Raw genomic sequence first — 115343 nt, 5'->3', positions numbered from 1 at the left:
TCGGGGCGCGAGATCACCACCAGAGTGGTCCACATGGATTTCTGTGAAACCCCGAAAAACATCGGGCGGAAGATGAAGCTCCCTCTGGGGCACAAGCTGTTCCGCCTGGTGCGCGTCCGCTCTCTGGATCAGGTTCCGGTGATGATTTCCACCGCCTACCTGGACGCGGAGCGTTTTGCCGGGATCGAACAGCTGGATTTTGAGAACAGTTCCCTGTACAGCCTGCTGAAGGACCACTACGGCGTGGAGGTCTCGGGCGGACACGAGAAGCTGAGCATCACCTACTGCGATGCCCAAGAAGCCGAATACCTGGAAATGCAAGAGGGCGCCCCTGTGATCTATCAGTCCGGCGTGACCATGGATGAGCAGGACGTTGTATTCGAGTATTTTAAGGAGATTACCCGCTCGGAGTACATCTGCTTTGCCAGCGAGCTGACGAGGCGTTAGGATGGCAGCGCAGCCGCGCTGTACGGCAGAGCGGAATTAGGGAGGTATAAACATGAAGTTAGCTGCAGTTGGCGATAACTGTATGGACGTATACGAAAATATCGGAAAAGCATATCCCGGCGGAAACCCCGTCAATGTGGCCGTGTACTTTGTGCGGCTGGGGGAAGAATCCTCCTACACGGGAGTGGTCGGAACCGACCAGTACGGAAAACTGATGAAGGAAAAAATTGCGGAAAAGGGCGTTGACGTCTCCCACATCCGCTTTATGGAAGGCAGCACGGCGATCACCCATGTGGAGCTGGTTGACGGAGAGCGCGTGTTCGGCGAGTACGAGGAAGGCGTTTTGGCGGACTTCAAGCTCACGGAGGAGGAGATCGATTTCCTCTGCAGCCATGATATGGTGGTGACCGGCCTCTGGGGGAATGTTCACGACGACCTGGCGAAGATCAAGGCCAGAGGCGTGAAGGTGGCCTTTGACGCGGCTACCCGCCCGGACGATCCGGCGGCGGTTACCGCAATCCCCTCCGTGGATTACCTGTTCTTTGCCACGGACGACGGCGACACCCCTGAGCTGCGCGAGACCATGAAACAGATCAAGGCCAGAGGGCCCAAGCTGGTGATCACCACCCTGGGCGACAAGGGTAGCATTGCCTACAACGGCGAGACATACACCACCTTTGGCATCATCCCCTGCAATGTGGTGGATACCATGGGGGCTGGAGACAGCTTTATCGCCGGGTTTCTGAAAGGTATTTTAGAGGAAAAACCGGTTGAGGAGTGTATGAAAATGGGCGCGACTAATTCCAGCGTGACGCTGGAGTACAACGGCGCCTGGTAAGAAGCGTAAAGGAGGTTATTGCGTTGGCAAAAACGGCAGAGGTTTCCTACAATGCACCGATCTATCTGCAGCTCAGAGAGGTGGTGCGCTCAAAAATTGAGGACGGGGAGTATGCGCCCGGAACGGCGATCCCCTCGGAGAATGTATTGGCCAGCACATACGGAATCAACCGTCTGACCGTGCGCAGCGCCATCGACGCCCTGGTGAACGAGGGTCTGTTGAAGCGTGTGCAGGGCAAGGGCGTTTACGTGGTGGCGCAGATCGAGCGCGACTTAGAGGTGCTGGGCGGGTTCACACAGACCATGAATGCGAAGAATGTGGAAACCTGGAGGAAAACCCTGTCAAAAGGCCAGCGCAGAGCCGGAGAGAAGTACGCGGCGATCTTTGGCATCGCCCCGGAGGATATGCTGTACTATATCAGACGGCTGGACTATGCGGACGATGAACCCATCGCCATCGAGGAGATCTACATCCCCTACAACCTGGTCCCCAAGATGGAGGGCATCGACCTGTCCGTGTTCAGCATGTACGAGATCTACAAATTTTACGGCATCAACCCCGTGCGGGCCTGGCAGACCCTGGACCTGGTCCAGCTGACCCAGTCCGATGCCCGGCTGATCAATATCAACAAGGAACAGACGGTTTTTTTGTTTGGCTGTACCACGTACGACGACCACAACCGCGTGATTGAATATTCCAAGTCCTATACGCGGGGGGACAAATGCAACTTTACGGTACATTTTCATAAATAGAGGAAGGAAGCAATTAGTGATGTTAAAATTTGACGAGCAGAAACAGATTGACAGTGTTAACGGCGCTTTGGCGCTGAGACCGGAGATCGAGAAGGTGGTGGATGAGATCCAGAACCGCGGGTTCGACGGAATCTTTTTCATTGGCATCGGCGGAACCTGGGCTTCCAGCATGCAGGTTGAGGTCTACATGCGGGGCAGCAGCTCCATTCCGGTATACGTGGAGAACGCGTCGGAATTTCTGACCACCGGCAACAAACGCTTTACCAAGGACTCCATCGTGATCTTTTCCTCCGTGACGGGCAGCACCGCTGAGATGGTGAAGGCCGTTGACAAGGCCCACGAGATCGGGGCCAAGGTGTTCGGCTTCATCGACAAGCCCGATGCCCCCATGGTGAAACAGTGCGACTGGTGCATCTCCTATCCCATGAACGAGCAGCTGAAGTTCTACATGGTGGCCAACCGCCTGATGTACAACAACGGCGAGTTCCCGGAGTACGACCAGTATAACGCGGAGATGGAAGCCCATCTGGCCCAGGACCTGGTGGATGTGGAGAAGGAAGCCGATGAGTGGGCGGCTGAGTTTGCCAGAAAGAAATACGAGTATGTCAAGGCCCACCCGGATATGCCCCACTACTTTGTGGGCAGCGGCAACCAGTGGGGAGCCACCTATTCCTACGCCATGTGCTACTGGGAGGAACAGATGTGGATCCGCACCAAATCCATCACCTGTCCGGAATTCTTTCACGGCATGCTGGAGATCGTGGAGGCCGAGACACCGGTTACCCTGTTTATCGGCGAAGATGAGCAGCGTCCCCTGGCGGAGCGCGTGAAGAACTTCCTGCCCAGAATCTGCAAGAACTACAACATTATCGATACCAAGGACTACGAGTTAAAGGGAATCAGCGAGGCGTTCAGAGGTTCCATCTCCCACCTGGTGATGCACGCAGTGAACAACCGCGTGGACGCTCATATGGAAGCAGAGCTGTGCCACCCGCTGGAGATCCGCCGCTACTACCGTCAGCTGGATTATTGATTAAAAACGATATAGCGAATCGTAAATGAAAAGCGAAAAGCGGGAAGTGCATGCCTTTGACTCTCCCGCTTTCGTTTTACCGGAATTTCGAAAAAATTGGGGAAATAAGGAGAATATGACTATGCTTTGGACTGAAAAAATGTTTGGGGTTAAGAAACCGATTATCACCATGCTGCACTTGGATCCCCTGCCGGGCGATCCCCGTTTCCACTACGGCGACACCATGGAGCGGGTGGTGGAGCACGCCAGAGCGGACTTACACGCGCTGCAGGAGGGCGGAGTGGACGGAATCATGTTCAGCAACGAGTTCAGCCTGCCCTACGAGCGCCACATGAGCTTCATCACCCCGGCCGCCATGGCCCGCGTGATCGGCGAGCTGAAATCCGAGATCCGCGTGCCCTACGGCGTGGACTGCATCTCCGACGGCCAGGCGAGTATCGAGCTGGCGGCGGCAGTGGATGCCAAGTTCATCCGCGGAACCTTCTCCGGCGTGTACGTGGGCGACGGCGGCTTCTACAACAACGATTTCTCCAGCCTGCTGCGCCGCAAGGCAGCGCTGTACCTGGATGACCTAAAGATGCTCTACTTCATCAACCCCGAGTCCGACCGCAGCATGGACACCAGACCCCTGGTGGACATTGCCAAATCCACGATTTTCAAGGCTCACCCGGACGGGCTGTGCATCTCCGCCAACGCGGCCGGCCAGGACGTGGACGACGAACTGATCGCCAGCGTGAAGTCGGGAGCTCCGGACGTGGTGGTGCTGTGCAACACCGGCTGCCGCCCGGACACCATCGAGCGCAAGCTGACCACTGCGGATGCGGCTGTGGTGGGTACATATTTTAAGGAAGGCGGAAAGCTGGAGAACGACAAGCTGGAGAACGTGCGGGTGGATGTCAACCGCGTGAAGGAGTTCATGGACGTGGTGTTCAAGTTCCGCGAGACCCTGTAATCCATCGCCGGGATTCACGGCAATGATCCCTTTGCGGTGAAAAGTAGAAATATATGAACCAGTATCTTATGGGGATTGACAACGGCGGGTCGGAGATCAAGTGCGCCATATTGGGCCTGGACGGGAAGGCGAGCGTGGTTGTCGGACGCCGCCTGCCCATCTCGGTGTCGGCGCCGGGTTACACGGAGCGGGATACCCTCCAGGTGTGGGAGGCCAACGCGGACGCCATCCGGGAGGCCATTGAGAAGGCGGGCATATCCGAAAGCTAAATCCGGGCCGTGGGTCTGACTGGTTACGGCAACGGCCTCTGCCTGGTGGACGGGAAGGGGGAGCCGACCTGTAACTGCATCGTGTCCACGGACAGTCGGGCTGCGGAGTACTGCCGGCGTTTTGCCGAGAGCGGGCCATCTACCCCATGACCTGCCAGACCATCTGGTCCGCGCAGCCCGCGGCTGTTCAAAAAGCGAACGAAGCTATCCACCACATAAATCCTCGACCGGCAGGAATTGTTTGTTTCCGTGTCCCTCTGGTGGCACCAGCCATCAACCATTTCCCGGGACAGCACGGTATCCCCCGGATAGTTTTCATGGCAGAAACGGTCAAACAGCATCAGGTTCTCCTCATAGGAAGAGTCATTCCAGCGCTGTGACGCCTGCCGGTACCGGATAAAATGATGTATCTGTGGGGCGAGGAAGGAGCAGAACTCTTTCATAAGGAAAACACCTCCTTCGCCAGCGGGAAAGCTTCTATGCTTAAAGCACACTCTTTTAAATGCACAAAGTCCGCCCTCAGGTAAGGCTCAAGGGAATCCGGGGCTGTATGCCCCAATGTCTGTGTGATCACAGGCTGGGGAACGCCGTTCTCCAGCAGGGATGAGGCGAGGTTATGTCTCAAAAAATCCAAACTTTTGGATTTTCTGCGCCATCCATTCGCTTCTCTAACTATCCTACTCCCTCATAAGGATTCTGTTTCCCTTACGGGTTACTTACCATTTCTGGACTTATAAGGGGTTATCCCTCTTAATCAAACTGAACCTGTCCTGTTTAGGATACTTCTATAAACCGGAGTGGCTGACCGAAGTCCGCTGTCTTGTAAAAGTCTTGGTTCATGACTTTCACCACCACTCATCCCATTTTGGGTCATACGCACCGATGAGTAGGAATATCCCAAGACAGTGGGATAGTTGTATATCAACAATTCAATTTGACCCTTTAGGGTCGCACAAACCAGTAGTGACCTGTTGGTCAAGACCTAACACTGCCTGTTTCTTCTCATTCTGAGCTGCAAGCTCCAGCATCCATGCTTTGGCACTTGCAAAGGCTTCCATACTGTTACTGAATTCAAAAGCACCTTTGCTTATTTCCCTTCCTCTGGAATCTATCGCTCTGATATAATGAGTTTCACTTACCATTCGTTTCCAAATCTCTCCATGTAGAAGATTTAAGTTCCTGTTCGATTACTTGTATTTTCTTCCTGATTTCCTCCTGTGATAAAACATTTGTTGCAAAATCTGTTGTTACTACGTGCTTTTTTGTCCTTCTTGCTTTACCATTCATCTTAGATACCTCTCGTGTTTTAGATTTTTACCAACTGTCCGGGTCAGTAATAATCTAGATTTACTTGAGGTATTCTTTTTGGTCAATTCCCTTTACTCTTTAAAGTATACAGGAAGCTCCTTGTATTTTTCTGCTTTCTACAGTGCAGCATAAGATTTTCTTTTTGGTAAACAGGTTTAGGCATCCGGGGACTCCCCTTTTAGCCAGTCTGTCCAGACAGAGTAATACTTTCCGAGCAGGTGGGAGCCATCGGTGGAATAGCTGGTCTTCAGAGCGCCGTTTTCATCATCGAAAATGCTGTTGACATTGATATAGCAGCAATCGCTGTTTTCTGCGATAGCTCTGATGCCACTGTTTATCTGGTTAATTTTTTCATTGGTATAGGTACTGCCGAAGGAGGACTTTTCGGCAGTCACGTGGAGGTTGGCTTCCAGCACAATCACAGCGTTCGGCTGACGGGTCTTGATGGTGTCCACGACAGACCGGTATTTCCGGATAATACTGCTGTAATCGTAGCCCAGTTCGTTGATGCCCAGCATCAGATATATGGTGTGGTATTGCTGTTGGAAAAGGACTTCTTCCAGATCCTGTTTTTTGCCGCTTTTGGTCCTTACGGTAGATTCAAACAGGTTGAACACACTCATCCCGGAGTTGGCAAAAATCTCGGCGTTTCCTAAATCGCCATATTCGGAAAGCCCCACAGTCCTGGAGTCGCCGATGAACAGGACGCCGGTGAAGTCAGGGTTTGGGGGGATATAGCCGGGCCCCACGGAGGTAGCAGCGGGAGTTTGCGGTGCAGAAGTTGCTGGTCCCGGTGTGGCGTCTATGCTGTCGGAAGAGGAAGCTTCCATGGAAACGCTTTCTGAGGAATCGTTTTTATGAGCAGAATGTTTTGGAACCACAGGAGCAGTACCGTGGATGGCCGGATCCTGCGGACGTTTATTTTCAGCTTGGCTTGTTTCCGGGAGGTCATATTTTCCGGCAGAAAGCTCTGCGTCGATGTTTTCAGTCGTTTCCTGACCATTGCTGCATACCCGGACGAAGGCAGAAGTAACAATGCCGTAAACTGAGGCGGGCAACGTAGACGCGATGGCTGAGATAAGAAGGCTGAAGGCCAGAAGTGAGGTATACCAGTATTTCTTCATAGTCGTAATCTCCTAATTTAAAATCGGAAGTACAAAAACGGATCGTCCGCGCCCATTTTCATAAAGTAAACGCAGAGCCAGAAAACGGCTAGTACAGCATTGCTTAAATATCAGTGATTAAATTACTAATGGTATCCCGGCATATGTCCACTTAAATGGGTGTGCTGTAAGATTGTATTGTTCAATAAAGCGCAGGATGCTTGCTTCCAGTTCTTCTATTGATAGGTAGCTTTTCCGCTTCAGCAGCTTCCGGTTAATGATGCCAAACCATATCTCAATCTGGTTCATCCAGGAACTGTGTTTCGGAGTATAGACAAAGCGGATCCGGTGGGAAGGGTCATGCAGGAAATCCGCTCGGCTTTCCATACTTTTAAGGATCCCTGTTTTCCCTTTTTTGCCCAGTTCCACGCCAAGGGCACAGGCTTCTGCCACAAAGCGGACAAGGGCTTCCGATTTATGGGTGTTTAGGCCATCGCATATAAATGTCCATGGGGCTTGCGGGTCTGTCCCTACCAATGCTTTCACGGCTTCCACAAAATCCTCTTCTGTGCGTGTGGAGTTTAAATACGGCATTTCCATACGGCCCGTTGCAACATCAAAGAACCCGATGAGGCTGGTCGTGCCATGGCGGATATACTCAAACTCCATTTTGGCGCACTGGCCGGGTAATGGGAGCTTGTCAGGATATTTATGTTCCAGCGCTTGTACCCCGGTCATTTCATCCGTGGAAACAATGTGTGCACCTTCCCGGCTTTGTTCCTGGGCACTCTGGTACAGGCCGCAGATTTCGTTTACTTTCCGCGCAAAAGATTCCGGGGCTTCCGTCTTTTCCGAAGAATGAAGCCAGTAACGGATTTTGTGGGGATGTAAATCTACCTCATTTTTAAAAAACGGCTGACAGATTTCTCAGAAATCTGTTCAGCGATCCCCTGCTTTTTAATTTCTGCCACTAACAGCGGGAGACTCCACTGGCTTACTTCGTACCCAAAATCATTTGGGCTGCTGCAGGCAAGGTCGATGATCCGCATGATCTGGTCCGGCGTAAAAACAGACGGGGCACCGGGGCGTTTTTTATCGGACAGGACTGCCCGTATCTCATCTTCAAGCTTTTTCGGGTCGTCCATTTCAATCCTCCGCAAGGCTGGGAGCGCCGCGAGGAACCGACTGCGCCAGGTGGCAATATTATTATAATGAAGCCCGACCTGTGGTGCAATATTCTGGTTGAGTTCCCCCTGTGACGCAAGCAGGACAATGCTGGCTCTTTTGACCAGTCCTGACGGAAGGGAGCGGCTTTTTGAAAAAGCAGATAATATGTTTTTCATGGCATCAGATAAAACCGGGATAGTATCAATTGTTTTCCTTCGCATAATAACCCATCCATTCTTTAGTGATAGAATTATTATGCACCGACTACAATAAAAAAGCAACGTCTATTCATTATTATTTTGGCAATGCTGTACTAGTAGGATTACCGCAGTCAGAAAGGAGCGCTTCCACTGTTTGTATAGTTTACGAGGCAGCTGTGTCATAAAGATTAGGCTGAGAGTCAAGGACAGCGCGTAAATCCGGCCATATTTCAGGAAATCTCCTGCAAAATAAAGAGACTGTTTTTCAGGAGCGAGAAAGGGGAACAGGCGCAGAAAATAAATTTTCATTTGCACCAGATCCGTCACTGCAAAGCTCAGCCAGGTCAGTGGGATGACCATCATCATATAGAGATGCCCGATTAGGGGACAGCCGTCCAGTAGATGTTTCAGCCCCATCTTCTCGATGAACATGAGCAGGAAAATGACACTTCCCCATAGGATAAAATTCCAGCTTGCCCCGTGCCAGAATCCGGTCAGCAGCCAGACCACTAGCATATTGCGAATCGTTGCGCCTTTGCCGCAGCGACTGCCGCCCAGTGGGATGTAGATGTAGTCCCGGAACCAACCGCCCAGGGTCATGTGCCATCTACGCCAGAATTCGGTCATGGACAGGGACAGATACGGATAGTTGAAATTATCCGGCAGAGAAAATCCCATCAATTGTCCAAGTCCCTTTGCCATCAGGGAGTAGCCATAAAAATCAAAGTAAATCTGAAAGCTGAATGCGGCCAGGCCCAGCCAGGCAAGGGGAGTGGAAATACTCTCATAGCCAATGGCGCCTACCTGGCTCCACAGCCGCCCAACCTGGTTGGCTAGAAGAACTTTGAGCCCCAGGCCAATCGTAAATTCCCGCAAGCCGCTTTCAGCATTTTTCAGGTTATGGCTGCGCCGGTGGATTTGCTTACGTACGGAAGCGTAAGTGACGATAGGACCAGCAATTAGCTGTGGAAACATGGTGATATACATGCCGTAGTTGATAAGGGAAGTTTCGTGAAAGGCATCTTTTCTGTAAACATCAGCGAGGTAGGAGATGGCTTGAAAGGTGTAAAAGCTGATTCCGACAGGCAGTGGAAGATCCGGAAGCCGGATGGAAAATCCAATCCCTATTTTTTGGAGGATCCAATTTAGATTTCCTGCAAAAAAGCCGGAATATTTAAATAGGAACAACCAGAACAGGTTATAGCAGATTCCGAATATCAGCCATTTTTTCCGGCGTTCAGGCCATCTGCGCCGTCCCAGCAGGAGGCCGATATGGTAATTTACCAGGACGGACAGCAGTAATAAGAAAAAGTACCAGGGCTCATTTTTTACGCCGTAGATGTAGAATATAAGGCTTCCGGCAAACAGAACGGCGTTTTTCCATTTTGCCGGACACATATAGTACAGCAGTAAAAACAGGGGCAGAAAGTGAAATAGGAAAACAAGGCTGCTGAAAACCATTTTTCATTCCTCCAGTAAGTACAGTATGGGGCTCATTTAGATTAGACGGAGCGAGAAGTAAAAAGGTTTCATTAAAATGTAAAATTTTATATAGTACTATAGCGAACAACTTAGCAGCCTTTTACAATGCGATAGATATGTACAATGGTTTCTTTTTATGTAATAATAGACTATTTTCTGCAGACACAAGGAGTAGCCAGCTATACGTGGCAGGATGGGGAACCATCCCTTAGCGGTTTGGAATGTACAATAGTAAAAAAATAGTGACCCAATTATCTATCGGGCCACCACTCAGGGGTATTGGAAGTAAGCAAGGACTGCTGGAATTCTGTTGGAGGAATTCCGGTAGTCTTTTTAAATACCCGGCTGAAATAAAGAGGATCAGAGTAACCTACTAAGGGGGCAATGGTGGACAAGTTCATTGTATTGGTAGCTATGAGTTCTTTTGCTTTGTTGACTCGAAGTTCGGTCAGATAACGCATAGGTGCGACTCCCATACGTTTTTTAAATATGTGAGAAAAATATCCCACACTTAATTTGCAGTATTGAGCCATTAACTGTACATTCCAGTTTTCTTTGTACTTTTGATTAAGCTGCATAACGAGGCAATCGATAGAAAAGTCATTTCCTAAAGGAGAAAGAATCTGTTGATGTGCCCGGGCTATGATAGCAAGTATTTGAAGAAAATTGCTTAAAACAACATCTTCCCAAAATGTCTTTTTCAGTTGTAATTCCATGATAGTCTCTTGGAAAAGGGTTTTTAACAGGGGGTGTTCTCCAATATAAAAGTTATGGAGGTTATACTTCTTAATGATATTCTTACAGTCATAGCCGGTGAAATGAATCCAGTAAATTTCGGGATGGTCTTTGGCGAAATAGGAATAGGTTTGGGGTTCTTGCGGTTGAAAGAGAAGAATATTTCCAGCCCCCAATGCTTTCCATTCCTTATTTAGATAATAGTGTCCGGCCCCCTTGTGGATATATATGAGCTGATAATCGACTCTGCCTGCGGAACGGTTCTGAGAGTAATCTTTTGTTTTGAAAATCTGCATTCCACAACAGTTGATAGACAGTGGACTAGAGTAGTCTGCGAAGCCGGTTGTGCGTCTTTCGTTTCTTAGGTGACCTGAAACATTTATCATAATACTTCCTTCTTCCTTATAATAAATCTCTTCTGCTAAAAAATATAACAGATAAAAACAGAATTGTCCATGTAAAACTTATGATTGGATATGGGAATACAGCTCTATACGCACTATACTGGTGTCGTAAATAAGCAGAATCATTCATGATAAACTTAATTAACAGAGGAGGCGGCAAGTGAAAAGACAATGTATTTTTTTGATGACAGACACAACCAGGAAAGATATGGTTGGCTGTTATGGTAATCCAAAGATGAAAACACCGAATTTGGACCGTTTGGCTGAAGAGGGAATCCGTTACGAGAATGCATATACCTGTCAGCCGGTATGCGGCCCGGCCAGAAGTGCAATCTTTACAGGGACGTTTCCGCATACAAACGGCATGGTAACCAATAGTATCGCTATGGGAGATAATATAAAGACGATAGGTCAGAGACTTAGTGATAATAATATTGAATGTGGCTATATTGGGAAATGGCATCTGGACGGTTCGGATTATTTTGGAAACGGACATTGCCCGGAAGGTTGGAATCCAGACTACTGGTATGACATGAAAACATATTTAGATGAGTTGAGTGATGAAGATAAAGTAAAATCCAGAGATTCGAAAGAATCATATAAAATAGACTTTTCAGAAAAGTTTACTTACGCATATCGGTGCTCAGAGCGTGCAATTAAATATCTGGAGACATATAAAGATAAGGACTTCTTTCTGAGTGTGTCCTATGATGAGCCTCATGGTCCATCCCTCTGCCCGGCTCCGTTTAATCACATGTATGATGGATTTAAGTTTGATGATTGTCCGAATTTTCAGGATGACCTTTCTAAGAAACCATTTATGCAGCGTCTTTGGGCAGGAAAAAAACTGCATGCCGCAAAAGACGAGATTAATAAGTCTTCTGATGGCCTATCTTTATTCCTGGGCTGTAATTCTTTTGTGGATTATGAGATTGGACGGGTACTCGATAAGATTAAAGAGGTAGCGCCGGATGCAATGGTAATCTTTACATCTGACCATGGAGATATGCTTGGGGCACATAGATTGTTCTCAAAAAATGCGGCAGCGTACAAAGAAGTAGCAAACATCCCGTTAATCATCAAGGGGGGTGCAAGTGGGTGCGTGGAAGATGCAATGGCATCCCATATTGATATTGTTCCGACCATAATGGATTATTTTGGACTTCCTATTCCAAAGCTGCTGGAAGGTAAAAGCATGCTTCCGCAGATTTATGATACATCCAAAGAAATCAATGATGTGGTATATACAGAGTTTACCAGATATGAGATTGACCATGATGGGTTCGGCGGGCTGCAGATTATGAGAGCAGCAATATCCAAACGATATAAGCTGGTGATTCATCTGCTGGACAGTGATGAGTTCTATGACTTGGAAAAAGATAAATATGAGATGAATAACCTGATTAACGATGAAAATTATGCAGAGGCCAGAAATGCCATGCATGAAAGATTGATTGAACATATGAATAACACCAGAGATTTATACAGGGGTTATCAGTGGCGCATGCGGCCATGGAGGAAAGATTTTGTACCAGACTGGGATAATGAGGGGTATACAAGACAGAGAGAGAATGAAGAATATGAGCCTCGGCAATTGGATTATGATACGGGACTTCCGATGGAATCCGCAACCAGGAAAAAGAAGTTATAGGGAAGGGAGACGGGGGATTATGGAATCGAACACAATAGAGCTTGAATTAAGAGTTCAGAAGAGAAAAAGAAAAGATAAGTTAGTGTTAAATGCGTGGTGCTGGCTTTTTATGGCTGCGGCGGTTATCTTTTATATTCTATTTCAGGGTTATCCGATTGTCTGCAGTATTGTGTATTCGTTGCTTGACTGGTCGGGATTAACACGGACAGCACGATTTGTGGGGTTGTCAAATTATAAGGAATTGCTTACAGATAAGCTGTTTTGGAATGCTTTTTTAAATAGTATTAAATATACAGTTATGATTGTTCCGTTGGAATTGGCCGTATCGCTTATTCTTGCTTATTTGCTTAACGATGAGAAATTAAAGGGTCGTGGAGTTTACCGTACCATGTATTTTATTCCTGTTGTTACTACGGCATCTGTGGTTGGTATTATCATGATTTTTATTATGGGAGTGCAGGGACCGGTTAATCACATTTTAATGAGCTTTCATCTTTTGAGGAAACCAATTAATTTTCTTGGAAATGCTGCTTGGGCAATGCCGTCGTTAGTGCTGATTTCGCTTTGGAAAGATTGCGGAACATACATGATTTATTGGCTTGCAGGCCTGCAAGGTATTTCAAAGGATGTATATGAAGCGGCGACAGTAGATGGAGCAAATCGGGTACAGATGTTTATTCATATTGTCCTTCCTTTGATTGCTCCGGTAGGGGGAGTGATAGCAACTTTATGTGTAATCAATTCTTTGAAGGTTTTCGATATTGTAAAAACAATGACAGAAGGTGGACCTTATTATGCAACGGATGTAATTGCAACTTATGTTTATCGCTCTGCATTTTCAAGTGAAATCGGGATGCCAAGGCTGGGATATGCCAGCGCTGCAGCACTTTTCTTCGGAGCAGTGGTAATTGTTGTGGGTGTGATTTTGAATGGAGTCAAAGTACATCTAGATAAGAAAAATTGATGATAAGGAGAGGTTATGAGTTGGGTAAAAAAAGGAATAAACCATTTGGTATTGCTGGCAATCGGGTTGATTTGGGTCTATCCGTTTCTTTGGATGATTTCCGCATCATTTAAGAGTCAGAACGAGTTTTTTAATAATCGTTTAGGCTTGATTCCACAAGCACCGACATTGGATAATATTAAACGTATTTGGGTAAAAGCTAATTTTGGCAGTTATTTTTTGAATACGGTAGTTGTGACGTGCTTTGCTGTAGTGTTGGTTCTGATTATTACGATGCTTGCCGGTTATGCAATGGGGCGTTATAAATTTGTGGGAAGAAACTTGATGATGGGAATTTTTGTGGGCAGCATTGCAATCCCGTTGGTCAGTACCATTATTCCCACATATGAAGTGGTAAAGGGTATGCATCTGACGGGAACCAAAACAGGTTTGGTTCTTGCACAGGCCGGTGGAGCGCATGTGATTTTCTTAATGCTGTTTACAAGCTTTTTTGCCTCTATTCCAATGGAATTGGAAGAAGCAGCTAAAATTGATGGATGCAGTTTCTTCAGAATTTTCTTTAATATTATGATGCCTTTGTGCAAACCGATTGCAACGACTGTAGTAATTATGGAGACGATTTGGACTTGGAATGCATTTATGCTTCCGTTGGTATTGACTTTAAACAATCCTGCTTCGAGAACACTGGCGGTTGGACTTTATGCATTTAAAGGCGAAAATACTGTAGATTGGACTGGAATTGCAGCGGGCGGTACGATTGCGGTTATTCCCGTTATCATTCTGTTCATCATCCTTCAACGCCATTTCGTGGAAGGAATTGCAGGTGCAGTAAAGAGTTGACAAAAGAAGAATTTTAGATATTTAGGCAGAAAATAGTAGTAAAAATATATAAAACACTAACAAAGTGTGAAAGGAGTAGGACATGAAGAAGAGATGGGGGCAATGCGCTTTAGCAGCACTTTTGGCAGTAGCGGTCACTACAGGCTGTGCAATGCCTGCAATTCAGACGGATGAGAAGAAAGAAAAATCATCAGTGCGTAATTCGGGGACGGCAGGAGAAGTAGGTGATAAGGTAGTTTCAGCGGATCAGAATACGGATGGAAAAGTTACGATTCGCATTGTGGATTGGAGTGACGGATCTGCTCCGCAGAGAAAAGAATTTCATAAAAAGTATATGGAAGTTCATCCAGATATCAATATTGAGTATACACAGTTGACGGTAGATCAATTCAAGAATACGATTGTGACTATGATTAAATCTGGAGATGGTCCTGATCTTTTCCCGATTCCGGTGGGAATGACTTTGGATACAGCGCTTCAGGAGGATTGGTTTCAGCCGATTAATGATTATGTAATGGATAATTTTGCGGAAAAGTTCGATCCGAAATCGTTCAGTGAAGGTGTAACACATAAAGGAAATCAGTGGTATACGATTACGGAGCTTATGCCTACAATCCAGTGCCTGTTTTTCTATAATAAAGATGTGCTTAGCGCAGCGGGAGTAGATAAAATTCCGGAAACATATTCAGAATTTCGCGAAGCATGCAAAAAAATTACTAAATATGGAAATGGAAATGTTTACGGTTTGATTGATGGTGGAAAACAGATAAACCGTTTGGATGTTTTGACCAGATCAATGGCAGCAGCGGCAGGTGGCAAGATTGCGGCTACTCAGAAAGTATTGACGGATCAAGGAATGGCCCCATATGATACGGATGCGGTAAAAGGTGTAATGCAGTTATTTGCTCAGCTTGAAGATGACGGAAGCATTCATCCGGATACTGTAAATATCAGCGCACCGGAAGCGAGGGAACTGTTTGCTCAAGGACAGGCAGGATTCCTTTGCCAAGGAATGTGGTGCATTTCTCAATGGGGGATTAATGATCCGGATTTGAATTATGGAGTAATGGCTGTTCCGGTTCCTGATGGTGTGAAAGACACGTATGTGCAGCAGGGAGAGCTTTCCCCGTGGATGGGACTTTATAGCCAGTCCAAACATCCGCAGGAAGCGGTGGATTATCTGATGGCTCTTTATAGTGAGGAGTTTGGATATCAGTCCAGTTGCGTAGAGGATGGTGTGTTTGTATCAGTTATTCCTGAAATTAATGAACAGTATATGACAAACGCTATTATGAAGGACTACTATACGATTGCAAATGCAACAGCAAAGATAGTTCCGACAATAGCAAAGAGAGCTGAAAAGGCAAACGCATTTTATTCAGAAGTAAAAGATGTTCAGCCGAGCCTAGGGGCAATTATGCAGGGCGTGCTGAGTCGGAGCATTACAGATTATGATAGTGCACTGCGGAAACTTGCGGAAGATACTACGACAGAATGGAAGCGTGCGTGTGAAGCAGTGGGAATGGATTATAGAGAGTTGGAATTTGATAATTGGAATCTGGAAGAAGATTATACGGACGCTGATTATGAAGCATTAAAATAACAGATTGTGGCCTCCGCGATATTGTGGGGGCCATTTTGTACTCCGGCCTATTTAGGAGTATGAAAGTTTTTATTGGAATAGCTATCAAGCAGTAGGTCTTCTATGATAAAATCTATTATCATAAGGAGGCCTATTATTATGGCGAGAAGAGAAAAGCAACCTGTACACAAGGTAGTTATGACGGAGGGCAAAAGGCATGACCACCAGCCAGATATCCGACACGCTGATGGATATCTTATTCTGTCTGGGAGAACAAAGTGATCCGCAAGCTTGCCGCCTATGTCATCCTTGGCTTTACGCCGGAAGGGAAAAAGGAAGTTTTAAGTATACAAATCGGGAAAATGAGAGTTCCAAGTACTGGCTCTCTGTCCTGAATGAGCTGAAGAACCGCGGAGTGAAAGATATCCTCATCCTCTGTTCAGACGGACTCACGGGCATTAAGGAGGCCATATCGGCAGCATTCCCGAAGACGGAGCAGCAGCGCTGCATCGCGCATATGGTACGCAACACACTCAAATATGTCTCTGACAAAGACCGGAAAGCCGTCTCCACAGATCTGAAAACTATCTACCACGCTGCGAACGAGGAGAAAGCCCTGGAAGCGCTGGAGAAGGTGACAGAAAAGTGGACGCCGAAATATCCGAATTCTATGAAGCAAAAGTGGACGCCGAAATATCCGAATTCTATGAAGCGCTGGCACGACAACTGGGATGTTCTTCGGGAAGCCCTTCCTGGCAGTCGAACTCCACACTCATCCTGTCCAGTTCATGCAGGAGCCGTTCTTCTTCTCCAAACTTGAAACCCATCCGGTGCCGTTCCTCCACAATACCGTAAAAATGTGCTGCCAGGGGGCCGGTGAATGCCTTAATGTATGAAAGCCGCTGGGCTTACCGCGGTATGTAATCCCAGCATCGGACAGTGCTTTGTTTATGATATTGTGCTGGTTGCTTGTGATGGCAAAACTGTTATAAGGCGGAACATGCCGGACAAAAACATTTTTGCTTTCCGTGACGGAGCGTCCATTCTTTAGATAGTCAATGACTGCCCAGCCCACATCATCGGGGACAGGCAGTGTCAGCGGCTCCTTCGCCTTGTTCTGTATGATAGTCAGGGTGCACGCCTGCCAGTCAATGTCTGAAAGCTTCAGTTCCCGGATATCCCCTAAGCGCAGGCCAAGACGTGCTCGGTTCCTTGATATCGCCGTTTAGGAAAAGGAAACGAAAGTACATGCGTACCAGGCTGATTCTGCTGCGTACTGTGGAAGCGGACCAGCCAACCAGTGAATTGATGAACCGCTCTAAATGGGTGTAACTTACTTCTTCCGGAGCATGGATACCGATTGCGTCAAAGAAAAGGATAAGATCTTTGAGAATTGTTCTACAATGCTTCACATATCCATAACACACGCCATACTCCACTTTTGAGAGGAGGAGTTTTTCGGTACACTCCCGGCGCCGCACTTCCTTTCCCCGGACAGCCATTCCAGCCAGCCTTCGATATGCTGCTGGTCGAAGCACTCCGGGCTGAACTTATCCGGCGTGATGCCGCGCTGCGTTTCCAGGTATCCCATATACAGCGTAAGGGCAGTCCCGTAAGAATCCAGGGTATTGTCGCTGTTTGTCAGATGCGATGGCGCATACTCGGAAAGAAATTTGTTGATATAGTGCGCCAGTTCCAACGGCTCGGCAGTTTTATTCTTCATAGTCTGGCACCTCCGGTATGATGTCATCGAAACTGCCTTCGCTTTTTTCCTCGATGATGCCTGCCAGCGCAGGGACTATCGAATAATAATAGCGTGTGCTGTCCAGGGATGTATGCCCCATGCTCTTGCTCAGATAAAGCAGCTTGTCGATAAAGTCGAAGCCGGCGGAAATCCATGAGTTGGTGTTCTGTATTGCGTAATTGTGCCGGATAAAATCCAAACGTTTGGATTTTTAACGACATACATTTTGCAGCCGCTTATGTGCAGTTGTACACGACTATAAAGCAAGTCAAATGATTATGGGCCATTCCGATATAAGGATTACTATGGACGTATATAACCATTATTCAAGGAAGGATATAGATGTTATAATGGAGGTTCTTGAAGGAAGATTGAGAATCAATTGATATTTTTCTGTTTAGATTCCGGAAAATGTTGTAAGGTATCTATCAATCGGATATAATGAAAATAGATACAGTTGTGATATATCCCTAAAAAACAGAGAGGAAGTGGTATTTTGCAAAGCCAGACTCAAGATGTGCTTTTTCAGTATGTGAATAGAATACATGAGATATATGGGAGTGAATTAAAGGCCGTTATTTTGTATGGTTCCTATGCAAGGGGAGATTATACCGAATCCTCAGATATAGATATTATGATTCTGGTGGATTCAACGGAGGATACCATAAAACAGAAAGGGCGTATGGTTTCTGATATAACCTTTGATTTTAATCTGGACCATGACATTATGATTATGCCGATTGTAAAAAATGTAAATCATTTCCAGTACTGGCTTCCGGCTGACCCTTTTTATAAGAATGTGAAAAATGAGGGGGTCGAATTGTATGTCGCCCAATAGTGGTAATCCCAGGGACCTTGCTCTTCACCGTCTTACAGTTGCAAAGGAGGATTTGGCAACTGCAAAGGATGATTTTATCGGCAAGCATTTCAGAGCAGCTAATAACAGGGCGTATTATTCAATCTATCACTCAATTACAGCAGTATTAGCCTTGGAGCAGGTTGCTTTTAAGCGGCATAAGGACACAATTGCATATTTTAATAAAGAATACGTCAAGACAGAGAAATTTTCCAGACAGCTCGGCCGCAGGATTGGCAGGGCCCAGGAGATTCGTCACGCCAGTGATTATGACGAGTTCTATATCGCCTCCGTTGAAGAAGCCCAGGAACAAATTGACGCTGCCGAGTTAGTATTGAACGCAGTGGAGCAGTATGTGTCTTCCTTTGGAAAATAGCGGATTCTTTCCTGACTCCAATTTGACTCCATTTGTGGAGGAAAGGGTAATAAAATGTAATATGCTATAAGCTGCAAACAACGTAATTATGCGATTCTCAGTAAGTGGTAAAACATAGCGGGACAGTATGAAACACCCTTAATATAAGGGGAAGCAAGAAGTATTTTTAAGCGAATAGTGACGCAATTAAGGGCGCTCCGGCTTGGCTGGGGCGCCTTTTGACACCAATAAATATCGAAGAAAATGAATTATTAATCCCTGGCAGATGTGAAAGGTATCTTCTGTCAGGGATTTTTTCAGGGTTGCATTGAAGGATATTTTATCGGTTCCTTTTGATACGTTCAATTAAACCAATCATTAGTTGAATATCATCATCGGATAGGGTGTAGATATAATCCATCGCTCTTTTTTGGAGAGGGGAATATTCCCGGTCCTCATTAAAAAACTCCATGGGCGTTACGTCAAGATATTCGCAGATATAAAGGAATTCACCCATGGAAGGAAGGGAACGTCAAGAGGTTATGCTTCGGATATAGCTGGTACTGTGACAAGATCCAGGCTCATTTTGCGTTCAGAGATATTTCTGGCCTCACGGAGCTGTGTGATGCGGTTGCATATATATTGTTCATCCATGTAACCCACCTCCTGTGTGAGTAATCATAATTCATAATAAGTTGCATAACGAGCGATTATAACGCTTAAATCTGTTAAAATACACGATAAAATCGCATATAATATCATTTTATAGGTGTTTACATTATGCGCACAGGAGGATGGAACATGCAGACCATGAAAAGCTTGATTAAGGAAATCGCTGGATGGTATGGAGTGGGTGATGAGGTGGTTAAGAGGGAGATGGAGTTAGCCATTATGGAGGCCTTCATGACTCCACAAAATGAGGAAGTGAGTAAACTTTAAAGCCGGATACCTCGGAGAGGGAAAATACCTACCCTGGAGGAATTCCTGCTTTACGTCATACAGGAAGTTCAAAATGAAACGAATGAAAAGGATGGCAGACAGGAATGTGGATCCGATTAAAATGAATTATTTCGAAACCATGGACTGGATTTTGTCCATGTTTAAAGGTGCAATTACTGTCGCTGCATATGGCTTGATTACTGTGAGGAGGGGACAGGGACACAATCATCCACGGATGAAGAACTGGTGCGTATGAATGATTACTGTCTATTGTCCGATTTTGTTGTGACGGAAAATTATATTATGACATGTATTGGGATAAATGCTCAATGTAATGCAAAATAATGCTTGAAATATGTGCCAAAAGACAAAATAGTACTAGAAATGTTAAAAACTTACTATTTATTATGTATAGAAATATTTATATAATATTTATAAATGTTAACATTTTGTTAATGCGAGTATGGCCAGACCGTATTTTTATTTGTATTTCATTCCTTAATCGCGAAAAGGATGAAATGCAAAGATTAAGAAAGGGGTAAGCAAAGGTTTATGAAAAAAAGATTAAAACCAGTTATGGCTTTAGTTCTTGCCGCTTCTATGATGGGATCGAGTCTAGGAGTAGGAAATAGTGTTGCAGCTGGGGGGGGGGGGTATAAGGCCCTTTAATTCTTACGCTGAAGAGATTGAAAGAGAAGAAGTTAACACGTCAGACACCGATAATCCGGAGACGTCAGACACCGATAACCCGGAGACACCGGAAACCGATAACCCGGAGACACCGGACACCGATAACCCGGAGACACCGGAAACAGATAACCCGGAGACACCGGACACCGATAACCCGGAGACGCCGGAAACTGATAACCCGGAGACGCCGGACATTGATAACCCGGAGACACCGGAAACTGATAACCCGGAGACGCCGGACATTGATAACCCGGGAACACCGGAAACTGATAATCCGGAGACGCCGGACACCGATGCTCCGGAGACACCGGACGCCGATGCTCCGGAGACACCGGACGCCGATGCTCCGGACAAGTTAGAAGACGTAACTGGAGAGAAAGATGCAATCAAGGGTGCAGGTGTATCTGTCTCTTTAGGCTTAAAGGAAGAAAAGACCGCAACTCCCAGCGAGGCCACAAAGGCAACTCCCAGTGAAGCTAGCCGTAATAATTCATTGGATGATGAGATGCTGGAGAGGGTAATTATTACATATAACGATACGCCTGTTTATGAGAAAATTTCTGAAACAGATGACAGTTTCATGTATCTAAGCCAGAAAAACGGAAGAACAAAGCAGGATATTGGTTTTACTGATAAATATAATTATAAAGAGACAGAGTATTTCCTGAAAGGAAAAGCGCATGTCTATGATTTAAAAGACGACCATAAAGTGGTGACTGCAACATCCAGCAATGCAACCAGGCCAAAGGAGCAGGACTACGTTAATAGGGTATTTGTGTATATGCCGGAAGAATCAGCTGATTTTAACGGTGTGGTTTTTGTGGATATACTGAATGCCAGCAGTAAAGTGGATCTACCCGATATTTGGCGCAGAAGTTACGACTATTTTATGAGGAATGGATATGCCTATGTGGGAATCACTTCAAAATACTGCAATGTGGAATCTCTTAAGAAATTTGATTCCAAGCGGTATGCAGAACTGGAATGGGGCGCCAGCAGCCTGAATGACGATGACAGGAACGGTTTGTTCTGGGATATGTTAGGTCAGTTAGGTGTTATGCTAAAGCAGCAGAATTGTGATCTGTTGGGGGGGAATACGGCAGACAAGGTATTCCTCATGGGGCAGTCACAGTCAGGTATGTATCTAAACACGTTTGTTAACTGCTTTGGACAAGCCAATGCAGTGGGAATAGATTATAATTCTGATGAGGGGGAGGGAGATGCTGTTTTTGATGGCTTTGTTAATGTAGTTGGAGCATTTGCGGACTCAGCCCTTAGCAGCGGCGGCAAAACCCGAAGCTTTGCCGCACCGTATGATTCACCAGTGCCATATATATTGGTGGAGGGCGAGAATGATTACAGTGCCTGCGTTAAAATAAATCCCAATTATATTAAAGAAGACGGCGATGAGCCGGGAGAGAATATGTACCGCCATTACGTGATCGCAGGCGGAGCCCACTCATCCAAGATTTTCCCGCCGGATCTGACGGATGAACTTCAGATCCAGGCAGGGCGTCCGGCAGGGTATTATCCGGCGATGAAGACAGATAAGGATACAGGGCGTCCCAATACAAACACGGATCTTAATATGGATTCCTATGTCAACTCTGTTTTGGCAAACCTCATTGAATGGACGGATGGCGGGGATATGCCGGCCGGTTTCCGGGCTGATGATATCGGCCTGGATGCAAGAGATGACTATGGAAACCTGACAGAGGGTATTGTACCTCCCCAGATTTCGGTGCCTGTAGCGAAGTATTATGGAGGCGTTAATGGAAACTACTCTACAGACGGCGGCTCCATGGTATATATATCCAGAGAGGAGTTGGAAGATCTGTATGCAGATAGAGAGGACTATCTGGATCAGTACGAGTCCGCTTTGGATGATGCGATTGCAGAAGGCTATCTAATAGAGGAAGAACGTGAGCGTATGATGTCCATAGCGGAAAATCAGCCCATATTTGGATATCGTCCCTCATGGTTTACTAATATTGAAGAATCCATGAAAAGTGAGCCTTCCATTATGATGGTAGGTGATGTGGAAGAAAAAGACGGATATAAGGAATCGATATATAAAGTGAGCGGTACTGCCAATATCTATGGTGTATTGCTGGAGGATATACCTTATATCAGAAAGCCTGCCCAGGCATATACCAACTATGTCAGGGTCTGCATACCGGATAATTTCAATGGCAAGGCAGTGATTGGACTTATATCTAATAATGATACAGAGTTTGATATAACAAAACTCAAAGCCAAAGGAATTGCCTATATTGGTATTACGGCAGATGCAGATGCGGCTGAGAAGTATGGATGCAGCTGGAAGGTTCTGGAGAAGGAGGCAGACCCCACAAGACAGGAGAACGGCCTTATCTGGGATATCATCAGCCAAACCGCCTCCTTATCAGAGAAATTATTAGGACAAAATCCTTCTAAACTGTACCTTGGAATCAAGAAAGCGGATAATTCATGCGCATATACATATACGAATGTATTTAAGCGTTTCTATGGTTTTAAGGTGGATGCAGTAGGTGTGGACGGACTTTATGAGATAGCTGAGCCCAAGAAGCTTATGGTGCTTAACGATATCGATTCCACGATTCCTGTAGCATCAGACGATTCAGTTGCGGCATGGTATGACAGTATTATTTATAGGGAAAACGGTAACGGGCCAACCATTGGCGCCACTGCGAAGAGCATTATTGAGCAAGACGGCATGTACTTTAAAGATTCCAATGGTAATGGTATCCTGGACGTGTACGAAGACTGGCGGGAAGACGATGAAACACGAGCAAAAGATTTGGTTGAAAAGATGACGCTCCAGGACAAAGCAGGAATGATGGTTATTAACTCCAGAGGTATGGGAATCTATAGCTCTAACCCTGACGAAGCAACCGGCCTGTTGGATGAAACCTCCAACACAGATGACATGTCTTCCGAAATTTTCGGTGTGTCACGCACACTGGGCACAACAGAAGCGATTGTGGACTGGGGGCTGAGGCATTTTATACTGCGTCAAAATCCGGAACCTGAGGATATGGCTTCCTGGATCAACCAGATGAACCTGGTGGCAGAAAAGACAGAACTGGGAATTCCGGTTGTTGTGGCTTCTAATTCCAGAAATGAAAATGGACAGATGACGTTTGGTATGAATGATGCATCAGGAGTATTCTCCACATGGCCTGGCACATTAGGCCTGGCGGCAGCGGTTATGGGAGATATTGCCCGTGGAGGAGATGCGGGTCTTATCAGCCGTTTTGCAGAGATTGCCAGAAATGAATGGGATGCGTCAGGCTTAAAGAAGGGATATATGTACATGGCAGATACCATGACAGATCCCAGATGGCAGAGGACCTACGGAACGTTTGGAGAGGATCCTGAATTGATCAGCGATATTATTGGAAGGCTGGTTGAGGGATTCCAGAACGGTTCGGATGGTGTGCAGGCAGATGGTGTTGCCTTGACTGTAAAACATTTCCCAGGAGGCGGTGCAAGAGAGAACGGTTTCGATCCCCATTATTCACAGGGACAGTGGAATGTATATCAGACTGAAGGCAGCTTAGAGAAGTATCACCTTCCGGCATTTATCAAGGCAGTGGAAAACCGTGTATCTTCTATCATGCCATACTATGCAAAACCGGCAGCTGAAAAGAGTGAAACACAGTATGACCTGGAAGGCAATCCCATTGACATGGTTCCTGTAGGGTTTGCGTTTAATAAGGTATTTATCAACGATATCCTCCGTGAGCAGATAGGTCATGAGGGATATGTAAACAGCGACAGCGGTATTACCGGCAATATGTGCTGGGGAGTTGAGGAATTGGATGTTCCTGAAAGAAATGCATTGGCGATCAATGTGGGAACAGATATTATAAGTGATACAAATGATGTTAATTCGATCATTGAGGCTTGGAACAGAGGCCCTGATGGCGGAAAATCTGACTATTATACGACTGAAGGTGTAGTTCCTGCAGGTTATGAGGTGGCGGATGTGACATTGACAACAGCAGCGCTTGACCAGTCCAATGTGCGGCTGTTAAAAGAAATGTTTGATCTCGGTCTTTTTGAGAATCCATATCGCGATCCGGATACTGCTCAAGAGACTGTAGATAACCAGGACAACTGGGATGAAGCATATGAGGCCCATCAGAAATCAGTGGTTCTCTTAAAAGATGGGGAAGGAACCCTTCCATTGACTGCTGATAAGCTGACAGGGAAGAAAGTTTATATCCAGTACTTTGGACAGAGTAATTCGGCCAGCACAACTTCAGAGCTTCAGAGAAGCATTATGTCCGGGGATTACAACATCAGCCTTACCAACAATTATCACGAAGCAGACTATGCATTACTGTTTGTAAATCCATCCTCCGGCAACTATTTCTCTGCAACAAAGGGATACCTTGAGCTGGATATATGTACGGATAAGATCGTCCATGATGTGGATGATGAAGGGCGCCCGGTGGCGGACACTCATACGGAATCCACTATTGAGAATGTAGAATCCATCAAGGCGATCTCAGAGGCAGTAAGAGCTAATGGCGGTAAAGTTGTGACAAATGTAAACTTTACCCTGGCCTGGATGTTGGGTAATGTAGAGCCTTATTCAGATGTGGTCCTGGCTGGTTTTGATACCCTGACAACGGCAACCATGGATGTGATAACAGGTGTCTACGAGCCTGCCGGCAAGATGCCCATTACCCTTCCAAAGGACGACAGTGTGATCGCTGTCAATGCGGACGGTGTGTGCATATCTCCAAATGATGTGCCTGGCTATGATAAGGATCAGTATATGCCGGCATCCATGAAAGATGAGAATGGAAAAGCGTACGCATACAAAGACAGTGAGGGCAATTATTACGAACTTGGTTTTGGACTTACTTATGTGGACGACAATGAGGAAGAACCGGTTGTTCCTACGCCAGGTGAGAACGGCGGCAGTTCTGGAAGCAGTGGTTCCGGCGGTTCCGGAAACGGCGGCAGGGTTTATACCTCCTCATCCAATACTCCGGGTGCTTGGCATCAGGACGAAAAGGGCTGGTGGTTTGAGTTTACAGATAAGAGCTGGCCTCATGGAGAGTGGAGACAGTTGGTATGGAATAATGTGGTAAGCTGGTACTATTTCCATGAAGACGGTTATATGGCAACAGGCTGGTTTAGGGACGGCGATCATGTGTTCTATCTCCATCCATATTCTGACGGAACCCAGGGATATATGTATGTGGGCTGGCATCAAATTGATGGAAAGTGGTATTACTTTAACGAGGTTTCCGATGGAACATTAGGCAAACTGTTAACAAATACCTGGATCGATGGCTGGTACGTAGACAACGATGGCGTTTGGAACGGGGAACAGCGAAATAATGAATAAAAGATAAACAGCAGGGTGACTGAGAGCAATCTTCAGTCACCCTGCTTTTAAAAGCATATGGGCATATAGAACCAATCCTGCCGGATGATGCAGCATAAAAATGTTGTAAGCATTTTGTGGATAGGGTACTGTGAACTGTAACCCTTTGATGATAATCCTGTCAAAAAAGGAAAAAATACCGTTGATTTTATCTTTGTATTGCTCTAAAATAGTGTTCATAGGGTCATCCTTTCGTATGAATGCTTGCAGGGAAGTTTAGTTTCCGATGGAGAGTGGTACACAGATACCGTATATGTGCATTATAGCACGTGCATCTACGAACAGGATGATTCTTTTATGTTTTTAAATTTGTTTGCAGCTGTAAGCTGCGGTATGCTATAATAATTATAGATAAAAAAACAAATTTATACGTATCGTAACTTTCATGCTTTCTCTCAAGAATATATGGCAGAAGCCCTACATGTCTCACCGCGATCATATATTGATCAAGAACATGGAAAATATGGATTTTCTGCCATGACATTGGTAAACTATGTTTTATTATTAACCGACGAAGAGATTCTGATTTTCTTCAAGGAGTTAAAAATTTTGATAGGAAGGAGGAATGGAGATGCCGCATAAACCCGTATTTGATTCTTCAGAAATACATACGATACTGACACTTCTTGGAGCAGACTTGCATTATGTCGGATATCGCTATACAGAGTACGCTCTTATGCTTATGAAAGAAGATGAGGAGCGCATACATTCTGTTACTAAATGTCTATATCCTGAAATCGCGAAACGGTATCAAACATCATGTAATTCTGTAGAACGAAATATTAGGACTTTATCGCAGGTAGCATGGAGATCGCAGCCACGCCTCCTTCAAAAATTGGCCGGTCATACACTTGATAGAAGGCCAACCTCTAGTCAATTTCTTGCAATACTTTTTGCGTATCTTAGCAGAACAGGCAATCAGGAAATTAAAGTTTAACAGTAGGAGCAGGTGTCATACCTGCTCCAGCAACTATTCTTCAATACGATTTAAACTTGATAACAGTTTAATATCTTCACATTTTGCTTTTTTCATCATGTTCATGAATAATGGATTTCTCCTCAGCGCCTCCTGCACCTGCGATTACAACCTTAGTTATAATTGTGATTCTTTATTATCAGTTCCGGATAGAAGCCTAAGTTGACATTCTATTTGGAGCTTTTTTTGAACAAAAGGCAGGAGTAATTTATAATTGCCAGCCGGTTGCTTCCACACGCAATTTAAGGAAATTCCTGTAAATACCATCCTCTTGGCTAAGCTGTTTGTGAGTGCCCTTTTGTCTGATTTGACCATTATCAATTACAATGATTTGGTCAGCCTTTTGTACTGTACTCAAGCGGTGAGCTATGGAAATTAAAGTTTTATTTTTAGTCAGTTCCTCAATCGCAGATAAAAGAGCCTGTTCATTTTCAGGGTCACCACTGGAAGTCGCTTCATCTAAAATGACAATGGGTGCGTCTTTTAAAATTGCCCGGGCAATAGAAATTCTCTGTTTCTCACCGCCAGATAATGTAGATCCACTTTCGCCAATCACGGTCTGATATCCATCAGGCAAAGCCATAATGAAGTCGTGGCAGCAAGCTCTTTTTGCTGCTTCCATTACTTCATCAAGTGTTGCTTTGGGATTACCGAATTTAATATTATTTTCTATTGTGTCATGGAATAGATAAACCTTCTGAAAGACCATACTAATACAGTCAAGCACACTGTCAGCAGTATAATTTTTCACATTTTGTCCACCAATGCAAACAGAACCTTCCTGAACATCCCAGAAACGGGCGATTAGGCTGCATAGTGTCGTTTTTCCGCTTCCTGACGGACCTACAATCGCACATGTAGTATGCTCTGGTATGTTTAAAGAAATGTTTTCAATAATTTTGCGGGAACCATAGCCAAACGATACATCTTTTAAAGAAATCTCATAATTGGCAGGATTCAGTTTATCTGTAATGGTATCCATTTTGGGGATATTTGTAACCTCTTCTAAACGGTCTAATTCGGTATTTATTTTTTTACTCAAAAATGCGCTGTTACCCATGGTTTCCAGGTCAGAGTAAACGGTAAATGCACAAAACAAAAATGTCATGCAGTATGGAAGGGAAATCCTTCCATCCATATATAAGATACCTGCGGTTGCAATTAAGACACAGCTCATCAATTTGTAAACCAAGCCGTATAACCGGAGAACACCCGCAGTCCCTTTTATCAATGAAAAAAGGAGTAATTAGCAAGGGTTTTTTGACAAGCATATCTGGAACAGCTGAGCGGGAGAAGTTAGGCAGCTTTTTCAGAGAACTGGCAGTGATGAGGAAAGAAGACCGTTTCGGATTATATGCAGTACAGTGTAAAAAGAATACGGGGGTAGAGATGGCAATGGAGCTTATTAAGAGTTTATATCAGGTTTGCGTTGCGACATTTGATGCCATGCACTATGAAATATATCCGTATTTAGGCAATATAAATTATTTCTTTGCCCTGGAGGGGGAGGTCGGATTTAAGAAAATGGTATTGGAGACATGGGAAAGATTGGCATTGGGCGCTTTTAATCTTATAGAAACTCCCGGCGATCATTATACTTGTGTGGAACAGAAAGAGAACGCAGAACATTTGGCTGGTTTATTATGTATTCTGAAAGAGTGATAGCCATCATATGTCAGGTCATATCACGGCGTTTTGCTGCTCCGTTTATTACTGATGTGATAGTCTTTATTGTTGCGGTTGGAAGGAGAACTAGCAGCCAGGCTTCATATTTCCCGACAAGCTGTTAATAAACGTAAGAAACGGTTGTTAAAAGAACATCGTGAAATAATTCAATAAAGTTGGTTGCAGGCCCCTTCACTTTTATCAAAACACTAATTTTGGAAATAACCCAGGCAAAGAATACTGCGATAAAACAATCTTTACAGAAGCCGGATTAGACCCTGAAACGCCTCCTGCAACCTGGGATGAACTGGAACAGTATGCGGAGCAGATTGTGGAGAAAACGGGAAAATACGGTTTTGATATGGCGGTTAAGGAGACGATCCTGATTTTTTGGGGAGTGGGGGAGATAATTATCGCTATTATAAACGCAATCCGTGCTCTATACATATAAAGATGGATACCTGACGGCAGGAGGGTATAATTCTATGTTTTCGCGGAGAACATAAGAGGACAAATATTCAGTAACAGGGAGGTGATATCGTGGACAATCAAAACAACAGACCCAATAGGTTAATCAATGAAAAATCGCCCTATCTGCTGCAGCATGCATATAATCCGGTGCAGTGGTTTCCGTGGGGAGAGGAGGCATTTGAGAAAGCAAGGCATGAAAATAAGCCTGTTTTCTTATCTATTGGGTACAGCTGACATGTCCCGGATGATGTACATGTCATTGGTGCCATGTGATGGAACGGGAATCATTTGAAAATGAGGTGATTGCGGAAATCCTGAACAGGGAATATGTATGTGTTAAGGTGGACAGGGAGGAACGGCCGGATGTGGATTCTGTATACATGTCAGTGTGCCAGGCCATGAACGGACAGGGTGGCTGGCCGCTGACTATCATAATGACGCCGGACTGCAGGCCGTTTTTTTCCGGTACCTATTTTCCTCCGAGAGCCCTCTATGGAAGGCCGGGGCTGGAAGAACTGCTGACAGCGGCCGCAGATCAGTGGAAGGCGAAAAAAGATAAACTTCTGGACCAGGCAGGGCAGATAGAGAAATACTTAAGAAGCCAGGAACAGACAGGAAGATGGGCCGAGCCGGAGCTTGCGGCGGTGCATCAGGCATTCAGGCAGTTTGCGGACAGTTTTGACCGTAAAAACGGCGGTTTTGGAAGCGCGCCCAAGTTTCCCACGCCCCACAGCCTGATATTCCTGATGGAGTATGGCGCAAGGCAGAAGCGGCCGGAGGCATTGGCCATGGCGGAGACAACCCTGGTGCAGATGTACAGGGGCGGTATCTTTGACCACATTGGAGGCGGATTTTCCAGATATTCCACGGACGGACAGTGGCTGGTGCCCCATTTTGAGAAAATGCTCTACGACAACAGCCTGCTGGTCATGGCTTACATCAAAGCCTATGGACGCACCGGGCGGAAGATGTATGGATGTGTGGCGGGAAAGATTCTGGAATACGTCAGGCAGGAGCTTACGGATTCCCAGGGCGGCTTTTACTGCGGACAGGACGCGGACAGCGATGGTGTGGAAGGAAAATACTATGTGTTTACCCAGGAGGAGATAAGGGCGGTACTGGGAGAGAAAGCGGGCAGGGACTTTTGCCGGCAATACGGAATTACAAGGCATGGTAATTTTGAAGGAAGGAGCATACCCAACCTGCTGGAAAATGAGAATTACGAGGAGATTTGTGAGGAACCATGGGGCGGTGATGACCATGGCGGCAATGTCTGTCATGGCGTCCGTAACAGCTTTGGCGGCAGAAAAAATGAGGACTGCAAAAAACTGTATCAATACCGGCTTGACCGCGCCAGGCTTCATAAGGACGACAAGATACTGGTTTCCTGGAACGGATGGATGATTTGTGCATGCGCAATGGCAGGAGCTGTGCTGGGGGAAAAGCGGTATGTGGATATGGCTGTCAGGGCAGAAGCATTTATAAACAGCCGCCTTGTGAAGGACGGGCGTCTGATGGTGCGCTACCGTGACGGAGATGCCGCAGGTGAGGGAAAGCTGGATGACTATGCCTGCTATAGTCTTGCATTGCTGGAGCTGTACCGGGTGACATTCCAGGCTGATTATCTGAAACGGGCGGCTGCCTGGGCGGAGATAATGACAGAACAGTTCTTTGACCGGGAACGCGGGGGATTTTATCTGTATGCTGAGGACGGGGAACAGCTTATTGTGAGGACAAAGGAGACCTATGACGGCGCCATGCCGTCCGGGAATTCCGTGGCAGCTCAGGTACTGCACCGGCTGACCCAAATTACCGGCGAGGTCAAATGGCAGAAGGTGCTGGAGAAACAGCTCTGTTACCTGGCAGGCGCCATGGACGGATATCCTTCTGGGCACAGCTATGGGCTTCTGACCATGATGGATGTGCTGTATCCCTCTAAGGAACTGGTGTGTACGCTGTCGCCTGGCGCTGACATGGAAAGGCACAGGAAGCTGCTTGCTCAGCTCGCAAACCTGGCCGAAACGTCAGAGGGGCTGTCTGTGGTGGTAAAAACAGAGGAAAATGTACGGGAAATGGAGCGTCTGGCACCCTATACAAGAGATTATCCGGTGCCTGAGGCCGGAGAATTATTTTACCTCTGTGTGGGGCATGAATGTATGCAGCCGGTACCGCAGCTTGAACAGCTGATTCAGAAACTGCGGGAAGAGACGTGATATCTGGAATGCCGGGAGGTCCGATGGGTTCTCCCGGTTTCCATTTCTCCTCCGTTTCAGCTGCTGAACCGGGTAGATATGAGGGGAGAAATATGGTAAACTTGATGCAGTGACAGAAAGCATCAGATGAGCAGTTTATGGGGAAAGGCGGAGATTTTATGATAAAAATAGAGACAGTAACAAAGGCAGATTTATTGAAAGTATTGGACCTGATGGAGACATTTGGCATGCGGTACTGGCTGGACGGCGGCTGGGGTGTGGATGTGCTGCTTGGGAAACAGACCAGGGAGCACAGGGACGTGGATATTAACTTTGATGCCCGGTATACAGACGCTTTGCTCCGCACATTGGTTTCCCATGGGTATGAAATTACGACGGACTGGCGCCCGGTGCGGATTGAACTCTGCCACCCGGAGCTGAGTTATGTGGATATCCATCCATTTGTAATCAACGAGGATGGAACTGCAAAGCAGGCGGACCTGGAAGGCGGATGGTATGAATTTGAGGCGGATTATTTTGGAAGCGCGGTCTTTGAGGGCAGGACCATACCGTGTATCTCGGCAAAGGGGCAGAAGATATTCCATACAGGATATGAATTCAGGGAAGTGGATAAGCATGATATCCGCATTATCGACTATTTGCTCTCTGCCCAAAGCAGTGACAGGGATGAGACAGGGGGAGCTGTATGCCGGGCGAAAAAATAGCTGAGAAGCTGACATCTTATCTGAGAAAAAAGCAGGAATCCAAGTCATCCAATACATATGAACCATTGTCGGATGCTCATGCGGGGATATTGACCTTCTTTTGGAAACAGCGGCAGACCGGCGGCGCGGGGGGCCGGGACCTTTGTGTCTGCGAAGCTGGGGCTGACAGAGGATCCGCTGGGACTGTCCCTTGTGTGCGATAAGCGGAAAATGGTCAGGGATTTGCTCCAGGTACGACTGATGATAGAGCCCCTGGAATCCGTGGCGGTGTCACAGGTGGACCGGAACATGCGCCCTATTCCGGGGACGGAAAAGGAGTATGCCTGTGATACGTTGATTCTCTCCGTAGGCCTGATACCGGAGAATGAGTTATCTCTGGGAGCAGGCGTAGTGCTGGATGAGCGCAGCAGGGAGCCGTGGTGGATGAACATTACCAGACCAGCGTGGAGGGAATCTTTGCCGCCGGTAATGTTCTCCAGGTCCACGACCTGGTGGATTTCGTATCCCTGGAGGCGGAGAGTCTGGCGGATGGCGTGGTCCGGTATATCAGGTCAGGCCATTTGCCTACTGTCCCCTGGAGATAAGGACAGACGGACAGGTGGCAGCAGCAGATGTGCTGGGGCTGGGGAGCGATGTGGTGGTGACTAAGAATGTGGGGGTGGCTAATGATGCGGGGAGATGTCCCCAAAAGACTGAATAATAAGGCATCTGAGAAATAGAGCATTTAGCAGCAGTTGCAACGCTGTTGCATTGTTGATTGTTTTTGTTGCATTCATGTCACGATGTTTAAATGAATCAGCATATTACCATGTTTCTTATGCTTTGACAGCATCCTTATTTCACTGGTTTTTTGCGCGAAAATTCTGTTATATTTTCGTCAATCTGTTTTTGGCATGATATTTGCTATTATAGTTTAGTAGTAGTAAATATTCCCACATCATTACCTGAAGCATCACGGACTGAGCTTGACATTCAGACAGAATGCGGCAGAGAGGGCTGTTTCAGGCAGTGTGGGAAGAAAAAATATAAAACAGAAAGGAAATGCGCGATATGGATTACACAAGTTTATTTAAGAACAACGGCGGAAAAAAGTCAAAAGTAGGAATTATAGGTGCAACCCGCGGCTATGGCTATACGCTGTTGGCACAAATTCCAAAGGTTGAGTTAATGGAACTGAGGCTGATATCTTCACGGCATACGGACGAATGTGTGGAGGTGCTCACAGGACTTGGATATAGGAAAGAGGATATTATTATATGCGGGAATAAAGAGCAGGTCCAGAGCGCTCCAGGCCATGGGGTTCTTATTGTAAATGACTACCGGCTGGTTCTGGAAAGCGATATTACGGCATTGGTTGAGTGTACGGGAAACACGGCTGTGAGCTCAGAGGTATCCGCGGACGCATTAAAGAAGGGAATCAATGTATACATGGTTTCAAAGGAGACTGACAGCGTGTGCGGTCCTATTTTAAATAATATTGCTGAGAAACACGGCACCGTATACTCTCTGGTTAACGGAGATCAGCCAAGAAACCTTCTGGATCTTTACTCTTGGGGAAAAGTATTGGGATTAGAGATCATAGCAGCGGGCAAAGCCAGCGAATATGATTTTGTATGGGATCCGGACACTGACAAATTCACTTATATGGAAGGCCCTGAAAAACCGCATGAGAATATTCCTGGTCTGAAGGAGTTTTGGCATTATGAAGGCCCCGGGACATTGGAGGGACGCCGTAAGCTGTTAGAAAAATATATGGCAGTTATTTCCGCCGATCTTTGCGAGATGAATCTTGTGTCCAATGTCACCGGGCTGGTGCCGTCTGACAGACGTCTGAATTATCCTGTTGCAAAGATCAGCGAACTGGCAGATATCTTTATTCCGGAGGAAGATGGCGGCATACTTAAGAAAACTGGTGTGGTAGATGTATTCTGCAATCTGCGTGCGCCGGATGAGGCCAGTTTTGCAGGTGGCGAGTTCATCATCATCAGATGCGAGAATGAAACGGTATGGGAACTGCTTACAAGTAAAGGGCATGTGGTAAGCCGTAATGGTAAATATGCATGTATCTATCTTCCCTATCATTATATGGGACTGGAGACGCCTATATCCATTCTGTTAGGAGACATCCTGGGACTGGGTACCCACTCTGAATGCCGTCAGGTTTCCGTCATGACCGGTGTGGCTCAGAAGGATATGCCCAAGGGAACCGTACTTAAGGTCCAGGGACATCATCATTCCATTGAGGGCCTGGTTCCGGAATTGTGGGAACTTAAGGATGCGGGAAATGCGGCTCCATTCTATCTGTTAAATGGTACAACACTGCTGGAGGATGTAAAGGCAGGGCAGCCCATAACAAAGAACGTGGTGGATTTGTCAGGAAGCCTTCCTTATGAATTATATAACGAAGGATTAAAGCTTTGATTGCAACACGGGCTTTAACATGATATAGAGGTGACACAGAATAAAAGGACGCTGCTGCAAATCGAACTCAGTTTGCAGCGGCATCCTTTTTGTAGATGGAAAGGGAGATTTAGCAGCAAAGAGTGCTCCCCTAATAATTTAGAAGATAATGGTTCCGTCCTGGATAACAGATGTAACCTTCTTTAAAGCTTCAATATCATCTAACGGATTGCCTTCCAGGACTGCAAAATCAGCTGCTTTTCCTTCCGCGATAGAGCCGGTGCTTTTGTCTGCCCCGCAGATCCGAGCCGCGTTGATTGTGATTCCGGCCAGTACATCCCGGTTTTTAGCGCCCAGGCCAGAGATATAGCATGCTTCCTGTGCCAAGCCCTGATGCAGCCCGTCAGTGCCAATGCCAAACTTAAGTCCGCCCTCAATGGCGCCGGATAAGCATTTGCAGATAATTTCCTTTTCACGAAGGCTCCCCTCCCTGTCATGAGGCGAAAACTTGAATAACAGCTGGTCATTCAGAGCGTAGCTGGGAGTATATACCACCCAGCGGTCCTCTTTTTTAACCCGCTCCACCTGGGGCTGGGTGATATAATACACATGTTCCAGACAGTCAATGCCCGCAGTCAGACAGTCGTCTAATCCCTGTCCTCCTGAACAATGGCAGGCTGTGGTTATATTCACGCTTTTTGCTTCTTCCACCACTGCCCTCAGTTCCTCTAAGGTCAAAAAGTGATAGATGAAAGGGGTTGCATTGATTACCTTTGTCATGAATACTTTCAGAAAATCAACACCACGGGCAATATTTTCCCTGGAGGTCCTGCGGAAATCTTCCGCGCCGCAATGGGGCATTCCTACATATCCGTGTCCGTGGCTGCTGCGCATGCCGATGCCGCTGACAACCAGCTTCGGTCCCGCGATCCGTCCTTCCTTCTGCGCCTTTTTACATGTTACATCAATATAGAATCTGTCTCCCAGACATCTGGAGGTAGTTACACCGGCTGCCAGGTCGTCCTTCATGGTTTTAATGGCGCGTATGGTCTGCTCTGCCTCGCAGTCCTCCATTTTAACCAGGTGATTTTCAAGTCTGGCGTCTAATGCCAGATGGTTATGACAGTCAATCATACCGGGGATGATTACCTTATCGCCATAATCAATTACGTTTGTTTGCTCTGGTATTTCAACCTGAGAGATATTATCGTATATTTTTTGTATTTTTCCATTTTCAATCAGAAGTCCGCTGTTTTCCATAACTTCCAGCTGATCGCGCGCTATGATTTTGTTTGCTTTAATGATATAACGTTCCATAAAAACTCTCATTCCTTTCGCTTCGCTTAGGCACAAAACAGTTATGAAATAGCAAGTTTGTGCTTCCACTATTTTATTTTTGATGTTAAACTCTCCTCAGACAGATACACTACAGAGCACGGAGGAGGAAGTAGAATCGGTTCCTCCATTTGGGATCAAGTCCGCATAAAAACATGTGTCGGCTGTCTTCTCAAGCACAAACCAGTGACGCCTTGAGCTCGTAACCTAATCATTGTCAAAGCAATTCCTTAGGTCTTTCTTTGCTGGACAGCCAGTCAATGTCTGTCTATTTTACTTAGGAGGGCTGTTTTATGTTATCTATCAAACACTTTGTCTGCTGTGGCATGGACGTTCACAAGAAATTTGTTGTCGCTACCATTGCTCTGACAGACTACAGGGGCGTTACTTCTTATGTTAAAAAGCGGTTCGCCACCTTCAATTCCGATCTTAATTCTTTGAAAAAATGGCTTCTTTCTTTCAATTGCACTGAGATCTGCCTCGAATCCACTGGTAAATACTGGATTCCAATTTTTAATATCCTGGAGGATTCCTGTCACGTTGTCGTTGCTAACCCCAAGTATGTCAGGGCTATCAAAGGACAGAAAACCGATGACAAAGACTCCGCCTGGATTGCGGATCTGTTTAAATTTGATATTGTTCCTTCCAGTTATATCCCCTGTAAGGAAATTCGCATGCTTCGGGAATTGTTCCGATACCGGCAGAAACTGATTGGCCACCGCAGCAGTGAGAAAAACCGGTTACAGAATGCTCTTACGGTTTCCAACATTGCCCTTGCATCCGTCCTCTCAGATACCTTTGGAAAATCAGCGACCGCCATCGTTGACTATATCCTGACCTGTGAGGTATTTGACCCCGAATACTGTAAATCCCTGCTTCTTAAAAAAGCAAAGGACAAGGCAGATGATGTTGTAACCTCCATAATCGGTTATGAACTGCGCCGTGACCAATCCGTTAAGATTAAGGTCTGCAGAAAGCATTTCGATGAAATCAATGAGTGCGTCTCCACTCTCGAAGAAACGATTTCCGACCTGGCTAAACCTTACCATAAATTTATCGAATTGGCTACTACAATTCCTGGAATTACAGAGCAGTCTGCCACCTTTATCATTGCTGAAATCGGGGTGGATATGGCGGTATTCAAATCCTCAAAACGTTTGTGCTCCTGGGCTGGGCTGGCTCCTGAAAATAACGAAAGTGCCGGTAAAAAGAAGAGCGTCCATGTTTCAAGAGCCGGGGTGTACTTAAAGCCTCTGCTGGTTCAGTGTGCAAATGCTGCCATCAAGAGTAAAAACCCTTACTTCAGATACAAATATGACCGTATAAAAAAACGTCGTGGTCATAAACGGGCAATCATTGCCATTGCACGCATGGTGTTGACTTGCATTTACCACATGTTCCAAAAGCAGGAGGTATTTAATCCTGCCGATACGGATTATTCCGCTATTCCTGAAGAAATGTACCGGAAATTTCAGGAACAGTATGACAGAAATGCCATCAAACGTTTAGAGAAACGAGGCTATATGATTACTCCTCCTGCTATGGCCTGATACCCTTTATTCCATAGGATCCTTTGGGGCGGCAGTTTACTGGTGCTCTTGTTAAGTTACGATTTTTTTTGATTTTTTCTTTCAACCTAGTCCTCCCTTTTTTCAATGCAAATAAGCTTATCAATTTTTCTGCTGCCTTTTAGCAGCCCTTCTGGCAAAGAATCCGGTCAAAATAGGGGTCAGAATGGCTGTGATAACAACAGCGCCAGCCACCTGCGCGGTAGCCACGCCCACTACCGGCTCCAGGGAAGGATCCGCCATGGCAACGGATGCAGGTACAGCTACAGCATTGCCTCCGGTGGTACCAATGGCCATTCCCATAGGATCTGGTTTTCTTCGAATCAGGCTGTACAGGTAATAGGTTAACACACCCGTAAACAAAACAGTTATAAGTCCAAGGACAATACCGCCGGCACCGGCCTTTGCTATAGTAAACAGGCTTGTATTGGCTCCCAGCACAAAACCGTTAAAGGGAAGCAGCATAGCTAATCCGTTGGATAACAGCATCTTGAAGTCTTCATCCAGATTGCCCAAAATCATACCGATAATCAGAGGAACTATAGCTGCTACCAGAGACAGAATTGGAATTTCCGCAAGGCCGGTAGTGCCCAGTGCAATCATGGTTAGAAATGGACCGTCGTTTAAGGACAGGATTGCAATGGCTCCTACGTCTGTATTGTCTCCAAATTCTTTTGCCAGGGCAGTGTAGATGGCACCGTTGGAGTTCGTGACAGCTGTGATAACTGCCAATGGAGTAAGACCTAAAATTCCCATGGGTCCGAACAGCCTGTTAAGGCCCAGGCCAAGCAATACACCGATGGCATATTTTAAAATAGTCAGCACTGCTCCCTTGTAGAGGGGAAGGGCTGCCTGTTTGAAATTAATGGTTGCACCGCTGCACAGGATGAACAGGCCTACCAGCGTAGAGGTTCCTGTTTTAAAAAGACCGGTTGTAAACCCGCCAATCTCCAGTACCTGTGGGATGAATGTGTTGACTAAACAGCCAATCAATAGTGGAATGACCATCATGCCCCCTGGGAATTTTTTCATTGTCGCGCAAATCTTCATAAAAAATACCTCTCCTTCTTCTTGATTTTGGAATAGAGCGCCAATACCCCGGAGACTGACCACCCCGGCAGGGCCGGAGCATGGCGTGTTCTTATTGCCCGATGCAGTTGTTTAGAGCAATTATGATGCCAAGTATATGGATATCGGCTAAAAATAATAAAAGCTTCATAAAAGACACAAGAAAAAGGTCGATATAGAGAGAAATACACCGGAGGGTGAGGGGGAGTGCGGTTGCAACAGTATTACAGCAAAAAATGCAACGATATCACAACAAAATGTGCAACACCATTGCATGATTTGAATTATATTTTTATATGATATTTCTGCATTTTTCTCCATAGTGTAGAACGGTTAATACCCAGCAGCCTGGCAGCCCTGGTCTGATTGCCGCCGCATTCACCAAGTGCCCATATGATGGAGCTTTCTTCGCCGGAGGTCTGAGATGCAGTATAGACAGGAACCGGAGATGTATCCTCTAAATCCCGGGGATATAGTGCCCTTAGCAAATCATCTCTGGTGATGGCATTTCCGGAGCAGATTACCAGAGAGCGCTCTACGATATTGCGCAGTTCCCTTATATTTCCATTAAATGGATAATCATTAAGGGCGGATAAGGCCGAAAGATTGATTTCGGGAACAGGTATCCCGCACTCCTGCCCCCGCTGCCGCATCAAATGCAGGAACAGCAGTTCCGCGTCCCGGTCTCTCTGGCGAAGAGGGGGAAGGAAAATTCTCAGGACATCCAGGCGGTACATCAAATCACGGCGGAACAGTTCTTTGCCGGCAAGCTGATTGATGCTTTTGTTGGTGGCGGAAATAATGCGGACATTGATGGAGATGACCTTGTTATCACCAATTCTTCTGACCTCGCGTTCCTGGAGAACCCGCAGCAGCTTGGTCTGGGTGGAAAGGGAAATTTCACCAATTTCATCCAGAAACAGGGTTCCGCCGTGCGCCTGTTCAAAAAGTCCCATTTTACCGCCTTTGACACTGCCGGTAAAGGCGCCCTCCACATAGCCAAAGAGCTCGCTTTCCAGCAGATTTTCCGGCAGAGCGGCACAGTTGATGGCGACAAAGGGTCCATTTTTACGAGGACTGGCATTGTGTATGCTCTGTGCAAACAATTCTTTTCCTGTCCCGGTTTCTCCCACGATGATGACATTGGAATCCGAGGCAGCATATCTGCGCGCCGTATCAATGGTGGCGTCGATGACAGCGCTCTTATGAATAATGTCGTCAAAGGTATATTTTGCCCGGAGTCCTTTTTCACTGAGACTCCGGCGGATTTGATTTTCCAGCTTCTGTATTTCAGTTATATCAGATAAGGTAATCACGACGCCGGAAATGTTGTTATTGACTACCACGGGAACAAAGGAGGCAGATACGGTAAGGTTGCTTTTGGGGATGGTAAGAATGCTGCCGTTTATTTCCTGTCCCCCCTTTAAAACCTCGCTAAAGGATTTGTAGAGATAGGGAAGGGTGGTCCGCAGAGACCTTGACAGCAGGCTGATATTGTTGTTCATGGCTTTGACCACCCGGTTGCGTACCCGTATGGTACCGGTGGAATCAATATACAGGATGCCGTCCTTGGACGCGTATATGATGGTCTTATAGGTCTCGGCGACAATTCGTTCGATCTGTATTTGTTCGACCGTGCGTATGGCCTCATTGATTGCCTGAAGGATGGTATCCTCTCCGGTTCGTATCAGGCGGGATGGGATGCCATGTTTTTCAGCCAGCTCTACAGCGGAGTATCCTCCGATTAGCGCGTCACATCCATGGGCGACGGCCTCGTCTATGCTGGCTTCCAGGTCCTTATGATTACTGGCCGGATAAATTTCCACTTCGCACCCTAGTACAGCATTGCTTAAATATCAGTGATTAAATTACTAATGGTATCCCGGCATATGTCCACTTAAATGGGTGTGCTGTAAGATTGTATTGTTCAATAAAGCGCAGGATGCTTGCTTCCAGTTCTTCTATTGATAGGTAGCTTTTCCGCTTCAGCAGCTTCCGGTTAATGATGCCAAACCATATCTCAATCTGGTTCATCCAGGAACTGTGTTTCGGAGTATAGACAAAGCGGATCCGGTGGGAAGGGTCATGCAGGAAATCCGCTCGGCTTTCCATACTTTTAAGGATCCCTGTTTTCCCTTTTTTGCCCAGTTCCACGCCAAGGGCACAGGCTTCTGCCACAAAGCGGACAAGGGCTTCCGATTTATGGGTGTTTAGGCCATCGCATATAAATGTCCATGGGGCTTGCGGGTCTGTCCCTACCAATGCTTTCACGGCTTCCACAAAATCCTCTTCTGTGCGTGTGGAGTTTAAATACGGCATTTCCATACGGCCCGTTGCAACATCAAAGAACCCGATGAGGCTGGTCGTGCCATGGCGGATATACTCAAACTCCATTTTGGCGCACTGGCCGGGTAATGGGAGCTTGTCAGGATATTTATGTTCCAGCGCTTGTACCCCGGTCATTTCATCCGTGGAAACAATGTGTGCACCTTCCCGGCTTTGTTCCTGGGCACTCTGGTACAGGCCGCAGATTTCGTTTACTTTCCGCGCAAAAGATTCCGGGGCTTCCGTCTTTTCCGAAGAATGAAGCCAGTAACGGATTTTGTGGGGATGTAAATCTACCTCATTTTTAAAAAACGGCTGACAGATTTCTCAGAAATCTGTTCAGCGATCCCCTGCTTTTTAATTTCTGCCACTAACAGCGGGAGACTCCACTGGCTTACTTCGTACCCAAAATCATTTGGGCTGCTGCAGGCAAGGTCGATGATCCGCATGATCTGGTCCGGCGTAAAAACAGACGGGGCACCGGGGCGTTTTTTATCGGACAGGACTGCCCGTATCTCATCTTCAAGCTTTTTCGGGTCGTCCATTTCAATCCTCCGCAAGGCTGGGAGCGCCGCGAGGAACCGACTGCGCCAGGTGGCAACATTATTATAATGAAGCCCGACCTGTGGTGCAATATTCTGGTTGAGTTCCCCCTGTGACGCAAGCAGGACAATGCTGGCTCTTTTGACCAGTCCTGACGGAAGGGAGCGGCTTTTTGAAAAAGCAGATAATATGTTTTTCATGGCATCAGATAAAACCGGGATAGTATCAATTGTTTTCCTTCGCATAATAACCCATCCATTCTTTAGTGATAGAATTATTATGCACCGACTACAATAAAAAAGCAACGTCTATTCATTATTATTTTGGCAATGCTGTACTAGCAGCTTGCATATGTCGGAGGCTTCGTATATTTTTCCGTAAAATCCGCAGATGGCAATCTGTGTGGAATTAAAATCTTTGCGGCATTCAGCGACCGTGCGTATGATATCATAACCGGAAATGGCCAGGTCGATAACGGGAGTCTGGGGATGCATGGCTTTCAACTGTTTGGCACTGAACCCCCGGGCGATGACAGCATCGTAGCTTCCTGCATTAATCCGTGAAATCTGGTCAACTGTCAATACCTGTATGTTGGCGGAAATTCGTTTGTTTTCAGGATGGTTGTCTAAGACATACTCAACCTTTTCCCGAAGTTCGGGATATGGTACAATGAATAGTATATGAATCATGGCGGTCCTCCTATGGCGGATGGTACAGTTGCTGCTGTTTCGATTCTACAATAATGCAACAGTTTGGTCAACGGTTTTGCAACATATAAGGATGAATAACAAAGCAGGAAGGTTGTGATTTATGCTGGCATGAAATTTGCTGGTATTATTGTATAATATATCTTTTCATGATGACAGGAGGTAAACTATGCCGATATTCGGATGTGTAGCCGATGATTTTACAGGTGCCAGCGACGCGGCTTCATTTTTGGTAAAGGGAGGCATGTCGGTCCAGCTCTTTAACGGGATTCCGGCAAAAGAAAGCAGGATTGCGGAGGGAATACAGGCCATTGTGATAGCGCTTAAATCCAGGACCCAGGATACCGGGGAAGCAGTGGCGGATACCATGCGGTCCCTTGGCTGGCTGAAGGAGCAGGGCGTGGAGAAATTTTATCTGAAATACTGTTCCACCTTTGACTCTACTCCAGAGGGAAATATTGGTCCTGTTGCGGACGCCGCCATGGAATTCCTTGGGGTGTCCTATACGGTACTGTGCCCGGCCCTGCCTGTCAACGGGCGTGTGGTAAGAAACGGGGAACTGTATGTTGGCGGTGTGCCTTTGCATGAGAGCCCCATGAAGAACCATCCTCTGACTCCCATGTGGGACTCCAGAATCGCCGGCCTGATGAAGCCCCAGAGCAAGTACCCATGTGTGGAGCTCTGGAAGGAGCAGATGGACAGGCCGGCAGATGAAATCCGCGCCATGCTTACGGAACAGGAGGACAGGCAGGAGCATTTCTATGTGATACCGGATTACCGGGATATGGAGGATGGGGAACGGATTGTGGAGCTGTTCGGGGATCTGGCCCTGCTGACAGGCGGAAGCGGGATTCTGGAGCCGCTGGCAAAACGGCTGAGCAGCCGGCAGGAGATGCTGCCGGAGCTTGATATTCAGGCAGAGGGATCCGCCATTCTGCTTGCGGGAAGCTGTTCCAAGGCTACCCTGGGGCAGATTGACTATTTCCGGGCCCACGGCGGACTCAGCTATAAGATGGACCCTGTGGCCATGCTTGAGGGCAGGGAGACTTTGGAGGACGCGTGGAAGTTTGTGAGAGAAAACTGGGGAATTCCGGTTCTGGTGTACAGCTCTGATACAGCCCGAAATGTGAAGGAAGTGCAGCAATACGGGCAGGAGCGCGTGGCAGAGATGCTGGAACAGGCAGCCGCCAAGCTGGCGGAGCGGGCAGTGGCCCATGGAATCAGGAGAGTGGTGGTGGCAGGGGGAGAGACCTCCGGTGCGGTGACAAAACGCCTGGGATTTTCTTCCTACCAGATTGGCGCCAGCGTGGCGCCCGGAGTGCCGGTCATGGTGCCCATGGAGAATGAGACGCTTCGCCTTGTATTAAAGTCCGGGAATTTCGGGCAGGAAGAGTTTTTTATAAAAGTGTTGGAGATGACGCGGATGGAGGAAGGAAAATGATGGACAAGGAATTGGCTCAGAAATTAAAGGACGCGGTCTGGATTGGAAGGAGTCTGTTTGAGAGGAACAAGACAGCCGGTTCATCGGCTAATATGAGTTTTTTCCATGATGGAAGGATGTACATCAGCCAGAGCGGAAGCTGCTTTGGAACCCTGAAAGAGGATGAATTTGCAGTCATGGATATGAACGGAGAATGTCTGAGCAGCAGCAAGCCCAGCAAGGAATGGCCCCTGCATCTGAAGGTATACCAGAAAAAGCCGGGAACAGGCGCGGTCCTGCATACTCATGGCACCTATGGGGTGCTGTGGAGCTTTGTGCCGGCTGAGGACGAAACAGACGCAATCCCGGACCATACCCCGTATCTGAAGATGAAGCTGGGTAAGGTGGGGGTGATTCCCTACGAAAAGCCAGGCTCCCAGGCACTGTTTGACGCTTTTGGGCAGCGTGTGATGGACAGCGACGGCTATCTGCTGAAGCAGCACGGGGCAGTGGTGCCGGGAAAAAATCTGATGGACGCTTTTTACTGTCTGGAAGAGCTGGAGGAAAGCGCCAGGATTGCCTGGATGCTGAGGGAGGCCGGACTGAGATAGCAAAATATAAGGGCTGGCAGTATGAGTATGTTGAGACAATCGCGGCTGACATGATTCCGGAATTGAACATCCTTCTGGCCGAGGATAATGACCTGAATGCGGAGATAGCCATTGAGCTTCTGAAGACAAAGAGAGCCAGTGTGCACAGGGCGGAATATGGAAAACGGGCTGTGGAATTGTTTGTCCGGAACAGCCCCGGGACCTATCAGGCTATTCTCATGGATATCCAGATGCATGAGATGAACGGCCTGGAGGCCTGCCGGGCCATCCGGGGGATGCAGAGACAGGATGCCTCTTCCATCCCTGTCATAGCTATGACGGCTAATTCCTTTCAGGAAGATGCGGATGCGGCAGCAGAGGCCGGGATGGACGGCTTTGTGACCAAGCCGGTGGATGCGGAATATCTCTGCCAGGTGTTAGAACGTGCCCAGAGACTCGGGTAACCGGCAGAAGGCAGCAGGCTGATTGAGGACCGCCAGCGATTTCATGCCGCTTTCCGTATCCGGATTGCCGGGCAGTGATGCGGAGGTGATGCAGCTGTTGTCGTAGGTCCTGAAGAAGTATTCCCTGGAGGAAAGGTTAATGAAGGCCGTGTATTGGGTATAATCCGGCGTATTCCGGCCGGTGATGACCGGGCCCTTTGGTATGCTTACACTTTCCATTATATGGAAACAGGCCGGCACTGCTTCCTCCCTGCCTGCCGGAATGGGTGTGTGGGTCTTTAGAAAAGCAGTCCTGACAAACCTGGAAGGAGGCGTGTAATCCCCGGGCAGTCCAAAGCTGCCGGCGCCCTGTCCTAAGGGGGTCAGCTCCAGGCTGCCCCAGGTCTGTGACTGATTCTGGGAGGAGGAGAGATTCATGTAATTGCGCAGGTTGGTCAGGTGCCACTGGAAGTCAGGACTGTTGGAGAGGACGCCTATGGGGTTATCCATGAGATGCAGGCCGTCGGCTGTCTTTTCAATGACCATGGATTTGCCGGTCCTGTCCGCCGCAAGCCAGTGGAGCGGGGCGATGGTTCCGGTTATGGAGTCTTGGGCGCCAACGATTCGGATGGTGCGGAGAATGAATGCGGCTTCCTCCACGGATGCGCTTAAGCCTAAGAGAAATCCGGTGAGCTCCAGGGCTGCGACGGCAGGTCTGGACGGATCCTCAGGGTCCGGGGAATCATACCGGGCATAGCCGGGGAAGTAGAGGACAGCCGCCCCGAACCCCATCTCATTGACCCCATCTCATTGACCCCGTCTGCAAAGACCACAGGGGATATGTCCTGCCCGATTCCCATGAAACGGTAACGGTTGCGGACCTGGTGGGTGTTCATGATATTATTCCCTTTGGAGGAGGAACATTCTCTTTTATAGGTTCTTTGTGCTGATACAACAGCGCCGTAAGGCGGGATGCGATAAATGTCCCGCCTTTTAACTTGTCTTTTTACCGGGGCTGGTTATAATAAAATGAAATCGGAACACGGAATCACCGCCTGTGCGAAAAGGGAAAATATTGACGCTATTTCCAAGGCAGTGACCCATTACGCGTTCAGTTACGGCCCGGTTGAGGACATGCATGCCAATGGGCAGCTGCCCTTCTGGATATTCTGGATTTGAGAGACAGGGCAACCCATCCGCCGAGACAGTCCGCGCACCGAAGCCATTGCCTTCCGGGTTTATTGGGCGGCCTGTGCATTTTACGTATTGTCCGCCACTGATTTTTGACAGTACTTTCTGGATACCGCGTACGCGCCCACCCAGCCCGCGAAGGCACCCAGGGTCAGGATAATAAGGAGAATCCAGGCCGTATTGTAGGAGCCGCTGGTGTCATATACGGCTGCCACCATGAGCGCTCCCAGGGAAAGGCCGATTTGTGTAAAGCTGTTGGCGATTCCGTATGCCTCGCCGTATTTTTCAGCGCCAAAGATGGCGGAGGTAATAAGAGGAGGGGTCACGGTGCCGATGGCATCTCCCAGGCCGAAAAGGAAGGCCATGATGTAGAGCATGCTGATATTCTGCCCAAACAGGATGAAGATAAAGGAGAGGGCAAAGGTGATGCATCCAAAGGCAGTGCTGGCCACAACTCCGAACCTGTCATTGAGCCATCCCAGAACCAGCTTGCCGAAAATACCAATCATGGAATACATGGAGATGATTAAAGCCTGTACCTGGGGGCCCTGAAGTTCCTCGATAGCCGGAGGGAAGTGGCCCAGGGAGCCGGTATTAATCAGCCCGTTGCACAGCATGCCGAAGATGAAAAGGATGAAGAACAGCTTTGTCCTGGATTCTTTCACGCTGAGCGGAAATACAATGTCTGCCTTTTTGGGAATACGTTTGGAGGCGGCATCCTGTATGGCGGCATCCTCGCTGCCGTAGGGTAAGAGTCCCATGTCCTCCGGACGTTTCCTGAGGATGAACAGGGCAGCGGGAAGGGCCAGTACCAGGATAATGAGAGCCATGATTCGGTAGGTGCTCCTCCAGCCATAGGCCCCCAGCAGCCATGTAATGACAGGACTGAAGATGGTGCCGCCCACGCCGATTCCTGCCATGGCTATGCTCATGGCAAGTCCTCTCTTTTTGACAAACCAGTTGGTAATCATCATGCTTACCGGAATCAGGGAGGCGTTTAAGAAGAAAACACCGGTAAAAAAGGAGGAAATGTATAGATGAATCACGTTGGTGGCAAGGGAGAAGGAAGCGTAGGAAAGGACAAAGCCAATAATGCTGACGGTCTGAATCCGTTTCATGTTGCCTCTTGCAAGTCTGGCCGACACAATGGGGGACAGGAAGATACCCAGACCCTGGAGAATGGTATTGGCCAGGGTAAAGGCGCTTCTGGAAATCTGAAGCTCACCCGTGACCTGAATCAGAAATTTATTGCTGAGCGCCATGATGGGGGGCACCATGGTACATGTAATCATGAGACATCCAAAAACAACAAACCAGCCATAATATATTTTTTTGCGTTCCATTATGCGTTCCTCCTGTTCAGCCAGTTAAATGCACAGGCTGCGTGTACTGCGGCCCCGTAGGGCATGACGGTTTCATCAAATAATACGCCCGGATTGTGGTGCTGGACCGTGCATCCATCCACCCCGCATCCTATCATGAAGTAGACAGTAGGGACCTTTTCGGACACGCGGGCAAAGTCATCAGAAGGTGTGACGGAGTAATCCGTATGTTTAATGAAATCAGGCGCCACCTCGGCGGCATATCCTGCCAGCTCCCTGGTAAGGTCCGGGTCAGAGTAGGTGGAGGGCACATCGGAGAGGGATTCGTATTCAACCGCCACTCCAAAGACTTTTCCCATGTATTCTGTAATCTCATGCATCCTTTTTACCAGCCTGGCGCGCAGATCCTTATTATAGGTGCGCAGGGTGCCCATGAGCACGGCGCTGTCAGGAATAATGTTGGATGTGGATCCTGCATTAAACGCGCCTAGAGTAAGGCTTGCCTTCTCGCCCGGGTCGCATTCCCTGGCTATGAGATTCTGGAAGGCGCTGTAAATATGGAAGCCCACATTGATGGGGTCAATACCCATATGGGGCATGGCGCCATGACAGCCCACGCCTTTTACCGTGATTTTAAAACCGTCGCAGGAGGACGTCATGAAGCCTGTGCCATAGTTGAGGGAGGGAACCGGGGTATCTAACATCACATGCATGCCCATGGCGGCATCCACTGTGGGATTGGAAAGAAGCCCGGCCTTAATCATGTTTTCGGAACCCGTAAAGACCTCTTCCGCCGGCTGGAACATCAGCTTGACGCTGCCGCAGAGCTCATCCCTGCGCTCGTACAGAATCTGGGCAGCCGCAAGAAGCATGGCGGTATGTATGTCATGGCCGCAGTTGTGGGCCGCGTCCGTGACCGTCTGAAAGGGAAGGCTGTTGGATTCTTTCATGGGGAGCGCGTCCATGTCAGCCCTGAGGAGAATGGTCTTGCCGGGGCGGCTGCCCTCAATCAGGGCAGTGACGCCCGAGTCGCAGATTTCATGCGGGGATAGCTCAATGGAAGCAAGCCGTTCCATGACATACTTGGTTGTGCCGGGCAGGTGCTCTCCCGCTTCGGCGTGCTGATGCAGGTAGCGCCGGTCCTTTTGCATCTGAGGTTCAAGTTCCGTTGCTCGTCGTAAGAATTGGTTCATCGTAGTGCCCTCCTTGAGTATAAAAAGACTATATAAAGACTTGTCTTTATTATGACAAAAAAGACAATGAATGTCAAGATGGGAAAAAGATTTTTATGTATGATTGACAAAAAACAAGAGATTATTTCATTTGGAGGATGCGGATTTCCCGCTGCTATGTTAAGATAGGAGACAGAGCGGTTTGGGGAGGAATGAAATTGAAGAGGAAGATTGCAGTCATCGCAACAGAATATATAAAGGAGTTTCTCCAGTCTATGCTTGCGGACCGGGACTTTGATTATTGCATATTTACGTATAAGACATTTTCGGATATACAGCATATCCATAAAAATGTTACGGAGGAGTTTGACGGCATTCTAACCTCCGGCAGTTTTCCTGCGCATATGATACATCTTTATTATAAAGAAGAGAAACGCCCTATCTGTTTTTTTAACACGGATGAGGCTGCCCTGTACCGTTTATTCCTGCAGCTGTTAAATGAGAACAGGAACCTGGATTTTACTAGAGTTTACGCTGATATTGTGGAGATCTTCGGTGTGGGCCTTAAGGATTTTGTGGAGGGGCGCAGCCCCATGCCTGATATCCGGGAGCTTTCAGAGGATGAGTTTGACATGGATCGGATGCTTGGGATTGAGCAGGAGGAGTACAGGAAACATGTGAAGCTGTGGGAGGAAGGAAAGATTGATTTATCCGTCACGCGGTTTTCCAGCATTGTGCCGGCACTGCAGAAGGCCGGCGTTAAGGTCTACTTCCCTTTCCCCAGCAAGCAGTATGTGGGGGAGATGTGTGACAAGCTTCTCGACGAGATTGAGCGCAGGAAGCTTGAGGAGCAGATACCGGGAGTCATCATTGTGAAGCTGTCGGAAAACGGTTCCGGCGGCGAGATGTTCCAGGGGCTGGATTATGATTATATGAGGCTTGAAAATCTGGTGATTGAATTTATAGGGGCATCCATGATTGACTGTTCGGTCCACCGGCGCCATTACGGGCTGGAAATCGTGTCCACCAAGAAACATGTGTCGGGCTGGACCGGAGATTTTAAGGAGGACCGTCTGAGTCCGTTTCTGAGGGAGAAAAAGCTGTCCGCCCGTTTCAGTATCGGCTGCGGTCTTGGAAACAGCCTTTCCCAGGCCAGGTTAAATGCTCTTGACGCCTGCCACGAGGCTGAACTTAAGCAGTCTCTGGCATACCTGATCAATGAGAGGGAGCAGATCATCGGTCCCATGGGGGACTGCGGCCAGCTGCTCATGAATGTGGACAACAGCGAGGTGCTGGACGTACAGTCCAGGCTTTCGCCCCTGACAGTAAAGAAAATATTCACTGCCATCAGCGCCTCCGAAAAGCAGGAAATTACAGCCAGAACCCTGGCGCTCAGACTGGGAATCACCAAACGGAGCGCCAACCGTTTTCTGGCGGTACTGGAGCAGGAGGGGTATCTAAAGATTGCGTATAAGACCAGGACCACCACCAAGGGACGGCCGGAGAGTGTGTATATAAGGACGGACGGGCCGGGAAACCCGGAAGAAAATCAGGGACCCCGGAGAGAATATCAGAAAGAACAGCGGTAGAGACAGTGAGAAAGCATAAAAAAGACACGGCGCCTCCGCACGATATGGTCGGTAAGCGCTGTGTTTTTGTGAATGTTCCTGACGGCGTGTCTTATGCGTTGTCTCCCGGAAGCTCATGCCCATTGGTGATATGGTCCTTGATGGCCCGGAAGCTTTCGGCGCTGACCACATGTTCAATGCGGCACGCATCCTCCACGGCTGTCTGCTCGTCCACGCCAAGGTACATGAGCCACTGGGAAAGCATGGTGTGGCGTTCATACATGGTCTCGGCGATTTCTTTTCCAATGCTGCTGAGGGTGATATGGCCCTGGTCATCCATGAGGATATAACCGTTTTCGCGCAGATTCTTCATGGCCACGCTGACGCTGGGCTTGGAAAATGACAGCTCGTTGGCGATGTCGATGGAGCGGACATAGGGGTTTCGGTGGCTTAAAATCAAGATTGTTTCCAGATAATTTTCAGCTGATTCCTGTATTTTCAATTTAATCAAATCCTCCCACTGATAAACATTAGTTTGTTCTAAGTCTGCGGCAGCTGTTTTCTATTTTATCATATCCTGAGAGGAAACGCAAATTGGCAGCGGGGCTGAAATCGCAAAAAAAACCGCAATTAAATTGAAAAAAATTATTGACATTTCAGTTAACTGGTGCTAACCTAAATTTGCAGTTAGGATGCCATAACTTTCCAGCTGCAATATGGATATAGGGAACAGAATCACATCAGGTTCAGAAAGAGGAGTGATGGGTATGCCGTTGACATTGGTAAAAGAAGGTACTGAGGCATCCATAGTCCGGGTGGGCGGCAAGGAAGAGGTAAGACGTCATCTGGAGAACATGGGATTCGTACCGGGAGCGAGTGTGACTGTTGTTTCTGCTAACAATGGCAATGTGATTGTCAATGTAAAGGAATCAAGGGTTGCCATAAGCAAAGAGATGGCCAATAAGATTATGGTGTAAAATGGCCGCGGGTATGAGAAGGAAAGGAGCATTAATAAGATGCGCACATTGAAGGAAGTAAAATGCAAAAGCACGGTAACGGTTGTTAAACTTCACGGAGAAGGGGCTGTAAAACGCCGTATCATGGATATGGGTATTACAAAAGGGACGGAAGTATATGTCCGCAAGGTGGCGCCTCTGGGGGATCCTGTGGAAGTGAATGTAAGGGGCTATGAGCTGTCCTTAAGGAAAGCGGATGCCGAGATGATTGAAGTGCAGTAGGAACTGCTTTTTTTAAAAGATTGAGTTAGTCATAACTAATTTATTGATAAATTTTCTCAATAAGAGAATGAGGAGGATATGAAAATGTCAATCAAAATTGCTTTGGCCGGTAATCCCAACTGCGGAAAGACCACGCTGTTCAACGGTCTTACCGGGTCCAATCAGTTTGTAGGAAACTGGCCCGGTGTCACGGTGGAAAAGAAGGAGGGCAAGCTTAAGGGGAATAAGGATGTCATTATCATGGACCTTCCCGGTATTTATTCACTGTCGCCTTACACGCTGGAAGAGGTGGTTGCCAGGAACTACCTGATTACCGAGCGCCCGGATGCCATCCTAAACATTGTGGACGGAACCAACCTGGAGCGGAACCTGTACCTGACCACCCAGCTGATGGAGCTGGGAATTCCCGTGCTGATGGCTGTCAACATGATGGATGTGGTTAAAAAGAGCGGGGACCAGATTAACATTCAGGCCCTGAGCAGGGAGCTGGGCTGTCCTGTGGTGGAGATTTCCGCATTAAAGGGTACCGGTATCATGGAGGCCGCCAACAAGGCGGTGGAGCTTGCAAGGGACAGCAGGGCGACTGCGGCTGTACACAAGTTCTCCGCCGATGTGGAGGCAGCCCTGGAGGAAATCGAGCGGTGCGTCGGCGGCAATGTGCCTGAGGCGCAGAAGCGCTTCTATGCCATCAAGCTGTTTGAACGGGATGACAAGATAGCGGCGCAGATGACCATGGTTCCGGATGTGGGAAGCATCATAGCGCGCATGGAGGATGCCGCGGACGATGACGCTGAGAGCATCATCACCAATGAGCGCTACACATATATCACATCCATTATTGGCAGGTGTTATACAAAGAAGAGCAGGGAGAAGATGAGCGTCTCCGACAAGATTGACCATATCGTCACCAACCGTTTCCTGGCGCTCCCGATTTTTGCGGCAGTAATGTGGGTTGTCTACTATGTTTCAGTTACCACCGTGGGTACCTGGGCCACTGACTGGGCGAACGACGGCGTGTTTGGGGAGGGATGGAGCCTGTTGGGACTGGAAGTGCCGGGCGTACCTGTTATTGTGGAGGGATTCCTCACGGCTGTCGGCTGTGCCGACTGGCTTTCCAGCCTGATATTAGACGGTATTGTGGCAGGTGTGGGCGCTGTGCTTGGCTTCGTGCCCCAGATGCTGGTGCTGTTTATTTTCCTTGCATTCCTTGAGTCCTGCGGTTACATGGCCAGGGTGGCATTTATCATGGACAGAATTTTCCGCAAGTTCGGATTGTCAGGAAAGTCCTTTATCCCCATGCTGATTGGAACCGGCTGCGGCGTTCCGGGCATCATGGCTTCCCGTACCATTGAGAATGACAGGGACCGCAAAATGACCGTCATGACCACCACCTTCATTCCCTGCGGAGCAAAGCTGCCCATTATTGCGCTGTTTGCGGGAGCATTGTTCGGAGGCGCTTCCTGGGTAGCGCCCAGTGCCTATTTCGTAGGAATCGCGGCCATCATCTGCTCCGGCATCATCTTAAAGAAGACAAAAATGTTTGCAGGTGACCCGGCGCCGTTCGTAATGGAGCTTCCTGCTTACCACCTTCCAACCGTGTCGAATGTTCTGCGCAGCATGTGGGAGAGAGGCTGGTCCTTTATTAAAAAGGCGGGAACCGTAATTCTGCTGTCCACCATTTTTGTTTGGTTTACATCCGGCTTTGGCTTTGTGGACGGACACTTTGGAATGGTGGAGGATTTGTCGGACGGAATTCTGGCGTTAATCGGCCAGGCCATTGCCTGGATATTCGCTCCTCTTGGATGGGGGAACTGGCAGGCTGCTGTGGCGGCCATCACAGGTCTGGTTGCAAAGGAAAATGTAGTCGGTACCTTCGGTATTCTCTACGGCTTTGCGGAAGTGGCTGAGGACGGAGCTGAAATCTGGGGAACACTGGCCCAAAGCTTTACAGCTGTCAGCGCGTATTCCTTCCTGGTGTTCAACCTGCTGTGCGCACCCTGCTTTGCGGCCATGGGCGCTATTAAGCGTGAGATGAACAATGCAAGGTGGACCTGGTTTGCAATCGGTTATCAGACTGTACTCGCATATGTGGTGGCGCTGTGCATATACCAGTTTGGCAGCTGGTTTACAACAGGAACCTTTGGAATCGGAACCGTCGTGGCAATTGCAGCCGTGGCCGGATTCATCTATTTGCTGGTAAGACCGTACAAAGAGAGCAATTCCCTTAATGTGAATGTAAAGACAAAGACAGCATCATAACAGCCCTGATGCAGGCGGAAATGGTCACTGGACAGTCCGGCTGCGGCAGGCCTGGGGGACAGATGTGTCCGGAAATGCTTGTGCAGGTATCTTCCGGACACATTCCGATTTGGCCGATTGCAGGTGAGGAGGGAACCGACATGTGGCAGAAGGAACAGGTGATAGACGAGTTTCAGAAGAGGGGAATGCGGATTACGCAGCAGCGCAGGATGCTCCTGGATGTTATTCTGGAGGGAAACTGGACAAACTGCAAGGAGATTTTCTATGAAGCGCGGAAACGGGACACGAAGCTGGGGATGGCCACCGTGTACAGGACTGTAAGCACGCTGGAGGAGATCGGTGTCCTGACTCGTTCTTATCAATATTCTTTTGTGTCTGATAAGGAAGAAGATACCCGGTCCCGGGAGACTAATTAAGCAAATGTTTACGTAAAGGATGTAACGTAAGATGAAAAATCACAGATTCTGGGCTTGGGCCATGGTATTCTGTCTGGCGATGACGGTTTACACAGGCTATAAGCATAAGTAGGAGGACAAAGAGAATGATTGATTGTTTTAAATGTAAGAAAATAGGTCTTTTCTTAGGCGGCGTTCTGTTCGGAACAGCAGGCGTGAAGATTCTGGGAAGTGATGATGCCAAGAGGTTTTATATCAATTGTCTGGCAGCCGGATTAAGGGCTAAGGACTGTGTGATGACCACCGCCACCAATATTCAGGAGAACGCTGAGGACATCCTGGCAGAGGCCAGGGAAATCAACGCGCAGCGCTGCCGGGAGGACGTATTTGAGGATGAAAGCGGGGAGGAAGCCCCGGAGCAGACCTCGGAAGATTTGAAGGAAGATGAGACAGCTTCTGCTGATACGGTTACAGCGTAATGTACAATCCGCCTGGGGAAGGATATCTCCGGGCGGTAATTTTTTCATTTACTGTTAAAATGTGTCTGAGTCAGTTGGGAAAAGGAGCCTGAAACAATGAAGTTTGTAATTAGACATGAGATAAGGGGAAGGGTCAGGGTTCATTTTTATCAGAAGGAAATGAGCATACGGCAGGCTGATTTGCTGCATTATTATCTCTGTACCCTTCCCGGGGTAAAGGATGTCAGGGTATACGAGAGGACAGCGGATGCCGCGGTGGTGTATGAGGGCAGCCGCGGGGAAATCCTGGAGGGAATACAGGGGTTTTCTTATGATAATGAGCGGATACGGGAGCTGGTGCCGAAGAACAGCGGCAGAGCCCTGAACCGTGAATACAAGGAGAGGCTGGTTCAGAAGGTGATGGCGCGGGCGTTTACCAAGTCCTTCCTGCCGCCGCCTGTCCGGGCCGTCTATACGGCAGTCCGCTCCATCCGGTATCTGCTGAAGGGAATCCGCTGTCTGCTCAGGGGGAAGCTGGAGGTGGAGGCGCTGGACGCCACGGCCATTGCCGTGTCTGTTCTGAGAAGGGATTTTGACACGGCTGGTTCTGTTATGTTCCTCCTGGGAATAGGGGAGCTTCTGGAAGAATGGACCCACAAAAAGTCAGTGAGCGACCTTGCCAGAAGCATGTCCTTAAATATTTCCAGGGTATGGCAGAAGGTGGACGGAACAGAGGTCCTGGTCCCTGTTTCAAAGATCCGGGAGGGAGACCTGGTAACGGTCCATATGGGAAATGTGATTCCTCTGGACGGCGTGGTCACTTCCGGGGACGCCATGGTGAACCAGGCTTCCATGACAGGAGAGTCAGCGCCGGTCAGGAAGGGGGAAGGCTCCTACGTGTACGCGGGAACAGCCGTTGAAGAGGGAGAGATTACCCTTCGGGTCAGGAAGGCGGCAGGCGACACCCGGTTTGAACGGATTGTGACCATGATTGAGGAGTCGGAGCAGCTTAAGTCCACGGCAGAAGACAGGGCAGCCACTCTGGCGGACGCGTTGGTTCCCTGGAGTCTGGGCGGAACCGTCCTCACGTGGCTGCTGACCCGCAATGTGACAAAAGCCCTGTCCATTCTGATGGTGGATTTCTCCTGCGCATTGAAGCTGGCCATGCCCCTGTCCGTGCTCTCTGCCATGCGGGAGGCCGGCAGCTACCATATTACGGTAAAGGGCGGCAAGTACATGGAGGCAGTGGCTGCTGCCCGCACCATTGTCTTTGACAAGACAGGAACCCTGACAAAGGCCAGGCCGCAGGTGGCGGATGTGGTGGTGTTCAATGGTATGAAAAAGGATGAGCTGCTGCGGATTGCGGCCTGCCTGGAGGAACATTTCCCCCACTCCATGGCCAACGCGGTGGTACACGAGGCAGTGAAACGCGGGCTGGTCCACAAGGAGATGCATTCCAGGGTGGACTACATCGTGGCCCACGGCATAGCAACCTATGTAGACCATGAGAGGGTGGTGATTGGAAGCTATCACTTTGTATTTGAAGATGAGGGATGCAGGATACCGGAGGATAAGAAGGAGGTGTTTGACAGGCTTCCTGTGGAATATTCCCACCTCTATCTGGCTATCGGCGGAAGCCTGGCAGCCGTGATCTGCATTGAGGACCCGTTGAGGGATGAGGCGGATGGGGTTGTCACCGCCCTTCACAGACAGGGAATCACCAAGATTGTCATGATGACGGGGGACAGTGAGCGCACGGCAGCCGCCATTGCCGGACGTGTGGGAGTGGATGAGTATTATTCAGAGGTCCTTCCCGAAGACAAGGCCCGGTTTGTGGACGAAGAAAAGAAGAAGGGCCGCAGGGTCATTATGATTGGCGACGGAATCAATGATTCGCCGGCACTGTCGGCCGCTGACGCGGGAATTGCCATCAGCGAAGGGGCTGAGATTGCCAGGGAGATAGCGGATATCACCATCTCTGAGGACAATCTGTTCCAGCTGGTGACACTGAGGGCCATCAGCCGGGGACTCATGGACCGGATTGACCGGAACTACCGGTTTGTCATCGGATTCAACCTGGGTCTTATACTCCTGGGAGTGGGAGGCGTCATAACCCCGGCCACATCAGCTATGCTCCACAATATCTCTACTCTGGCTATCAGCTTAAAGAGTATGACCAATCTTCTGGATTGATTTCTGGAGGCGCGGAAAGGGAAAATTTAAAATACACCCCCTCCTGTATTTTACAATTATCATGAGAATGGCAGAGAATAGATGGACATATGTTTGTTTTCTGTCATTTTTTTATGAAGAGAATTGTAATTAATGCATAAAAAATGAACATATTTTTTGTGAAAAGTAAACAAACTGAACATAGTTCTATTGCTTTTTTCTATGTTTGATGTTAAAATATAAACAAAGTTAATGACAGACCGGTTGATGAATTCGGGAGAGATTACCGTTGGGTAACGCCGAAGGGGATGCGCAAACTCTCAGGCAAAAGAATCGAATTCGGACGGGACTCTGGAGAAGGTCACTAAAATGTGAATACCGATGAAGCAACCGGCGGCATAGCAGCAGCCGCGTCAGGGAAACTTTCAGGTAAAAGGACAGAGGCAGACATCTACGCTACGTTTATGTCTGTCTCTGTTTTTTGCAATTTTGGGGACTTCTTCGTTACCTGCATTGCGAAAACTCTACCAAGGATATACCTTAGCTTAAGAGCTATCACGGCGGTAACGGCGGTCTGTGGTGGAAAGCGGCCAGGGCATAACTACGGAGAGCAAAAAACAGGAGGAACGTAGATTTATGACAATTATTACGGGGTTAGGATTACTATTATTGACGCTGGCAGCCTTTTCACTTTTCAGTATGAAGGCGCCCAAAGGATCAGCGGCCATGTCGGGAATGGCCAATGCGGCAGTTGCAACTTTCCTTGTGGAGGCTGTTCACAGGTACATATCCGGAGATTTGCTTCACTTGGCATTCCTTGGGGAAACAGGCACCATATCGGGCAACATGGGCGGCGTGGCAGCGGCAATCATGGTACCGATAGGCATGGGAGTGAATCCTGTGTTCGCGGTAGTTGCAGGCGTTGCCCTGGGAGGATACGGCATCCTTCCGGGATTTATCGCGGGATATGCAATTGGTTTCATCGCACCGTTTATTGAGAAGCATCTTCCGCCGGGCCTGGATTCCGTGCTGGGGGCTCTCCTGATTGCGCCGATTGCCAGATTCATCGCATTCCTGGTGGATCCGGCTGTGAATGCGGCTCTGGCACACATCGGCGGCATGATTACGGCAGCTACAGAGCAGTCGCCTATTCTTATGGGACTTCTGCTGGGAGGGGTCATCAAGATGATTTGTACGTCGCCCCTCAGCTCCATGGCCCTTACCGCCATGCTGGGGCTTACGGGACTGCCCATGGGCATTGCGGCCATTGCATGCTTCGGAGGCTCCTTTACCAACGGCGCCATCTTTAAAATGCTCCACTTCGGGGATAACAGCAACGTGGCAGCTGTTATGATGGAGCCGCTGACACAGGCCCATATCATAACAAAGCACCCCATACCGATTTATTGTTCCAACTTTTTCGGAGGAGGCTTTTCGGGAGTGGCCGCCGCATTCCTGGGCATAATCAACAACGCCCCGGGAACCGCTTCTCCCATACCCGGACTGCTGGCGCCCTTTGCCTTCAATCCGCCATTAAAGGTACTTATGGCGCTGCTGCTGGCTGCCATCAGCGGTACCTTGGCTGGAATCGTGGGAGCCATTGTCTTTAAGAAAAAGTATGATATGAAGCCGGAATTATCAGTCATTAATTCGTTTGAAGAGTAGAAACATAGCGTGGGAACAGCCAGATGAGAAAGCTTGTCTGGCTGTTTTTGTTTGGTTGTGCGCCTGGCGGCGCACGTTTCTAACGGGTGAAAGTCCTGAATCCACCTGGTAGCGGGAAGGATATAGCCGAAGGCAAGGGTGTTGCAGGTGACTGCAAATCTGAAGGAAGCCGGATGTGGGGAACGAACCCATGGGCAAACCTCTGGTCTGACGGACAGAAACCGTATAGAAGGCTGTACATGAGGGTAAGTCTGCAACACAAGATGAAGCCCGATAGCTACACGGAATCGTGTACAGTAAATGCGGCAGATAGATGGAGGGAAAGAAACGTGTGGTACCCAGGGAGGTCTGTACGGAATGCTCTGAAAGGAGTAACCATTGCCGAGAGGTAATGCTGAGCGTACAGAAGTCAGCAGAGGTCATAGTAGCTGTTTTCAGTGAAGGACCGAATCAATAGGAGTCTTTAGTACGACAGGGAAAGGAGGAATGGGCAGATGGGTACAGAAAACAGAGAAAGCTGCTCGCAAAGAGATAGCGCGGAACGCAAAGGGTATGTGAGAGCGCACCGCTCATTCAACCGGATATGGAAGGAAAGAGACAGTGCAGAGCCAGACATCTTAAGTAAGATACTGAACAAGGAAAATCTGAACAGGGCTTACAAAAGAGTGAAGGCAAACAAGGGAGCGCCGGGAGTGGATGGAATGACCATTGAAGCGGCGTTACCATGGCTGAGGGAGAATAACTATGAACTGGTAGAGAGAATCAGGAAGGGGAAGTATACCCCATCTCCAGTCAGGCGTGTGGAGATTCCGAAGCCGGAGGGAGGGATACGAAAGCTTGGTATCCCCACCGTAATAGACCGTATCATCCAGCAGGCAATGCTTCAACAGCTCATGCCAATCTACGAACCATTGTTCTCGAAAGACAGCTTCGGCTATCGTCCGGGACGAGGAGCAAAAGACGCCATTCTCAGGATAAAGGAGTATATCGAACAGGGATACACGAGGGCAGTAGTTCTCGACTTATCGAAATACTTTGATACGCTGAACCATACGATACTGCTGAACCTGTTGAGGAAACAAGTAAAAGACGAAAGAGTGGTGCAGATGGTGAAGCGGTACCTGAAAAGTGGAGTGATGGAAAACGGTGTTGTGACAGAAACGAAGGAAGGCTCCCCGCAGGGAGGAAATCTATCCCCACTCTTAGCAAACGCGTATCTGAATGAGTTCGACTGGGAGTTCCACAGACGGGGCGTACCGTGTATCCGCTATGCAGACGACATCGTACTGCTGGCAAAGAGCGAACGGGCGGCAGAACGACTGCTGGAATCCAGCACGAAATATCTGGAGGCAAGGCTGAAACTGAGAGTGAATCGGGAAAAGAGCCGAACGGTCAGTGTGTTCGCAATCCAAAATTTTAAGTTCCTTGGTTTTTGTTTTGGGAAGAACGGAACAGGGACCTATATCCGTGTCCATGGAACGTCATGGAAGAAAGCCAAGGAGAAACTGCGCAGGCTTACTTCCCGGAGCAGGTGCGGGAGTATCATCCGAACCAAGGAAAAGATAAAAGTCTACATGAGAGGATGGCTGAACTACTATGGGATAGCGGACATGAAGAAAAACATCGAAAGCCTGAATGGATGGTTGTACCGCCGGATACGGATGTGTATCTGGAAACAGTGGAAACTGCCCAAAACCAGAATGAGGAAACTCATAGGACTGGGAGTAGACAGCCATTATGCGGCAACAATAGCCTACGACCGCAAGGGATACTGGTTCAATGCCGGAAACAAGGCGGTCAACTGGGCATTAAGTAAAGAAAGACTGATAAACTGGGGCTTTTATGACTTAGCCGCAGCCTATCAGTCTCTGCACACCAACTATTGAAAGCGCCGTATACGAGAACCGTACGTACGGTGCTGTGAGAGGACGGCGGTTAATCACCGCCTCCTACTCGATTCCTAAAAAGAAATGATATTGATAATTATTATTAATATCATTTCTTGACAAATAAGGTCGTGACTGGTAAAATGTGATTTAGTTAGTCAAAACTAACAACAAAAGAGGCTTCCTGCTTCTGGAAAAGCGGGACAGGAGACAAGGCGGCAGTTAACCATCACAAATACAAGGAGGAAACAATATGTCATTAATAGGAAAAGAAATCAGCGATTTTACAGTACAGGCCTATGCGGGCGGAGAGTTCAGGGAAGTGAAGAAATCTGATGTATTAGGGAAATGGGCGGTATTTTTCTTTTATCCCGCAGATTTTACATTTGTGTGCCCCACGGAGCTGGAGGATCTGGCTGACAAGTATGAGGACTTCAAGTCAGCCGGCTGCGAGATATACAGCGTATCCTGCGACAGCCACTTTGTCCACAAGGCATGGCATGACGCATCCAAGACTATCCGGAAAATCAAGTATCCCATGCTGGCGGATCCCACAGGCGGGCTGGCCAGGGATTTCGATGTGATGATAGAGGCTGACGGAATGGCTGAAAGAGGGAGCTTTATCGTGAATCCGGAAGGAAAGATAGTGGCTTATGAGGTTATCGCGGGAAATGTGGGAAGGAATGCGGACGAACTGTTCAGACGTGTACAGGCATCCCGGTTTGTGGCAGAACACGGCGACCAGGTGTGCCCGGCAAAATGGCAGCCCGGGGCAGATACCTTAAAGCCAAGTCTGGACCTGGTGGGACTGATATAAACTCATTGCGGCCAGATCACCATTACCTCGGAGATTGTCAATTATCCGGGCGTGGAAAGGACCAGCGGTAGGGAACTGACCCGGTCCATGAAGGAGCAGGCGGAGGTATTCGGCGCTGAGCTTCTCATGGCAGAGGTGCTGGACATGGAACTGGAACAGGATGTGAAGGTGCTCCATACCACTGCCGGGAAGTACCGGGCGCTGGGCGTGGTGCTGGCCACGGGAGCCAATCCCAGGAAGCTGGGCTTTAAAGGTGAGAAGGAGTTCCAGGGCAGGGGCGTGGCATACTGCGCCACTTGCGACGGGGAATTTTTTGCCGGTCTGGAGGTATTCGTCATCGGAGGAGGCTTTGCCGCGGTGGAGGAAGGCATTTTCCTGACAAAGTATGCGAAGAAGGTGACACTGATAGTCCGGGAGGACGATTTTTCCTGTGCCAGGACCGCGTAAAAGACAGCCTCCTCCGGGACAGCGAAGGCAATGCGTTTTTATCGGATGAAATACGGCGGCAGCTGTCCGGCCTGTTTCCCGGATTTGAGAAAAGGGTCATCATACGGGCGGCGCTGGATGACAGTCCGCTGTCAGGAGAGATGAGCGGATTTTTAGGAGAATTGGAAGGACTGACAGACAGGATTTCCTGTATTCGTGAACATTTGGGCCCGGATGAAAGGGAGAGAAGGCAGGCTGCCGGACAGCTATTGCCGGCCTTCAGGCTGGAAAGAGAGGACGTAGATTTGATGCATTATCCGGAGCTGAAAAGGAAGTATAAAATCATGAGCGTTCCCTGCATGGTGATAAATGATACCCAGGTTTACTTTGGAAGAAAGAGCCTGGAGGAAGTGACGGAGTTATTGGGGAAGGCGTAGGATATCTCACAGCCTCGGCCTGCCCGGAGGAAGAGGCTGACGGCTCCGGACATGGCGCTGGAGTAACCTGATTCCCAAAGGGGTTTTGACGGTTTATTAGAGAAGTTTTTTCAAAATACTCAAAATACGGTTTAATGATAAAAGGTATCTGTTATATGTATTGACGGATGCCTTTTTTTGTAACATAATAACGATGTTATATAACAGTGTTATAGGGATGCATAGAGGGGGTGCAATGATCGGCATGGGGGTCCGGGACAACAGTACGGTTACTGCCATATTGGAGGCAGGAAAGAATTTCTCACATACGGATATGAGAAGGCGTCGCTCAGGAGGATCGCAAAGGAGGCATCGGTGACAACCGGAGCCATATACGGCTATTTTCCGGGAAAGGAAGCATTGTTTGACGCACTGACCTCGGACACGGCGGAGGAACTGCTGGCTCTGTACGATAAGGTGCACAGGGACTTTGCCGCGCTGCCTCCTGAACAGCAGCCGGCCCGGCTGAATGAGATTACAGAGCAGTACATACCCTGGATGGTGAATTATATCTATGACCATTTTGAGGTTTTTAAGCTGCTTCTGTGCTGCGGCGCGCCGGAAGCCAGGGACCGCTATTTTGACAGGCTGGCCGCAGTGGAGGAGCAGTCCTGCCGGGATTTTATAAAGACCATGGAATCTTTGGGGTATTCGGCTGAAGGGATGAGCGGCACGCTGATTCATATTCTGTGCAGGTCCTTTTTTCAGCAGCTCCATGAATTTGTGTCTCACGGCCTGCCAAGGGAACAGGCGGTTACCTGTGCTGTCACATTAAGCCGTTTTCAGCATGCGGGGTGGGTGCGCATCATGGAGTTGGATGAGTAAGGGATGGGGCTTGAGGGCAGAAAGCCGGAAGGCAGAAGCCTGACAGCCTTACTTTTAAAACAATAAGTTAGTTATAACTAACAAAAAAAGGAGGATGAAAAAGTGGATGGCAGCAGGAAACATATTATGACACGGCTTCCCGATACAGATAAGGTGACTTTGATGACCTTTGCGGGGAAGTATAAATACCTTACGGGGACAGGGTGCATTCTGTCGGGTATCAGCGCGGTTATAGCGCTGGTGCCGTATCTGTGCATGTGGAAGGTGATAAAGCTGGCTGTCCTGAACTGGCCGGGAGGACTGGCCGGCGGAACGCTGGTTTACTGGGGGTGGATGGCGGTGGCTTCCTCGCTCCTGAGTATGCTTATTTATTTTGGGGCCCTTATGTGTACCCATCTTTCGGCCTTCCGGACAGCCAGAAATATGAAGACGGCTGCCCTTCACCACCTGGCAGAACTGCCCATTGGCTATTTCAAAGGGACCGGAAGCGGAAAGCTGCGCCGTATCATTGACGACGGGGCAGGACAGACAGAAACATATCTGGCCCATCAGCTGCCGGATTTGGCAGGAGCATTGGTGACGCCTGCGGCAGTGCTGGTACTTCTTTTGGTGTTTGACTGGAGATTTGGTCTGATCAGCCTCATTCCCATGGCGGTGGGTACATTTTTCCTCAGCAGGATGATGGGGACGGGAATGGCAGAGTGCATGAGGCAGTACCAGAATGCCCTGGAGGACATGAACAACGAGGCCGTGGAGTATGTGCGTGGAATACCTGTGGTAAAGACATTCCAGCAGAGCATTTTTTCCTTTAAGAGCTTTCATGATTCCATCATGCGCTATAAGAACTGGGCTGTGAATTATACTCTGTCCCTCAGAATTCCCATGTGCTGCTATTCGGTCAGCATCAACGGCATATTTGCCGTTCTCATACCCGCGGGGCTTCTTCTTGCAGGGGATGCGGCGGGCGGTCAGGACTTTGTGACCACGGCCCTGGATCTGGTTTTTTACATCCTGTTTGCCCCTGTCTGCGTGACCATGATGGACAAAATCATGTGGACCAGTGAAAATACCATGGCTGCCAATGACGCCATGGAGCGGATACTGAATGTTATCAGGGAGAAGCCCCTTCCCGAGCCCGCTGTTCCCAGGAAGCCTGAAAATCACACGATTGAGATTAAGGACGTCTCATTTTCCTATAACAAGGACGGTGTAAATGCCCTGGAGCATGTGTCCCTTACTGTACCGCAGGGAGCCGCCACAGCTATGGTAGGGGCCTCCGGAAGCGGTAAGACCACTCTGGTCAGCCTGATTCCAAGGTTTTTTGATGTGGACCAGGGAAGCATATGTATCGGCGGGGTGGATGTGAGGGACATAGGGACAAAGGAGCTGATGAAGCAGGTCAGCTTTGTATTCCAGGACAGCCATCTCTTTAAGGACAGTCTGTTGAACAACATACGGGCGGCAAAACCAGAGGCAGATAAGGAGGAAGTCATGAGGGCCTTGAAGGCAGCCAGATGTGAGGACATCATTGAGAAGATGCCCCAGGGTCTGGATACGGTGGTTGGAACCAAAGGCGTGTACCTGTCAGGCGGTGAAATGCAGAGAATCGCACTGGCCAGGGCAATCTTAAAGGACGCTCCCATTGTGCTTCTGGATGAGGCCACGGCGTTTGCGGACCCTGACAATGAATATCTGATTCAGCAGGCATTTGAGAAGCTGGTGGAAGGCAAGACTGTGATAATGATTGCCCACAGGCTGTCTACGGTGTGCCGGGCCCACCGAATCTTCGTGATGGAGGAAGGCCGGGTGGCTGAACAGGGAAGCCATGATGAACTTCTGAAGGCCCGGGGGCTGTATGCAAGAATGTGGAAGGATTACCAGACATCAGTAGAGTGGAAGGTAGGTGGAAAGGCATGAGCAAGTATCTGCAGAAAAAATTCGCATTGAGCGAACAGGGAGGAAGGGATCTGACAAAGGCCATATTTTCCTGTGCTATCACCAATATGGGGCTGATATTCCCCATGGGCATCCTGTTCCTCTTCATGGAACGGCTTCTGGGCCCGTTAGTGGGGCTTCAGGCTCCTTCACTGGGAATGGCCGGGTATGTGGCAGTCTGCATTGTGCTGCTGGTTATAATATTCATTTTCTGGAGAATCCAGTATGACGCCACCTTTGTGGCATCCTATACGGAAAGCGCCAATATGCGCATTCGTCTGGCGGAGAGGCTCAGAACCCTGCCCATGTCTTTTTTTGGAAAAAGGGATATGGCGGATTTGACCACCACCATTATGGCGGACAGTGCGTTTATCGAAAAGGCATTTTCCCATTTTATTCCTGAACTCATAGGGGCCTTCATATCCACGGCGCTCATAGGAGTGTGTCTTCTGGCGGCTGACTGGCGGATGGGGCTGGCTGTGCTGTGGGTGGTTCCCGTATCCTTTCTTCTGGCAGCAGGTACAAGACCCATGGTGGACCGGGTAGAGCGCAGGCAGAAGGGAAAAAAAATCGCTGCTTCGGACGGAATCCAGGAGTGCATTGAGAATATCCAGGACATCAAGGCCAACAATCTGCAGGAGGAGTATCTGAGGGGGCTGGATCAGAAGATTCTGAACGTGGAATCCATCACCATACGTCTGGAACTGTTCAACGGCACCATGGTCACAGCGTCCCAGATGTTCCTGAAAGTCGGCATGGCTACCACAGTACTGGTAGGAGCTGATCTTCTGTCATCCCATTCCATCGGCTTTATGCTGTTCCTCATGTTTATGGTGGCGTCCACCAGGCTGTACGGACCTCTTACCGGCTGTCTGCAGAACCTGTCGGCTGTGTACTCTGCCTTACTGGTGGTGGAACGGATGAAACTGATTGAGGAGCAGCCTGTTTTGCAGGGAAGCAGGGAAGCTGTGTACGATGGATATGATATTGTATTTGACCATGTGGGATTTTCCTATAAAGACGGGGAACAGGTTTTAAAGGATGTGTCATTTACAGCGAGGCAGGGACAGGTGACAGCCCTGGTAGGGCCGTCGGGAGGCGGAAAATCCACCAGCGCAAAGCTGGCCGTCAGGTTTTGGGATATTGACAGAGGAAAAATTACACTGGGAGGCACGGATATCAGCGGGATAGAGCCGGAGACACTGCTGAGAAGCTTTTCCATTGTGTTCCAGGATGTGGTCCTGTTTAACAATACCATCATGGAGAACATCCGCCTGGGGCGCAAAGGCGCATCAGACCGGGAGGTGATGGAAGCGGCCAGGGCAGCCCAGTGTGAGGAATTCATCCATCGTCTCCCAAACGGATATGAGACGCGGATTGGGGAAAATGGTTCCGCCCTGTCCGGCGGGGAACGGCAGCGGCTGTCCATTGCCAGGGCCCTTTTAAAGAATGCCCCCGTGATCCTCATGGATGAAGCCACGGCGTCGCTGGATGTGGAAAATGAGACTCTGGTACAGGAGGCCATATCCAATCTGGTTAAGGATAAGACTGTGCTGATTATTGCGCACCGGATGCGGACTGTGGCGGGAGCAGACCGGATTGTGGTGTTAAAGGATGGTTATGTGGCGGAGCAGGGTACACCGGGGGATTTGATGGAGAAGAAAGGAATATACCGTCACATGGCAGAGCTTCAGGGAAAAAGTCTGAGCTGGAGTCTGTAGAAAGATAGGGGAGAGGAAAGCCGCCGGGATTGGTGATGATACCGGCGGCGTTTTTTGCTTTTGCCAGCAGTGTCTGACTTTCTGATAACGTTTGAACGGGGGTGGAATTCGGGCACATACATATGTTCCAGGCGGTCATTCTCATCAGGCACCATGGTGAGAAAGTGCCGGCCCCATTTTTCGCATATATTTGTATGGTCCGTAACCGGGCATGGTTTTATGAAAAGCATTGAACGGCTTATTGGGACATTTTGGCAGTTTAGAAATATCCTGGATGTTTATAGAAATATCTTGGCAGTTTGCAGAAAATTCCCTGTCAGTTCATAGAAAATCTCCCGTCAGTTCACAAAAAATCCCCGGACCGTTCACAGAAAGCTCATGGTTTTCCGTACTTTTTTAAGGTCTGTTTCAGCTTGGGCTGATAGGATAAAGGCCATAAAAGATGAAGGAGGCTATGCGTATGACTCAGGAAATATTTAAACGCTATGAGAAAAAATATATGCTCACCCAAAAAAAGCACGATGCGCTGATACCTGTTCTGGAACGACAGATGAATGCAGATCATTACGGGGAACATACCTTATCCAATATTTACTTTGACACACGGGATTACGAGCTGGTCAGGCAATCCATTGAGAAGCCGGAATATAAGGAAAAGCTGCGTTTGAGGGCATATGGGAAGGTGACGGACAACAGCGTGGTATATGCGGAATTAAAGAAAAAGTTTGACGGGGTGGTATACAAGCGCCGGATTCCCATGACACTTTGCCAGGCAAGAAAGTATCTGTATTATGGAATCCGGTGGGCTGAGGAGAGCCAGATATTGAAGGAAATCGATTATGTGCTGAATCGGTATGAATTAAAACCCGCGGCCTATGTGGCCTACGAGCGGGTGGCATATTACGGAAAGGACAATGAGGAATTAAGGATTACCTTTGACCGGAATATCTGCTGCAGGTGCAGCGGGCTGGAGCTGAAGAACGGGGTGTATGGAACAATGCTTCTGGATAAGAACCAGATTCTGATGGAGGTTAAAATTCCCGGAGCCATGCCTTTATGGATGAGCAGGCTGTTTTCCGGTATGGGGCTTTTTCCTGTGTCCTACTCAAAATACGGAGCCTATTATAAAGAGTACCTGTATCACGGCGTGTTTGTGGAGGGAGGAAGAATCTGTGCTTGATAGTGTATTGACAGAAACTGTAAATGCCGGTATTACAATGGGACAATTTTTGCTCTGTACCGTTACATCAGTCCTGCTGGGGGCAGTGCTGGCTGTGGTCCATACATACAGGAACCGGTATTCCAGAAGCTTCATTCTTACCCTGGTACTGCTGCCTGTCATGGTCCAAACCGTGATCATGCTGGTAAACGGAAACCTGGGAACAGGAGTGGCGGTCATGGGGGCGTTCAGTCTGGTGCGGTTCAGGTCCATGCCCGGCAATGCAAGGGAAATTGGAAGCATATTCCTGGCCATGGCTCTGGGGCTGGCCGCTGGAATGGGGTATTTGGGAACCGCTCTGATTTTAATGATGGTGGCTGGCGGAATTACCATCCTTCTGGTATCGCTTCCGTCAGGCAGGGCAGAGAGAAAGGAATTGAAAATTACGATACCGGAAAATCTGGATTATTCGGGAATCTTTGACGATATATTTGAGAAATACACTAAAAATCCGGAGCTTGTGCGGGTCAGGACCGTGAATATGGGCAGTCTCTATGAGCTGTGTTACCATGTGGATTTAAAGTCGGAATCAATTGAAAAGAACATGCTGGATGATATACGGTGCAGAAATGGAAATCTTACCATTGTCTGCGGACGGCTGTCGGATGGCAGGGAAGAATTATAGGAGGATGGTTATATGGGCAGAGATAGGGTGAGATACAGTAAGCTTAGAATATTTGGAATAGCGGCCGGACTGGCCGGTGTCCTGCTTCTTGCCGGCTGTACAAAGACAGCCGCAGGCAGTTCCTATGGTAATGGAAAGGAAACGTTAATCACGGGGTATGGGACAACCGTGGTCATTGAAGGGGTGGGAGCCGCGGCTGACGGGTCCAATGTCATCATTTCATCTTCCGGAACATACCGCCTGACAGGAAATATTACAGGGGGAGGCGTGATGGTGGAGGCGGGAAAGGAGGACGAGGTACGTCTGGTACTGGACGGTGTTTCCATTACGAGCCCGGATTATTCCGCAATCTGTGCCGGGCAAAGCGGACTTCTGACCATTGTCCTGGAGGATGGGACAGAAAACAAGGTATCTGACGGAAACTCATATACTTACCCCCAGACCGGGGAGGACGAGCCCGATGCAGCCATTTTCAGCAAAGATAATATGGTGTTTGAAGGAAATGGCATGCTGACAGTCAGCGGTAATTATATGAACGGTATACGTGGGAAGGACAGTCTTACCATTAATTCCGGAACCTATGTCATTGAGGCGGCGGAAGATGGTATGAAAGGAAAGGACGCCGTAGAGGTGAACGGGGGAGAGATTACCATCACATCAGGCAGCGACGGAATACAGTCAAATAATGACACGGAAGAAGACAAGGGATATGTGAGAATCACCGGAGGAACCATGACCATCACAGCAGGAAAGAAAGGAATACTGGCTGAAACGCTGGTCGAGGTTACAGGCGGCGTCATTGACATAGATGCCCAGGATGACAGTATACACAGCGGCAAGGATGTAAGGATAACAACAGGCCAGCTGACGCTGTCCACAGGCGACGATGCAGTTCACGGTGACAATCTGGTGGAGGTCTCGGGCGGAACCATAACAGTGGAACAAAGCAGCGAGGGGGTGGAGGGACTCTGCGTGGAAATTACCGGAGGAACCATTCGGATTAACTCAGAGGATGATGGTATCAATGCAGCCGGGAAAAAAGACGAAAACCCGGCAGCGGATACTCTTGCATTTAAAAATTCCTTTGGCAACAGGCGGGGACAGGACGGTGGTTCATTCGGTGTGACAGAAGGGGCTTACATCCGTATTTCGGGAGGAGACGTGAAAATCAATGCTTCCGGTGATGGCATTGACTCTAACGGGGACTTGTATCTGGAGGGTGGAACCGTCCTTGTAGAAGGCCCGGCGGGAGGAGGAGATGGTGCTTTGGATTACGATGGAGAGGGATCCATATCAGGGGGAACCATATTGGCTGTGGGAAGCGCGGGAATGTTCCGGACATTTTCCGAGGAATCATCCCAATCCATGCTGGTGGTATACTTTGATGAAATCCAGGCTGCCGGATCAACTATATCAGTGAAGGACGGTCAAGGGAATCAATTGACGGAAACAAAGGTTTCGAAGACCTTTGAGGCCCTGCTTTTCAGTTCGCCAGAATTAAAAACAGGGGAGATCTATTACATAGAGGCTGGAGATCAGGATATCCAGGTAGCGGTGAACAGCATATTGAACCAATATGGCGGGCCTTCAGGCAGCGGTTTTGGAAGAATGCCAGGGGGCGGAGCCGGAGATTTTGAAAAAAAGCCGGGAGTCGGAAATATTTCCGGCAAAGCCTCTGTTGTTGAAATACAGGAGACCCTGCTGGCAGAGACCCTGCCGGAAGGTATCCATATTCTGGAAAGCCGCGGCAACGTGGAGTAAGATGGAGTAAGCCGCAGCCTTGGAGCAGGCCGGCCGGGAATATCTGCTTATTCCTGTAAGGGCAGCAGAACCATAAAGGAGTTCACTCTGGAACCATCCGTGCTGACATCAATTCTCCCTCCATGCTCAGATACAATGCTTTGGGCAATGGAAAGTCCGAGGCCGTAGCCGGGGATATTACTGCGGGCAGTGTCCGCACGGTAAAAGCGAAGAAACAGATGCCTGATTTCTTCTTTGGTGAGAGGTGTTCCTTCATTTGAGACAGTGAGGAGCGCCTCTTTTGTGCCAGACTTTTTCAGGGTTACACGGATGGAACTTTTATCCAAACTGTATTTGCAGGCGTTGTCAAGGAGAATGTCTGACAACTGCCGGAGTTTTTTCTCATCCCCATTGACGTGGAGCGAAGCCTCGATGTCATAGATGATATGCTTGTCCATGTCGAAAACCAGAGGCTCAAAGGTCATGAGACTGCTGTTCACAATGAAGCTTAAGTCAACGGGGGCGCAGACCGCTGTCTCCTGTCCTGAGTCGCTCCGGGCCAGGGTGAGAAGGCTTTCTGTCAGCTGCTTTATCCCCAATTAGGAGTAACATCAGCGTTCTGGCGGGCGGCGGCAGTCAAAAAATATATGTGGTTTTGTTTAAGAACCTCCCCGGCGGGGCGGCAGGTCATGCCGTGACCTGCTCCACCTCCGGGATGGGTTTGAGATTGAAATGAATTTCGATAGAAATGTGTCTTGTTTTGTCGCTGTCTATGGTTTCATGGACAACGATTTCTTTAATCAGGCGGTTTAAGGTGGCTGCGTCCAGCTCCGTGATGTCCCGGTATTCCTGAATGGATTCCACCCACTGGCGGGCGTCCACGGCAAGCCGGATTTCATCGGCAAGGCGTTTCCTGCCGTCCTCGACTTTCGCCCTTAGCTCCGCCTGTTCCTTCTGCGTTTTGGAAAGCAGGAGATTGAAGTTTGCGTCCGTAATGCGCCCGGCAACCATATCCTCATAGAGCCGCAGCACCATTTTTTCCAGCACTTCAATCCGTTCCTCGTCCTTTGTTAAGGAGCGTTCCAGTGCTTCCCGCTGGTCTTTCTGCTCGTTCTGGCAGGTGTCAGTCAGCCGGTCGGCTACCGCTTCGCCGTCCATCAGGGCAGCGGCGGCACATTCCCGGATTTTGTTCAGCACAAGGGTGTAAAGCGTGTTAAATTCAATTCGGTGCTGGCTGCAATGCTGCTTCCCGTAGGCGTTGTAGGTCTTGCAGGAATAAATCTGCTGCGGGTGCTTGGCGTTGGTATAGCGGACGGTCAGCGACTTCCCGCACTCGCCGCATTTGAGCAGACCGGCGAACATACTCGGCTCCCCCGACTGTCCGGGACGCTGGCGGGATTTCAGCTTTTCCTGCACGATGGCAAAGTCCGCTTTGTCATTTGATAAATTTCGATGATACACCCCTAAGAATATCATTATATACCGAACTTCCATCAAGAATCGTTCCAAATGTATCAACCCAAAACGGTATATAGTCACATCTACTTGCTACCATCTGCGAACCAATATTTGTTATAGAAGCAGAATAGAATGGGATAATATTTCGTGCCAGCAATTCCTTAGTTAAACCTCTCACCAAATACGTTCCCACCCGGGCATTTCTGTATTTTTCCACAACATCTACGCCTATTTCCCATATGCCATTTACAGGTGATTCTGCCGCACCTGCCACTCCAATAATTCTATTCTTGTCCTTTGCAATATAAACAGCTTTTGTCGATGTAGAACCGTTTTCATCAAATGCTAAAGAATTTTCAAAACCAGTCAAACCAGCAAGAGATAAAATATCTCTGTCAAAAAAATATTCACACGCAAAATTCAATGATGCTGATACATCCTTTGTATATCTATCATTAGGCACATAATGTATTGTCTGCCCATAAACCAAAGGAAGTTCAAAAATTTCATCTCTATTCTTGCTTTGTACAAGTTCCTGTATTTTATCATGCAAATCCTCTGAGGTGCAGACCACAACGCAATTTCTATAGGCTAGTATTTTTATATATGGTTGTTTTGCATTGAAATTAACAGAATATACTGTTGATTTTCCATTTAATTCGTCCGAACTACAATAAAATTCCTTTGACAATAATTCTTCAATTTTATTTTTAATAATTACTTCCATAGTTACTTTTCGCTCCTACCTCCTCCCTTTGTCGCTGGCTTCATTATACTTCATTCACTCAAAGAAGTATAGCGGGATTTTGTAAAAACTTGCTGACTGGGAACAGCTTGCAACGCAAGGTGTTTCCGGGCGGCAAGTCCACTAAGGGGTAGCTGGCGGCAGCCAGCGCAGGGGAAGTGTAGCTTCCCCTGTGATGATTGGAACAGATTGAAAATCTGTGGAAATCATCTGCTCCCGGCAAGGGGCTTCCGGCAGGACGCAACGCACCACTTCAAAAGTGGTGTATAGTTGCGCCCTATCCCAGAACTCGGATAGGGCGCATTATCCGAGATTTTCAATTATCCGAGGAAATTCATAAAAAGTCCCATTCGTAAAGGCTTTCAAGAAGATTTCCTCGGATAATGTAAGCGCTATTTCAGGAAGTCGGGCAACGGATTCTCCTTTTTCTGATTAGCATGAGTTTCCTTTTGATGGGAAAACCATTTCTCGTTCCAATCCCGGATATGCCTGTTCACTGCTCCCTGTGAAAGTTCAGCGTACCGTTCCGTTGTGGAAATCGAGGAATGTCCGAGGAAATTTTTGATTGCCACAATCGGAACACCGGCCTCTAACATATGTGTGGCGGTTGTGTGCCTCATGGTATGCGGGGTATAGCTTTTCTCCAAAAACATTCCCGGATGCTCTGCCCTTGCGATGGCGATATATTTTTTGTAAATCTCCTCAATGCAGGAAATAGTCATCTGTGGATGTGTCTGGCTGGAAAAGATATAGGCTTCCAACTGTCCGGCATGGCCTGTTTCCTCCAGATACCGTTTCAGGAGAATTCCACTGGGTTTGGCAAGCACAATCCGGCGTGCCTTGTTCCCTTTTCCTGTGACCGTCAGCTTATAAAGGTTTTTCTCCACAAAAAAGTCCCTGACTTTCAGGTCGCAGATTTCCTGCGCCCTCGCACCGCTGGCATACATCAGGTTTAAAAGAACCTGGTCACGCAGTCCCAGACGTTTTTCGGGATCAGGGAGCCGGAGCAGGGCTGACACCTCATCAAGGTAAAAGGCAATCCTTGGCTGTACGGATTGCTTTTTTGCAGGAATTCTCCTGACTGCGTTGGCAAACACCGTCGCAGCTTCAAAATTTCTGTTCTGTGCATAAGCGGCAAAAGAGGAAAGTGCCGACAGCCGGAGGTTCCTTGTAGACACGGAGCAGCCCCGTTCTGTCTCAATCCATTTCAGGAACCCATCAACTGTCTCAAAATCCAGATCCCGGAACCGGATCTCACCAGCCTCTTTCTTTTTCGTCTGGTAAACATACTGGAACAGAAGCCGGAAAGAATGTTTGTATGACCTGACGGTGTTCTGGGAAAGCCCTGATGAGAGCGGCATGTATTCCGTAAAAAACTGCTCCAGGAGAAGCATGAATTCAGGGAGTTTATTTTTCCTCACAGGCCACCTCCGTGAATACGCCGACGGCATACTCCTCAAACAGCCCCGAATATTCAGGGAACATGTCCCCGCTGAATTTCAGGTATTTCTCCGTCTCGTCCATGTCATGGTGCCCAAGATAGACAGATAAAAATGGCACGGAATCGTCTGCCGGACGCCCATTCTTCTCAGCCCGCGCAAAGGAATGAATGGCGAAATAATGGCGGAAGCAGTGGAGGCACTGGCCTCTGGAATGGGGTTTCCCAGGTACATACAGGCCGGTTTCCCGCAAAAGGTTCCTGAACCGTAAATCAAAAGTCCCTTTGCTGACGGCAGCCCCCTCGTTTCTGGATGCCGGGAACAGGTAGCTTTCCGGGTCTGTCCTGATGCCCATTGCAATGCAGTACCTTTCCAGAATCTGCGTCAGGGTCTGGTCCATCGGGACGGCACGCTGCTTGTCATTTTTTGCATGGCGGATCAGGATGGTCCCGGCATGGAAATTCACATCCTTTACTTTGGCGGCAAGCGGCTCGCCCAACCGGAACCCGCACCCAAGGAGCATCCGCAGCAGCATACAGAACTCCATGTCCGTCTGGCGGGTTTTCGGGTCTGGATGCCTGTCAGCCCATTTGTCAGCACCTTCCAGAAGCGTCTGTATCTCATCGTCTGAAAAGATGTACGGGACATAGCTGTCTGATGTTTTGGGGCAGTCAGGCATGAAAACACAGTATCCCTCATACCGGAGATACCGCAGGAATTTGCGGAGATAACTCACCTTGTCGCTGACCGTTTTTGGGGCGTTTGCCTGATGGAGCGCCCTGATCCATTGGTTGATAAACGTTTCCGATATCTCTTTGGCATTTTCTCCTGCCAGCAGTGAATCGAATGAAAGCAATACTCTGTGCGTATTCCGCAAGGTATCCTTGCTGATTGTCCCTTGGCTGATTTCAATATATTCTGCAAGCTCATTTTTGAAAATGGATTGAAATTCTTTCATGACAGGCCCCACCTCCCCTCCAGGAATGCGGCAAAGATGCCCGTCGCCTCCATGACCGGGAGTGCATACCCACGGAGCTGTTCCAGATCAAGTCTGGCATAGGAGCGGATGGCGTTCTGGTCTGTATGCCCAAGGGTTTTTCTTACTGCTTCATAAGGGATGTTGTCATTGACCATGGAGCTTGCAAGGGATGAACGAAAAGCATGTGCTCCCTGTTTGCGCCCGTCCGGGTCAATCCCGGCTGCCGCTATGGCAGTCCTTACAATCTTAGTGATTGCCTGCACGGAGATATGGCTGTATGGAGGGACAATGCGGAGGAACACATATGGACTGCCATGACCGGCACGTTCTTCCCGCAGATACCGCTCCAATGCGGTTTTTACATCGGGAACCATGGGAAATTCCATGGCGATTCCGGTTTTATGCTGTGTAATCCGAATCAGGTTCCTGTCAAAGTACAGACATTCAAGTGTCATGGATGAAATATCACCGCTCCGGATCCCCAGCCGTGTCGCAAGGAGCAGGGCTGCATAATCACGCTTCCCATGTGGAGAATCCTGGTTTATGCTGCTCTCAATTTTCAGGATTTCCTCTGTGGTGTAAACCGAGGGGTATGGCTGCGGCCTTTTAAACCGAGGGACGATACCGCTGTAATCCCTGTCGGTATAGCCGGACTGGTAAGCATACCGGAGGAATGTCCGGATGTGTGAAAGATACCACTTGCTACTGATGGTCAGGCAGGCAGTCCCTATATTCCGGGCATTCATTTCCTGCGGTTTCATACAGCCTGTTTCAGCCATGGCGGATAAGAAGTAGTGCCCAATCTTATCATGCAGATGGATAGAGCTTTCCCGAAGCCCCCTGCGCCACCCATCTTCAAGATACGTTCTCAGGAAAGCATCCATCTCCGGATTCAGTTCCTGATACCTGCACAGTGTAGGTGTGTTTTCATTTGTCTGTTGATTCATGGTTATGGTTAAAGCCTCCTTTTTGTTTGATGACTTTAATGTACCATGCGGGTAAAACATTATCCGAGGAAATCTTCTTAAAAGCCTTTACGAATGGGACTTTTTATGAATTTCCTCGGATAATTGAAAATCTCGGATAATGCGCCCTCTTTCAGAGGGGAAAGCCCCGGCTTGCCGCTCTGGAAGCAATCTCCAACCTTTCCGGCGTCCTGCCTTTACTCATTTTCCGGCTTCTCTGCAAGTACCTGTTCCATGATTTTTCGGTTTTCGCTCCGATGGAACAGCAGCTTCAAAATCGTGCTGACCTGTTCATCCGTCACAAGCTCCGGGTGGGGCAGATAGCTTTCCAGTGCCGCCCCTCTGGTACAGAGCCGGTGCGTCCGTTCATTCCGGGTTAATTGCTTCGCCCGGTTCTGCAAGATTTTTTCCTCATGCTTCAACCGGCGCAGCTTCTTTTCCCCTTTTTCAATCTCCTGATTGAGTTTTTCCAGCTTATCGTTCATGGGCGGCGTCCTCCTTCGGAAGTAAAATATAAATGTGGTTGGCTTCCCCAACGCCCTGCCGGACACGCATAATCATTCCAGCCTGTTCCAGTTCATTCAGGGAACGCTTCACGGTCATGGGGCTTCGGGAAAGTGCCGCCGCAAGCTCCACGATGGGGAAGCGGATAAACAGAATCCCGTTGCTGTCCTCCACGCCGTCCGTGAGGATTTCATCTAACAGGCGGGCGTACATGACCTTTGCGGTATTGCTGACCGGCAGCCGCAGCGTTGCCCTCGGCAGGGGCATACAGGGCGGCAGGGGTGTGTCAATCATCATAAATTCATAATTCATTCGTTAGGTGTCCTCCTTTTCGCTCGTTTGGATAAATAGCGGGGGCAGTCAATGACAACAGCCCGGAAACTCTGCTTACACTCATGCTGGCATTTCCGGCAAAGCTCATTGTAGCTCCTGCGCCCCCGGTCATTGAGGAAGAAAGCAAGCTCTTTCTTCAACTTTTTTGACATTCTCGGCATAGTGCCTCCTTCATAAAAAATCCGCCCATTTCAGCCGTAACAACCGGGATGGACGAATAGCAGGTTTTTGTGTAGCGTTTCGGGGCGATTTTCAAGGAAAATGCGGTCGTAGAGCCGCCTGAAAATCCCCCGCAGTATTACGGACAGGGCAGACTATACCCTGATAAATTGTTGTGTTTCGGTATCGTTTCGGTGTCCATTTTGCCGGTTCTCCCTGATGTCGTTCCTGCCCCCGGTTCTTTCGGCGGCGTTTCGTCCCCGTTGGTACGCTCGTTGCGGTTAAGGTTCCTCCATCTCCTTGCCGGAAGTCGCTGCGGTACTTCGCCGGGGGACATATCCCATACAGGACGGTCATTCGATTGGAATAATCCATCGATGAACTACCTACATCATAGAACATTTTTGAGCCTTGTGCCGTATGTCCGAAAAGTAGGAATTGGGGGCAGAAATCAAAATATTCCACGTTTGCGGAAGGATATGCTATAATAAATCCAGCGGTCATGTGAGCCGCTGGAAAGGAACGGTATGCCTATGAAATCACGCATTACCATACAGGAACGGCTGAAAGATTTACGCAAAGAGAAAAACTTATATCTGGAACAACTAGCGCAGCTTACCGGCATTTCAAAGTCTGCCCTCGGCAGCTATGAAACGGACGATTACAAAGAAATCAACCACAATAACCTTGTGATACTGGCAGATTTTTATGGCGTGTCTGTTGATTACATACTTTGCCGGACAGAAAACAGGGAGCAGATAAACACGCCTTTGTCAGAACTGCATATTAGTGATGAAATGGTGGAGCTGCTGAAAAGTGAGCAGATCAACAACCGGCTTCTCTGTGAGATTGCCACCCATGAAAAATTCAAGCGGCTAATGACGGACACGGAAATTTACATAGACGGTCACGCCACCGCACGTTTCCGGGATATAAACGAATCGCTGGAAGAACAGCGGCTTGCCCTTATCAAAAACCACACCCACGCTGACGGCGATTTATACTCGGAAACGCTTCTTGCCGCCCAATTAGAGGAAGAAGATTTTTTCTGCCATGTTACGCATAAAACATGGGACGCCATTCTCCACGACATACGGAAAGCCCATGAACATGACATTGACAGTACGCCGGATTTCTCTCTTGCAAAGAAGATGGCCCTGGAAATCAAAAAAGCCCTCGCAGCTCCCGGGGACCACCTTACAAAAATCTGGAAAATCATCTTCAACCTGCTTGATATTGACTTTGACAAGCTGACCGCTGATGAACAGAAAGTGTTGAAAAAGGTTCTTGCAAAATCGCCCGTTATCAAGAACAATCCGCTGAATTTCCGGCGCAGGAGAAAATAAAAGCAGCCGTTGTGGGAATTGCGGTTCCTGCAACGGCTGGCTTAAATCATATATAAAATTTTGCTATTAAAACCATTTTGCTGTTTCGTTTCTGAATTGCGGTAAATCACTGTTCTGGTACGGATTATAATTGTATCGGTTGCAACCAAACTCTTTTAAGAACTTGATTCTATTATCTTCTGTCCATTCAATCAGCGATATTCCGTCAAAATCTTCAACATTTCCATTATCCATCTGATTTTTGAAATACCACTCGACAATCGTTGAATTTTCTTTGTGGAAATACTGCTTTATGTCCCATACAAGAACTTTTCCACGGGTATTCCATTCATTGAACCAATGCTTTACAGTAGCCCGGTTATCGTATTTAGGACTCCAACTCTCAATGTAAATTACATCTTCTGTAAAAATATCATCTATTCCTAAATCCTCTTGTTTTAGCCACATATCGAACCATAATCGAATTATTTTTTCTCGTTCATTCATTGATTAACACCTCATTTACGAATCGGCTTCATCCTGTTCCAATTCTATCACATCTAAAATGCCACAATTCAGGGTTTCACAAATCTTCGTCAGCGTTTCCATGCTGATATGCTTTCCCTTCCCCATATTGGCAATCATATTTGTGGTAAGACCGGCGGCAAGCCGCAAGTCCTCTTTCCGCATATTGCGCTCTATCAGCGTATGCCATAGCGGTTTGTAGCTTATGTGCATATATCGTCCTGCCTTTCTCCCCATGCCGGGGCTTGCTTCCTCCATTATAGCACCTATCTTGTAATTCCACAAATATTTCTTGACTGCTTCGCCGGTTCCGTCTGGATTGTGCTTTTCCTTTCTTCATCTTGATTACATCTAATTAGCCATAAGCTGTTTCATCCGCAGGGACTCAGCCTTTATATGGCTTATCCGCTGCCGGTTTTTCCCCTCCGGTATATCACGGTCTTTTTCAAGCATATCGGCATTAGAGAGGATGACGGTGAGAGGAGTTTTTAATTCGTGGGAAGCGTCCGCGACGAACTGGCGCTGCTGCTGCCAGGCATCTTCCACGGGTTTTACAGCCCATCTGGAGAGAAGGATGGAGAACAGGAAAAGGACAGCAAAAGAACATGCGCCGATAATGGAAGAGTGTATCAACTGCCAGTAAAGCGAATTCTGTTCCTCGTATATATCGGCGAATACGTACCGCACTGTTTGGTCTGGCATGGTTTTTCCGCGGAGATAACGCAGGTGCCGGTCCTTTAAGGTGCCGGATTCACCGCCCATGCTTTCTGCCAGGGATACCAGTGTTTCGGCCTCCCGGCTTTCTGTATTCAGAAGCTGGTTCTTTACTACGGAATAATTGCCTTGCCTTATATCTACCACCATTAGAGGGAGCTCCTGTCTGCGGGGACGGGCTGGAGAACGCTGTCCGGCAGAGGGCTGCTGCCTGGCTGGAGGGTCCTGTCTATTTAGTGCGGCCTGCCCGTTTGGAGTGTCCTGCCTGTTTGATTCTGACTGTTCATTGAATGAAGCTGATTGTCCTTCGGCATAACCTGTCTGTTCCCGCATACTGGCCGGGTAGTCTTCCATCATGGCGGAATGCAGGGTGTCCATGCTCCGCCGAACGTAATTTGCTTTTGTTGTGCAGTACAGCGTTATGAAGATGACGGCCAGGAGAAGACCGACAATGATCATCATGATGGCTGAAAATTTCCATCTGAGTTTACGTATCATAGTGACACCTCCAGCTTATATCCAATGTTTCTCATGACGCATATGGAAACACAGGACCCCAGCAGAGAGAGCTTCTTGCGCAGAAATGATATGTAAGCCTCTACACTGTTGGAATTTACATTGGCGTCATATCCCCAGACCTTAAGAAGTATGGTTTCCTTTGGGAGATACTGGCTGCTGTTTTGTATCAGGAGACTCATGAGTTCCAGTTCCCTGGCGCTTAAGGACACGCTGTTTTCGCCGCAGATAAATACTGGCGTGGAAGGCGTGAGGATAAGATCCCCAAAGGACAGGGTGTCGGGCGCAATATCTCCGTGCCGCCTCAGCACAGTGCGCAGACAGGCCAGGAATTCTTCTGTGGCAAACGGCTTTGTCAGATAGTAGTCTGCTCCGGCGTCTAATCCCCTGACCCGGTCAGCAAGTTCCGACCTGGCAGTCAGCATGAGCACCGGCGCCATGTTGCGGGCGCTTCTCAATTTTTCCAGGACTTTGTATCCATCCATTCCGGGAAGCATCACATCCAGGACAGTGGCGTCATAAATACCGGTTTTTGCCAGATCCAGTCCCTCTGCCCCGTCATGGGAAATATCTGTATAATATCCGGCCCCGCCTATCATGTCAGCCAGAGTAAATGCAAGCCGTTTCTCGTCTTCAATCACTAATATGCGCATGGAAAACCTCCTGTGGTTAATTGGAATAAGCCTATTATAGCATGGAGCCTGGGGGAGGAATTTTGAACTTTGTGTGAAAAATTTATGTTGGGCAAGGATATAGTTTTTTGCATTAGTGTACGAGGGATGGGCGAACAGGATTGTGTCCCGTCCGGCAGCGATTGGGTCTTATGGGGATTGGGCTTTTTGTCGTGGTATGGTGAAAGGTTAGAGAATAAAAGTTGGAAGGGTACAGGTCCGAAAAAAGGCTTCGGAGCCTTTCCAAGTTCGTTTGTACTATGCATAGAAAAATGGGGATGAAATACTGCCGCTGCTTCTGGGGGCATTATCATCCTGTTAGTTAATGGGGCAAAGAGAAGATAATAAGAAGAATTAATTACACAAACCATATATCAACCCACTCTATGGAAGCAAAATATAGAGTGCCGCAGCAACGGAACATATCATAAAAAATGTCCCGCTGGCCTGCAAAAATGTTAAATAAAGACCGGTTGGCCCCGCGCCGTCCACTGTGAAAATATGTTCAACTTCCCAGAGATATTCCGGCTTCATAATCATGGCCAGACCTAAAGCAAATAGAGAAATCAGACCCAAATGGCCATATTCATGAAATGGAAATAGAATCTTAAAGATGGAATAAAAATAGAACAAAAAAAGTAATAAAATTATGTCATTTTATTTATTGAATGAACATAGTTTATTGACTTATGTTCAATGAAGTGCTATTCTAGGTTTATAACAGAAATCAGACTTGCTGGGAAAATGAATATGGATATCTGCTGACAATGGAAACCTGTTGATAAATGAAAACAGAGTATAAGAGAAAAGAATTATATTCAGAAAAAGAGGTGGATTGACAGATGGAACGCAAGACGGCCAGAATATCCAAGGAGCCGGAGGTCCGCCGGCAGGAGATATTGGACACGGCCATGTGGGTTTTTATGGAAAAGGGATATGAGGCAGCTACCATGAGAGATATTGCGGCAGCCATGCATGTGGTGCCGGGATTGTGTTATCGGTATTTTGAGTCCAAGCAGGTACTGTATGATACTGTAATCGAGCAGTACGTAAAGGATATTACGTACCCTATGATTGAACTTCTGAAAGAAACGGAGCGTTCGCTGGATGGTTTTCTGGACAAAATGGAACAGCTGTTTATGCAGACAGACGGAAAAGAAAAGTATCATCATTTCTTTCATAAAAAGGAAAATCATGATCTTCAGATGCTTATGTCGGTTAAGCTGTGTGAGACCATTGAACCTTATATGGAGGAGAAGCTGCGGATAATGAATGAAAAGGGAATCACAAGGGTTAAGAATATACCGATTACAGCATCCTACATGCTCTTTGGCGCGGTTCCTGTCCTGGAGAACGATGAATTGTCAACAGCTGAGAAGGCATCGGGTATCCGCATGATAATGAAATGTATTTTAGGTCTGTAACTGAGCTAAAAATGACAAATTGGCCGGCAGATAAGAGAAGAATTCCCGTTGCCGCTGTTTCGGGAACTTCTTTTTTAAAAGAATGAGTGAACAGCGTTCATTTGGACGGCATCATGGAGAGCAGTGCCACTGAGAGCGGTGTCATGAAGAGCAGCGCCACTGAGAGCGGTGTCATGAAGAGCAGCGCCACTGAGAGCGGTGTCATCGAGACCGCAGCACGATACAGTTAACAGATAGAGATGGCTAATAGAACATAAGCCAGGCAGCAAACAATCAAGGAGGTAGGAATATGGAGCATTATGCACTGATTACAGGGGCAACCAGCGGTCTGGGACTGGCCTATGCAAAGTGGTTTGCAGGAAAAGGGTAAAATTTAATCATGACCGGCAGGAGAAAAGAAGTGATTGAAAGGAGAGCTCAGGAAATCAGGGATAAATATGCGTGTAAGGTTATTGTGATTCTGGTGGATCTTGCTAGTGAAGGCGGGATAAGAAAGCTGCTTGCATCGCTGGAGGGCCGGGAGGTTCATGTGCTGGTGAACAATGCAGGCTTTGGCTTCAGAACCTCATTTAGTGATACGGATATAGATGGACTGAAGCGCCTAATCTATCTTCAGACAACGGCTGTGGCAGAGATAACCCATCATGTCTTGAAGGGAATGAAAGAACGGAATAAAGGCATTATCATCAATATTTCATCCGACGGGGCATTTGCGGTGGTGCCAGGCAATGTTACCTATGCCGCCTCAAAACGTTTCATCGTCACATTGACCGAAGGGCTCCACATGGAGCTTATGGGCACGGAAATCAGGGTTCAGGCCGTGTGTCCGGGATTTGTGGATACGGATTTCCATGAAAATAACGGGATGCATGTGGATAAGACGAGAAAGGGCATGTTTGGATTCCGGCAGCCTGAAGATGTGGTGGATGAGGCTATGAAGGAGTTTGAAAAAGGAAAGGTTATATGCATACCCGATAAGGCCGGGAAACTTGTGAAGGCCATGGCGGAGTATATGCCTAAAAAGATTTATTACCGGTTTGCAAATGATTTTGTGAATAAGAACATCAGGAAGAACTGATATGTGGCCGCATTAACAAGAGCTAATATCCGTATGGTATTAACAAGCGCCAACACCAACAAGTACCAATACTAACAGCCACAGATGCTGACAGAAAATTTTACGTAAACAGAAAACCTTATAAAAACAGAAAACCCTATAAAAAAGCTCCCACAACAGCCGACAGTCAGCAGCTAAGGGAGCTTTTTTTGAACGTTATGCGTTTTAAATAATGAATTTGAACTTGTCACCGATGCAGAGCCGGCGGCAGGGGTTCGTAATCGTGTTCTTCACATCGTGGATGACACTTTCAATCCTCAAAAGGGGGTACCCGCTTGAAATTCCCAGGGCTTTGGCCTCTTTTGAGGTGGCGAACACCATGTCCAGAGTTTTTTGGGAATGGTCTAAAATGATATTATGCTTTTTCAGTATCTCGTACAGGGAAGTGTCGTTTAAATTTTCGCTGAATAAAAAGGAAAAGGACTCAGGAAACTTATTCAGCTCTAATTGGACCGGTTTTCCTGTTGAGGAAAAACGGCCCTGTTTATTGTGTCACAGTAAAAACAAACTGATGAAAAATAATTCTTGCACGTAAAGAGGAGAAAAGCTATAGTATAGATAGAAAGAGGAACAGCCGCCCACAAGGTGGGTTGACCTGATTATAAGTTTAGAAAATCCACCCTCAAACCGGTTAAGTTTTGGGGTGGTTTTTCTATGTTAAGCCAGCGGCATATCAAATAGATGAATGTCAGCAATGCCGCCAATATAAACATTCCAAATGCCATTAGGTCATTAAAATCGAAATGTTTTATAGACATCACCTCAATCCTATGTAGAATAAAGGCCAATGCCACCCTGCAGCACGATTGCTCCCTAAAGAAAGTATATCATGTGAGCCGGAAAGCTACAAGAAACAGTTGCGCCAGATTCTTTGTCAGCAGCCAGCTTCACGATCTGCGTGTAGTTCCTTGTCAACTGACTTAACTTTTGGGGTAAACTATATTTTCGTATTGATAAATTAGCCTTAAAGGATAGTGTAGTCCGTACAAAAAATAGCTATCCTCTACGGCCAATAGAGGATAGCATGCAACTAAAAATCACATCGTAATCCGAAGTGCAATCAGGGCATCCAGCGTGATAAATTCATATTGCCTCCGCCGTATTTATGGGATAAAATATAGTAACGCTGAATATTGGAGGGTGACACTATGATTTTATCGGACAGGACACTATTTAAAATGCTGGAGGAAGGTACTTTATCAATCACACCGTTAGACAAAGAGCAGGTACAGCCGGCCAGCGTGGATATACGCCTGGGGGATACTTTCAGCATTGTGGAGGATTTATCCACAGGAATCATTACCTTAAAGGATGAGGTCAGGTATAAGACCATAAACACAGACACCTACATCCTTCTTCCGGGCCAGTTTGTGCTCGCCACAACCATGGAGTATGTTTCCCTGCCGGACAACCTGACCGCCTTTGTGGAGGGGAGAAGTTCCCTGGGACGTCTGGGCCTGTTTATACAGAATGCGGGCTGGGTGGATCCGGGCTTTCAGGGGGAGATTACTCTTGAACTATTCAATGCTAACCGCTGTGCCATTGAGCTGAAGGCAGGACGCAGGGTTGGCCAGCTGGTGTTTGCGGAAATGGATGATATAGCCATGAAACCATACAATGGAAAATATCAGGGGCAGAGGGGAGCCACCGGGTCGCGGGTATATATGGACTGATGGTTTTGCCCAACGGTTGCGGACAGGACAATACATGGCAGCGAAGGTCCGGTCATTGATTGACGGAAGATATGGGGGCATGATATGATAGTACCAGTTATAAGGTTCGGCGGAGAATAAAATAAAAAACAAGTTGAAAAGGAGAAATGACATGGCATTCTATTTTGAGGAACCTTCCCGCACGTTCAGCGAGTATCTTCTGATTCCAGGCTATTCATCCACCCAGTGCATCCCTTCCCAGGTGAGCCTGAAGACGCCTCTGGTAAAATATAAGAAAGGAACGGAACCGGACATAACCATTAATATCCCTATGGTTTCTGCCATCATGCAGTCTGTATCGGATGACAGGATGGCCATTGCCCTTGCACAGGAAGGCGGAATTTCCTTTATATACGGGTCCCAGGCCATTGAGAAGCAGGCTGAGATGATTCACAAGGTGAAGCGGTATCGGGCCGGTTTTGTGGTAAGCGATTCCAATGTATCGCCGGATATGACGCTGGCGGATGTGCTGGCCATCACGGAGGAGACGGGCCATTCCACCATTGCGGTGACTGCGGACGGAAAGCCCAACGGAAAGCTGTTAGGCATTGTCACCAATAAGGATTACCGTGTCAGCAGGATGGGACCCGATACCAAGGTAAAGGACTTTATGACAACGCTGGAGAATTTAGTTTATGCCGACGAGTCTACCACCCTGAAGGAAGCCAATGACATCATCTGGGAGCACAAGATTAACTGTCTTCCACTGGTGAACAGGAACCAGGAGCTGGTGTACCTGGTTTTCCGCAAGGACTATGACACCCATAAGAAGAATGAAAACGAACTCATTGACAGCTCCAAGCGGTATATGGTGGGAGCCGGTATTAATACAAGGGATTATGCGGAGCGTGTGCCTGCCCTGCTGGAGGCGGGAGCGGACGTGCTGTGCATTGACAGCTCTGAAGGCTTTTCCGAGTGGCAGAAGATTACCATTGACTATATCAGGAAGAATTACGGGGATTCGGTGAAGGTAGGAGCCGGCAACGTGGTGGACGGAGACGGATTCCGGTTCCTGGCAGAGGCGGGAGCTGATTTTGTCAAGGTGGGAATTGGCGGCGGCGCCATCTGTATTACCCGCGAACAGAAGGGAATCGGAAGAGGACAGGCCACAGCCCTGATTGAGGTGGCAAAGGCCAGGGACGAGTATTATAAGGAGACAGGCGTATACGTGCCCATCTGTTCAGACGGCGGCATTGTACACGATTATCATATCACGCTGGCACTGGCCATGGGCGCTGATTTCATCATGCTGGGACGGTACTTTGCCAGGTTTGACGAAAGCCCTACCAAGAGAGTGAATGTCAATGGAAGCTACATGAAGGAATACTGGGGCGAAGGCAGCGCCAGAGCCAGGAACTGGCAGCGGTATGATATGGGCGGGGATAAGAAGCTGTCCTTCGAGGAGGGCGTGGACTCCTTTGTTCCATACGCCGGAAGCCTTAAAGACAATGTAAATCTCACTCTGAGCAAGGTGCGCTCCACCATGTGCAACTGCGGAGCCCTTACCATTCCGGAGCTCCAGGAGAAGGCAAAAATCACCCTGGTATCATCCACCAGTATAGTGGAAGGCGGGGCGCATGATGTTATGCTGAGGGATAAGAGATAGAGGATAAGAACCAAAAGATAAGAGGCAAAAGATAAGAGACGCGGTTATCAGGCGGCTGATAAGAGTGAGGCGGTGCCGGGCATTGTACCCGGCACTTGTTTTGGTTTGCGCACCATGGACGCGCTCTAACGGGTGAAAGTCCCAAACGTACCCAGGTATCGGGGAAGTGTATAGCTGAACAACAAGGGTGTCCATCGTGAGGTGGAATCTGAAGGATGGACTTATGTCAATACTTTGGACACAAAAAGTTGAAAGTTTATTCTGCCTTTTTAATTCTTCCTCCTCCTTCTGCTGTGGTATCATATAGCCGATGGCACTATGGATTCTCTTACGGTTATACCAGCCCTCTATGTACTCAAGGATTGCCCTCCGGGCTTCTCTGAAATCCTGATATGTGTGGAGATAGATATCTTCCTTTTTCATTACGGAATGGAAGGATTCTATGCAGGCATTATCATAGGGATTCCCTTTACGGCTGAATGAATGGAGTATCCCATGGCGGCTCAGGTACCTTTCACTTCAATGTCATTTCAGTAAGTCAAAACTTACTTTGAGGGCGTGGGCCTTGCCGACCATATTACCGTCCACAGCCAGACAGGCGATACGGTGGAACACGCAGCGGAAGCCGTCGGATGCAGCCCTGCCGAAATCGCCAAGTCGCTGACCTTTCTTGTGGACGGCAAGCCTGTTATGCTTGTCATGGCGGGGGACACAAGGGTAAACAGCTCAAAATTCAAAGCCTACTTTCACCAAAAACCCAGCATGGTTCCTTATGAACAGGTAGGGGAGTTGATCGGACACCAGCCGGGGGCAGTTTGCCCCTTCGCAATCCGTGAGGACGTGACCGTCTACGGGATACTCACCATGATTGGCGCGATGGCAACAGGATTTTTGATCGTAAAGTTCAAGATGAAAAATGTCCTGGGGAGTGTTTACGGCATCCGCGTTTTGATTTCGCTGTTTATGCTCCTTTTCCCCAAGGGGTTTGCCTTTGCCATCATCATAACGGGATTTTTAGGCATTACAGGTGACTCAACGGTTCCGCCCACAGCGGGGCTGATTACAAAGCAGTTTGGAGCCTTTTTCAGTTCGTGGCTGGGCGGGGGCTGCTTCACAACCTATGGGAACTATACGCTCCCTTGGGTCGTGAATACCGTCCTTTGCCTGATTGCGTCAGTAGCGAGCTTTTCAATTAAGGAGGAAACTGTATGAAACAGTACATTGGGCCGGAACCAAAGAAACCAATCTACGTCAAAACAGTGCATCGTGTTGGCTGCCGTTTTACGGCGCACCGCAGCGCGATTGTAATGATTAAGCATTGTCGAAATGCGTCTCAATTTGAGACATATTATCGAACTCCGGCGAACCCTGCCGACTGTCTATTTTCAGATAGGCGGCAGGGTAATTTGCCACCTCTGTAGGTGACGAGGGCGGATTTGCCCCTGATTTGGCAAGCGACGAGGAGGCCATCCAGTTCATTTTGGAGGCAGTCAGAAGGGCTGGCTATGAACCGGGAAAGGATTTTGTGCTGGCCATGGACGCGGCTTCCAGTGAATGGAAGAGCGGTACAAAGGGCCAATACATACTTCCTAAAAGCAAGAAGCATTTTTCCTCCGGGGAACTGGTTGCACACTGGAAGGAATTGTGCGAAAAATATCCTATTTGTTCCATAGAGGACGGATTGGACGAGGAAGACTGGGAAGGCTGGCAGCTCATGACAAGGGAACTGGGCGGCAAGGTTCAGCTGGTGGGGGACGATTTGTTCGTTACCAACACCGCAAGGCTAAAGAAGGGAATTTCCATGGGTTGCGCAAACTCCGTTTTGATTAAGCTGAACCAGATTGGATCTGTATCAGAGACGCTGGAGGCCATCAAGATGGCCCACAGGGCAGGGTATACGGCTATTGCGTCGCACCGGTCCGGGGAGACGGAGGACACTACCATTGCGGATTTGGCAGTGGCGCTTAATACATGCCAGATTAAGACAGGCGCTCCAAGCAGGAGCGAGCGTGTGGCCAAATACAACCAACTGCTGAGGATTGAGGAAGAACTGGGAGACAGCGCGGTTTATCCCGGAATGGAGGCATTTAACAAACTTAACGGCAGCGGCGGGGGGAGATAAATGAATATCCCCGCTGACATGAGGTAAAACCGCGGGTCTGTATAAGATGTGGCCGTACTTTGTTAATTTGCCCAGTGCGGATTGATACAGCGTCATTTAGAAAACACCATTTCTGCCGGAATATCGTCAATGCCGCAAAAAAGATGCCGCAAAATAGGGCGGAGCACGCTTGATTTTCCACCTGTAATTGATTATAGTAACGTGGTAGAGAATATTTAGGAATATAAAATGATTTCACATAAAGGGAAGGGGATTTTACAGATATGGATATCAAAATACGGCAGTATTCAGAGGCGGACACAGAGGCGGCAGTCAGGATATGGAACCATATTGTGGAGGAGGGAGTGGCATTTCCGCAGATAGAGCTTCTCACGGCAGAGACTGGGAAACAGTTTTTTTCAGAGCAGTCTTTTACAGGGATTGCGTATGACGGCGCCGGTGGAGACATCGTGGGACTGTATATTCTCCATCCCAATAATGTGGGGCGCTGCGGCCATATCTGCAATGCCAGCTACGCGGTTAAATCCGAGCTGCGGGGACGCCATATCGGTGAGGCGTTGGTGAAGCATTGTATGGAGCAGGGAAAAAAGCTGGGATTCAGGATACTTCAGTTCAACGCCGTGGTAAGGAGTAATGTCTCAGCGCTCCGCCTGTATGAGAAGCTTGGATTTACACAGCTGGGCGTGATACCGGGAGGCTTCCTCATGAAGGACGGGAGCTATGAGGACATCATTCCCCATTATCATGTCCTGTGACAGGTTATGCCTTACAGTGAATGTACCCTATCATGATTTTTAAAAATGTTCTTGCTTTTCATTTTTAATCATTATATGCTTTTTACATACACCGGTGTACCTATAAACGTGAAGGAGCTTATATGATGCAAAATGAAAATTGGCCTGTCTCCGGGTGGCGGACGGCAGAGCCCGGAGAGCAGGGAATGAACCGGGAATTACCTCAAAGACTGCATTCTGTCATCACATCGGACTACGCAAATACCAATGGCATCGTGGTGGTCAGAAATGGCTGTATTGTCTGTGAGGAGTACTTTCATGGCTTCGGACCAGATGTTCCGGTCCATGTGGCATCGGTAACAAAGAGCGTGCTGTCCGCATTGACGGGCATTGCGGCGGACAAGGGGTATATACCGTCTGTCAGGCGGAAGATAATGGAGTATTTCCCGGACTATACTTCGGAAACACATGACAGGAACTGCGGGAATGTGACCATTGAAAATCTGCTGACCATGACGGTGCCCTATGCATTTGAGGAATGGAAGGAACCTTTGGAACAGCTGTGTACATCTCCTGACTGGGTGGGATTCACCCTGGATATGATGAGGGATGCCGGGGAAACGGATAAGCCCGGCAGGCATTTCCAATATTGTACGGCGGGAGCCCATCTTTTGTCCGCGGTTTTACAGCGGGCGGTTGGGATGAGCACCCGGGAATTTGCAAACCGCTATCTGTTTGCGCCTGTTGGTATGACGGTGATTCCGGATTATCCCATGGAAACCTATACATATGACAGCCTGTTCGGGGAAGGGGTCAGGGGATGGGTGCACGATCCTGAGGGCGTCACCGCAGGCGGATGGGGTCTGACCATGACGCCCAGGGATATGGCGCGTTTTGGACTGCTGTATCTGAACATGGGTATGTGGAATGGGGTGCGTATCATTCCGGAATCATGGGTCCGCCAGTCTGTGAAGAGAACCCCCAGCCATTATGGCTATATGTGGTGGCAGTTTGAGAAAAAGGGTGTGGCTGTCCACGCTGCCATGGGAGATGGAGGAAACATGATTTGCTGGGTTCCCGACAGGAATCTGGTGGTAGCCATGACGTCCGGTTTTGCGCCGGACGCAAAGAACAGGTGGCTGCTGGTCAGGGATTATATACTGCCGGCTGTTGAGGAAATCAGAGTGGGAGATGGGCCATATGATAATCAGGGAAGAATATACCTGCTCCCTGGAGCTGGTCCAGGATATGATGAAGGGTAAGAGGAAGTGCAGCATTATCTGGCGTCTCCGGCTGGGGCCTGCCCTGCCGTCCGGTTTAAGGCGGGATATCAAGGGGATAACAGAAAAAATGCGGCAGCATTTGAAGGAACTGATAGTGTTTAGAATGTGGATAAGACGGTGTATGATACATTTCCCCTGAAAACAGAGTATTTTCTGACGGAGAAGGGGAAAGCGGTATTAAAGGCATTGGAAATCTACCAGAAAATAGGCATTGATTACATGATTGAGGCCGGATAGGAACAATTGCTGCGGGACAGGAATATTATCTGAACTGTCTTGCCAATACACATCAAAAAGTAAGTATATACTGTGGGAAAAGCGGGTAATTGCCATATTGTCAAAATCTTTCTATACTAATCTCATAAAAAGAAACCTGGCGGAGGTTTTGCCTTGATTCACTGGATGGCGGCCAATATCACGTCCAATGAGCTTTTAGAGGACGTCGGCAGGAATGGCCCTGATTTTGTACAGGGAGTCAACAGCTGGATTTGCATTCAGGGAGGAGGCCATTCCGGGGAAATGTGCGGCCGGTACGGCGGGATGGCGCCGCCGGAGGGGCACGGCACGCATGTTTATGAGATAAAGGTGTGTGCCCTGGATACCATGCTGGATTTAAAGGATGGATTCCATCTGAATCAGATGTATCATGGGATGGAAGGGCATATCCTGGACGAAGCCGTACTGAAGGGTAAGTATGCGAATCAAGCTGTAAGATCATGAGCCGGGAGGTGCGGCCATTGCCGGAAAAAGAAATACAGATGCCTTGTTCGGAAATATGCCTGATCGCCCCGTCAGATGCGCTTGGCCGCAAGGGTACGAAAATTCTCATAGAAGAAAAGCTTAACGCAGCGGCGGCGGGAATTCCCGGCATGCTGTCAGATTATATGGATGCAATGAAAAAGGCACGGCAGATATCGTGCCTTATTGCGTTTTTCTCCTATGATGATCTGTCAGCAGGCGTTGGATAAACGCCGAAACCCATTGATTTTACTGAGTGTTGTCACTCAATTTATGTCTGCTAAATACCATCAGATTTCTTTACATGAACTCTTTTCAGACTGTCCGGACAAACTTTGGATGATACACCCGCTTTCTTTGCTAATGTGTGATAAAGAAGTAATAGAAGTGTAAAAAATTTTGCCGTTCCTATCCGGCGTTTCGCGATTACGCCGGATAGGGCGGGCTTTCAGGCTTCGGGCAAGTCAATCTTGCCGACAAAGCTGTAATAAATCTCTATGTCCTGTCTGCGGGTGTCGTTTTCGCGAATCCCCCCTCACTCTGAATTCCAGCGCCTCGGCCTTGTCGGCCACGATTTTATACAGTGTCTCTATGTTGCTGCCCATGGAGTTCTGCATGGCCCTCACATACTGCAGGATGATGTCGGCCGTCAGCATCTTGGGATATATAAAGCAGGGCTTGAGGAAGGCACTCCCCAACAAGATTTCCGCAAGGACAAAATGAGCGATAAGCGAAATTTGGTACTGCGGTAGAATCTTGCTCTTAGAAGCTGCGTTCTGCCCGCTGTTTGATAGAAAACTGGAAATTTCCCCTGCTCACTTACCAATACCGACACTCTCCCAATTTTCCAAAAATGGGCGCAAAAAAAAGCAGCAAATCTTTTTCAGACTTTACTGCTCGGTAGGTCGCTTCCGTCCGTAAGCTTTCCTCTGTAAAACGTACCAGCTGACATATTACGGTAAGACAGTTATAGATGCGGGTTGGGCTTTAAGGTCAGGTTAATGGTGACTAAGCTTCTTTTCTGAATCGAAAAAAGACACCTATCAATTAGTCAATAGGTGCCTTTTTATTGATTACTAAAATTTCACTTGATTGAGGTGTTTAGTTTTTTGTATTTATACGGTTATATTTATGGAATCTGTTATAGTGACATCATTACTGTTTCCCTGACTCGCTTTTGCAGCACTTCTCCATGCTGCATTATATATTCCCAAAAGCTTAGATTCACGTGCATTTTCTTCTTTTGTTCCATAAAAAGTCCAACCACCGTTTGAATACGAAGCTACCATTTCACCATTGCCATCGTAAAACTCAGCATAAGATAAATTCTTAGTTTCTTTTTGATATTTCACTTCACCAAACATAAGTGATATGATGTCGAGCGTTTTGGGACGAGGAATATTATTTTTGAATATGGCTGTTAAACCATCTGTAATAATTCCTTTTCTGTTTGGTGAGGCAACAGAAACATAACTTTTCACTAAATTTCTAAATCCTGCTGAATCCGATTGGAATTTCCCTTCTGATTGGTCTTTTTTTGCTTGTTCAATAATAGCCTCTTCATATTTATCCTCGCTCATAGCAGGAGACTGTTTCGTGTTGAAATGAAAATCATTATAATCGGGAAGTTGTACATTCCCAATTTTTCCAGTGCCCGAAAACAGACGACTTTGTGCGAATGTGTTATAATTTTCTATTCGCATTTTTCACATTCTCCTTCCTACTAGATTTGATGATGTTCTTTACCTATTCCCAAAATCAAAATGAATCGTCCCAATATACTGTAATGTATGGGCTAGAATACGTCTTACTTCCAACATCAGTAGGTATGCCACCTACAATAGCTCCACCTAAACAAGTACAGTTAAAAGTAATGGTATATGTTCCATTTGCTTTCGTGGCAAGAAATCCATTTGATTTCAACGTTGTATTTGCCTGCCCACCCCAAGTGATTTTTTCTGCTGTGGTTTTATTGCTACTCGTCAATGTTAAATAATTGGTTAACATCGCACCAGAATAACTGCTGAGAGAACCAGTATTTACTTCTAATTTAGTAATAACAGCGTTTGTGGGTAAACCTGAAACCTTAAATGATACTGCACTGGAATTTCCTGTTTGACCAGTATTGAGTACAATACTCATTTTACCAGACGAGGTTACTTTTTTATTGCCAGTAGCTGCGAATGCTGTCGTTGTAGTTGCAAATACCAAAACCACCATCAAGATAAAACTGAATAATACACTTAACTTTCTTCTTGGTTTCATAATACTTCTCCTTTCTAAAAAACGTCAACTTGTTAATTATAAATATATTCTAGTCCATTTTTTAATCAAGAACTAGAATAAACACAGCAATAAGGTTTCACCTCCTCTTTTTCATTATAATATTTTCATAACCTTTATCATTATTATCGGCACTTTTGACGAAAAAATAATATTTCTCCGCAAATATTATTATTATAAAATCATAAATTTTTCTTCAATTTTAAAAATAAATGTTTTTTACTATATTTGGCAGACGATTTTGGAAAAATTAAATATCTTAGTTATTAGTTTTGAAAATTTTGTACAGAATAGTGAGTTGCTGTCTATCAAATTCTTGTGTGTTACTTTACCGCACATGAGCATTAGATGATGATTTTAAGCAGCAGCACCCTGAACTTATTGTAGAAAAGAAGTCGGACTCTCCAGATGAGGATAAATCGATTAGTGATTCCTCATCGCTTAAGCCGATCCTCTTTGATTTTTTTGTCCGCCATCCCGACTTTCATCCACTTACCTTCCTGGGAGACTCCGCTTTTGACAGTTATGACATCTATGGATTCTTAAAAGATGAATTTCATTTTTCAAAAGCTCTGATTCCTTACAATACAAGAAATGAAAGCGCCCTTAAGGAAGTCGGGTATAACGAATACGGATATCCCACATGCCCAAATGACAACTCCCTAGTATGACTCTATTTTAATAAGTTTACATTATTATCCTGAAATGGTATAATACTTATAGACCATTTCAGGAGGTAAAATGATGCCAAAGAGTGCTACGCCTATTTTTCTTTCCAATGATGATAAGTCATATTTAAAGTCCATTCTACAGAAGGGGACTGTTGAAGCCAGAGTCCACAGGAGAGCCAAAATCCTCTTATTAAAATCAGATGGCATGGCAGATGAAGCCATTGCTGACAAACTCGATATTTCGAGACCGACGGTAAAGCTCTGCCTGAAAAAATATATGGAATCAGGCGTAAAAGCTGCCATGGAAGACAGTAAAGGCCGTGGCCGCAGGATTGAAATTACCGATGATGCAAAGGCATGGGTAATCAATATTGCCTGCCAAAAGCCTTCCGCATTCGGCCTCCCGGCAGAGTTATGGTATCCATTGAGCCTTACCCGCTACATCAATTCCGTTGCTGAACAGGAAGGATATCCCCGTATGGCGACAGCATCTGAGTTTTCTATCCGGAAGATACTTAGGAAAGCAATGCTTAATCCCCATAAGGTCACCTATTATTGTGAAAAACGGGATCCTGACTTTGAAAAGAAGATGCATGATGTGCTGGTCATTTACAAACAGGTTGAACTCCGCTTTGATGAAAATGGAAGTTTGATTCCGTTTGCCGGTGATGAAGAGCCGGTACATACATTATCCTATGATGAAAAGCCCGGGATCCAAGCGATTGCCACCACAACCGGGGACAGGCCCCCGGCTGCCAGTACGGAAAAAATGTCCACCGTACAGCGTGATTATGAGTATAAACGTCTGGGGACGCTCTCCCTATTGGCAGCGATTGACCTGCTGACCGGGGAAGCTATCCCACTGGTAAGCAATACTCATAAAAGCAGCGATTTTGTAACATTCCTTAAAATATTGGATGAGAAATACCCAAAAGGGGACAAAATACGGCTTATACTGGATAACCACTCCGCCCATACATCCAGGGAGACACAGGAATATCTGAATACAGTTCCTGGAAGGTTTGAATTTGTGTTCACACCCACACATGGCTCCTGGCTGAATATGGTGGAAGGCTTTTTCAGCAAAATGACCCGCCAGATGTTGTCCGGGATTCGTGTAGGCTCGAAAGAGGAACTAAAGGAACGGATTTTGAAATACTTTGAAGAAATCAATGAGGTTCCCGTCCCCTACAAATGGAAATACCGCTTGGACACGATTGATCTTTCGGAAGAGGATGTGGGCACAATCGTCTATGAAGTTGTAAATGCGAAAGCAGCAAGTCCTGAAAACCAAGGGAAACGTGCGCCCAAAGCACGGACACGTAAGCCAAGAAATCAGATTACTACCAATGCTTAAATTGTAAGCTTATTTAAATCGAGTTATACTAGTCATGAAACATCTGGGTGTCACAAAGGAAGCCGGCCGCTTTGACCGTATTAAATGGGGATGCCCTAAAATGCAATACAGCAAGGGTCAGTGGCATTGGCTCTGTAAAAATCCATGCAGCACGGCCAGGAAAGGACGCACTGCCCATACCAGCGAAAACATGCGTTTCCGTAGGTTCCCGTATGCTAAGGCCGTTCTTAATGAATCTTCGCATAAATAATCATAGGGGAAGCTGTCGCTGCTCCGAGCAAAACTCCTGACAATGGTGCAAGTATAAAGCCTGGCAGCCCCAGATATTCTACAGCTGCAACTACCAAATCCTTAATTGCAGAGTTGTATATGATGCTTGCCAGGCCGCCTGTACCAATTAAAAGCAAAACTACGCCACTCATCTTTCTCTTTCTGGATAAATACTTTTGAGTAGCAACTAAAATAAGTGTTACAACGACTGAGATAATACCAAATAACATAATCATTTATCCTTACATAACGGATGGGTTATCCACATTTAAGGAGTTTTGCTTTTAACAATTACCTATGATCTGTCAGAGGATGTAAAAGCCATGTGCGGGATGCTGAACATCACATTCCACTGCTGCCGTTTTTACCGGAAGCCAAAGCGCCCATGAAGGTGTGAAACAGGCAATAAAGGACGGCGCTGTCCTGGAAATCGGCGGCGTGGCGACCGAGATTCCGGCAGGAAAAAGGGGGCTGTGGCCATTATCCGGGACGTGAAGGTACTTCAGAAAAGTGAGCAGAAGCAGGATGATTTCAGTCCGGTCCGGCTACTGGTTTCCCTCCGCTATAATCATATCCTCCTGATCCAATGCGTCTGTGACCCAGCCGGTGAAGCGGCTGTAAAAGTCAAAGACAGTATCGTCGAAATGGATGTGGCTCATGTCGGCTTCTATTTTCTGTATTATGACATTCCAGGTCCCGGCAGGTATGCGGTTATCCCGGCCCCGGCAGACGTCAAATTCCGGGAATTCCGATTCCAGGTAGGGCAGCAGGAGCATTGTATAATCTGTCTTATAAATGCGCAGTGGTTCCTGACAGTATGTATCGCGGTCTCCTGGTCCAGTGCCGGAACCGCAGGGATAAAAGCAGAGATTTACCTTTTCATCCGGAGCCGAAAAACATCTTAATACCATAACCATCCCCCCCGTATATCATTACATTGCCGTGTGCCGGGCCTTTCGTGGCTAAGACCGCAGTCTGAACGTGATAATTAGATTATATCACGCCGGGGGGAGATTTGATAGTGTGAAAAACAGGGTGGGATGCAGGCTGAAAACAGGGCGGGATGCAGGCCGGTTTGCAAGGTGGATTGACAGGAACCGGGGGTGGCTATAAAATAGAGGGATACCTATATTTTATTATAATGTGTGGCTGGGGGAAATAGCAATGGACGGACAGAGAATACGGATTATTAAAAAGAATGATGAATGTTCCATGGAATACCGGATAGGGGATATGTTTTTGGTGGACAGCACCTGGTATGGCGGGGTAAATGTGACCAGTAAGTCGGGAATTCCCCTGTCTCTGGACAAGGAAGAATACGAGTTTGTGAACGGGGAGGATACCGGACATGTGATTGACGCCTATTCCTACGGCCTGGGAGTCATGGACTGCTTCTGCGAGATGGTGTCTGCGGGCCTTAAGACCCTGGCCATGAGCCATCCCTGTGATACCAGGGAGGAACGTGATTCCTACCTGGCGGACGCAGAAAAGCTGTGCAGGAAGTATGGGGTGAAGCTCTATCCGGAGGATGGGATAGAGAGGCTGATAGAGAGGGCGGGCACAGAAAACCAATGAAAAACCGGGTACGCTTGGAACGGATAATTGTAATTGCTGGAATACTGGTAGTGCTGTTCCTCACACTGGTCACCAGCTCCTATTACCAGAATGTTTTAAAGCAGGTGGGGGAGGACGGCGGGGAGGATGGAAATGAATACCGCTACCACTGCGTCATGATTGTGGAGGATTCCGACATGCCTTTCTGGAAGGATGTGTACGAGAGCATCAGAGAGGCGGCCAGGGAGCACAATGCCCTGGTGGAGCTGATGGGCAAGAGTCTTTCCTCCACCATAGAGATGGAGAGCCTTATGGACATGGCCATTGCCTCCAGGGTGGACGGAATCATTCTGGAATACACAGGCGGTCATAAGATAGATGAGCGGATTAATGAGGCCGATAAGGCGGGAATCCCCGTGGTCACGGTCCTCAAGGACGCTCCGGATACCAGCCGCATAAGCTTTGTGGGGGTCAACGATTACCAGCTGGGACGGCAGTACGGGGAACAGATTTTTAAGCTGGTGCCGCCGGATAAGGACGATGTGGAGGTGATGCTTCTGCTCCACGACAGGGATAACAGCAGCCAGGAGCAGATAGCGGAACAGATCAACAACCTGCTGGTGACCTCGCCGGACACATCGGGAAGGGTCAGACTGATACAGGAGACCATGCGTTCCACCGGGAAGGTGGATGCGGACGAGACCATAAGGAACATATTCTTCCGCAAGGAGGGAATACCGGACGTCCTGGTGTGTACCGAGGCCGTAGATACAGAGGCAGCCTATCAGGCCATGATTGACTACAATAAGGTGGGTGAGCTCCAGCTTTTGGGGTATTACAAGTCAGACCAGATTCTGGAGGCTGTCAGGAAGGGGAATATTCCGGTAACGCTTGTCATCGATACGGAGCAGATGGGGCGGTACTGTGTACAGGCATTGGAGGAGTATCTGCAGGAGGGACATGCAAATTCCTATTACAGTGTGGATTTGCAGTTTGTCACAAAGGAAAATGTGAGCCAGCTAATGAAACATGGGCGTTGAGTAAGGAAAAGTGGGCAATGTATATGGAAAGACCGGGAAAGAACATATGGGGCCGCCTGAGCCTGGAGAAGAAGATACTGCTGGCCGTAACCCTTATGATACTGACGTTATTTGTAAGCAATATATTTATCTATCTCCAGGTAAATAAAATAGCCGGAAAGATGGATACGGTTTATGCCAGCAATGTCAATCTGAGCGAGCTGTCAGAGGCATTGGAACATGTGCAGAAGGACATGGGGGACTATGTGTCCGTAAAGAGCTCGGACAGCCTTGAGAGCTATTATAAAAGCCAGCAGGAATACCAGGAATTTTTAGAACGCCTGAATGACAAAACAGTTGACAAGCCGGGAAAAATCCTGGAAAAAAACATCCGTATGATGTCGGAATCCTATCTGGCCGTGACTCAGGATGCGGTCCAGGCCAAACGGGGACGGAATGTGGAACGGTACAGGGAGGCTTATGAGAGGGCCCTTACCCTGTACCAGTACATCAACATGCGTATATCGGAGCTCAACGAGCTTCAGTTTAAAAATAACTCTGCCAGTTACCAGACCATGAGGGAAGCCCTTCGCTATATGGAGGTGTTCAATATGGTAATTCTGATGATTGTCATGCTGGCTGGGATTATGGTGCTCAGGATGCTGGTAAAGGATATGGTGACGCCCCTTACCAGTCTGGCGAGGACAGCGAATCTGGTGGGGCAGGGGAACTTCAACGTAAAGATGCCGGACACGGATTCCAACGACGAGATTGGCATTGTCACCAGAACCTTCAACCAGATGGTAGGCAGCCTGGAGGAGTATGTGGCTAAGGTAAAGGAAGGGGCGGAGAAGGAGCAGGAACTTTTGGAGCGGGAGCTTTTGATGGAAAACCACCTGAAGGAAGCCCGTCTTAAATACCTGCAGTCCCAGATTAATCCCCATTTTCTGTTTAATTCCCTCAATGCCGGAGCCCAGCTGGCTATGATGGAGGACGCGGAAAAAACCTGTATTTTTCTGGACAAGATGGCGGAATTTTTCCGCTACAATGTGAAGAAGGGGCTGGAGGACGCCACGGTGGGGGATGAGACGGCTGCGGCTGAAAATTATATCTACATACTGAATGTGCGGTTTGCAGGGGATATACAGTTTAAAGAGTCCATTGACCAGCGGGTTTTGGATGTGAAGATGCCCAGCATGATATTGCAGCCCATTGTGGAGAATGCGGTCAGACATGGGATCCGCGGCATGGAAGAAAACGGTACAATTCTTCTTACGGTTCACGGGTGCAGGGATTCCATCCGCATCAGTGTGCGGGATAACGGAAAGGGCATGAGCCGTGAGAGGATTCTTGAGGTAATGGAAGGCAGGAGGCAGGAAACGCCGGAGGACGGCGATTCCACGGGAATCGGCCTGGACAATGTGGTCAGCCGCCTGGAATTGTATTATCAGCAAAAGGGCCTGGTCCAGATTGTAAGCGAAGGCCCCGGAATGGGGACCGAGGTCATTATCCATATTCCGGTGAAGGAGGAGATTGGAAATGTTTCGGATATTACTGGCAGATGATGAGGGAATTATGCTGGAGTCCCTTAAGCATATCATTACCACCAGCTTTGGAAGTGAATGCGATATACGATGCGTCAAAACAGGCAGGGCTGTGGTGGAGATGGCTGAAAGTTTTCACCCGGATATAGCATTTGTGGACATCCATATGCCGGGGCTCAGCGGAATCCAGGCTATCCAGGAGATCAGGAAGGTCAATAATGAGATGATTATTATTATCATTACGGCCTACGATAAATTCGCCTATGCAAAGGAGGCGGTGAACCTGGGTGTCATGGAGTATCTGACAAAGCCTATTTCCAATAAAAAGGTGATTTTGGACGTGTGCATGAAAGCCATGCAGCGGGTGGAGGAAGCCAGGCAGAAGCGGAGCGACAACCTTAAAATCAGGGAGAGGCTGGAAATTGTGGTGCCCATGATTGAGAGCGGGTTTATCTACAGCATGCTTCAGGACGACGGCGCAGCGGACAGTTCCGGCTACGAGGAACTGTTGGGAATCAGGGACAATTACGGTTTCTGCCTGGTGCTGGAATTCGGAGACAGGGATGAGAGCGGCAGGCTGACCAATGCAATCGGCTCCAGCGTAAAGGCCAACAAGTATTATCAGGATATGAGGGAAATCGTGAAGGATTATTTTTCCTGTATCACCGGGCCTGTCATGGGCAACCGGGTGGTGCTGTTTGTGCCTTCCTCTGAGCCGACGCTTAAATATGAAGAACGGGTGGAGGTCATCACCAGGACCAGGACCATGCTCCAGAAGCTGGAGAAACACATCGGAAGCGATTTCCGCAGCGGCATCGGGAGTACAAAAACCCTGGGAAACGCGAAGGAGTCATACGGGGAGGCGCTGAGGGCCCTGCGGGAGAGCGTCAGCCATGTGGTCCACATCACGGATATTCCCAGCAGGCAGGGGGATGTGACAGGGGAATATCCAAAGGAGCTGGAAAACAGTTATTACGAGCGGGGGCTGAAGGCGGACAGCGAGGGAGCGGCTGCCTGCGGGGCGGAGCTTTTTTCCTGCATTGAGGGAATGTATGGGTGCCGGGAGGACATGGAGGCCAAGATATTGGAGCTTATCATGCAGTTGGAGTACCGGATTTGTGCAAAGGACGGAACTGAATTCGGCATGAAGCCCAGGGGCAGCTATATACGCGAGATAAGGGATGCATCTGACAGCGACAAATTGTGCCACTGGTTCCTGGAAAAGACGCGGGAAATATGCAAATGCGCGGGAACTGAGAAAAAGAAGGAGATGGAATACCTGGTGGATACGGTGAGGAAATACATTGACGAAAATTACCAGAAGGATATTTCCCTGGATGAGATATCCAGGATGGTAAACATAAGTCCCTATTATTTCAGCAAGCTGTTCAAACAGGGTACAGGGGAAAATTTCATAGAATACCTGACCAGAACCAGGATGAGACAGGCCTGCGTCTGTCTTCAGAACCCGGATTACAGTATCAAGCAGATATGTGCCATGGTAGGATACAGCGATCCCAATTATTTCAGCCGTATTTTTAAGAAATACGAGGGCGTCAATCCCAGCGAGTACAGGGAACGGCTGGAGAATGGGACAGGGAGAGGATAGGGAATAGACATGAGTATACGTAAAAAAGGAACCGCAGGCCGCATTGTCTGCACGCTGTCTGCGGTCCTGTTCACGGTCCTGGCGGCTTCGGGCTGTGTCAGGACGGAGGATGCGGCGGCAGGCAGCGTGGAGCAGGAGGAGACCAAGGTACAGATTGGTCTTAGCTTTGATTCTTTTGTTATAGAGCGGTGGATGCGGGAACGGGATGTGTTCGTATCCGCTGCAAAGGAGCTGGGGGCAGAGGTCAATGTCCAGAATGCCAACGGGGACGTGCAGGATCAGATTTCCCAGATTGAGTATTTCATCAGAAAACAGGTGGATGTCATCGTGGTGGTGGCAGGGGACTGCGAGGCGCTGACAGATGTGATGATTAAAGCCAGGGAAGCGGGAATCAAGACAGTTTCCTATGACCGTCTCATACAGAATGCCGGATGTGACCTTTACATATCCTTTGACAACACCGAGGTGGGCAGGCTGATGGCCAGAAGCCTGTTAGAAAACATACCGGATGGGGGAGATATCTTCTTAATTCAGGGTCCGTTAACAGATCACAATGTAACGCTTGTCCGCGAAGGCATTGACGAGACGCTGGCAGGCAGCAACCTCAGCGTGGTCTACGAGTCCAACTGTGCGGGCTGGATTGCAGAGAACGCCTATACCTACACCAAGGAAGGATTAAAACAGGACCGCTATGTTAAGGGAATCATCTGCGGAAATGATGATCTGGCCAGCCAGGCATTCCGGGCCTTGTCCGAGGAAAGGCTGGCCGGAAAGGTGTACGTGACCGGCCAGGACGGCGACTTGGCAGCCTGCCAGCGCATCGTGGAGGGAACCCAGGAAATGACGGCCTTCAAATCCGTGGAACAGGAGGCCAGCATGGCTGCCAAATGCGCGGTGCTCCTGGGACTGGGAGAGGAAATAGAGGAGGCGCGGAGCACTGCCTATGACGGCACCTATCAAGTTCCCTACCTGGAATTGCAGCCCATTGCGGTCACCGGGGAAAATATGGACGAGGTCATCATTAAGGGCGGGTTCCATGCTAAGGAGGATGTGTATTTGAATGTAAACTGACTTTCATGTCAGTAAGGTGCAGCCTAATGGAGAAATACCAGCAAGACAAAGGGGAGTCCGTTATATGTCAATGTATGGGAATCGGTTGGTTAAACATGAAGCACTAAAAAGATGGGTTAAGACTATTTCGCTGGATAATATTAATTCAGTGGATATTGGAGGGGAGTTGTTTGAATTAACAGAAGAATCCAAGAAAATCCTGGGTATACAGATTGCTTTGTTTTCTAAGCTGGTTGAATTGGTAAAAGATATTTATCGATTCAATTATTTGATATAGAATGCTTAAGCAATGATGCGATATGCCGTATGATTAATGAGATATTGCTGAAAGTCTCAATGGAACATGACTTAGACTTTTCCGTTGCAGAAATGGATGCAATCTATAAATTAGAAGGGGAAGCCAAGTTATATGGAATTCAGTTTCATTCGTTAGAATTCGAGTATATACCAGCCCTATACCTAATCAATGCTCTGCATGCCAAGGAGGCCAGATTGGCATATTTGAGTTACTATCAAGTATTAGAGTATTTTTTTGTTAGAGCACAAAACTATTTTTTTTTAAAACGAATATGGTGCGCTGTCAATGCCTGCTGTAAATCACAATGAACTTAGAAAAGTATTGCACAAGTACAAGAATATACTAAGTGAGAGAGAGTCGCTGAAATGAGTGCTGACAAGGAGTTTGGATATATCAAAGTTTAAAGCCTGGATATTACAAGATAAAAACAGAGTAAATAAATACTGTAATTCACAGAAAAACCCAATTGATTTAACGAAAAGCGATGAAAAGATAGTAGGAAGGCTCTGTGAACGGATATATTCAATGAGGTGTTCCATAGCACATGCGAAAGGGGATGTTGACGAATATATTGCGGTTCCAACGGTAAGTGACAGCGAAATTGGTTTGGAAATTAAGTTGATTAAGTATGTGGCTTATGAAGCATTAAAGGCCTGTTCAGAAATAAAATAAAAGTTTACAATGGAGCAGGGGTAGATATGGTATCTTATCTAATGTGTATTCCCGGCAGTATTCTTTTGCTTTTCATGACCAGGAATGACTGCAAAGACCACGCTAGCACATTTTTAACTAAAAACAATATAAACTGAGCAAAAATGTCCTGTAGAGCACAGGGCATTTTTTTAAACCTCTCAAAAGTGTGCAGATGGGTGCCAAGCAAGTCCAGAGGCCTTTGTGGTATAGTGAAACCATCAAAAACATTTGGAGGAGGATTTGCAATATGAAAAAGAAATTGTTAGTGACCATGCTTACATTAGCCATGGCAGGCAGCCTTATGGCATGCGCAGGCAAGGAGGGAGCTGCTCCTGCTTCAGAGGCAAAGACAGAGACCCAGGCCGACGCAAAGGCAGAGGATGCCAAAGCAGAGGATACCAAGGCTGAGACAGAAGCAGCAAAGGACGGGGCTGCATCCGGCGAAAAGCACCTGATCGGCGTGGCAATGCCAACCAAGGACCTGCAGAGATGGAACCAGGACGGAAGCAATATGAAGGCAGAGCTGGAGGCAGCCGGATATGAGGTAGACCTTCAGTACGCCAGCAACGATGTACAGACCCAGGTATCCCAGGTGGAGAACATGATTTCCAACGGCTGTGAGATGCTGGTAATCGCATCCATCGACGGAAGCTCTCTGGGCGAGCCGCTGGGACAGGCAAAGGAAGCAGGCATACCTGTTATTTCCTATGACAGACTTCTGATGAACTCCGACGCTGTTACATACTACGCAACCTTTGACAACTATATGGTAGGACAGAAGCAGGGCGAATATCTGGTAAAGGCTCTTGGATTAGAGGGGAACGACGGACCGTTCAACATTGAGATGTTCACCGGAGACCCGGCTGACAATAACTGTAACTTCTTCTTCGGCGGAGCCATGGACGTGCTTCAGCCATACATTGACAGCGGAAAGCTGGTTGTAAAGTCCGGCCAGACCACATTTGAGCAGGTGGCAACCGCTAACTGGGATTCGGAGAAGGCACAGAACAGAATGGATACCATCATCGCAGGAAATTACTCCGACGGAACCGTTTTAAACGCAGTACTCTGCTCCAACGACTCCACCGCACTGGGTGTTGAGAATGCCCTTGCATCCTCCTATACCGGCGAATATCCCATTATCACCGGCCAGGACTGTGATATCGCCAATGTGAAGAACCTGATTGCAGGCAAGCAGGCAATGTCCGTATTCAAGGATACACGTACCCTGGCCTCACAGGTGGTTAAGATGGTGGACGCCGTTATGCAGGGCGGAGAGGCAGAAGTAAACGATACCCAGTCTTATGACAACGGCACAGGCGTAATCCCCACATATCTCTGCGAGCCGGTGGTTGTCACAATTGATAATTACAAAGAAATGCTGATTGACTCCGGTTATTACACGGAAGACCAGTTAAAGTAATCAGATGGACCGGTGAAACAGACCGGAAAAGGTGAGAATCACACAGGCGGGGAGAAATACCCGCCTGTATGGTTGTAGGAGGGATAGAATGGCAGAGATACTTTTGGAAATGAGAAATATCACCAAGACCTTCCCCGGAGTAAAAGCCCTTGACAATGTAAACCTGAAGGTGGAAAAGGGAGAAATCCACGCGCTGGTGGGGGAAAACGGAGCCGGTAAATCCACTCTCATGAATGTGCTCAGCGGCATATATCCCTACGGCACATATGAGGGCGACATCATTTACGACGGTCAGGTGTGCAAGTTCGATAAAATCAGTGACAGCGAGGAAAAGGGAATCGTCATCATCCACCAGGAGCTGGCGTTGATTCCATATATGTCCATTGGCGAGAACATGTACCTTGGAAATGAAAAAGGAAAGAAGATGGCAATTAACTGGGACCAGACATACGACGAGGCCGACCGCTATTTAAAGACAGTGGGTCTTAACGAGTCCTCCCATACATTGATCAAGGATATCGGAGTGGGAAAGCAGCAGCTGGTGGAGATAGCCAAGGCCCTTGCCAAAAAGGCCCGGCTGCTGATTCTGGACGAACCAACTGCTTCCCTCAATGAGGATGATTCCAAAGCCCTGCTGGAGCTGCTTCTTAAATTCAAGCAGGAGGGCATGACATCCATCATTATTTCCCATAAGCTCAATGAGATCGCATATGTGGCTGACAAGATAACGGTCATCCGTGACGGCTCCACCATAGAGACGCTGGACAAACAGACAGACGATATCTCAGAGGACCGGATCATAAAGGGCATGGTGGGACGTGAGCTGACAGACCGGTTCCCCAGGAGGGAGAGCATCAGCATCGGCGGCACTGCCCTTAAGGTCAGGGACTGGGTGGTATACCATCCCCTGTACTCAGACAGGAAGGTGGTGGACCATGTTTCCCTTCATGTAAACAAAGGAGAAGTGGTGGGAATCTGCGGCCTTATGGGCGCGGGACGTACGGAGCTGGCCATGAGCATTTTCGGAAAGAGCTACGGCACCAATATATCGGGACGGCTTTATATTGAGGGAAAAGAAGTCCATCTGAATACGGTGCAGGATGCCATACGCCATAAAATCGCATATGTGACCGAGGACAGGAAGGGGAACGGCCTTATCTTGTCCAATCCCATCCGTGTAAACACCACCCTTGCCAACATGGGGGCGGTCAGCAGCCATGGAGTCATAGACAAGGACAAAGAATACATGGTGGCTGTGGAGTACAAGGATAAGCTGAAGACAAAATGTCCTGGTGTGGAACAGAACGCAGGTAATTTAAGCGGCGGCAACCAGCAGAAGGTGCTTCTGGCAAAATGGATGTTCACAGAGCCCGATGTGCTGATTCTGGATGAGCCCACAAGGGGAATCGATGTGGGCGCGAAATACGAGATATACTGCATCATAAACCGTCTGGTGGAGGAGGGAAAGTCCGTCATCATGATATCGTCGGAGCTTCCCGAGGTGCTGGGCATGTCCGACCGCATTTATATCATGAATGAGGGCAGGCTGGCCGGGGAAGTGGACGCTTCGGAAGCTACCCAGGAATATATTATGTCCTGTATTCTTAAAGCTGATAAAGGAGAGTAGACCATGGATCAAAAGCTGAAAATATCAGAGATTCTGAAAAAATATACAATGATTATCGCTCTTGCGGTCATTATCATACTGTTTACCGTGAACACGGGAGGCAAGATGCTTCTTCCGCAGAACGTAAACAACCTGATTGCCCAGAATGCCTATGTATTTATCCTGGCCACCGGTATGCTGTTCTGTATCCTGACAGGAGGCAACATCGACCTGTCCGTTGGTTCCGTGGTATGCTTCGTGGGCGCCATCGGAGGCAAGATGATGGTGGAAATGGGCATCAGTCCCTGCCTTACACTTATCGCCATGGTCATCATGGGAATGCTGGTGGGAGCATGGCAGGGATTCTGGATTGCCTATGTCAGGATTCCTCCTTTTATCGTTACCCTGGCAGGCATGCTGATGTTCAGGGGGCTTTCCAATGTGGTGCTGCAGGGAATGACGCTGGCCCCCATACCGGACCAGTTCCTGGTGCTGTTCAACACCTATGTGCCGGATTTCTTCGCAGTGGAGGGATTTAACCTGACCTGTTTCCTGGTGGGCGTCATTGCCTGTGTTGTCTATGCCGTTATCGTGTTCAACGGAAGGAGACAGAAACTGGCAAAGGGGTATTATGTGGAGCCCCTTACGGGAGTTGTGGTCAAAATGGCAGTCATCTGCATTGTCCTGCTCTCCTTCATGTTCCGTCTGGCCCAGTACAAGGGAATTCCAAACGCTCTTATCTGGGTTGCGGTCATCATCGGAATCTACAGCTATATCGCCTCCAAGACCACCACAGGCCGTTATTTCTACGCTGTGGGCGGAAATGAAAAGGCAACAAAGCTTTCCGGCATTAATACCAACCGGGTATATTTCCTGGCTTATCTGAACATGGGACTTCTGGCAGCCATCGCGGGCATGGTTACAGTGGCCAGACTGAACTCCGCCAACCCAACGGCCGGAAACAGCTATGAGATGGACGCCATCGGCGCGTGCTTTATCGGCGGCGCTTCCGCATACGGCGGCACCGGCACGGTGCCTGGGGTTATCGTGGGCGCAACCCTCATGGGCGTGCTGAATCTGGGCATGAGCATCATGGGCGTGGACCAGAACCTGCAGAAGGTGGTCAAGGGCGGCGTTCTGCTGGCAGCCGTTATCTTTGATGTGGTGAGTAAGAGGAAGTCGTTTATTGTTAAATAATCATATGTGATATCAACAGGAATAATCTGCCCTGGGGCCGTTGTCCTTACAGTCTGCCCCAGGGTATTTCCCTTGAGAAATAAACCTGTGTCATGTATAATAAGATGTATGTGAAAAGAGAAGCGCAGGATGATACAAAGAAGTAAAAAGGAAGTTAAAAAGAAGTTAAAAAGAAGTGCGCTGCAGCATACAAAGGAGATATAACATGACTAAGGAAAAACTAGCATTGGAAATCATAGGCCGCCTGAAAAAAGAATATCCCGATGCAGGCTGTACCCTGGACTATGACCATGCGTGGAAGCTGCTGGTCAGTGTACGTCTGGCGGCACAGTGTACAGATGCAAGGGTGAACGTGGTGGTTGAGGACCTTTACGCCAAATATCCGGATGTGGATGCCCTGGCAGAGGCGGATGTGGAAGACATTGAACGGATTGTGAAGCCCTGCGGCCTGGGACACAGCAAGGCCAGGGACATAAGCGCCTGCATGAAGATACTGAAGGAACAGTATGGAGGCAAGGTGCCGGATGACTTTGACGCCCTGTTAAAGCTTCCCGGAGTGGGAAGAAAGAGCGCCAACCTGATTATGGGGGATGTGTTTGGAAAACCTGCCATTGTGACGGACACACACTGCATCCGCCTGGTGAACCGCATGGGTTTGGTGGATGGAATCAAGGAGCCCAAGAAGGTGGAGATGGCTCTGTGGAAGCTTGTACCGCCTGAGGAGGGCAGCGATTTCTGCCACAGGCTGGTATTCCATGGCCGGGACGTCTGCACGGCCAGGACAAAACCCCACTGCGAGTCATGCTGTCTCAATGATATCTGCAAAAAAGCGGGAGTGGAATAAATATATGCAGGGATGGAATAGAGATGGGACTTGAAGAAAGCTTTATGGAAAAAGCTCTCCGGTATATGATGCGGCCGGAGAGCTTTTTTTGCTTAAAGAGGTAAGCTTAATTAAAGGTATTTCCATATCCCGATGCCTTTGAGCATTTTTGTGTTTTGACAATCCCATCCTTCAGGAGCGGGCAGAGGCAGGGGCTATGGAGTTAAAGAAGAAGCAAGCGGAGGAAGCATAGCTATATGGAATAATTTAGGATATTAAGGGTTCCTAAAATGCGGGATGTGTGCTATATTAGAGAATAATATTCTGCTGCCAGTCAATCATGCTGCGCACATCCTTTGTATGTGCAGGAAAGGAGAGGAACCTTATGAAGAATTCAGGAACCGTGAGAATGGAGACAAAGCGGCTGGTGCTGCGCCCTTTTGTGATAGAGGATGCCGGCGCCATGTTCAGAAACTGGGCAAACGATCCTCAGGTCACGAAGTTTCTCTCCTGGGAACCTCATAAGGATGCGGAGGAGACAAGGAGAATCCTGGAGGGCTGGATTCAGTCTTATGCGTCCGGGGATTATTATAACTGGGCCATAGAGTGGAAGGAAGACCAGGGAAATGTCATTGGAAACATTTCTGTCCCGGAGCTTAACCAGAAGGCCGGACGGGTGACGGTGGGTTACTGCCTGGGCAGGAAGTGGTGGGGGAATGGAATCATGAAGGAGGCGTTTGCGGAGCTGATTCGGTTCTTTTTCGAGGTGGAGGGTGCCAACCGCGTGGAGGCCCTGCATGATACGCGCAATGTGAACAGCGGAAAGGTCATGATGGCCTGCGGGCTTAAAAAGGAAGGGACCCTCCGGCAGTATGGGTGGAATAATCAGGGGATATGCGATGAGTGTATCTATGGGATGGCGGCTTCGGATTATTTTGAAGGGAAATAGTAGAAAATATAAGGAATAATTTGTGTTTTCCCACCAAACATAGTATAATCAAACTGTTTTATACGGTGTAATCAAGAAGGAGATTTATATGGAATTGTTTGAAGAAAAGAATACAACAGAGACATCAGCCCCAGCAAAGCGGTATGAAGGCAAGGCATTCATTTTCTCAGATATCCCGTCACAGGAAAAAATCATTCAAGTTCTGTGTGCAACCTTTGGCCTGGACCCGGAGGGAATAGGAGACACCCTGGTTCTGCACAACGGAGATATAGAAATCCGTCTGGCGGTGGCCAGCGAGTCTGCCGGCGAGCAGGCGGAGGAGTTCATAAAGAAACAGGTGGAGGGAACCTGCGGCCATTTCTATCAGGTGGAAACAGGAGTGGTGGATGTTAAGACCAACCTGCTGTACCAGATTGGACGGGCCAGAAGTTTTGTGCTGGTGGAATATGCCTTTGACGTGGAAGACGAGGAGGATATTGAGGGCAAGAAGACCATGATTGAGGACATGTTTGTGTCCGTCTTAAACGACCTGGAGGGGATCATCCTGATCCAGAACCAGGAAGAGAAAGAGGACAGCATGTTCTGCTGCGGGGAAAATGGGGAAAAGCTTCTGATTCTGTCCGACAAGGGCGGAAGCGCCTTTACCCGCTATCTTCCCTATCAGGAGCCGGACTTAAAGGCCGGAAAGGATATCACCCAGGAACAGGTGGACCGAAGGATGCGCACCATGCAGACGCTTATCGGGAATGCCATCTATGTACCCGGATGGCTGCCGGCGGTTGAGCCTGCTTCGCAGATAACATGTCCCTCCCTGGAGGAGACAGCCAAGAGAGCCCTGGCCATCATGGGCGTTGCCATTTATTCGGAATGCCTGCTGGATGAAAAGCAGGGAGTGGAAAAGGCCCAGAATTTCCTGATGGATTATATTGATAATAACAATACCCAGGATTATTTTTCTCCCAGGGAGTGGAGGTATCTTCACGATACGGCTCCCGACAGGAAGGAAGTCCTGTCTTTCTTAAGGCAGTATGAATCCCTTTACGTGGTAGAGTGGGCGCTGGGACTGGTGGAGGAGCTGGGGTTCCCGGATCATCCGTGCAATCCCGCTGATTTGGTGAAGTCCCTGAGAAATGGCACCAGTATCAGTAAAATCATGGCAAAGTCCAGGCCTAAGAGCCCCAGAGAGCTGTTAGATGCCTGCGACCTTATTTCCTGTCTGGAATGGTCCTGCATCAATGCCAGGCGCCATGAGCTGCCGGAGCCTGCGGGCATGAAGACCGGGGCGGTAAGGGAATGGCACAAGGCTCTTAACTGGCTGACAGGCCATGGCCAGTGGGACGAGGTAAGGGCTAATTCCTAAAATGCGTCTGTAAAGAGGTAGATGGAAATGAAAACTGGAATTGTTGTGGAAGGCGGCGGAATGCGGGGCATTTACGCCGCCGGTGTATTGGATGTATTATTGGAACATGGGATTAAGGCGGACGGTCTGGTGGGCGTTTCGGCCGGCGCCATCCATGGGTGCAGCTTTGTGGCGGGACAGGCCGGGCGCTCCATACGATATAATCTGAAGTACTGCCGCGATCCGCGGTATATGAGCTTCCGATCTCTGGTAACGACCGGCGACCTGGTGGGAAATGAGTTCTGCTATCACGAACTGCCGGAACGGCTGGACCCATTTGACAATGACGCCTTTGAGGCTTCGCCCATGGAGTTTTATGCCACCTGCACGGATGTGGAGACCGGCAGGCCGGTGTACCACAGATGCGACAGCCTGAGGGGAGAGAACATACAATGGATCCGGGCATCCGCATCCATGCCCCTGGTTTCCAGGATTGTGGAAATCGACGGACATAAACTGCTGGACGGAGGAGTATCCGACTCCATTCCCGCGGCTGCATTCCGCAAAATGGGCTTTGGAAGAAGCCTGGTCATACTTACCCGGCCGGATGGCTACCGCAAAAAGCCAAACCATATGCTCCCCGCTATCCGCAGGGTATACCGCAGATATCCTGAATTTATAAAAACCATGGAGTGCCGTCACCTGATGTATAACCGGGAACTGGAGGAGGTCAGACGCATGGAGGCTGCGGGGGAAATTTTTGTCATACGGCCCAGCCATCTTATTAAAATCAGCAGGACAGAAAACAGACCGGAGAAGATACAACAGATGTATGAATTAGGGCGCCTTGACGGGATGAAGGCGCTTCGGGATACAGCGGGTTTTTTAGGAGTGGAGCCGGCTGTGTGCGGGTAATATCATATAAGAGCCATGGACCCTGGAAGTGAGAAAAACGGGTTCACGGCTCTTTTTGCGTTTGCATTTGCCCTGTATTCTTTTTGTAAGCCGTTCCCCAGGCTGCCATGGAGTCCGGTATGGGTTTCAGGCTGTATCCTGTTTCCGTCAGGGTATATTCCACCTTCGGGGGAACCTGCGGGTATATTTTGCGTGTAACAAGTCCTGCCTGTTCCATGGCCCTGAGATGGCTGGTAAGGACTTTCTGGGTTATGCCGCTGACGGACCGCATGAGCTCGTTGAACCGTTTTGTCCCTGTGAGCAAATCCCGGATGATGAGAACCTTCCATTTGTCTCCGATGAGCCACAGGGTCATTTCCACGGGACAGTCCGGTATTTTCATTCCATTATCCATATTGTATCGCCTCCTGGTATCTCTAAGGTTGTATGGTATAAAATAGATATTGGTATAATTATATATCTGCGAAGGAAATTTGACAATGGGAAGGGTGGACGGGATATGACTCGGGATATGTCACGGGATATGACTTTTGGAGAGGGAGATGTATGTATTGTAAACTGTGTTTGAAAGGAGTCAATACCATGGAATATAAGAGATTTGGACAAAAAATCCTTCTCCGCCTGAATCCGGGCGAGGAAGTGGCAGAGTGTATTCGGGAAGTGTGCAGAACTGAAAAGGTGGCTTTGGGAGAGGTCTCCGGGCTGGGGGCTGCTTCTGAGGCGGAACTTGGGGTATTTGATACAACGGAAAAGAAATATTATGGGAAGTCCTTCAAGGGCATCTATGAGATTGCCTCCCTCACAGGCAGCATAACGCAGCAGGGAGAAAATCCCTATCTCCATCTTCACATGGTAATCGGCAACCCACTGGTGGGAGAGTGCCATGGAGGCCATTTGAACAGGGCGGTTATCAGCGCCACTGCCGAGATTTTCATTACGGTGATTGACGGAACCGCAGGCAGAAGAATGAACGAATCCATCGGACTGAATCTGATTGAGTTCACACAGGCGTAATATACAAAAAGGCATACAGGCCCGGACTGCCCCATGTACGAGGCGGTCCGGATTTTTTGGCTGTCCCCTTTAATTGGGATTTGGAAATAGGATGGAATCATGGTATACTTAAGAAAACGCGTTGCGTGGGAGCGAAAACAGCGCAGAGGGAGGTTTTGACATGGAGCGGACGATTCTTTTATTGGGAGATCCTGAATTATATGAGGTCAGCGAGGAAGTGAAAATAGAAGAGCTTCAGCAGATGAAACAGGTGCAGGAGGATTTAAAGGATACCCTGTTGGCATTCAGGGCCCGATATGGAGTGGGAAGAGCCATTGCGGCGCCTCAGATTGGAGTGAAGAAACGTGTTATTTACCGGCACCTGGACACGCCTGTGCTGTTTATCAATCCCTGTCTTTCCTTTCCTGAACAGGATATGATAGATGTGCTGGACGATTGTATGTCATTTCCTGACCTTCTGGTCAGGGTAAAGCGGCATAAACGGTGCATCATATATTATAAAGACCTGGACTGGAACGACTGTTCCATGGAACTGGAGGGGGATATGTCGGAGCTGATTCAGCATGAGTACGATCACCTGGACGGAATACTGGCAACCCTGCGGGCAGTGGATGAGAGGGCATTTGTGATGAAACCTCATTGATGGATAGTGCAGGGCGGCTGTGAGGATACGCAGACATTTTAGACACACAGGAGGAATGATACCGGATGATTGACAAGGAAAAATTTTTGACAAGCTACAACATTGAACCTGAGGAACTTAAGGCAGTCGGTCTGGCCTGGGAGGAGCTGGCTGCCATATATGATGATTATCTGTCCGTTGAGGGAAGACTGCGCAGCATTGGTAAGGATTTTGTATACGATTATCTCTATGATATTGAGAGGGCGGGCATACATTCCTATCGGTACCGTACTAAGGATCCCGGCCATCTGATAGAGAAAATCATACGCAAGCGCAACGAACATTTTGAACGGTTTGAGGATATAAGCAGGAGCAATTATCATAAGTATATCACGGACCTGATTGGTATCCGGGTGTTTTTTCTTTACCGGGAGGATTGGATTCATTTCCACAAATATATAACCAGCGTATTTGAGAATAATCCCGCTCTCTATGTGGTGGACCGGATAAAGGATTTTGATGAGGATCCCAGGCATTATTACATCGCGGAACGGCCAAAGGTCTACCGCAGGAACGGAGACACCAGGATTTATGATGAGAATTTGATTGAGATTAAGTCCAACGGAATATACCGCTCTCTCCACTATATCATCAAATATAAGGGATACTATGTGGAAATCCAGGGAAGGACCCTGTTCGAGGAGGGCTGGAGTGAGATAGACCATGATATCGTATACCCCTATTTCCAGAACGATGAGATGTTAAAGGATTTTTCCACTCTTTTAAACCGTCTGTCAGGCATGGCGGATGAGATGAGTTCCTATTTCCGCAGGATGAAAGGGGTGAAGGAGGAGTGGGAGAGAAAATTGGAGAGACATGATGATGAAGGATAAACAGGACCCGTTTTCCGGCATGAGTCTGGAGGAGCTGTGGCAGATGTTCCCTGTGTTCCTCACAGAGCACAGGCCGGTCTGGGCGCAGTGGTATCAGGAGGAAGGGAAGCGGCTGCTGGACATCCTGTCCATGGAGGATATCTGTGAAATCAGCCATGTGGGAAGCACGTCCATCCCATCCATCTGGGCCAAGCCCATAGTGGATATCCTGGTGGAAATAAGGGAAGGCGCTGATATGCAGGCCATGAAGGAGCATATCATCCGCGGCGGCTACATCTGCATGATGGAAAAGGCGGGGAGGATTTCGTTCAACAGAGGGTACACGCCGTCTGGACTTGCGGAGAAGGTATTCCATCTGCATCTGAGAGAGGCGGGGGATAACGACGAGCTGTATTTTCGGGATTATATGAGGGAGCATCCGGAAGCAGCCAGGGAATATGAGGCGCTGAAACTGAGGCTCTGGAAGGAATATGAATATGACCGGGATGGGTATACGGAGCAGAAAACAGTTATGGTGGCAAGGTTTACCGGGGATGCAAAGACCCTTTATCCCGGCCGGTATAAAAGGCAGGCTTTGGAGTTTGCCAGGGCTGAGCCCGAGGATACGAAAGCGCTGCGCCGGCTTGCCAGGGCGTCGGAGGCGCACTGGGGATATGATGAGGCGTTTATGGAAAACTTTGACGCAGGGTTTAATGTTACGGAAGATTTTATCCGCTGCAATCCTGTGTATGCGGCGGGGGACCGCGGCTGTCCGGCCGCCTTCTGGGGAATCAGGCAGGATAGAGATGCGTGGGAATTAGAGTATTTTTACGTGGCAGAGGAAAGGCTGGGGAGGGGACTGGGAAAACAGATGTGGGAGCATATGATCGGCTGGTGCGGAAAACAGGGAATAGGCCGTATCCAATTTGTCACCAGCCCCCAGGCCGTGGGATTTTACAGGAAAATGGGCGCGGTGCAGGACGGGGAAACACGGTCCCCTGTGGACGGCCGGCCGGTTCCGCGTTTTGTGTATGACGTGTGATATTCCATGGGAAAATGCCGGTAAGGTGTGCTGCGGTCTGGAGGGTGTGCAATAAGGAGGGTATGGAAGAAGTGCAGAAACTGGTAAAATGGTAACGTATGAACAGGCGCCCGGCCGGGAAAAAGACCGGCGGACGCCTGTTTTGTTTGCCCAGCATGGGCGTTTTCTAATGGGTGAAAGTCCCAAGTGCGCGTAGGCAACAACGAAGCACATAGCCGAACAGCAAGGGTGTCCGCCGTGAGACGGAATCTGAAAGAAGCTGTAAGCAAACCTCTGACCTGACGGACAGGAACCGCATATAAGGCTCGGAAATACGGATAAGGTGGCAAAAGGCACTGAAGTCCAAAAGGTTGCCGGAAGTACGAGTAAATGCGGCAGGTACATGGAGGAAAAGAACACGCACCTTAACTGGGGAGGTCTCACAGGCGGTCTCATTAGCCGTAGTAACAACGAATTGTGAGAAGTCAGCAGAAGCCATAGTAGTGAGGAAGTTCCTGTAATGGGGACGGAGCGAAGGGCTGAACAATCAATCAGTTGAAGTACGTTCCACTTCGTAGCCGGAGCATACGCCTGTCGATGACTTCAAAGGCGGCAAAGGCAAAAGGGGCAGAAAGGAAACAACGCATGGACACAAGCAGTCTCATGGAGCAGATATTAAGCAGGGATAATCTAAATGCGGCGTATCTGCAAGTCGTAAGGAATAAAGGAGCGGCAGGCGTGGACGGGATGACCGTTGAAGAACTTGGCGCATATCTTTCGGAAAACGGCGAAAACATTAAGGAACAGTTGCGGACGAGGAAGTATAAGCCGAAGCCAGTCCGCAGGGTGGAGATACCCAAACCCGATG

116 protein-coding genes, 15 pseudogenes and 2 riboswitches (2 of these 133 cut by a window edge) are annotated in these 115343 nt (G+C 48.2%); of the genes and pseudogenes, 82 read left to right on the top strand and 49 right to left on the bottom strand.

Annotated features, from left to right (window positions below; all coding sequences use genetic code 11):
- The 6 genes from LA360_RS13925 to LA360_RS13900 form a co-directional block, all read left to right on the top strand.
- Positions 1-447, top strand: partial view of a GntR family transcriptional regulator gene (locus LA360_RS13925; RefSeq protein WP_065548476.1) — the 3' portion only. 276 nt of this gene lie to the left of the window's left edge; 447 of the gene's 723 nt are visible here — the last part of the coding sequence; the start codon falls outside the window, past its left edge; it ends in the stop codon at positions 445-447.
- Between the two features lie 52 nt (positions 448-499).
- On the top strand, positions 500-1285 hold the full coding sequence (gene frlD / locus LA360_RS13920; RefSeq protein ID WP_065548475.1) for a fructoselysine 6-kinase: 786 nt from the start codon (positions 500-502) through the stop codon (positions 1283-1285).
- A gap of 23 nt (positions 1286-1308) precedes the next feature.
- Positions 1309-2037, top strand: a complete 729-nt coding sequence (locus LA360_RS13915; protein ID WP_089775845.1) for a GntR family transcriptional regulator — start codon at positions 1309-1311, stop codon at positions 2035-2037.
- Between the two features lie 19 nt (positions 2038-2056).
- Entirely contained in the window at positions 2057-3070 is a 1014-nt protein-coding gene (locus tag LA360_RS13910) for an SIS domain-containing protein (RefSeq protein WP_065548473.1), read from the top strand.
- Positions 3071-3191: 121 nt separating this feature from the next.
- The gene (locus tag LA360_RS13905) at positions 3192-4022 is read left to right on the top strand and encodes a BtpA/SgcQ family protein (protein ID WP_089775847.1); all 831 of its coding nucleotides are present in this window, start codon (positions 3192-3194) and stop codon (positions 4020-4022) included.
- A gap of 68 nt (positions 4023-4090) precedes the next feature.
- The gene (locus LA360_RS13900; RefSeq protein ID WP_160116337.1) at positions 4091-4291 is read left to right on the top strand and encodes an FGGY family carbohydrate kinase; all 201 of its coding nucleotides are present in this window, start codon (positions 4091-4093) and stop codon (positions 4289-4291) included.
- 23 nt (positions 4292-4314) lie between these two features.
- Here the strand turns inward: LA360_RS13900 and LA360_RS13895 are convergent, their stop codons facing one another.
- The 9 genes from LA360_RS13895 to LA360_RS13855 all read right to left on the bottom strand — a co-directional run bounded on the left by LA360_RS13895 (position 4315) and on the right by LA360_RS13855 (position 10672).
- Positions 4315-4734: a hypothetical protein gene (locus LA360_RS13895; protein ID WP_174713920.1), complete on the bottom strand. Its 420-nt coding sequence runs from the start codon at positions 4732-4734 to the stop codon at positions 4315-4317.
- Positions 4731-4916 (bottom strand): site-specific integrase, encoded by a 186-nt coding sequence (locus tag LA360_RS13890; RefSeq protein WP_160116336.1) that lies wholly within the window; start codon positions 4914-4916, stop codon positions 4731-4733. The genes LA360_RS13895 and LA360_RS13890 overlap by 4 nt, the downstream gene beginning before the upstream one ends.
- Before the next feature lie 304 nt (positions 4917-5220).
- Positions 5221-5433, bottom strand: a complete 213-nt coding sequence (locus LA360_RS13885) for a hypothetical protein (protein ID WP_174713919.1) — start codon at positions 5431-5433, stop codon at positions 5221-5223.
- Entirely contained in the window at positions 5423-5578 is a 156-nt protein-coding gene (locus LA360_RS13880) for a hypothetical protein (RefSeq protein ID WP_174713918.1), read from the bottom strand. The genes LA360_RS13885 and LA360_RS13880 overlap by 11 nt, the downstream gene beginning before the upstream one ends.
- A 176-nt stretch (positions 5579-5754) precedes the next feature.
- Positions 5755-6723 carry a GDSL-type esterase/lipase family protein gene (locus LA360_RS13875; protein ID WP_112482069.1) on the bottom strand — a complete coding sequence of 323 codons (969 nt, stop codon included), beginning with the start codon at positions 6721-6723 and terminating at the stop codon, positions 5755-5757.
- Between the two features lie 117 nt (positions 6724-6840).
- Positions 6841-7458 carry a transposase gene (locus LA360_RS13870; RefSeq protein ID WP_225537719.1) on the bottom strand — a complete coding sequence of 206 codons (618 nt, stop codon included), beginning with the start codon at positions 7456-7458 and terminating at the stop codon, positions 6841-6843.
- Positions 7459-7595: 137 nt separating this feature from the next.
- Positions 7596-8090 carry a helix-turn-helix domain-containing protein gene (locus tag LA360_RS13865; protein WP_112482068.1) on the bottom strand — a complete coding sequence of 165 codons (495 nt, stop codon included), beginning with the start codon at positions 8088-8090 and terminating at the stop codon, positions 7596-7598.
- A 63-nt stretch (positions 8091-8153) separates the two neighbouring features.
- A complete protein-coding gene (locus LA360_RS13860) occupies positions 8154-9467 on the bottom strand; it encodes an MBOAT family O-acyltransferase (RefSeq protein WP_225537767.1) in 1314 nt (437 codons plus the stop codon).
- A 335-nt stretch (positions 9468-9802) separates the two neighbouring features.
- Positions 9803-10672, bottom strand: coding sequence for an AraC family transcriptional regulator (locus LA360_RS13855; RefSeq protein ID WP_022203489.1), 870 nt, complete (start codon positions 10670-10672; stop codon positions 9803-9805).
- Positions 10673-10850: 178 nt separating this feature from the next.
- Here LA360_RS13855 and LA360_RS13850 point away from each other — a divergent pair, with 178 nt between their 5' ends.
- The 6 genes and pseudogenes from LA360_RS13850 to LA360_RS13830 form a co-directional block, all read left to right on the top strand.
- Complete coding sequence (locus LA360_RS13850) at positions 10851-12341, top strand: sulfatase-like hydrolase/transferase (protein ID WP_022203490.1); 1491 nt, start codon at positions 10851-10853, stop codon at positions 12339-12341.
- Positions 12342-12360: 19 nt separating this feature from the next.
- On the top strand, positions 12361-13305 hold the full coding sequence (locus LA360_RS13845; RefSeq protein WP_002584893.1) for a carbohydrate ABC transporter permease: 945 nt from the start codon (positions 12361-12363) through the stop codon (positions 13303-13305).
- Positions 13306-13320: 15 nt separating this feature from the next.
- Entirely contained in the window at positions 13321-14145 is an 825-nt protein-coding gene (locus tag LA360_RS13840; protein ID WP_002584894.1) for a carbohydrate ABC transporter permease, read from the top strand.
- A gap of 82 nt (positions 14146-14227) precedes the next feature.
- Positions 14228-15748, top strand: a complete 1521-nt coding sequence (locus LA360_RS13835) for an ABC transporter substrate-binding protein (protein WP_002584895.1) — start codon at positions 14228-14230, stop codon at positions 15746-15748.
- A 138-nt stretch (positions 15749-15886) separates the two neighbouring features.
- On the top strand, positions 15887-16009 hold the full coding sequence (locus LA360_RS29720) for a hypothetical protein (protein WP_257789082.1): 123 nt from the start codon (positions 15887-15889) through the stop codon (positions 16007-16009).
- Positions 15979-16466, top strand: a pseudogene (locus tag LA360_RS13830) (IS256 family transposase); the annotation flags it as partial. The gene LA360_RS29720 and the pseudogene LA360_RS13830, both read left to right, overlap by 31 nt.
- Before the next feature lie 33 nt (positions 16467-16499).
- Here the strand turns inward: LA360_RS13830 and LA360_RS31360 are convergent.
- Genes LA360_RS31360 through LA360_RS13815 form a run of 4 tightly spaced genes read right to left on the bottom strand, consistent with a single transcriptional unit; the run spans position 16500 to position 17670 of the window.
- The gene (locus tag LA360_RS31360; protein WP_242857977.1) at positions 16500-16880 is read right to left on the bottom strand and encodes a site-specific integrase; all 381 of its coding nucleotides are present in this window, start codon (positions 16878-16880) and stop codon (positions 16500-16502) included.
- The gene (locus LA360_RS31355; RefSeq protein WP_334291912.1) at positions 16876-17229 is read right to left on the bottom strand and encodes a site-specific integrase; all 354 of its coding nucleotides are present in this window, start codon (positions 17227-17229) and stop codon (positions 16876-16878) included. Before LA360_RS31355 ends, LA360_RS31360 begins: the two co-directional genes overlap by 5 nt.
- On the bottom strand, positions 17136-17450 hold the full coding sequence (locus LA360_RS13820; RefSeq protein ID WP_022203493.1) for a hypothetical protein: 315 nt from the start codon (positions 17448-17450) through the stop codon (positions 17136-17138). Before LA360_RS13820 ends, LA360_RS31355 begins: the two co-directional genes overlap by 94 nt.
- Positions 17440-17670 carry a site-specific integrase gene (locus LA360_RS13815; RefSeq protein ID WP_057572864.1) on the bottom strand — a complete coding sequence of 77 codons (231 nt, stop codon included), beginning with the start codon at positions 17668-17670 and terminating at the stop codon, positions 17440-17442. The genes LA360_RS13820 and LA360_RS13815 overlap by 11 nt, the downstream gene beginning before the upstream one ends.
- Before the next feature lie 297 nt (positions 17671-17967).
- On the opposite strand from LA360_RS13815, the gene LA360_RS13810 reads away from it, so the two are divergent.
- A complete protein-coding gene (locus LA360_RS13810) occupies positions 17968-18309 on the top strand; it encodes a nucleotidyltransferase domain-containing protein (protein ID WP_022203494.1) in 342 nt (113 codons plus the stop codon).
- Positions 18296-18703, top strand: a complete 408-nt coding sequence (locus LA360_RS13805) for a HEPN domain-containing protein (RefSeq protein WP_022203495.1) — start codon at positions 18296-18298, stop codon at positions 18701-18703. Before LA360_RS13810 ends, LA360_RS13805 begins: the two co-directional genes overlap by 14 nt.
- A gap of 519 nt (positions 18704-19222) precedes the next feature.
- Here LA360_RS13805 and LA360_RS31345 read toward each other — a convergent pair.
- The gene (locus tag LA360_RS31345) at positions 19223-19336 is read right to left on the bottom strand and encodes a hypothetical protein (RefSeq protein ID WP_022203496.1); all 114 of its coding nucleotides are present in this window, start codon (positions 19334-19336) and stop codon (positions 19223-19225) included.
- Positions 19337-19483: 147 nt separating this feature from the next.
- On the opposite strand from LA360_RS31345, the gene LA360_RS13795 reads away from it, so the two are divergent.
- From LA360_RS13795 to LA360_RS31335, 4 genes and pseudogenes are all read left to right on the top strand, one after another.
- A complete protein-coding gene (locus LA360_RS13795) occupies positions 19484-19621 on the top strand; it encodes a hypothetical protein (protein WP_022203497.1) in 138 nt (45 codons plus the stop codon).
- Between the two features lie 73 nt (positions 19622-19694).
- On the top strand, positions 19695-19877 hold the full coding sequence (locus tag LA360_RS13790) for a hypothetical protein (protein ID WP_022203498.1): 183 nt from the start codon (positions 19695-19697) through the stop codon (positions 19875-19877).
- Positions 19878-20816: 939 nt separating this feature from the next.
- Positions 20817-22235: pseudogene (locus tag LA360_RS31340) on the top strand (alpha/beta hydrolase domain-containing protein); the annotation flags it as partial.
- Positions 22236-22910: 675 nt separating this feature from the next.
- Positions 22911-25190: pseudogene (locus LA360_RS31335) on the top strand (glycoside hydrolase family 3 protein); the annotation flags it as partial.
- A gap of 525 nt (positions 25191-25715) precedes the next feature.
- Here the strand turns inward: LA360_RS31335 and LA360_RS13775 are convergent.
- Entirely contained in the window at positions 25716-25898 is a 183-nt protein-coding gene (locus LA360_RS13775) for a hypothetical protein (protein ID WP_057572865.1), read from the bottom strand.
- A gap of 385 nt (positions 25899-26283) precedes the next feature.
- Between LA360_RS13775 and LA360_RS31330 the strand changes: the two genes are divergently transcribed.
- Complete coding sequence (locus LA360_RS31330; RefSeq protein ID WP_316110996.1) at positions 26284-26655, top strand: sporulation initiation factor Spo0A C-terminal domain-containing protein; 372 nt, start codon at positions 26284-26286, stop codon at positions 26653-26655.
- A gap of 247 nt (positions 26656-26902) precedes the next feature.
- On the opposite strand, the pseudogene LA360_RS13765 reads toward LA360_RS31330, so the two are convergent.
- Positions 26903-27919: pseudogene (locus LA360_RS13765) on the bottom strand (ABC transporter ATP-binding protein); the annotation flags it as partial.
- Between LA360_RS13765 and LA360_RS13760 the strand changes: the two are divergent.
- The 6 genes and pseudogenes from LA360_RS13760 to LA360_RS13735 all read left to right on the top strand — a co-directional run bounded on the left by LA360_RS13760 (position 27808) and on the right by LA360_RS13735 (position 34168).
- Positions 27808-28356: a thioesterase domain-containing protein gene (locus LA360_RS13760; RefSeq protein ID WP_225537809.1), complete on the top strand. Its 549-nt coding sequence runs from the start codon at positions 27808-27810 to the stop codon at positions 28354-28356. The pseudogene LA360_RS13765 and the gene LA360_RS13760 sit on opposite strands and share 112 nt — an antisense overlap.
- A 543-nt stretch (positions 28357-28899) precedes the next feature.
- A complete protein-coding gene (locus LA360_RS29715; RefSeq protein WP_081031282.1) occupies positions 28900-29064 on the top strand; it encodes a DUF255 domain-containing protein in 165 nt (54 codons plus the stop codon).
- A gap of 38 nt (positions 29065-29102) precedes the next feature.
- On the top strand, positions 29103-31043 hold the full coding sequence (locus LA360_RS13750; protein WP_112482066.1) for a thioredoxin domain-containing protein: 1941 nt from the start codon (positions 29103-29105) through the stop codon (positions 31041-31043).
- A 158-nt stretch (positions 31044-31201) separates the two neighbouring features.
- Entirely contained in the window at positions 31202-31747 is a 546-nt protein-coding gene (locus LA360_RS13745) for a nucleotidyltransferase domain-containing protein (RefSeq protein ID WP_022202794.1), read from the top strand.
- Between the two features lie 252 nt (positions 31748-31999).
- Positions 32000-32348, top strand: a pseudogene (locus LA360_RS31325) (FAD-dependent oxidoreductase); the annotation flags it as partial.
- A gap of 449 nt (positions 32349-32797) precedes the next feature.
- Positions 32798-34168: a homoserine dehydrogenase gene (locus LA360_RS13735; RefSeq protein WP_112482065.1), complete on the top strand. Its 1371-nt coding sequence runs from the start codon at positions 32798-32800 to the stop codon at positions 34166-34168.
- A 138-nt stretch (positions 34169-34306) separates the two neighbouring features.
- Here LA360_RS13735 and LA360_RS13730 read toward each other — a convergent pair whose 3' ends face one another.
- Positions 34307-35464 (bottom strand): amidohydrolase family protein, encoded by a 1158-nt coding sequence (locus tag LA360_RS13730; protein WP_002588081.1) that lies wholly within the window; start codon positions 35462-35464, stop codon positions 34307-34309.
- A 311-nt stretch (positions 35465-35775) separates the two neighbouring features.
- Between LA360_RS13730 and LA360_RS13725 the strand changes: the two genes are divergently transcribed.
- The gene (locus LA360_RS13725; RefSeq protein WP_057572861.1) at positions 35776-37032 is read left to right on the top strand and encodes an IS110 family RNA-guided transposase; all 1257 of its coding nucleotides are present in this window, start codon (positions 35776-35778) and stop codon (positions 37030-37032) included.
- Positions 37033-37152: 120 nt separating this feature from the next.
- Here LA360_RS13725 and LA360_RS13720 read toward each other — a convergent pair whose 3' ends face one another.
- From LA360_RS13720 to LA360_RS13700, 6 genes and pseudogenes are all read right to left on the bottom strand, one after another.
- On the bottom strand, positions 37153-38100 hold the full coding sequence (locus LA360_RS13720; RefSeq protein ID WP_002588082.1) for a 2-keto-3-deoxygluconate permease: 948 nt from the start codon (positions 38098-38100) through the stop codon (positions 37153-37155).
- Between the two features lie 302 nt (positions 38101-38402).
- On the bottom strand, positions 38403-39623 hold the full coding sequence (locus LA360_RS13715; RefSeq protein ID WP_270270980.1) for a sigma 54-interacting transcriptional regulator: 1221 nt from the start codon (positions 39621-39623) through the stop codon (positions 38403-38405).
- A 132-nt stretch (positions 39624-39755) separates the two neighbouring features.
- Positions 39756-39950, bottom strand: a pseudogene (locus tag LA360_RS32135) (PrpR N-terminal domain-containing protein); the annotation flags it as partial.
- Positions 39951-39981: 31 nt separating this feature from the next.
- A complete protein-coding gene (locus tag LA360_RS13710; protein ID WP_225537719.1) occupies positions 39982-40599 on the bottom strand; it encodes a transposase in 618 nt (205 codons plus the stop codon).
- 137 nt (positions 40600-40736) lie between these two features.
- Positions 40737-41231: a helix-turn-helix domain-containing protein gene (locus LA360_RS13705; protein WP_089776580.1), complete on the bottom strand. Its 495-nt coding sequence runs from the start codon at positions 41229-41231 to the stop codon at positions 40737-40739.
- A 63-nt stretch (positions 41232-41294) separates the two neighbouring features.
- The gene (locus tag LA360_RS13700) at positions 41295-41675 is read right to left on the bottom strand and encodes a PrpR N-terminal domain-containing protein (protein ID WP_225537537.1); all 381 of its coding nucleotides are present in this window, start codon (positions 41673-41675) and stop codon (positions 41295-41297) included.
- A gap of 187 nt (positions 41676-41862) precedes the next feature.
- Between LA360_RS13700 and otnK the strand changes: the two genes are divergently transcribed.
- Genes otnK through LA360_RS13685 form a run of 3 tightly spaced genes read left to right on the top strand, consistent with a single transcriptional unit; the run spans position 41863 to position 44167 of the window.
- Positions 41863-43134, top strand: a complete 1272-nt coding sequence (otnK, locus tag LA360_RS13695) for a 3-oxo-tetronate kinase (protein ID WP_022202798.1) — start codon at positions 41863-41865, stop codon at positions 43132-43134.
- A complete protein-coding gene (locus LA360_RS13690; RefSeq protein WP_022202799.1) occupies positions 43131-43724 on the top strand; it encodes a class II aldolase/adducin family protein in 594 nt (197 codons plus the stop codon). Before otnK ends, LA360_RS13690 begins: the two co-directional genes overlap by 4 nt.
- Positions 43725-43774: 50 nt before the next feature.
- Positions 43775-44167 (top strand): response regulator, encoded by a 393-nt coding sequence (locus LA360_RS13685; RefSeq protein ID WP_022202800.1) that lies wholly within the window; start codon positions 43775-43777, stop codon positions 44165-44167.
- Here the strand turns inward: LA360_RS13685 and LA360_RS13680 are convergent.
- Positions 44141-45051: pseudogene (locus tag LA360_RS13680) on the bottom strand (choloylglycine hydrolase family protein); the annotation flags it as partial. The gene LA360_RS13685 and the pseudogene LA360_RS13680 sit on opposite strands and share 27 nt — an antisense overlap.
- Positions 45052-45175: 124 nt before the next feature.
- On the opposite strand from LA360_RS13680, the gene LA360_RS13675 reads away from it, so the two are divergent.
- Positions 45176-45325 (top strand): hypothetical protein, encoded by a 150-nt coding sequence (locus tag LA360_RS13675; RefSeq protein WP_155521217.1) that lies wholly within the window; start codon positions 45176-45178, stop codon positions 45323-45325.
- Positions 45326-45405: 80 nt separating this feature from the next.
- On the opposite strand, the gene LA360_RS13670 is transcribed toward LA360_RS13675, so the two are convergent.
- A complete protein-coding gene (locus LA360_RS13670) occupies positions 45406-46680 on the bottom strand; it encodes an MFS transporter (RefSeq protein ID WP_022202803.1) in 1275 nt (424 codons plus the stop codon).
- Positions 46680-47852 (bottom strand): M20 metallopeptidase family protein, encoded by a 1173-nt coding sequence (locus LA360_RS13665; protein ID WP_112482064.1) that lies wholly within the window; start codon positions 47850-47852, stop codon positions 46680-46682. Before LA360_RS13665 ends, LA360_RS13670 begins: the two co-directional genes overlap by 1 nt.
- A 197-nt stretch (positions 47853-48049) precedes the next feature.
- Between LA360_RS13665 and LA360_RS13660 the strand changes: the two genes are divergently transcribed.
- The gene (locus tag LA360_RS13660) at positions 48050-49420 is read left to right on the top strand and encodes a helix-turn-helix domain-containing protein (protein WP_089775869.1); all 1371 of its coding nucleotides are present in this window, start codon (positions 48050-48052) and stop codon (positions 49418-49420) included.
- Between the two features lie 91 nt (positions 49421-49511).
- On the opposite strand, the gene LA360_RS13655 is transcribed toward LA360_RS13660, so the two are convergent.
- The gene (locus tag LA360_RS13655) at positions 49512-49901 is read right to left on the bottom strand and encodes a metal-dependent transcriptional regulator (RefSeq protein ID WP_022202806.1); all 390 of its coding nucleotides are present in this window, start codon (positions 49899-49901) and stop codon (positions 49512-49514) included.
- A gap of 265 nt (positions 49902-50166) precedes the next feature.
- On the opposite strand from LA360_RS13655, the gene LA360_RS13650 reads away from it, so the two are divergent.
- From LA360_RS13650 to LA360_RS13565, 17 genes and pseudogenes are all read left to right on the top strand, one after another.
- Positions 50167-50376 (top strand): FeoA family protein, encoded by a 210-nt coding sequence (locus LA360_RS13650; RefSeq protein WP_002588092.1) that lies wholly within the window; start codon positions 50167-50169, stop codon positions 50374-50376.
- A gap of 39 nt (positions 50377-50415) precedes the next feature.
- Positions 50416-50637 carry a FeoA family protein gene (locus LA360_RS13645; protein ID WP_002565570.1) on the top strand — a complete coding sequence of 74 codons (222 nt, stop codon included), beginning with the start codon at positions 50416-50418 and terminating at the stop codon, positions 50635-50637.
- 84 nt (positions 50638-50721) lie between these two features.
- Positions 50722-52896: a ferrous iron transport protein B gene (gene feoB, locus LA360_RS13640; protein WP_057572557.1), complete on the top strand. Its 2175-nt coding sequence runs from the start codon at positions 50722-50724 to the stop codon at positions 52894-52896.
- Positions 52897-53036: 140 nt separating this feature from the next.
- The gene (locus LA360_RS13635) at positions 53037-53312 is read left to right on the top strand and encodes a Fur family transcriptional regulator (protein ID WP_112482247.1); all 276 of its coding nucleotides are present in this window, start codon (positions 53037-53039) and stop codon (positions 53310-53312) included.
- Positions 53313-53437: 125 nt separating this feature from the next.
- Positions 53438-53770 carry a DUF6110 family protein gene (locus LA360_RS13630; RefSeq protein WP_002588095.1) on the top strand — a complete coding sequence of 111 codons (333 nt, stop codon included), beginning with the start codon at positions 53438-53440 and terminating at the stop codon, positions 53768-53770.
- A 96-nt stretch (positions 53771-53866) separates the two neighbouring features.
- Complete coding sequence (locus LA360_RS13625; RefSeq protein WP_057572558.1) at positions 53867-55942, top strand: heavy metal translocating P-type ATPase; 2076 nt, start codon at positions 53867-53869, stop codon at positions 55940-55942.
- 243 nt (positions 55943-56185) lie between these two features.
- A riboswitch (glycine riboswitch) is annotated at positions 56186-56267 on the top strand.
- 1 nt (position 56268) lies between these two features.
- A riboswitch (glycine riboswitch) is annotated at positions 56269-56366 on the top strand.
- Positions 56367-56557: 191 nt separating this feature from the next.
- A complete protein-coding gene (locus LA360_RS13615) occupies positions 56558-57586 on the top strand; it encodes a PTS sugar transporter subunit IIC (RefSeq protein ID WP_002588097.1) in 1029 nt (342 codons plus the stop codon).
- A 494-nt stretch (positions 57587-58080) separates the two neighbouring features.
- Entirely contained in the window at positions 58081-59472 is a 1392-nt protein-coding gene (ltrA, locus tag LA360_RS13610) for a group II intron reverse transcriptase/maturase (protein WP_089776622.1), read from the top strand.
- A gap of 253 nt (positions 59473-59725) precedes the next feature.
- Entirely contained in the window at positions 59726-60289 is a 564-nt protein-coding gene (gene ahpC, locus LA360_RS13605; protein WP_022202914.1) for an alkyl hydroperoxide reductase subunit C, read from the top strand.
- Positions 60290-60298: 9 nt separating this feature from the next.
- Positions 60299-60730 (top strand): annotated as a pseudogene (locus LA360_RS13600) (FAD-dependent oxidoreductase); the annotation flags it as partial.
- Positions 60731-60876: 146 nt separating this feature from the next.
- Entirely contained in the window at positions 60877-61152 is a 276-nt protein-coding gene (locus LA360_RS13595) for a thioredoxin family protein (RefSeq protein ID WP_207657888.1), read from the top strand.
- A gap of 279 nt (positions 61153-61431) precedes the next feature.
- Entirely contained in the window at positions 61432-62016 is a 585-nt protein-coding gene (locus LA360_RS13590) for a TetR/AcrR family transcriptional regulator (protein ID WP_225537763.1), read from the top strand.
- Between the two features lie 102 nt (positions 62017-62118).
- Positions 62119-63933 carry an ABC transporter ATP-binding protein gene (locus LA360_RS13585; RefSeq protein WP_022200426.1) on the top strand — a complete coding sequence of 605 codons (1815 nt, stop codon included), beginning with the start codon at positions 62119-62121 and terminating at the stop codon, positions 63931-63933.
- Positions 63930-65672 carry an ABC transporter ATP-binding protein gene (locus tag LA360_RS13580; RefSeq protein WP_022200427.1) on the top strand — a complete coding sequence of 581 codons (1743 nt, stop codon included), beginning with the start codon at positions 63930-63932 and terminating at the stop codon, positions 65670-65672. Before LA360_RS13585 ends, LA360_RS13580 begins: the two co-directional genes overlap by 4 nt.
- 460 nt (positions 65673-66132) lie before the next feature.
- Positions 66133-66852, top strand: coding sequence for a polyphosphate polymerase domain-containing protein (locus tag LA360_RS13575; protein ID WP_022200428.1), 720 nt, complete (start codon positions 66133-66135; stop codon positions 66850-66852).
- Positions 66845-67516 carry a DUF4956 domain-containing protein gene (locus LA360_RS13570; RefSeq protein WP_022200429.1) on the top strand — a complete coding sequence of 224 codons (672 nt, stop codon included), beginning with the start codon at positions 66845-66847 and terminating at the stop codon, positions 67514-67516. Before LA360_RS13575 ends, LA360_RS13570 begins: the two co-directional genes overlap by 8 nt.
- 12 nt (positions 67517-67528) lie before the next feature.
- Positions 67529-69277: a carbohydrate-binding domain-containing protein gene (locus LA360_RS13565; protein WP_022200430.1), complete on the top strand. Its 1749-nt coding sequence runs from the start codon at positions 67529-67531 to the stop codon at positions 69275-69277.
- A gap of 47 nt (positions 69278-69324) precedes the next feature.
- Here LA360_RS13565 and LA360_RS13560 read toward each other — a convergent pair.
- The 9 genes and pseudogenes from LA360_RS13560 to LA360_RS13520 form a co-directional block, all read right to left on the bottom strand.
- Positions 69325-69855 (bottom strand): annotated as a pseudogene (locus LA360_RS13560) (sensor histidine kinase); the annotation flags it as partial.
- 88 nt (positions 69856-69943) lie between these two features.
- Positions 69944-70693, bottom strand: a pseudogene (locus tag LA360_RS13555) (recombinase zinc beta ribbon domain-containing protein); the annotation flags it as partial.
- A complete protein-coding gene (locus LA360_RS13550; RefSeq protein WP_089775972.1) occupies positions 70692-71441 on the bottom strand; it encodes a GNAT family N-acetyltransferase in 750 nt (249 codons plus the stop codon). The pseudogene LA360_RS13555 and the gene LA360_RS13550, both read right to left, overlap by 2 nt.
- A gap of 410 nt (positions 71442-71851) precedes the next feature.
- A complete protein-coding gene (locus LA360_RS13545; RefSeq protein ID WP_112481459.1) occupies positions 71852-72880 on the bottom strand; it encodes a tyrosine-type recombinase/integrase in 1029 nt (342 codons plus the stop codon).
- Positions 72867-73856, bottom strand: a complete 990-nt coding sequence (locus LA360_RS13540; RefSeq protein WP_057572797.1) for a tyrosine-type recombinase/integrase — start codon at positions 73854-73856, stop codon at positions 72867-72869. Before LA360_RS13540 ends, LA360_RS13545 begins: the two co-directional genes overlap by 14 nt.
- The gene (locus tag LA360_RS13535; protein WP_057572796.1) at positions 73853-74824 is read right to left on the bottom strand and encodes a tyrosine-type recombinase/integrase; all 972 of its coding nucleotides are present in this window, start codon (positions 74822-74824) and stop codon (positions 73853-73855) included. The genes LA360_RS13540 and LA360_RS13535 overlap by 4 nt, the downstream gene beginning before the upstream one ends.
- 215 nt (positions 74825-75039) lie before the next feature.
- On the bottom strand, positions 75040-75327 hold the full coding sequence (locus LA360_RS13530; RefSeq protein ID WP_057572795.1) for a DUF3847 domain-containing protein: 288 nt from the start codon (positions 75325-75327) through the stop codon (positions 75040-75042).
- Positions 75317-75658, bottom strand: a complete 342-nt coding sequence (locus tag LA360_RS13525; protein WP_057572794.1) for a DeoR family transcriptional regulator — start codon at positions 75656-75658, stop codon at positions 75317-75319. Before LA360_RS13525 ends, LA360_RS13530 begins: the two co-directional genes overlap by 11 nt.
- The gene (locus LA360_RS13520) at positions 75655-75840 is read right to left on the bottom strand and encodes a hypothetical protein (protein WP_057572793.1); all 186 of its coding nucleotides are present in this window, start codon (positions 75838-75840) and stop codon (positions 75655-75657) included. The genes LA360_RS13525 and LA360_RS13520 overlap by 4 nt, the downstream gene beginning before the upstream one ends.
- Positions 75841-76371: 531 nt before the next feature.
- On the opposite strand from LA360_RS13520, the gene LA360_RS13515 reads away from it, so the two are divergent.
- A complete protein-coding gene (locus LA360_RS13515) occupies positions 76372-77184 on the top strand; it encodes a helix-turn-helix domain-containing protein (protein ID WP_057572792.1) in 813 nt (270 codons plus the stop codon).
- 66 nt (positions 77185-77250) lie between these two features.
- Here LA360_RS13515 and LA360_RS13510 read toward each other — a convergent pair whose 3' ends face one another.
- From LA360_RS13510 to LA360_RS31315, 5 genes and pseudogenes are all read right to left on the bottom strand, one after another.
- Positions 77251-77670: a nuclear transport factor 2 family protein gene (locus tag LA360_RS13510; RefSeq protein ID WP_057572791.1), complete on the bottom strand. Its 420-nt coding sequence runs from the start codon at positions 77668-77670 to the stop codon at positions 77251-77253.
- Between the two features lie 15 nt (positions 77671-77685).
- Positions 77686-77901 carry a helix-turn-helix domain-containing protein gene (locus LA360_RS13505; protein WP_057572798.1) on the bottom strand — a complete coding sequence of 72 codons (216 nt, stop codon included), beginning with the start codon at positions 77899-77901 and terminating at the stop codon, positions 77686-77688.
- A 150-nt stretch (positions 77902-78051) separates the two neighbouring features.
- A pseudogene (locus tag LA360_RS13500) lies at positions 78052-78900 on the bottom strand (histidine kinase dimerization/phospho-acceptor domain-containing protein); the annotation flags it as partial.
- Entirely contained in the window at positions 78897-79571 is a 675-nt protein-coding gene (locus tag LA360_RS13495) for a response regulator transcription factor (RefSeq protein WP_022201968.1), read from the bottom strand. The pseudogene LA360_RS13500 and the gene LA360_RS13495, both read right to left, overlap by 4 nt.
- A gap of 402 nt (positions 79572-79973) precedes the next feature.
- A complete protein-coding gene (locus LA360_RS31315; RefSeq protein WP_089776483.1) occupies positions 79974-80165 on the bottom strand; it encodes a DUF6199 family natural product biosynthesis protein in 192 nt (63 codons plus the stop codon).
- A 266-nt stretch (positions 80166-80431) separates the two neighbouring features.
- On the opposite strand from LA360_RS31315, the gene LA360_RS13490 reads away from it, so the two are divergent.
- The 3 genes and pseudogenes from LA360_RS13490 (at position 80432) to LA360_RS13480 (ending at position 82091) form a co-directional block, all read left to right on the top strand.
- Positions 80432-81013 (top strand): TetR/AcrR family transcriptional regulator, encoded by a 582-nt coding sequence (locus LA360_RS13490; RefSeq protein WP_022201967.1) that lies wholly within the window; start codon positions 80432-80434, stop codon positions 81011-81013.
- An 86-nt stretch (positions 81014-81099) separates the two neighbouring features.
- Positions 81100-81243, top strand: a complete 144-nt coding sequence (locus LA360_RS13485; protein ID WP_160116335.1) for a hypothetical protein — start codon at positions 81100-81102, stop codon at positions 81241-81243.
- A 59-nt stretch (positions 81244-81302) separates the two neighbouring features.
- Positions 81303-82091 (top strand): annotated as a pseudogene (locus LA360_RS13480) (SDR family NAD(P)-dependent oxidoreductase).
- Between the two features lie 204 nt (positions 82092-82295).
- Here the strand turns inward: LA360_RS13480 and LA360_RS13475 are convergent.
- Positions 82296-82583, bottom strand: a pseudogene (locus LA360_RS13475) (UTRA domain-containing protein); the annotation flags it as partial.
- Between the two features lie 695 nt (positions 82584-83278).
- Between LA360_RS13475 and dcd the strand changes: the two are divergent.
- Together dcd and LA360_RS13465 are read left to right on the top strand one after the other, a co-directional pair.
- On the top strand, positions 83279-83803 hold the full coding sequence (gene dcd, locus LA360_RS13470; protein ID WP_002588110.1) for a dCTP deaminase: 525 nt from the start codon (positions 83279-83281) through the stop codon (positions 83801-83803).
- Between the two features lie 151 nt (positions 83804-83954).
- The gene (locus LA360_RS13465; RefSeq protein WP_002588111.1) at positions 83955-85448 is read left to right on the top strand and encodes an IMP dehydrogenase; all 1494 of its coding nucleotides are present in this window, start codon (positions 83955-83957) and stop codon (positions 85446-85448) included.
- On the opposite strand, the gene LA360_RS31910 is transcribed toward LA360_RS13465, so the two are convergent.
- The gene (locus LA360_RS31910) at positions 85389-85940 is read right to left on the bottom strand and encodes an integrase core domain-containing protein (protein ID WP_370804953.1); all 552 of its coding nucleotides are present in this window, start codon (positions 85938-85940) and stop codon (positions 85389-85391) included. The two genes, LA360_RS13465 and LA360_RS31910, sit on opposite strands and share 60 nt — an antisense overlap.
- A gap of 114 nt (positions 85941-86054) precedes the next feature.
- Here LA360_RS31910 and LA360_RS13455 point away from each other — a divergent pair, with 114 nt between their 5' ends.
- From LA360_RS13455 to LA360_RS13425, 7 genes and pseudogenes are all read left to right on the top strand, one after another.
- Complete coding sequence (locus LA360_RS13455; protein ID WP_112482242.1) at positions 86055-86660, top strand: YbaK/EbsC family protein; 606 nt, start codon at positions 86055-86057, stop codon at positions 86658-86660.
- A gap of 196 nt (positions 86661-86856) precedes the next feature.
- A pseudogene (gene eno / locus LA360_RS13450) lies at positions 86857-87570 on the top strand (phosphopyruvate hydratase); the annotation flags it as partial.
- A 263-nt stretch (positions 87571-87833) separates the two neighbouring features.
- On the top strand, positions 87834-88325 hold the full coding sequence (locus tag LA360_RS13445; RefSeq protein WP_022200935.1) for a GNAT family N-acetyltransferase: 492 nt from the start codon (positions 87834-87836) through the stop codon (positions 88323-88325).
- 122 nt (positions 88326-88447) lie between these two features.
- Entirely contained in the window at positions 88448-89566 is a 1119-nt protein-coding gene (locus LA360_RS13440; protein WP_112482061.1) for a serine hydrolase domain-containing protein, read from the top strand.
- Between the two features lie 126 nt (positions 89567-89692).
- Complete coding sequence (locus LA360_RS30010) at positions 89693-89824, top strand: winged helix-turn-helix transcriptional regulator (RefSeq protein ID WP_318653989.1); 132 nt, start codon at positions 89693-89695, stop codon at positions 89822-89824.
- 153 nt (positions 89825-89977) lie between these two features.
- The gene (locus LA360_RS13430) at positions 89978-90307 is read left to right on the top strand and encodes a YbhB/YbcL family Raf kinase inhibitor-like protein (RefSeq protein ID WP_112482060.1); all 330 of its coding nucleotides are present in this window, start codon (positions 89978-89980) and stop codon (positions 90305-90307) included.
- Between the two features lie 38 nt (positions 90308-90345).
- On the top strand, positions 90346-90555 hold the full coding sequence (locus tag LA360_RS13425; RefSeq protein ID WP_225537534.1) for a hypothetical protein: 210 nt from the start codon (positions 90346-90348) through the stop codon (positions 90553-90555).
- Positions 90556-90849: 294 nt separating this feature from the next.
- Here LA360_RS13425 and LA360_RS31905 read toward each other — a convergent pair.
- The 3 genes and pseudogenes from LA360_RS31905 to LA360_RS13410 form a co-directional block, all read right to left on the bottom strand.
- Positions 90850-91098 (bottom strand): annotated as a pseudogene (locus LA360_RS31905) (Trk system potassium transporter TrkA); the annotation flags it as partial.
- A 342-nt stretch (positions 91099-91440) separates the two neighbouring features.
- Positions 91441-92028: a hypothetical protein gene (locus tag LA360_RS13415; protein WP_002588120.1), complete on the bottom strand. Its 588-nt coding sequence runs from the start codon at positions 92026-92028 to the stop codon at positions 91441-91443.
- Positions 92029-92083: 55 nt separating this feature from the next.
- Positions 92084-92590 (bottom strand): hypothetical protein, encoded by a 507-nt coding sequence (locus LA360_RS13410; protein WP_002593925.1) that lies wholly within the window; start codon positions 92588-92590, stop codon positions 92084-92086.
- 762 nt (positions 92591-93352) lie between these two features.
- On the opposite strand from LA360_RS13410, the gene LA360_RS13405 reads away from it, so the two are divergent.
- On the top strand, positions 93353-94636 hold the full coding sequence (locus LA360_RS13405; protein ID WP_057573261.1) for an IS630 family transposase: 1284 nt from the start codon (positions 93353-93355) through the stop codon (positions 94634-94636).
- Positions 94637-94863: 227 nt separating this feature from the next.
- Here the strand turns inward: LA360_RS13405 and LA360_RS13400 are convergent, their stop codons facing one another.
- Positions 94864-95136 carry a hypothetical protein gene (locus LA360_RS13400; protein WP_022200339.1) on the bottom strand — a complete coding sequence of 91 codons (273 nt, stop codon included), beginning with the start codon at positions 95134-95136 and terminating at the stop codon, positions 94864-94866.
- 315 nt (positions 95137-95451) lie between these two features.
- Positions 95452-95817, bottom strand: a complete 366-nt coding sequence (locus LA360_RS13395) for a hypothetical protein (RefSeq protein WP_112482059.1) — start codon at positions 95815-95817, stop codon at positions 95452-95454.
- Positions 95818-95887: 70 nt separating this feature from the next.
- On the opposite strand from LA360_RS13395, the gene LA360_RS29705 reads away from it, so the two are divergent.
- The 15 genes from LA360_RS29705 to LA360_RS13325 all read left to right on the top strand — a co-directional run bounded on the left by LA360_RS29705 (position 95888) and on the right by LA360_RS13325 (position 110946).
- The gene (locus LA360_RS29705; protein WP_263870230.1) at positions 95888-96019 is read left to right on the top strand and encodes a hypothetical protein; all 132 of its coding nucleotides are present in this window, start codon (positions 95888-95890) and stop codon (positions 96017-96019) included.
- 51 nt (positions 96020-96070) lie between these two features.
- A complete protein-coding gene (locus LA360_RS13390) occupies positions 96071-96481 on the top strand; it encodes a hypothetical protein (RefSeq protein WP_002588123.1) in 411 nt (136 codons plus the stop codon).
- Positions 96478-97500 carry a sugar ABC transporter substrate-binding protein gene (locus LA360_RS13385; protein WP_022200338.1) on the top strand — a complete coding sequence of 341 codons (1023 nt, stop codon included), beginning with the start codon at positions 96478-96480 and terminating at the stop codon, positions 97498-97500. The genes LA360_RS13390 and LA360_RS13385 overlap by 4 nt, the downstream gene beginning before the upstream one ends.
- A gap of 17 nt (positions 97501-97517) precedes the next feature.
- Positions 97518-99044, top strand: a complete 1527-nt coding sequence (locus LA360_RS13380; protein WP_022200337.1) for a sensor histidine kinase — start codon at positions 97518-97520, stop codon at positions 99042-99044.
- Positions 99019-100632, top strand: a complete 1614-nt coding sequence (locus LA360_RS13375) for a response regulator (RefSeq protein ID WP_057572277.1) — start codon at positions 99019-99021, stop codon at positions 100630-100632. Before LA360_RS13380 ends, LA360_RS13375 begins: the two co-directional genes overlap by 26 nt.
- 9 nt (positions 100633-100641) lie before the next feature.
- Positions 100642-101703 (top strand): sugar ABC transporter substrate-binding protein, encoded by a 1062-nt coding sequence (locus LA360_RS13370; protein WP_022200335.1) that lies wholly within the window; start codon positions 100642-100644, stop codon positions 101701-101703.
- A gap of 64 nt (positions 101704-101767) precedes the next feature.
- On the top strand, positions 101768-101980 hold the full coding sequence (locus LA360_RS13365; protein WP_022200334.1) for a hypothetical protein: 213 nt from the start codon (positions 101768-101770) through the stop codon (positions 101978-101980).
- Positions 101981-102385: 405 nt separating this feature from the next.
- Positions 102386-102673: a hypothetical protein gene (locus LA360_RS13360; RefSeq protein ID WP_225537532.1), complete on the top strand. Its 288-nt coding sequence runs from the start codon at positions 102386-102388 to the stop codon at positions 102671-102673.
- A 268-nt stretch (positions 102674-102941) separates the two neighbouring features.
- Positions 102942-104117 carry a multiple monosaccharide ABC transporter substrate-binding protein gene (chvE, locus tag LA360_RS13355; RefSeq protein WP_057572276.1) on the top strand — a complete coding sequence of 392 codons (1176 nt, stop codon included), beginning with the start codon at positions 102942-102944 and terminating at the stop codon, positions 104115-104117.
- Positions 104118-104205: 88 nt separating this feature from the next.
- Positions 104206-105744 (top strand): multiple monosaccharide ABC transporter ATP-binding protein, encoded by a 1539-nt coding sequence (mmsA, locus tag LA360_RS13350; RefSeq protein ID WP_112482058.1) that lies wholly within the window; start codon positions 104206-104208, stop codon positions 105742-105744.
- Between the two features lie 3 nt (positions 105745-105747).
- Positions 105748-106920 carry a multiple monosaccharide ABC transporter permease gene (mmsB, locus tag LA360_RS13345; protein ID WP_057572275.1) on the top strand — a complete coding sequence of 391 codons (1173 nt, stop codon included), beginning with the start codon at positions 105748-105750 and terminating at the stop codon, positions 106918-106920.
- Positions 106921-107125: 205 nt separating this feature from the next.
- Complete coding sequence (locus tag LA360_RS13340) at positions 107126-107764, top strand: endonuclease III domain-containing protein (protein WP_002593934.1); 639 nt, start codon at positions 107126-107128, stop codon at positions 107762-107764.
- Between the two features lie 364 nt (positions 107765-108128).
- Positions 108129-108692 (top strand): GNAT family N-acetyltransferase, encoded by a 564-nt coding sequence (locus LA360_RS13335; protein ID WP_022200329.1) that lies wholly within the window; start codon positions 108129-108131, stop codon positions 108690-108692.
- Positions 108693-108780: 88 nt separating this feature from the next.
- Positions 108781-110052, top strand: coding sequence for a DUF4272 domain-containing protein (locus LA360_RS13330; protein ID WP_057572274.1), 1272 nt, complete (start codon positions 108781-108783; stop codon positions 110050-110052).
- Positions 110053-110079: 27 nt separating this feature from the next.
- Positions 110080-110946, top strand: coding sequence for a patatin-like phospholipase family protein (locus LA360_RS13325; protein ID WP_002588135.1), 867 nt, complete (start codon positions 110080-110082; stop codon positions 110944-110946).
- A 43-nt stretch (positions 110947-110989) separates the two neighbouring features.
- Here the strand turns inward: LA360_RS13325 and LA360_RS13320 are convergent, their stop codons facing one another.
- The gene (locus LA360_RS13320) at positions 110990-111340 is read right to left on the bottom strand and encodes a winged helix-turn-helix transcriptional regulator (protein ID WP_022200327.1); all 351 of its coding nucleotides are present in this window, start codon (positions 111338-111340) and stop codon (positions 110990-110992) included.
- A 188-nt stretch (positions 111341-111528) separates the two neighbouring features.
- Between LA360_RS13320 and LA360_RS13315 the strand changes: the two genes are divergently transcribed.
- The 5 genes from LA360_RS13315 to ltrA (LA360_RS13295) all read left to right on the top strand — a co-directional run.
- A complete protein-coding gene (locus LA360_RS13315) occupies positions 111529-111960 on the top strand; it encodes a PPC domain-containing DNA-binding protein (protein WP_022200326.1) in 432 nt (143 codons plus the stop codon).
- A gap of 160 nt (positions 111961-112120) precedes the next feature.
- On the top strand, positions 112121-112603 hold the full coding sequence (locus LA360_RS13310; protein ID WP_022200325.1) for a peptide deformylase: 483 nt from the start codon (positions 112121-112123) through the stop codon (positions 112601-112603).
- A 65-nt stretch (positions 112604-112668) separates the two neighbouring features.
- Positions 112669-113475, top strand: coding sequence for a hypothetical protein (locus tag LA360_RS13305; RefSeq protein WP_022200324.1), 807 nt, complete (start codon positions 112669-112671; stop codon positions 113473-113475).
- Positions 113462-114496 carry a GNAT family N-acetyltransferase gene (locus tag LA360_RS13300; protein WP_022200323.1) on the top strand — a complete coding sequence of 345 codons (1035 nt, stop codon included), beginning with the start codon at positions 113462-113464 and terminating at the stop codon, positions 114494-114496. The genes LA360_RS13305 and LA360_RS13300 overlap by 14 nt, the downstream gene beginning before the upstream one ends.
- 624 nt (positions 114497-115120) lie before the next feature.
- Positions 115121-115343, top strand: the 5' end (the start) of a protein-coding gene (ltrA, locus tag LA360_RS13295; RefSeq protein WP_112482240.1) for a group II intron reverse transcriptase/maturase. 1028 nt of this gene lie beyond the right edge of the window; only the first 223 of its 1251 coding nucleotides appear in the window; the start codon lies at positions 115121-115123; its stop codon lies off the right edge, out of view.

The organism is Enterocloster clostridioformis (assembly GCF_020297485.1).
Lineage (GTDB): Bacteria > Bacillota > Clostridia > Lachnospirales > Lachnospiraceae > Enterocloster > Enterocloster clostridioformis.
Note: the sequence above shows the minus strand (reverse complement) of the source record. Positions and strands in the feature narration are given on the sequence as shown.

Excerpts from the sequence above, each read along its gene's own strand:
- LA360_RS13530 (WP_057572795.1), bottom strand. The coding sequence starts at position 75,327 with ATGAACGATAAGCTGGAAAAACTCAATCAGGAGATTGAAAAAGGGGAA.
- LA360_RS13650 (WP_002588092.1), top strand. The coding sequence starts at position 50,167 with ATGCCGTTGACATTGGTAAAAGAAGGTACTGAGGCATCCATAGTCCGG.
- LA360_RS29720 (WP_257789082.1), top strand. The coding sequence starts at position 15,887 with ATGGCGAGAAGAGAAAAGCAACCTGTACACAAGGTAGTTATGACGGAG.
- LA360_RS13340 (WP_002593934.1), top strand. The coding sequence starts at position 107,126 with ATGACTAAGGAAAAACTAGCATTGGAAATCATAGGCCGCCTGAAAAAA.
- LA360_RS13630 (WP_002588095.1), top strand. The coding sequence starts at position 53,438 with ATGATTGATTGTTTTAAATGTAAGAAAATAGGTCTTTTCTTAGGCGGC.
- LA360_RS13395 (WP_112482059.1), bottom strand. The coding sequence starts at position 95,817 with ATGGTATTAAGATGTTTTTCGGCTCCGGATGAAAAGGTAAATCTCTGC.
- ahpC (WP_022202914.1), top strand. The coding sequence starts at position 59,726 with ATGTCATTAATAGGAAAAGAAATCAGCGATTTTACAGTACAGGCCTAT.
- LA360_RS13535 (WP_057572796.1), bottom strand. The coding sequence starts at position 74,824 with ATGAATCAACAGACAAATGAAAACACACCTACACTGTGCAGGTATCAG.
- LA360_RS13300 (WP_022200323.1), top strand. The coding sequence starts at position 113,462 with ATGATGAAGGATAAACAGGACCCGTTTTCCGGCATGAGTCTGGAGGAG.
- LA360_RS13540 (WP_057572797.1), bottom strand. The coding sequence starts at position 73,856 with ATGAAAGAATTTCAATCCATTTTCAAAAATGAGCTTGCAGAATATATT.
- LA360_RS13550 (WP_089775972.1), bottom strand. The coding sequence starts at position 71,441 with ATGGAAGTAATTATTAAAAATAAAATTGAAGAATTATTGTCAAAGGAA.
- LA360_RS13715 (WP_270270980.1), bottom strand. The coding sequence starts at position 39,623 with ATGAACAACAATATCAGCCTGCTGTCAAGGTCTCTGCGGACCACCCTT.
- ltrA (WP_089776622.1), top strand. The coding sequence starts at position 58,081 with ATGGGTACAGAAAACAGAGAAAGCTGCTCGCAAAGAGATAGCGCGGAA.
- LA360_RS13325 (WP_002588135.1), top strand. The coding sequence starts at position 110,080 with ATGAAAACTGGAATTGTTGTGGAAGGCGGCGGAATGCGGGGCATTTAC.
- LA360_RS13410 (WP_002593925.1), bottom strand. The coding sequence starts at position 92,590 with ATGAAACCAAGAAGAAAGTTAAGTGTATTATTCAGTTTTATCTTGATG.
- LA360_RS13875 (WP_112482069.1), bottom strand. The coding sequence starts at position 6,723 with ATGAAGAAATACTGGTATACCTCACTTCTGGCCTTCAGCCTTCTTATC.
- LA360_RS13645 (WP_002565570.1), top strand. The coding sequence starts at position 50,416 with ATGCGCACATTGAAGGAAGTAAAATGCAAAAGCACGGTAACGGTTGTT.
- chvE (WP_057572276.1), top strand. The coding sequence starts at position 102,942 with ATGAAAAAGAAATTGTTAGTGACCATGCTTACATTAGCCATGGCAGGC.
- LA360_RS13685 (WP_022202800.1), top strand. The coding sequence starts at position 43,775 with ATGATTCCGGAATTGAACATCCTTCTGGCCGAGGATAATGACCTGAAT.
- LA360_RS13725 (WP_057572861.1), top strand. The coding sequence starts at position 35,776 with ATGTTATCTATCAAACACTTTGTCTGCTGTGGCATGGACGTTCACAAG.
- LA360_RS13840 (WP_002584894.1), top strand. The coding sequence starts at position 13,321 with ATGAGTTGGGTAAAAAAAGGAATAAACCATTTGGTATTGCTGGCAATC.
- LA360_RS13730 (WP_002588081.1), bottom strand. The coding sequence starts at position 35,464 with ATGGAACGTTATATCATTAAAGCAAACAAAATCATAGCGCGCGATCAG.
- LA360_RS31330 (WP_316110996.1), top strand. The coding sequence starts at position 26,284 with ATGGAGATGCCGCATAAACCCGTATTTGATTCTTCAGAAATACATACG.
- LA360_RS13515 (WP_057572792.1), top strand. The coding sequence starts at position 76,372 with ATGAAATCACGCATTACCATACAGGAACGGCTGAAAGATTTACGCAAA.
- LA360_RS13855 (WP_022203489.1), bottom strand. The coding sequence starts at position 10,672 with ATGATAAATGTTTCAGGTCACCTAAGAAACGAAAGACGCACAACCGGC.
- LA360_RS13400 (WP_022200339.1), bottom strand. The coding sequence starts at position 95,136 with ATGTTATTTGGTATTATCTCAGTCGTTGTAACACTTATTTTAGTTGCT.
- LA360_RS13315 (WP_022200326.1), top strand. The coding sequence starts at position 111,529 with ATGGAATATAAGAGATTTGGACAAAAAATCCTTCTCCGCCTGAATCCG.
- LA360_RS31355 (WP_334291912.1), bottom strand. The coding sequence starts at position 17,229 with ATGGCTGTCCGGGGAAAGGAAGTGCGGCGCCGGGAGTGTACCGAAAAA.
- LA360_RS13690 (WP_022202799.1), top strand. The coding sequence starts at position 43,131 with ATGATGGACAAGGAATTGGCTCAGAAATTAAAGGACGCGGTCTGGATT.
- LA360_RS13375 (WP_057572277.1), top strand. The coding sequence starts at position 99,019 with ATGTTTCGGATATTACTGGCAGATGATGAGGGAATTATGCTGGAGTCC.
- LA360_RS13310 (WP_022200325.1), top strand. The coding sequence starts at position 112,121 with ATGGAGCGGACGATTCTTTTATTGGGAGATCCTGAATTATATGAGGTC.
- LA360_RS13910 (WP_065548473.1), top strand. The coding sequence starts at position 2,057 with ATGTTAAAATTTGACGAGCAGAAACAGATTGACAGTGTTAACGGCGCT.
- frlD (WP_065548475.1), top strand. The coding sequence starts at position 500 with ATGAAGTTAGCTGCAGTTGGCGATAACTGTATGGACGTATACGAAAAT.
- LA360_RS13380 (WP_022200337.1), top strand. The coding sequence starts at position 97,518 with ATGTATATGGAAAGACCGGGAAAGAACATATGGGGCCGCCTGAGCCTG.
- LA360_RS13425 (WP_225537534.1), top strand. The coding sequence starts at position 90,346 with ATGCCTTGTTCGGAAATATGCCTGATCGCCCCGTCAGATGCGCTTGGC.
- mmsA (WP_112482058.1), top strand. The coding sequence starts at position 104,206 with ATGGCAGAGATACTTTTGGAAATGAGAAATATCACCAAGACCTTCCCC.
- LA360_RS13320 (WP_022200327.1), bottom strand. The coding sequence starts at position 111,340 with ATGGATAATGGAATGAAAATACCGGACTGTCCCGTGGAAATGACCCTG.
- LA360_RS13415 (WP_002588120.1), bottom strand. The coding sequence starts at position 92,028 with ATGCGAATAGAAAATTATAACACATTCGCACAAAGTCGTCTGTTTTCG.
- LA360_RS13790 (WP_022203498.1), top strand. The coding sequence starts at position 19,695 with ATGAAACGAATGAAAAGGATGGCAGACAGGAATGTGGATCCGATTAAA.
- LA360_RS13330 (WP_057572274.1), top strand. The coding sequence starts at position 108,781 with ATGGAATTGTTTGAAGAAAAGAATACAACAGAGACATCAGCCCCAGCA.
- LA360_RS13845 (WP_002584893.1), top strand. The coding sequence starts at position 12,361 with ATGGAATCGAACACAATAGAGCTTGAATTAAGAGTTCAGAAGAGAAAA.
- LA360_RS13885 (WP_174713919.1), bottom strand. The coding sequence starts at position 5,433 with ATGGTAAGTGAAACTCATTATATCAGAGCGATAGATTCCAGAGGAAGG.
- LA360_RS13625 (WP_057572558.1), top strand. The coding sequence starts at position 53,867 with ATGAAGTTTGTAATTAGACATGAGATAAGGGGAAGGGTCAGGGTTCAT.
- LA360_RS13440 (WP_112482061.1), top strand. The coding sequence starts at position 88,448 with ATGATGCAAAATGAAAATTGGCCTGTCTCCGGGTGGCGGACGGCAGAG.
- LA360_RS13795 (WP_022203497.1), top strand. The coding sequence starts at position 19,484 with ATGCAGACCATGAAAAGCTTGATTAAGGAAATCGCTGGATGGTATGGA.
- LA360_RS13365 (WP_022200334.1), top strand. The coding sequence starts at position 101,768 with ATGTCAATGTATGGGAATCGGTTGGTTAAACATGAAGCACTAAAAAGA.
- LA360_RS13385 (WP_022200338.1), top strand. The coding sequence starts at position 96,478 with ATGAAAAACCGGGTACGCTTGGAACGGATAATTGTAATTGCTGGAATA.
- LA360_RS13615 (WP_002588097.1), top strand. The coding sequence starts at position 56,558 with ATGACAATTATTACGGGGTTAGGATTACTATTATTGACGCTGGCAGCC.
- LA360_RS13720 (WP_002588082.1), bottom strand. The coding sequence starts at position 38,100 with ATGAAGATTTGCGCGACAATGAAAAAATTCCCAGGGGGCATGATGGTC.
- LA360_RS13510 (WP_057572791.1), bottom strand. The coding sequence starts at position 77,670 with ATGAATGAACGAGAAAAAATAATTCGATTATGGTTCGATATGTGGCTA.
- otnK (WP_022202798.1), top strand. The coding sequence starts at position 41,863 with ATGCCGATATTCGGATGTGTAGCCGATGATTTTACAGGTGCCAGCGAC.
- LA360_RS13635 (WP_112482247.1), top strand. The coding sequence starts at position 53,037 with ATGTGGCAGAAGGAACAGGTGATAGACGAGTTTCAGAAGAGGGGAATG.
- LA360_RS13905 (WP_089775847.1), top strand. The coding sequence starts at position 3,192 with ATGCTTTGGACTGAAAAAATGTTTGGGGTTAAGAAACCGATTATCACC.
- LA360_RS13520 (WP_057572793.1), bottom strand. The coding sequence starts at position 75,840 with ATGCCGAGAATGTCAAAAAAGTTGAAGAAAGAGCTTGCTTTCTTCCTC.
- LA360_RS13700 (WP_225537537.1), bottom strand. The coding sequence starts at position 41,675 with ATGATTCATATACTATTCATTGTACCATATCCCGAACTTCGGGAAAAG.
- LA360_RS13865 (WP_112482068.1), bottom strand. The coding sequence starts at position 8,090 with ATGCGAAGGAAAACAATTGATACTATCCCGGTTTTATCTGATGCCATG.
- mmsB (WP_057572275.1), top strand. The coding sequence starts at position 105,748 with ATGGATCAAAAGCTGAAAATATCAGAGATTCTGAAAAAATATACAATG.
- LA360_RS13835 (WP_002584895.1), top strand. The coding sequence starts at position 14,228 with ATGAAGAAGAGATGGGGGCAATGCGCTTTAGCAGCACTTTTGGCAGTA.
- LA360_RS13405 (WP_057573261.1), top strand. The coding sequence starts at position 93,353 with ATGCCAAAGAGTGCTACGCCTATTTTTCTTTCCAATGATGATAAGTCA.
- LA360_RS13880 (WP_174713918.1), bottom strand. The coding sequence starts at position 5,578 with ATGAATGGTAAAGCAAGAAGGACAAAAAAGCACGTAGTAACAACAGAT.
- LA360_RS13370 (WP_022200335.1), top strand. The coding sequence starts at position 100,642 with ATGAGTATACGTAAAAAAGGAACCGCAGGCCGCATTGTCTGCACGCTG.
- LA360_RS13860 (WP_225537767.1), bottom strand. The coding sequence starts at position 9,467 with ATGTGTCCGGCAAAATGGAAAAACGCCGTTCTGTTTGCCGGAAGCCTT.
- LA360_RS13900 (WP_160116337.1), top strand. The coding sequence starts at position 4,091 with ATGGGGATTGACAACGGCGGGTCGGAGATCAAGTGCGCCATATTGGGC.
- LA360_RS13525 (WP_057572794.1), bottom strand. The coding sequence starts at position 75,658 with ATGAATTATGAATTTATGATGATTGACACACCCCTGCCGCCCTGTATG.
- LA360_RS13495 (WP_022201968.1), bottom strand. The coding sequence starts at position 79,571 with ATGCGCATATTAGTGATTGAAGACGAGAAACGGCTTGCATTTACTCTG.
- LA360_RS13335 (WP_022200329.1), top strand. The coding sequence starts at position 108,129 with ATGAAGAATTCAGGAACCGTGAGAATGGAGACAAAGCGGCTGGTGCTG.
- LA360_RS13305 (WP_022200324.1), top strand. The coding sequence starts at position 112,669 with ATGATTGACAAGGAAAAATTTTTGACAAGCTACAACATTGAACCTGAG.
- LA360_RS13895 (WP_174713920.1), bottom strand. The coding sequence starts at position 4,734 with ATGAAAGAGTTCTGCTCCTTCCTCGCCCCACAGATACATCATTTTATC.
- feoB (WP_057572557.1), top strand. The coding sequence starts at position 50,722 with ATGTCAATCAAAATTGCTTTGGCCGGTAATCCCAACTGCGGAAAGACC.
- dcd (WP_002588110.1), top strand. The coding sequence starts at position 83,279 with ATGATTTTATCGGACAGGACACTATTTAAAATGCTGGAGGAAGGTACT.
- LA360_RS13820 (WP_022203493.1), bottom strand. The coding sequence starts at position 17,450 with ATGAAGAATAAAACTGCCGAGCCGTTGGAACTGGCGCACTATATCAAC.
- LA360_RS13750 (WP_112482066.1), top strand. The coding sequence starts at position 29,103 with ATGGAACGGGAATCATTTGAAAATGAGGTGATTGCGGAAATCCTGAAC.
- LA360_RS13580 (WP_022200427.1), top strand. The coding sequence starts at position 63,930 with ATGAGCAAGTATCTGCAGAAAAAATTCGCATTGAGCGAACAGGGAGGA.
- LA360_RS13575 (WP_022200428.1), top strand. The coding sequence starts at position 66,133 with ATGACTCAGGAAATATTTAAACGCTATGAGAAAAAATATATGCTCACC.
- LA360_RS13565 (WP_022200430.1), top strand. The coding sequence starts at position 67,529 with ATGGGCAGAGATAGGGTGAGATACAGTAAGCTTAGAATATTTGGAATA.
- LA360_RS13705 (WP_089776580.1), bottom strand. The coding sequence starts at position 41,231 with ATGCGAAGGAAAACAATTGATACTATCCCGGTTTTATCTGATGCCATG.
- LA360_RS13775 (WP_057572865.1), bottom strand. The coding sequence starts at position 25,898 with ATGAACACTATTTTAGAGCAATACAAAGATAAAATCAACGGTATTTTT.
- LA360_RS13805 (WP_022203495.1), top strand. The coding sequence starts at position 18,296 with ATGTCGCCCAATAGTGGTAATCCCAGGGACCTTGCTCTTCACCGTCTT.
- LA360_RS13445 (WP_022200935.1), top strand. The coding sequence starts at position 87,834 with ATGGATATCAAAATACGGCAGTATTCAGAGGCGGACACAGAGGCGGCA.
- LA360_RS13760 (WP_225537809.1), top strand. The coding sequence starts at position 27,808 with ATGGAAGGGAAATCCTTCCATCCATATATAAGATACCTGCGGTTGCAA.
- LA360_RS13670 (WP_022202803.1), bottom strand. The coding sequence starts at position 46,680 with ATGGAACGCAAAAAAATATATTATGGCTGGTTTGTTGTTTTTGGATGT.
- LA360_RS13735 (WP_112482065.1), top strand. The coding sequence starts at position 32,798 with ATGGATTACACAAGTTTATTTAAGAACAACGGCGGAAAAAAGTCAAAA.
- LA360_RS13595 (WP_207657888.1), top strand. The coding sequence starts at position 60,877 with ATGAGCGGATTTTTAGGAGAATTGGAAGGACTGACAGACAGGATTTCC.
- LA360_RS31345 (WP_022203496.1), bottom strand. The coding sequence starts at position 19,336 with ATGGATGAACAATATATATGCAACCGCATCACACAGCTCCGTGAGGCC.
- LA360_RS13745 (WP_022202794.1), top strand. The coding sequence starts at position 31,202 with ATGATAAAAATAGAGACAGTAACAAAGGCAGATTTATTGAAAGTATTG.
- LA360_RS13390 (WP_002588123.1), top strand. The coding sequence starts at position 96,071 with ATGGACGGACAGAGAATACGGATTATTAAAAAGAATGATGAATGTTCC.
- LA360_RS13490 (WP_022201967.1), top strand. The coding sequence starts at position 80,432 with ATGGAACGCAAGACGGCCAGAATATCCAAGGAGCCGGAGGTCCGCCGG.
- LA360_RS13465 (WP_002588111.1), top strand. The coding sequence starts at position 83,955 with ATGGCATTCTATTTTGAGGAACCTTCCCGCACGTTCAGCGAGTATCTT.
- LA360_RS13675 (WP_155521217.1), top strand. The coding sequence starts at position 45,176 with ATGAAATCGGAACACGGAATCACCGCCTGTGCGAAAAGGGAAAATATT.
- LA360_RS13505 (WP_057572798.1), bottom strand. The coding sequence starts at position 77,901 with ATGCACATAAGCTACAAACCGCTATGGCATACGCTGATAGAGCGCAAT.
- LA360_RS13665 (WP_112482064.1), bottom strand. The coding sequence starts at position 47,852 with ATGAACCAATTCTTACGACGAGCAACGGAACTTGAACCTCAGATGCAA.